Source organism: Paenactinomyces guangxiensis (genome assembly GCF_016055185.1).
In the GTDB taxonomy this organism is placed as follows: domain Bacteria; phylum Bacillota; class Bacilli; order Thermoactinomycetales; family Thermoactinomycetaceae; genus Paenactinomyces; species Paenactinomyces guangxiensis.
The window spans coordinates 1-115,343 of sequence record NZ_JAECVR010000001.1 but is presented as its reverse complement, the minus strand read 5'-3'; the positions used below and the strand labels follow the sequence as shown (position 1 = coordinate 115,343).

At 44.5% G+C, this 115,343-nt stretch carries 109 protein-coding genes, 5 tRNA genes, 2 pseudogenes and 2 CRISPR repeat arrays (1 of these 118 running past the window's edge); of the genes and pseudogenes, 88 read left to right on the top strand and 28 right to left on the bottom strand.

Annotated features, from left to right (window positions below):
- Nucleotides 1-885, top strand: the 3' portion of a protein-coding gene (locus I8U27_RS00580) for a phosphopentomutase (protein WP_181750423.1). 312 nt of this gene lie to the left of the window's left edge; 885 of the gene's 1,197 nt are visible here — the last part of the coding sequence; the start codon falls outside the window, past its left edge; its stop codon occupies nt 883-885.
- Between the two features lie 149 nt (nt 886-1,034).
- Nucleotides 1,035-1,364, top strand: a complete 330-nt coding sequence (locus I8U27_RS00575) for a CHY zinc finger protein (RefSeq protein WP_181750424.1) — start codon at nt 1,035-1,037, stop codon at nt 1,362-1,364.
- Between the two features lie 97 nt (nt 1,365-1,461).
- Here I8U27_RS00575 and I8U27_RS00570 read toward each other — a convergent pair whose 3' ends face one another.
- The 3 genes from I8U27_RS00570 to I8U27_RS00560 all read right to left on the bottom strand — a co-directional run bounded on the left by I8U27_RS00570 (nt 1,462) and on the right by I8U27_RS00560 (nt 4,538).
- The gene (locus tag I8U27_RS00570; RefSeq protein WP_181750425.1) at nt 1,462-2,064 is read right to left on the bottom strand and encodes a competence protein CoiA family protein; all 603 of its coding nucleotides are present in this window, start codon (nt 2,062-2,064) and stop codon (nt 1,462-1,464) included.
- A gap of 273 nt (nt 2,065-2,337) precedes the next feature.
- Nucleotides 2,338-2,739 (bottom strand): HAD family hydrolase, encoded by a 402-nt coding sequence (locus I8U27_RS00565; protein ID WP_181750426.1) that lies wholly within the window; start codon nt 2,737-2,739, stop codon nt 2,338-2,340.
- Nucleotides 2,740-3,407: 668 nt separating this feature from the next.
- Nucleotides 3,408-4,538 (bottom strand): helix-turn-helix domain-containing protein, encoded by a 1,131-nt coding sequence (locus I8U27_RS00560; RefSeq protein ID WP_181750427.1) that lies wholly within the window; start codon nt 4,536-4,538, stop codon nt 3,408-3,410.
- A 398-nt stretch (nt 4,539-4,936) separates the two neighbouring features.
- On the opposite strand from I8U27_RS00560, the gene I8U27_RS00555 reads away from it, so the two are divergent.
- The 11 genes from I8U27_RS00555 to I8U27_RS00505 all read left to right on the top strand — a co-directional run bounded on the left by I8U27_RS00555 (nt 4,937) and on the right by I8U27_RS00505 (nt 18,338).
- Complete coding sequence (locus I8U27_RS00555; RefSeq protein ID WP_198065815.1) at nt 4,937-5,161, top strand: hypothetical protein; 225 nt, start codon at nt 4,937-4,939, stop codon at nt 5,159-5,161.
- Complete coding sequence (locus I8U27_RS00550; protein WP_181750429.1) at nt 5,130-5,387, top strand: hypothetical protein; 258 nt, start codon at nt 5,130-5,132, stop codon at nt 5,385-5,387. The genes I8U27_RS00555 and I8U27_RS00550 overlap by 32 nt, the downstream gene beginning before the upstream one ends.
- Before the next feature lie 476 nt (nt 5,388-5,863).
- Complete coding sequence (locus I8U27_RS00545; protein WP_181750430.1) at nt 5,864-7,117, top strand: extracellular solute-binding protein; 1,254 nt, start codon at nt 5,864-5,866, stop codon at nt 7,115-7,117.
- Between the two features lie 63 nt (nt 7,118-7,180).
- Nucleotides 7,181-8,491, top strand: a complete 1,311-nt coding sequence (locus tag I8U27_RS00540) for a carbohydrate ABC transporter permease (protein WP_181750431.1) — start codon at nt 7,181-7,183, stop codon at nt 8,489-8,491.
- Nucleotides 8,492-8,550: 59 nt separating this feature from the next.
- Nucleotides 8,551-9,333, top strand: a complete 783-nt coding sequence (locus I8U27_RS00535; protein WP_374057900.1) for a sugar ABC transporter permease — start codon at nt 8,551-8,553, stop codon at nt 9,331-9,333.
- A gap of 26 nt (nt 9,334-9,359) precedes the next feature.
- Entirely contained in the window at nt 9,360-11,135 is a 1,776-nt protein-coding gene (locus tag I8U27_RS00530) for an alpha-glycosidase (protein ID WP_181750433.1), read from the top strand.
- Between the two features lie 45 nt (nt 11,136-11,180).
- The gene (locus tag I8U27_RS00525; protein ID WP_181750434.1) at nt 11,181-13,133 is read left to right on the top strand and encodes a glycoside hydrolase family 15 protein; all 1,953 of its coding nucleotides are present in this window, start codon (nt 11,181-11,183) and stop codon (nt 13,131-13,133) included.
- Nucleotides 13,134-13,200: 67 nt separating this feature from the next.
- Nucleotides 13,201-14,217: a LacI family DNA-binding transcriptional regulator gene (locus I8U27_RS00520; RefSeq protein WP_181750435.1), complete on the top strand. Its 1,017-nt coding sequence runs from the start codon at nt 13,201-13,203 to the stop codon at nt 14,215-14,217.
- 80 nt (nt 14,218-14,297) lie between these two features.
- Entirely contained in the window at nt 14,298-15,458 is a 1,161-nt protein-coding gene (locus I8U27_RS00515) for a cysteine desulfurase family protein (protein ID WP_181750436.1), read from the top strand.
- Nucleotides 15,458-16,657, top strand: a complete 1,200-nt coding sequence (gene thiI / locus I8U27_RS00510) for a tRNA uracil 4-sulfurtransferase ThiI (protein WP_181750437.1) — start codon at nt 15,458-15,460, stop codon at nt 16,655-16,657. Before I8U27_RS00515 ends, thiI begins: the two co-directional genes overlap by 1 nt.
- A 28-nt stretch (nt 16,658-16,685) precedes the next feature.
- Nucleotides 16,686-18,338 carry a M20/M25/M40 family metallo-hydrolase gene (locus tag I8U27_RS00505; RefSeq protein WP_232345165.1) on the top strand — a complete coding sequence of 551 codons (1,653 nt, stop codon included), beginning with the start codon at nt 16,686-16,688 and terminating at the stop codon, nt 18,336-18,338.
- Here I8U27_RS00505 and I8U27_RS00500 read toward each other — a convergent pair.
- On the bottom strand, nt 18,271-18,609 hold the full coding sequence (locus I8U27_RS00500; protein WP_181750438.1) for a 4a-hydroxytetrahydrobiopterin dehydratase: 339 nt from the start codon (nt 18,607-18,609) through the stop codon (nt 18,271-18,273). The two genes, I8U27_RS00505 and I8U27_RS00500, sit on opposite strands and share 68 nt — an antisense overlap.
- 125 nt (nt 18,610-18,734) lie before the next feature.
- Between I8U27_RS00500 and I8U27_RS00495 the strand changes: the two genes are divergently transcribed.
- Nucleotides 18,735-19,409 (top strand): TerC family protein, encoded by a 675-nt coding sequence (locus I8U27_RS00495; protein WP_181750439.1) that lies wholly within the window; start codon nt 18,735-18,737, stop codon nt 19,407-19,409.
- Between the two features lie 87 nt (nt 19,410-19,496).
- On the opposite strand, the gene I8U27_RS00490 is transcribed toward I8U27_RS00495, so the two are convergent.
- Nucleotides 19,497-19,571, bottom strand: a tRNA-Gln gene (locus I8U27_RS00490).
- Between the two features lie 389 nt (nt 19,572-19,960).
- Here I8U27_RS00490 and I8U27_RS00485 point away from each other — a divergent pair.
- The 16 genes from I8U27_RS00485 (at nt 19,961) to cas2 (ending at nt 36,290) form a co-directional block, all read left to right on the top strand.
- Entirely contained in the window at nt 19,961-20,692 is a 732-nt protein-coding gene (locus I8U27_RS00485) for a GntR family transcriptional regulator (RefSeq protein ID WP_181750440.1), read from the top strand.
- Nucleotides 20,693-21,221: 529 nt separating this feature from the next.
- Complete coding sequence (locus I8U27_RS00480) at nt 21,222-22,166, top strand: GNAT family N-acetyltransferase (RefSeq protein WP_181750441.1); 945 nt, start codon at nt 21,222-21,224, stop codon at nt 22,164-22,166.
- A 27-nt stretch (nt 22,167-22,193) separates the two neighbouring features.
- Nucleotides 22,194-22,910 (top strand): ABC transporter substrate-binding protein, encoded by a 717-nt coding sequence (locus I8U27_RS20880; protein WP_181750442.1) that lies wholly within the window; start codon nt 22,194-22,196, stop codon nt 22,908-22,910.
- Nucleotides 22,907-23,491 carry an extracellular solute-binding protein gene (locus I8U27_RS20875; protein ID WP_181750443.1) on the top strand — a complete coding sequence of 195 codons (585 nt, stop codon included), beginning with the start codon at nt 22,907-22,909 and terminating at the stop codon, nt 23,489-23,491. The genes I8U27_RS20880 and I8U27_RS20875 overlap by 4 nt, the downstream gene beginning before the upstream one ends.
- Before the next feature lie 64 nt (nt 23,492-23,555).
- Nucleotides 23,556-24,473, top strand: a complete 918-nt coding sequence (locus I8U27_RS00465) for a carbohydrate ABC transporter permease (protein WP_198065814.1) — start codon at nt 23,556-23,558, stop codon at nt 24,471-24,473.
- A 34-nt stretch (nt 24,474-24,507) separates the two neighbouring features.
- Nucleotides 24,508-25,380, top strand: coding sequence for a carbohydrate ABC transporter permease (locus I8U27_RS00460; protein WP_181750444.1), 873 nt, complete (start codon nt 24,508-24,510; stop codon nt 25,378-25,380).
- A 31-nt stretch (nt 25,381-25,411) separates the two neighbouring features.
- The gene (locus I8U27_RS00455; RefSeq protein ID WP_181750445.1) at nt 25,412-25,648 is read left to right on the top strand and encodes a discoidin/SUN/FTP domain-containing protein; all 237 of its coding nucleotides are present in this window, start codon (nt 25,412-25,414) and stop codon (nt 25,646-25,648) included.
- Between the two features lie 38 nt (nt 25,649-25,686).
- The gene (locus I8U27_RS00450) at nt 25,687-26,397 is read left to right on the top strand and encodes a PIG-L deacetylase family protein (RefSeq protein WP_181750446.1); all 711 of its coding nucleotides are present in this window, start codon (nt 25,687-25,689) and stop codon (nt 26,395-26,397) included.
- A 122-nt stretch (nt 26,398-26,519) separates the two neighbouring features.
- Nucleotides 26,520-27,228: direct repeats of the CRISPR family, unit length 31 nt; unit sequence CTTTCAATTCCACTATGGATTCAATTAAAAC.
- A gap of 750 nt (nt 27,229-27,978) precedes the next feature.
- Nucleotides 27,979-28,599: a CRISPR-associated endoribonuclease Cas6 gene (gene cas6, locus I8U27_RS00445; RefSeq protein WP_181750447.1), complete on the top strand. Its 621-nt coding sequence runs from the start codon at nt 27,979-27,981 to the stop codon at nt 28,597-28,599.
- Complete coding sequence (locus tag I8U27_RS00440; protein WP_181750448.1) at nt 28,596-30,287, top strand: hypothetical protein; 1,692 nt, start codon at nt 28,596-28,598, stop codon at nt 30,285-30,287. The genes cas6 and I8U27_RS00440 overlap by 4 nt, the downstream gene beginning before the upstream one ends.
- 1 nt (nt 30,288) lies before the next feature.
- Nucleotides 30,289-31,215, top strand: a complete 927-nt coding sequence (gene cas7i / locus I8U27_RS00435; RefSeq protein WP_181750449.1) for a type I-B CRISPR-associated protein Cas7/Cst2/DevR — start codon at nt 30,289-30,291, stop codon at nt 31,213-31,215.
- A 1-nt stretch (nt 31,216) separates the two neighbouring features.
- The gene (cas5, locus tag I8U27_RS00430; RefSeq protein WP_181750450.1) at nt 31,217-31,891 is read left to right on the top strand and encodes a CRISPR-associated protein Cas5; all 675 of its coding nucleotides are present in this window, start codon (nt 31,217-31,219) and stop codon (nt 31,889-31,891) included.
- A gap of 6 nt (nt 31,892-31,897) precedes the next feature.
- Nucleotides 31,898-34,471: a CRISPR-associated helicase Cas3' gene (gene cas3, locus I8U27_RS00425; protein ID WP_181750451.1), complete on the top strand. Its 2,574-nt coding sequence runs from the start codon at nt 31,898-31,900 to the stop codon at nt 34,469-34,471.
- Between the two features lie 11 nt (nt 34,472-34,482).
- On the top strand, nt 34,483-34,986 hold the full coding sequence (gene cas4, locus I8U27_RS00420; protein ID WP_181750452.1) for a CRISPR-associated protein Cas4: 504 nt from the start codon (nt 34,483-34,485) through the stop codon (nt 34,984-34,986).
- 12 nt (nt 34,987-34,998) lie between these two features.
- Nucleotides 34,999-36,009 (top strand): type I-B CRISPR-associated endonuclease Cas1b, encoded by a 1,011-nt coding sequence (cas1b, locus tag I8U27_RS00415; protein ID WP_181750453.1) that lies wholly within the window; start codon nt 34,999-35,001, stop codon nt 36,007-36,009.
- A gap of 17 nt (nt 36,010-36,026) precedes the next feature.
- Nucleotides 36,027-36,290 (top strand): CRISPR-associated endonuclease Cas2, encoded by a 264-nt coding sequence (cas2, locus tag I8U27_RS00410; RefSeq protein ID WP_181750454.1) that lies wholly within the window; start codon nt 36,027-36,029, stop codon nt 36,288-36,290.
- A 110-nt stretch (nt 36,291-36,400) separates the two neighbouring features.
- Nucleotides 36,401-36,966: direct repeats of the CRISPR family, unit length 31 nt; unit sequence GGTTTAATTGCATCCATAGTGGAATTGAAAT.
- 247 nt (nt 36,967-37,213) lie between these two features.
- Here the strand turns inward: cas2 and I8U27_RS00405 are convergent.
- Together I8U27_RS00405 and I8U27_RS00400 are read right to left on the bottom strand one after the other, a co-directional pair.
- Nucleotides 37,214-37,804, bottom strand: a complete 591-nt coding sequence (locus I8U27_RS00405) for a tetratricopeptide repeat protein (protein ID WP_181750455.1) — start codon at nt 37,802-37,804, stop codon at nt 37,214-37,216.
- Between the two features lie 150 nt (nt 37,805-37,954).
- Nucleotides 37,955-38,569, bottom strand: a complete 615-nt coding sequence (locus I8U27_RS00400; RefSeq protein ID WP_181750456.1) for a helix-turn-helix domain-containing protein — start codon at nt 38,567-38,569, stop codon at nt 37,955-37,957.
- A 578-nt stretch (nt 38,570-39,147) separates the two neighbouring features.
- Between I8U27_RS00400 and I8U27_RS00395 the strand changes: the two genes are divergently transcribed.
- Complete coding sequence (locus I8U27_RS00395; RefSeq protein ID WP_309506083.1) at nt 39,148-39,612, top strand: DDE-type integrase/transposase/recombinase; 465 nt, start codon at nt 39,148-39,150, stop codon at nt 39,610-39,612.
- 51 nt (nt 39,613-39,663) lie between these two features.
- On the opposite strand, the gene I8U27_RS00390 is transcribed toward I8U27_RS00395, so the two are convergent.
- The 4 genes from I8U27_RS00390 to I8U27_RS00375 form a co-directional block, all read right to left on the bottom strand.
- A complete protein-coding gene (locus I8U27_RS00390) occupies nt 39,664-39,963 on the bottom strand; it encodes an integrase core domain-containing protein (protein ID WP_181750457.1) in 300 nt (99 codons plus the stop codon).
- Entirely contained in the window at nt 39,923-40,567 is a 645-nt protein-coding gene (locus I8U27_RS00385; protein WP_181750458.1) for an IS3 family transposase, read from the bottom strand. Before I8U27_RS00385 ends, I8U27_RS00390 begins: the two co-directional genes overlap by 41 nt.
- 1,044 nt (nt 40,568-41,611) lie before the next feature.
- Nucleotides 41,612-42,418, bottom strand: a complete 807-nt coding sequence (locus I8U27_RS00380) for a hypothetical protein (protein WP_181750459.1) — start codon at nt 42,416-42,418, stop codon at nt 41,612-41,614.
- A gap of 65 nt (nt 42,419-42,483) precedes the next feature.
- The gene (locus I8U27_RS00375) at nt 42,484-42,909 is read right to left on the bottom strand and encodes a hypothetical protein (RefSeq protein WP_181750460.1); all 426 of its coding nucleotides are present in this window, start codon (nt 42,907-42,909) and stop codon (nt 42,484-42,486) included.
- An 800-nt stretch (nt 42,910-43,709) separates the two neighbouring features.
- On the opposite strand from I8U27_RS00375, the gene I8U27_RS00370 reads away from it, so the two are divergent.
- Nucleotides 43,710-44,240 carry a class IV adenylate cyclase gene (locus I8U27_RS00370; protein WP_181750461.1) on the top strand — a complete coding sequence of 177 codons (531 nt, stop codon included), beginning with the start codon at nt 43,710-43,712 and terminating at the stop codon, nt 44,238-44,240.
- A 347-nt stretch (nt 44,241-44,587) separates the two neighbouring features.
- Here I8U27_RS00370 and I8U27_RS00365 read toward each other — a convergent pair whose 3' ends face one another.
- Entirely contained in the window at nt 44,588-46,441 is a 1,854-nt protein-coding gene (locus tag I8U27_RS00365; RefSeq protein WP_198065813.1) for a glycoside hydrolase family 3 protein, read from the bottom strand.
- Nucleotides 46,442-46,665: 224 nt separating this feature from the next.
- Between I8U27_RS00365 and I8U27_RS00360 the strand changes: the two genes are divergently transcribed.
- Complete coding sequence (locus tag I8U27_RS00360) at nt 46,666-46,905, top strand: hypothetical protein (protein WP_181750462.1); 240 nt, start codon at nt 46,666-46,668, stop codon at nt 46,903-46,905.
- A 43-nt stretch (nt 46,906-46,948) separates the two neighbouring features.
- Here the strand turns inward: I8U27_RS00360 and I8U27_RS00355 are convergent.
- A pseudogene (locus I8U27_RS00355) lies at nt 46,949-48,376 on the bottom strand (peptide MFS transporter).
- A 612-nt stretch (nt 48,377-48,988) separates the two neighbouring features.
- Between I8U27_RS00355 and I8U27_RS00350 the strand changes: the two are divergent.
- The 14 genes from I8U27_RS00350 to I8U27_RS00285 all read left to right on the top strand — a co-directional run bounded on the left by I8U27_RS00350 (nt 48,989) and on the right by I8U27_RS00285 (nt 57,958).
- Nucleotides 48,989-50,104 carry a GspE/PulE family protein gene (locus I8U27_RS00350; protein ID WP_181750464.1) on the top strand — a complete coding sequence of 372 codons (1,116 nt, stop codon included), beginning with the start codon at nt 48,989-48,991 and terminating at the stop codon, nt 50,102-50,104.
- On the top strand, nt 50,061-51,101 hold the full coding sequence (locus tag I8U27_RS00345; protein WP_181750465.1) for a type II secretion system F family protein: 1,041 nt from the start codon (nt 50,061-50,063) through the stop codon (nt 51,099-51,101). The genes I8U27_RS00350 and I8U27_RS00345 overlap by 44 nt, the downstream gene beginning before the upstream one ends.
- 21 nt (nt 51,102-51,122) lie before the next feature.
- On the top strand, nt 51,123-51,464 hold the full coding sequence (locus tag I8U27_RS00340; RefSeq protein ID WP_181750466.1) for a competence type IV pilus major pilin ComGC: 342 nt from the start codon (nt 51,123-51,125) through the stop codon (nt 51,462-51,464).
- Entirely contained in the window at nt 51,461-51,913 is a 453-nt protein-coding gene (locus tag I8U27_RS00335; protein ID WP_181750467.1) for a GspH/FimT family protein, read from the top strand. Before I8U27_RS00340 ends, I8U27_RS00335 begins: the two co-directional genes overlap by 4 nt.
- Complete coding sequence (locus I8U27_RS00330) at nt 51,910-52,284, top strand: pilus assembly FimT family protein (RefSeq protein ID WP_181750468.1); 375 nt, start codon at nt 51,910-51,912, stop codon at nt 52,282-52,284. The genes I8U27_RS00335 and I8U27_RS00330 overlap by 4 nt, the downstream gene beginning before the upstream one ends.
- Nucleotides 52,218-52,739 carry a hypothetical protein gene (locus tag I8U27_RS00325; RefSeq protein WP_181750469.1) on the top strand — a complete coding sequence of 174 codons (522 nt, stop codon included), beginning with the start codon at nt 52,218-52,220 and terminating at the stop codon, nt 52,737-52,739. Before I8U27_RS00330 ends, I8U27_RS00325 begins: the two co-directional genes overlap by 67 nt.
- The gene (locus I8U27_RS00320; RefSeq protein WP_181750470.1) at nt 52,736-53,113 is read left to right on the top strand and encodes a hypothetical protein; all 378 of its coding nucleotides are present in this window, start codon (nt 52,736-52,738) and stop codon (nt 53,111-53,113) included. The genes I8U27_RS00325 and I8U27_RS00320 overlap by 4 nt, the downstream gene beginning before the upstream one ends.
- A gap of 31 nt (nt 53,114-53,144) precedes the next feature.
- Nucleotides 53,145-53,666 (top strand): shikimate kinase, encoded by a 522-nt coding sequence (locus I8U27_RS00315; protein WP_181750471.1) that lies wholly within the window; start codon nt 53,145-53,147, stop codon nt 53,664-53,666.
- Between the two features lie 39 nt (nt 53,667-53,705).
- Entirely contained in the window at nt 53,706-53,909 is a 204-nt protein-coding gene (locus I8U27_RS21210) for a YqzE family protein (RefSeq protein ID WP_377534483.1), read from the top strand.
- Nucleotides 53,899-54,054 carry a hypothetical protein gene (locus I8U27_RS00305; protein WP_181750473.1) on the top strand — a complete coding sequence of 52 codons (156 nt, stop codon included), beginning with the start codon at nt 53,899-53,901 and terminating at the stop codon, nt 54,052-54,054. Before I8U27_RS21210 ends, I8U27_RS00305 begins: the two co-directional genes overlap by 11 nt.
- 218 nt (nt 54,055-54,272) lie before the next feature.
- Entirely contained in the window at nt 54,273-55,379 is a 1,107-nt protein-coding gene (gene ispG, locus I8U27_RS00300; protein ID WP_181750474.1) for a flavodoxin-dependent (E)-4-hydroxy-3-methylbut-2-enyl-diphosphate synthase, read from the top strand.
- A 102-nt stretch (nt 55,380-55,481) separates the two neighbouring features.
- On the top strand, nt 55,482-55,700 hold the full coding sequence (locus tag I8U27_RS00295) for a DUF378 domain-containing protein (protein ID WP_181750475.1): 219 nt from the start codon (nt 55,482-55,484) through the stop codon (nt 55,698-55,700).
- A 275-nt stretch (nt 55,701-55,975) separates the two neighbouring features.
- The gene (locus I8U27_RS00290) at nt 55,976-56,686 is read left to right on the top strand and encodes a gamma-glutamyl-gamma-aminobutyrate hydrolase family protein (protein ID WP_232345163.1); all 711 of its coding nucleotides are present in this window, start codon (nt 55,976-55,978) and stop codon (nt 56,684-56,686) included.
- A gap of 309 nt (nt 56,687-56,995) precedes the next feature.
- Nucleotides 56,996-57,958 (top strand): Rossmann-fold NAD(P)-binding domain-containing protein, encoded by a 963-nt coding sequence (locus tag I8U27_RS00285; RefSeq protein ID WP_220185838.1) that lies wholly within the window; start codon nt 56,996-56,998, stop codon nt 57,956-57,958.
- Between the two features lie 153 nt (nt 57,959-58,111).
- On the opposite strand, the gene I8U27_RS00280 is transcribed toward I8U27_RS00285, so the two are convergent.
- Both I8U27_RS00280 and I8U27_RS00275 read right to left on the bottom strand, forming a co-directional pair.
- Entirely contained in the window at nt 58,112-59,125 is a 1,014-nt protein-coding gene (locus tag I8U27_RS00280; RefSeq protein WP_181750476.1) for a cytochrome d ubiquinol oxidase subunit II, read from the bottom strand.
- Between the two features lie 17 nt (nt 59,126-59,142).
- Entirely contained in the window at nt 59,143-60,471 is a 1,329-nt protein-coding gene (locus I8U27_RS00275) for a cytochrome ubiquinol oxidase subunit I (protein ID WP_181750477.1), read from the bottom strand.
- A gap of 236 nt (nt 60,472-60,707) precedes the next feature.
- Here I8U27_RS00275 and I8U27_RS00270 point away from each other — a divergent pair, with 236 nt between their 5' ends.
- The 5 genes from I8U27_RS00270 to I8U27_RS00250 all read left to right on the top strand — a co-directional run bounded on the left by I8U27_RS00270 (nt 60,708) and on the right by I8U27_RS00250 (nt 65,371).
- Nucleotides 60,708-60,980, top strand: coding sequence for a DUF1294 domain-containing protein (locus tag I8U27_RS00270; protein ID WP_220185860.1), 273 nt, complete (start codon nt 60,708-60,710; stop codon nt 60,978-60,980).
- 57 nt (nt 60,981-61,037) lie between these two features.
- Nucleotides 61,038-62,054 (top strand): VanW family protein, encoded by a 1,017-nt coding sequence (locus I8U27_RS00265; protein ID WP_181750478.1) that lies wholly within the window; start codon nt 61,038-61,040, stop codon nt 62,052-62,054.
- A gap of 243 nt (nt 62,055-62,297) precedes the next feature.
- The gene (locus tag I8U27_RS00260; protein ID WP_181750479.1) at nt 62,298-63,284 is read left to right on the top strand and encodes a G5 and 3D domain-containing protein; all 987 of its coding nucleotides are present in this window, start codon (nt 62,298-62,300) and stop codon (nt 63,282-63,284) included.
- Between the two features lie 337 nt (nt 63,285-63,621).
- The gene (locus tag I8U27_RS20415; RefSeq protein WP_232345160.1) at nt 63,622-65,070 is read left to right on the top strand and encodes an SEC-C metal-binding domain-containing protein; all 1,449 of its coding nucleotides are present in this window, start codon (nt 63,622-63,624) and stop codon (nt 65,068-65,070) included.
- Nucleotides 65,071-65,188: 118 nt separating this feature from the next.
- Nucleotides 65,189-65,371, top strand: a complete 183-nt coding sequence (locus I8U27_RS00250) for a hypothetical protein (protein WP_181750480.1) — start codon at nt 65,189-65,191, stop codon at nt 65,369-65,371.
- A 59-nt stretch (nt 65,372-65,430) separates the two neighbouring features.
- Here I8U27_RS00250 and I8U27_RS00245 read toward each other — a convergent pair whose 3' ends face one another.
- The gene (locus tag I8U27_RS00245; protein ID WP_181750481.1) at nt 65,431-65,757 is read right to left on the bottom strand and encodes a hypothetical protein; all 327 of its coding nucleotides are present in this window, start codon (nt 65,755-65,757) and stop codon (nt 65,431-65,433) included.
- Nucleotides 65,758-65,924: 167 nt separating this feature from the next.
- On the opposite strand from I8U27_RS00245, the gene I8U27_RS00240 reads away from it, so the two are divergent.
- Nucleotides 65,925-66,599 carry a hypothetical protein gene (locus I8U27_RS00240; RefSeq protein WP_181750482.1) on the top strand — a complete coding sequence of 225 codons (675 nt, stop codon included), beginning with the start codon at nt 65,925-65,927 and terminating at the stop codon, nt 66,597-66,599.
- Nucleotides 66,599-67,441, top strand: coding sequence for a PHP domain-containing protein (locus I8U27_RS00235; RefSeq protein ID WP_181750483.1), 843 nt, complete (start codon nt 66,599-66,601; stop codon nt 67,439-67,441). Before I8U27_RS00240 ends, I8U27_RS00235 begins: the two co-directional genes overlap by 1 nt.
- On the opposite strand, the gene I8U27_RS00230 is transcribed toward I8U27_RS00235, so the two are convergent.
- Both I8U27_RS00230 and I8U27_RS00225 read right to left on the bottom strand, forming a co-directional pair.
- Nucleotides 67,438-67,872: a GNAT family N-acetyltransferase gene (locus I8U27_RS00230; RefSeq protein ID WP_232345159.1), complete on the bottom strand. Its 435-nt coding sequence runs from the start codon at nt 67,870-67,872 to the stop codon at nt 67,438-67,440. The two genes, I8U27_RS00235 and I8U27_RS00230, sit on opposite strands and share 4 nt — an antisense overlap.
- Nucleotides 67,873-67,906: 34 nt before the next feature.
- Nucleotides 67,907-68,416 (bottom strand): 2'-5' RNA ligase family protein, encoded by a 510-nt coding sequence (locus I8U27_RS00225; protein ID WP_181750484.1) that lies wholly within the window; start codon nt 68,414-68,416, stop codon nt 67,907-67,909.
- 182 nt (nt 68,417-68,598) lie between these two features.
- On the opposite strand from I8U27_RS00225, the gene I8U27_RS00220 reads away from it, so the two are divergent.
- The 16 genes from I8U27_RS00220 to I8U27_RS00145 all read left to right on the top strand — a co-directional run bounded on the left by I8U27_RS00220 (nt 68,599) and on the right by I8U27_RS00145 (nt 79,734).
- Nucleotides 68,599-69,141 (top strand): phosphatidylglycerophosphatase A family protein, encoded by a 543-nt coding sequence (locus I8U27_RS00220; protein ID WP_181750485.1) that lies wholly within the window; start codon nt 68,599-68,601, stop codon nt 69,139-69,141.
- Between the two features lie 363 nt (nt 69,142-69,504).
- Entirely contained in the window at nt 69,505-69,681 is a 177-nt protein-coding gene (locus tag I8U27_RS00215; protein ID WP_181750486.1) for a hypothetical protein, read from the top strand.
- Nucleotides 69,682-69,767: 86 nt separating this feature from the next.
- Nucleotides 69,768-69,843 (top strand) — tRNA-Met (locus I8U27_RS00210).
- A gap of 5 nt (nt 69,844-69,848) precedes the next feature.
- Nucleotides 69,849-69,925 (top strand) — tRNA-Asp (locus I8U27_RS00205).
- An 11-nt stretch (nt 69,926-69,936) separates the two neighbouring features.
- A tRNA-Ile gene (locus tag I8U27_RS00200) sits at nt 69,937-70,012 on the top strand.
- 22 nt (nt 70,013-70,034) lie between these two features.
- Nucleotides 70,035-70,109: transfer RNA gene (locus I8U27_RS00195), tRNA-Val, on the top strand.
- Nucleotides 70,110-70,790: 681 nt separating this feature from the next.
- Nucleotides 70,791-71,051 carry a hypothetical protein gene (locus tag I8U27_RS00190; protein WP_181750487.1) on the top strand — a complete coding sequence of 87 codons (261 nt, stop codon included), beginning with the start codon at nt 70,791-70,793 and terminating at the stop codon, nt 71,049-71,051.
- Between the two features lie 3 nt (nt 71,052-71,054).
- A complete protein-coding gene (locus tag I8U27_RS00185) occupies nt 71,055-71,336 on the top strand; it encodes a hypothetical protein (RefSeq protein ID WP_181750488.1) in 282 nt (93 codons plus the stop codon).
- Nucleotides 71,337-71,560: 224 nt separating this feature from the next.
- The gene (locus I8U27_RS00180; protein ID WP_181750489.1) at nt 71,561-71,923 is read left to right on the top strand and encodes a YncE family protein; all 363 of its coding nucleotides are present in this window, start codon (nt 71,561-71,563) and stop codon (nt 71,921-71,923) included.
- The gene (locus tag I8U27_RS00175) at nt 71,924-73,525 is read left to right on the top strand and encodes a WD40 repeat domain-containing protein (RefSeq protein WP_181750490.1); all 1,602 of its coding nucleotides are present in this window, start codon (nt 71,924-71,926) and stop codon (nt 73,523-73,525) included. It abuts the gene before it with no gap.
- Between the two features lie 34 nt (nt 73,526-73,559).
- Nucleotides 73,560-73,709: a hypothetical protein gene (locus I8U27_RS00170; protein WP_181750491.1), complete on the top strand. Its 150-nt coding sequence runs from the start codon at nt 73,560-73,562 to the stop codon at nt 73,707-73,709.
- A 91-nt stretch (nt 73,710-73,800) separates the two neighbouring features.
- The gene (locus I8U27_RS00165) at nt 73,801-75,195 is read left to right on the top strand and encodes an extracellular solute-binding protein (protein ID WP_181750492.1); all 1,395 of its coding nucleotides are present in this window, start codon (nt 73,801-73,803) and stop codon (nt 75,193-75,195) included.
- A gap of 215 nt (nt 75,196-75,410) precedes the next feature.
- Nucleotides 75,411-76,685 (top strand): sugar ABC transporter substrate-binding protein, encoded by a 1,275-nt coding sequence (locus I8U27_RS00160; protein WP_181750493.1) that lies wholly within the window; start codon nt 75,411-75,413, stop codon nt 76,683-76,685.
- 95 nt (nt 76,686-76,780) lie between these two features.
- Nucleotides 76,781-77,704 (top strand): carbohydrate ABC transporter permease, encoded by a 924-nt coding sequence (locus I8U27_RS00155; protein WP_309506090.1) that lies wholly within the window; start codon nt 76,781-76,783, stop codon nt 77,702-77,704.
- A 33-nt stretch (nt 77,705-77,737) separates the two neighbouring features.
- Nucleotides 77,738-78,568 (top strand): carbohydrate ABC transporter permease, encoded by an 831-nt coding sequence (locus I8U27_RS00150; protein WP_232345158.1) that lies wholly within the window; start codon nt 77,738-77,740, stop codon nt 78,566-78,568.
- Between the two features lie 164 nt (nt 78,569-78,732).
- Nucleotides 78,733-79,734 carry a zinc-dependent alcohol dehydrogenase gene (locus tag I8U27_RS00145; RefSeq protein ID WP_181750494.1) on the top strand — a complete coding sequence of 334 codons (1,002 nt, stop codon included), beginning with the start codon at nt 78,733-78,735 and terminating at the stop codon, nt 79,732-79,734.
- Between the two features lie 120 nt (nt 79,735-79,854).
- On the opposite strand, the gene I8U27_RS00140 is transcribed toward I8U27_RS00145, so the two are convergent.
- Nucleotides 79,855-80,016, bottom strand: coding sequence for a ribbon-helix-helix domain-containing protein (locus tag I8U27_RS00140; protein ID WP_181750495.1), 162 nt, complete (start codon nt 80,014-80,016; stop codon nt 79,855-79,857).
- Between the two features lie 320 nt (nt 80,017-80,336).
- Between I8U27_RS00140 and amyS the strand changes: the two genes are divergently transcribed.
- From amyS to I8U27_RS00095, 9 genes are all read left to right on the top strand, one after another.
- Nucleotides 80,337-81,854 (top strand): alpha-amylase, encoded by a 1,518-nt coding sequence (gene amyS / locus I8U27_RS00135; RefSeq protein ID WP_181750570.1) that lies wholly within the window; start codon nt 80,337-80,339, stop codon nt 81,852-81,854.
- A 352-nt stretch (nt 81,855-82,206) separates the two neighbouring features.
- Entirely contained in the window at nt 82,207-82,863 is a 657-nt protein-coding gene (locus I8U27_RS00130; protein WP_181750496.1) for a Dps family protein, read from the top strand.
- 101 nt (nt 82,864-82,964) lie between these two features.
- A complete protein-coding gene (locus I8U27_RS00125; RefSeq protein WP_181750497.1) occupies nt 82,965-83,201 on the top strand; it encodes a hypothetical protein in 237 nt (78 codons plus the stop codon).
- A gap of 289 nt (nt 83,202-83,490) precedes the next feature.
- A complete protein-coding gene (locus I8U27_RS00120; protein WP_181750498.1) occupies nt 83,491-84,897 on the top strand; it encodes a sigma-54 interaction domain-containing protein in 1,407 nt (468 codons plus the stop codon).
- A gap of 207 nt (nt 84,898-85,104) precedes the next feature.
- On the top strand, nt 85,105-86,244 hold the full coding sequence (locus I8U27_RS00115) for a DUF917 domain-containing protein (protein ID WP_181750499.1): 1,140 nt from the start codon (nt 85,105-85,107) through the stop codon (nt 86,242-86,244).
- Nucleotides 86,225-87,595 carry a hydantoinase/oxoprolinase N-terminal domain-containing protein gene (locus I8U27_RS00110; RefSeq protein WP_181750500.1) on the top strand — a complete coding sequence of 457 codons (1,371 nt, stop codon included), beginning with the start codon at nt 86,225-86,227 and terminating at the stop codon, nt 87,593-87,595. The genes I8U27_RS00115 and I8U27_RS00110 overlap by 20 nt, the downstream gene beginning before the upstream one ends.
- 39 nt (nt 87,596-87,634) lie before the next feature.
- On the top strand, nt 87,635-88,936 hold the full coding sequence (locus I8U27_RS00105) for a purine-cytosine permease family protein (protein WP_181750501.1): 1,302 nt from the start codon (nt 87,635-87,637) through the stop codon (nt 88,934-88,936).
- Between the two features lie 54 nt (nt 88,937-88,990).
- Nucleotides 88,991-90,088 carry a DUF917 domain-containing protein gene (locus tag I8U27_RS00100; protein ID WP_181750502.1) on the top strand — a complete coding sequence of 366 codons (1,098 nt, stop codon included), beginning with the start codon at nt 88,991-88,993 and terminating at the stop codon, nt 90,086-90,088.
- Nucleotides 90,085-91,662: a hydantoinase/oxoprolinase family protein gene (locus I8U27_RS00095; RefSeq protein ID WP_181750503.1), complete on the top strand. Its 1,578-nt coding sequence runs from the start codon at nt 90,085-90,087 to the stop codon at nt 91,660-91,662. The genes I8U27_RS00100 and I8U27_RS00095 overlap by 4 nt, the downstream gene beginning before the upstream one ends.
- 236 nt (nt 91,663-91,898) lie before the next feature.
- Here I8U27_RS00095 and I8U27_RS00090 read toward each other — a convergent pair whose 3' ends face one another.
- The 7 genes from I8U27_RS00090 to I8U27_RS00060 form a co-directional block, all read right to left on the bottom strand.
- Complete coding sequence (locus I8U27_RS00090) at nt 91,899-93,026, bottom strand: glycoside hydrolase family 88 protein (RefSeq protein ID WP_181750504.1); 1,128 nt, start codon at nt 93,024-93,026, stop codon at nt 91,899-91,901.
- Between the two features lie 17 nt (nt 93,027-93,043).
- Nucleotides 93,044-94,894 carry a heparinase II/III family protein gene (locus tag I8U27_RS00085; RefSeq protein ID WP_181750505.1) on the bottom strand — a complete coding sequence of 617 codons (1,851 nt, stop codon included), beginning with the start codon at nt 94,892-94,894 and terminating at the stop codon, nt 93,044-93,046.
- 84 nt (nt 94,895-94,978) lie between these two features.
- Nucleotides 94,979-96,595, bottom strand: a complete 1,617-nt coding sequence (locus I8U27_RS00080) for a response regulator transcription factor (protein ID WP_181750506.1) — start codon at nt 96,593-96,595, stop codon at nt 94,979-94,981.
- The gene (locus I8U27_RS00075) at nt 96,588-98,414 is read right to left on the bottom strand and encodes a cache domain-containing sensor histidine kinase (protein ID WP_181750507.1); all 1,827 of its coding nucleotides are present in this window, start codon (nt 98,412-98,414) and stop codon (nt 96,588-96,590) included. The genes I8U27_RS00080 and I8U27_RS00075 overlap by 8 nt, the downstream gene beginning before the upstream one ends.
- Before the next feature lie 75 nt (nt 98,415-98,489).
- Nucleotides 98,490-99,839, bottom strand: coding sequence for an ABC transporter substrate-binding protein (locus I8U27_RS00070; protein WP_181750508.1), 1,350 nt, complete (start codon nt 99,837-99,839; stop codon nt 98,490-98,492).
- A gap of 134 nt (nt 99,840-99,973) precedes the next feature.
- Nucleotides 99,974-100,807 carry a carbohydrate ABC transporter permease gene (locus tag I8U27_RS00065; RefSeq protein WP_181750509.1) on the bottom strand — a complete coding sequence of 278 codons (834 nt, stop codon included), beginning with the start codon at nt 100,805-100,807 and terminating at the stop codon, nt 99,974-99,976.
- 13 nt (nt 100,808-100,820) lie between these two features.
- Entirely contained in the window at nt 100,821-101,762 is a 942-nt protein-coding gene (locus tag I8U27_RS00060) for a carbohydrate ABC transporter permease (protein WP_181750510.1), read from the bottom strand.
- 469 nt (nt 101,763-102,231) lie between these two features.
- Between I8U27_RS00060 and I8U27_RS00055 the strand changes: the two genes are divergently transcribed.
- The 4 genes from I8U27_RS00055 (at nt 102,232) to I8U27_RS00040 (ending at nt 108,707) form a co-directional block, all read left to right on the top strand.
- Nucleotides 102,232-105,003, top strand: coding sequence for a hypothetical protein (locus I8U27_RS00055; RefSeq protein WP_181750511.1), 2,772 nt, complete (start codon nt 102,232-102,234; stop codon nt 105,001-105,003).
- Between the two features lie 109 nt (nt 105,004-105,112).
- The gene (locus I8U27_RS00050) at nt 105,113-106,972 is read left to right on the top strand and encodes a DUF2264 domain-containing protein (protein ID WP_181750512.1); all 1,860 of its coding nucleotides are present in this window, start codon (nt 105,113-105,115) and stop codon (nt 106,970-106,972) included.
- A 180-nt stretch (nt 106,973-107,152) separates the two neighbouring features.
- Nucleotides 107,153-107,845: an EthD domain-containing protein gene (locus I8U27_RS00045; RefSeq protein ID WP_181750513.1), complete on the top strand. Its 693-nt coding sequence runs from the start codon at nt 107,153-107,155 to the stop codon at nt 107,843-107,845.
- Nucleotides 107,846-107,909: 64 nt separating this feature from the next.
- Nucleotides 107,910-108,707 (top strand): cyclase family protein, encoded by a 798-nt coding sequence (locus I8U27_RS00040; RefSeq protein WP_181750514.1) that lies wholly within the window; start codon nt 107,910-107,912, stop codon nt 108,705-108,707.
- 606 nt (nt 108,708-109,313) lie between these two features.
- Here I8U27_RS00040 and I8U27_RS00035 read toward each other — a convergent pair.
- The gene (locus I8U27_RS00035; protein ID WP_181750515.1) at nt 109,314-109,721 is read right to left on the bottom strand and encodes a hypothetical protein; all 408 of its coding nucleotides are present in this window, start codon (nt 109,719-109,721) and stop codon (nt 109,314-109,316) included.
- Nucleotides 109,722-109,895: 174 nt separating this feature from the next.
- Here I8U27_RS00035 and I8U27_RS00030 point away from each other — a divergent pair, with 174 nt between their 5' ends.
- The 5 genes and pseudogenes from I8U27_RS00030 (at nt 109,896) to I8U27_RS00010 (ending at nt 114,463) form a co-directional block, all read left to right on the top strand.
- A complete protein-coding gene (locus I8U27_RS00030; RefSeq protein ID WP_181750516.1) occupies nt 109,896-110,729 on the top strand; it encodes an aldo/keto reductase in 834 nt (277 codons plus the stop codon).
- A gap of 211 nt (nt 110,730-110,940) precedes the next feature.
- On the top strand, nt 110,941-111,567 hold the full coding sequence (locus tag I8U27_RS00025; protein ID WP_232345156.1) for a 3'-5' exonuclease: 627 nt from the start codon (nt 110,941-110,943) through the stop codon (nt 111,565-111,567).
- A gap of 615 nt (nt 111,568-112,182) precedes the next feature.
- Nucleotides 112,183-112,839: a DUF4145 domain-containing protein gene (locus tag I8U27_RS00020; RefSeq protein ID WP_181750517.1), complete on the top strand. Its 657-nt coding sequence runs from the start codon at nt 112,183-112,185 to the stop codon at nt 112,837-112,839.
- A 17-nt stretch (nt 112,840-112,856) separates the two neighbouring features.
- Nucleotides 112,857-113,030 carry a hypothetical protein gene (locus I8U27_RS00015; RefSeq protein WP_181750518.1) on the top strand — a complete coding sequence of 58 codons (174 nt, stop codon included), beginning with the start codon at nt 112,857-112,859 and terminating at the stop codon, nt 113,028-113,030.
- Nucleotides 113,031-113,176: 146 nt separating this feature from the next.
- A pseudogene (locus tag I8U27_RS00010) lies at nt 113,177-114,463 on the top strand (IS110 family RNA-guided transposase).
- 396 nt (nt 114,464-114,859) lie between these two features.
- Here the strand turns inward: I8U27_RS00010 and I8U27_RS00005 are convergent.
- The coding region (locus I8U27_RS00005) for a transposase (RefSeq protein WP_198065812.1) at nt 114,860-115,343 on the bottom strand (484 nt) is incomplete at its 5' end.

The following is a 115,343-nucleotide window of genomic DNA, read 5'->3' as shown; positions in this document are numbered from 1 at the left end:
ATTGCCTCCGCCTTGCAAGAAGCGGGCTGCAAAGTAACCGTTCCCTGGGATCACCGTCCCATTCTGCTGGTGGAAGATGCCGTCGTGGTGGCCGACAACATTGAAAGCGACAAAGGGAATATTATCAATGTAACGGCAGATCTTTCACGGATTTCATTTGCGGATACGTTAAAAATTGCGAGCCGGGTGCGTGAAACGGTCGATGTGAGCCGGGTGATTGCCCTGGGCGGACCTTATACATCAATCGAACAGATCCTCTCTGTCGTGCGGGAACACCATCCCGGTCAGTGGGGGGTGGATAGTCCGCGGGCAAAGGTGTACGGAGAGGGATACCAGGTTCGCCATTTAGGGTACGGAGTACGGATTGAACAGCAGTTTCCCTATTTGGCCGAGCAAAGCGGAGTACCTGTATACCGGATTGGAAAGACCGCTGATGTACTCTATGGAGAGGGAGTTGCTCTACCACATGTAGAAACAAAGCAGGTATTGGAAGCATTAGAACAGTTATACACGACTGAAAAAGGGGATGCCGCCTTTTTAGTTACTGTTCAGGAAACAGATTTAGCCGGGCATCAGGAAAATCCCGAGTGGTATGCTTCCCTGTTACAGCAAGTGGACGAGTGGCTTGGCCGTTTTCTGCGCCGGTTACAGGGGGATGATTTGCTGATCATCACCGCAGATCACGGGAATGATCCCACCATCGGCCACTCCCGCCACACGCGTGAATACACCCCTATTCTGGTCACAGGTCCCGGAGTAAAACCAGGCCCAATCGGAACTCGGACAACCATGGCCGATATCGGAGCCACGTTGAGCCAGCTTTTTGGATTGCCTCCGACGGAATCGGGAACCAGCTTTTTACGAGAAATTTATTTACAACGTTAGATCCGTAAAACCCGCATGGGGATGAGCGTTTAAATCTCAACCCGAATGCGGGTTTTATTCCTGATGCCCTATCTTTCGTTTGGTACAATGAAGAGACAGGGGGAAACGATAAAATCCAAAACTGCATATTCAAGGGAGCAGAGGAATCCATGACGAAAAAGATATCTATATACGGAAAACCGATTGATAACCAGACACGCTGTATTCACTATGCCACCGACCTGGATATCATCGCCATCAGGTTTGCCTGTTGCGGCCGGTATTATCCGTGCCATGCCTGCCATGAGGAAACAGCCGGACATTCTGCCATTCCCTGGCCGAAAAGCCGTTTTGCTGAAAAAGCGGTTTTGTGCGGAGCTTGTAACACTGAGCTTTCAATCAACCAGTATTTGTCCTGCGGCTACAAATGCCCTGCTTGCGGAGCCGGGTTTAATCCCGGTTGCCAACTTCATGCGGATCTATACTTTGAAGTGGAATAGAAGATGTGTTTTAAGGGGTATATGGCTAATTTGTCTATTCTCTATAGCAGAGGGATGAAATTGCATAGACAGGAGCGGGATATAAAAAGTTCTGGAATCAATCTGATGAAAACAGACTCAGACTTAATTGTTCAGGACCGGAATCACTTTTAAAAGGAGGAGTTTGACTGTTTGGATATAACGGGGACAGCAAATAGGGATTGGAAAGGACTTCTTCCGAGGAAAGCTCCATCACGGCAATGGGGCTAACGGAACGGTTACGATGGTCAAAACTAAATGCTCTAAAAGGAACATCAAAGTTGTCAAACAGGACAAGATCGGCTGCTGCCAACGGGGATGACATACTGGAATTAATCTTCACATAAGCAATTTCCTCACGAGGGATGGATTGACGGGATTGGCAAAAGTGAGAGACTTCAATCGGATCACCTTTGCCTTTCAGCCACTGTTCAAAGGTGAGGCGAAGAACGTGTTTGGCGAGTACAGAGGAGGAGCGCTCCAGTTTGCAGTACCTTTTTACACGGTGCGCAAAAAACTTTCTTTTCAGCTTGCTGGTCCGGAGCATGACCGGCCGTTTACACTCAGGACATCGATATGACTCACGGTGATTCGCCGCATTTGGCATCACTGCCTGCTCTAATTGATTTAGAGCATAAGGAATCAACCCGTACTTTTTTCGGTATTTGGGCCTGATTTTCAACGGAACTGCCCCTTTCCGAAAATTTTTAATTCAGGTATTTTTTATATAATTTATTTTTGTCCAATTGCCTAATATCTTCTTTTCACTTTGAGATACCGATCTCCAATAACTCTAAGCAGATATTAAACCATCTCCTGTATTTTAACAATTCATAATTCAATTATAATACATTTGTATAGAAATGTGGCTATTTATTACATAATTTCAAGTAGATGAACAAAATATTCATTGAAATAGAAAATGGCTCTATCCAGGATAGAGTAGAGATAGGAGCTAAGGAAGCAATCCTAACTGTTTGATATTTCGGGTTTGGAACTCTGTTAGGCCGTTAGTGATTATTCCGACCTTTTTGCCGGCTGATCGAAGGGATCGAACCGTTTCCTCCATCTCCTTCATGGGAACACAGTGTGGCGCAAATGAGTGGAGGTAATGAGCGTATAATTCCTGCATGGAAAAAGATTGAACCTTAAACTCTTCAAGTAATCGGGTATAAATAATCTTTTTGCAGACATAACCTTTTTCGTCCAACTCAACAAAACGCTGCTGCCACCGATGGAGCGGAATATGTTTAAGAGAGGCTTTATACACCTTATACTGAAACTCGATAAACCGCAATAAAGAACGGCTGCGATCCAGCAGTGTTTCATCCAGATCAAAAAAAATGGCACGAAACATAATTTTCATCTCCTGATATAGAAATATCTTTAACCATCTTCGGGATTCTATTGAAAAAACAATCTTTTGATAAGTATTTGGTTAGAGGGCAATTATTAAAGGATGTAGAGGACTTGATTGTAAAGATTCGTGAGTAAAACGATTCCAACGAAAAAAGGAGATCGGCATTAACCGAAAACTCCTTTTTTCTCAACCGCAAATCTATTTGCAAATATGCCCGGAAGGTGGACGATTTATTTGATATAGTTAGTCAAATTGATCTGTTAATTAAGAAAGATGTTTTGGCTATAAACCGAAAGCTCTTTCTTAATTAATCGTTGATTTCGTCATCCCCGCGTTGAATCTGATTTGTATTCACCATTGAACTAGAAATCATACAGATCCTCTCACTGTTTAACATAATTAATCCTCAATATCAGTATCGTCATCCCCGCGTTGAATCTGATTTGTATTCACTACTAAACTAGAAATCATACAGCTCCTCCTCACTTTTTAAATCGAGTTCACCTTCAATTTTAAGAAGCTCTTTGTAACATCTGATCAAATCATCATTATTACCAATCTTATCAAAACAATGTGATAACATCAATAAAGCCGTATGAAGCCTTTGTTTAAATCCATGTTTTCGCGTAAGTTTCGCAGCTTCTTCGTAGAAGGGAATAGCCGTCTCATGTTGGTGTTGAGAAAAGAAATAATTCCCACGGATAATCAGTACCTTTGCCAATCGGTAGATGTCTCCCAACTTCCCGGCCCATTTTTAAAGCCTTATTTAAATAATCGTCAGCCTGTTCCCAGTTTGTTTGATTGATAAAAAGAGTACCGATGTTGCTTAGAGAATCAATTTTTCTTCGACGGTATTCGTTATCCTCGTCCATCCAAAGGACTATTTGAAAGCATTGCAATGCTTTGTCATAGATCGTTTGCTTTAAATAGACAGTGCCCAAAATATTTAACAGATCAAGGTGACGTTTTTTAATTCGGTATCTAACAGCAATTTCGATCCCTTCATTGCAAATCGCAATTGCTTTTTCAAAATCTTCTCTTCCTCTGAAGATCGCGGCACGAAACTGATATAGGTTGAGTACCACGGATATATTTTCAATTTTTGAACGATCAAGCCAGGTATCATTAAGGATTTGGGCAGCGTGATCATGCTGACTCAATTTCATCAGGTACTGAATTTTATTAGCGTATAAGCGGTATATCACCTCTTTCCTCCCTTTGTTTTTATCAAATGCCTCAATTCCCTGATTTACATACATAAGTGCATTTTGTAAATCATTTTGATAAAAACAACCATTACTCAAATCCTTATAACAATAGGAAAGTACATTAACAGGCGGGGCGATATTGTTCTTATCAACGAGATCAAGCGCATGATGAAATATTTTACTGGATTTATTCCAGTCATTTTTTAAGTAATGGTACCGCCCCTCCAAATAATAGACAGATGGTGCAAGGGGGTGGAATTTTTCTATTTTAATTTTTTTAAGCTGTTTCAATGCCACTTCATGGCTTCCTTTGTCCAAAGCCGCTTCAATACATTGAAGAATAAGATTTAGTTCTCTCATCTTCTCTTGTTCCTTTTCTACCGCAGTTTCCAGCTTTTCTTTCGGATACAAGTCCAACTGCTTTAACATGTACTCAAATGTTTCCCCTTCCAACGGCGCTTTACCGCTTTCAAGAAGACTGATTACTGCAGCTGATATATTTCCCAGGTCTCCCTGGCGGAGTCCTCGTTCCTTTCTCACTTTTCTGATTATGTATCGAACTAAGTTTTCATTATTGCGATGATCCATCAGTCTCACCTCGAAATGGGGTATTATTCCAAAGCAATTATTGCACAATCGCAAGACAATGGAAACGAAAATTCCGATTTTATGAAAAAACATAAAATTATGGGCTGTGAAATAGGGAAAAGCGTGTCTTTATTAGTCGCCACGGGGTTGATTTTAAAGGAAACTCTAAATTGCGAAATATTGAAAAAACTAAAGGGATCATACTATAATTTAACCAGGATCGAGATTTGGAAAATTGTTTCAAGCCAATTTTTTCAATCACTCATTAAAGGAGGTTAATAATTTGCCTAAAATTCTAAAAGGACAAACAGATCATGTTCAACCGTCAACGAACGATCACCAACAATGCCTGAAGGGTGATCAGGAAAAAGAAACAACAAAAAAGTCTAGACGCAACCGTGGCTATTTCTTGTGGGATTCAATTACATCCCGACCGCCGGATCAAGATCGTCGCACTTCAAACGGCAGAAGGCGGAGAAATTCATATTCCGATCTTAAATATCGTTCACACCGAAACGGAAGACGGGCGAATCATTTTTTCCGGTAAAGTGTGTGATATTTTTGTATCGGAAAAGAAGGGAGGGAAAGGATTTGGTTCAAAAAAAGGGTTTGGCGCGCGATGAGTCAGCAACCATCAAAAAAGGGGAGGCCGTCGGGTTTGTCGTGTATGCCATGGCAAAACTCGGTTATTCCCGGCTTCAGATCGAAGAGATCACCCGGGAGCTGAGAAACTGTTTCAATATAAAGTGCCGGAACGACGTCTTTGACTCCAGTCTTACAGCCGGGAGGACCGACCGGAAAAATCTGTTGCCAACCATTGCCGAGCAAAACAACAAAATGGACAGTTAGAGAGGTTCTAAAGAGATCGAAACTGAAGAATTTAGATATACACAATCTCAAAAAAAAGAATCCCAAAACGGGACTCAGAAAAAATAACACGTTATGTTTATTATACCATTCTCTTAGGAAAAAGGGAGAGCGCTATGGGATACACTCAAGGGATTCGCAACTGGCTCGGCCATCGACCGCATCTCCTTGTTGGAGCCCATGTACTTGTCATCAATGAAAAAGGTCAACTGCTTCTGTAACAGGATGCCGGAAATTCATGGGTATTACCGGGCGGCCTTTTGATCCGGATGTCGCAAATGGGGTTGAGGTCTGGTCAAACGGTTGTCCCAAAAATAAAAAGAATAGAAGATAAAAAAGTGCTTGTTAGAACATTATTTCAAGTGTAAAATTGGTTATGTAAAGGCTTTCTTGATAAATTGATTGCTTTTTATTTTTTTGTTATTTGTGCAACCGTTTGCACAAAAGGGGGCTGACAAATGTTTAAAAAATGCTTTCTTATCAGTATGGTGTTGGTTTTAGCGATGGGACTGCTGGCAGCATGTGGGCCAAAACGTGACCCGAATGCCGGGCAAGCAGCCGAGGGAAAACCCGATAAGCTAGTTGTCTGGGAAAACGCGGATCAGGGAGAGCAAATCGCACATACCAAAAAACTGGCAGCTGAATTTGAAAAGAAAACCGGAATTAAAGTGGAAGTGGTTCCCGTCTCTCTTTTAAAACAGCAGGAAAAACTGACACTCGATGGGCCGGCAGGAAAGGGAGCCGACCTGGTGACCTGGCCGCACGATAATTTGGGACAAGCGGTTGTTAAAGGGTTGGTTCAACCCATCAAAGTTGATGATTCTGTCACGGGTCAATATGAGGAAGGGTCCATTCGTGCTTTAACTTATGATGGCAAGCTGATGGGACTGCCGAAAGTAACGGAAAGTATCGCACTGATATACAACAAAAAACTGATGCCAAAACCGCCGGAAACCTTTGAGGAATTGTATCAATTCGCGAAAGCAAATACCAAACCGGCCGAGAAAAAATACGGGGTGCTCTTTGAAGCGGCCAACCTGTACTATACTCATTTCCTGATCTCTGCAAACGGAGGATATATTTTCAAAGATCAGGGAGGTAAATTGGATCCCAATGACATTGGATTGAATAATCCGGGTACCGTCAAGGCTTTGACCGAAGTGCAAAAATGGTATAAAGAAGGCCTCATCCCCCAGGGTGTGACGGCTGATGTGATCAACGGTTTATTTAAAGAGGGTAAAGTGGCGGCTGTGATCAACGGCCCGTGGGCGATTCGCGACTACCAGAGTGCCAATATTGATCTCGGTGTGGCTCCCCTTCCCAAAGTAAATGGGAAAGATGCACAAACTCTGACGGGTGTCAAAGGATGGTATCTGTCCGCCTACAGTAAATCACCCAAATATGCCACAGAGCTGATGCAGTTTTTAACCAGCAAAGAGGCCTTGAAAACCCGGTTTGAGCAAACAGGGGAAATTCCACCGCACAAGGAACTCTTGGCAGATCCGATGATTACCAATGATCCGGTCGTAAACGGATTTGCCGAGCAGGCAAAATTTGGGGTTCCCATGCCGAGCATTCCGGAAATGTTCCAGGTGTGGACACCGATCAATGATGCTCATAACTTTATCGCTTCGGGCAAACAATCACCCGAACAAGCTTTGAATCAAGCAGTAAAACTGGTTAAGGAACAGATAAAGGTACAAAAACAATAAAGGTAAAGCGGGTGCGATGAGGTTCATCGCACCTGCCCTTCACCCAATCATTGAACAGAAAGGATGGGGAGTGCGATGGATGCGGAGGTTCAAACATCCGGGAATCGCTGGGGCAAACGGAACACGGCTGCTCTGTGTTCGGCTTTGTCGATGGGTGTGGGCCAGATGTACAATGGGCAATGGATAAAAGGAGTCTTGCTCCTCGTATTGCAAATCTCTTTTCTCTATGTCTTCTATGATTTATTTAATATTGGTTTGTGGGGACTTATGACATTGGGAGAAATCCCGCTCCTGGACCACTCGATTGAACTGTTGGCAAAAGGTATCATTTCCGTTTTTTTCATTTTATTTGGTTTACTCATTTACGGGTTTAACATCCGCGATGCCTATCGAGTGGGGGAACTCAGGGAAAGAGGAGTTCGCCCTTCCGGAATTTGGGAAACATACCGCACAGTGACAGACAAGGGATTTCCTTATCTCATTATTGCCCCGGCAATGCTTTTGCTGGTTTTTATTGTTGTATTTCCAATTATTTTTATGGTTCTGATTGCTTTTACCAATTATGATCTTTACCATCAACCTCCGGCTAAATTAATAGATTGGGTCGGGTTGGATAACTTTTTCAATATCTTTCAGCTGGAATTCTGGAAAAACTCTTTTCTGAACGTATTTTCCTGGACCGTTGTCTGGACTCTGGCCTCTACAACCCTCCAGGTGGCATTAGGCCTGATTCTGGCTGTTTTGATCAACCAGAAACGTGTGAAATTTAAAAAGTTTTTTCGCACCGTCTTAATCTTGCCATGGGCAGTCCCACCGTTTGTTTCATGTATCGTTTTCACCGGTATGTTTAATGACAACTTTGGGCCGGTCAACCAAATGCTGAATGATATCGGGCTTTCATCCATCCCCTGGTTGACAGATCCGTTCTGGTGCAAGGTGGCTCTGATCGGCATTCAGGTCTGGCTCGGATTCCCTTTCAGTTTGGCTTTATATACAGGGGTTTTACAAGCGATTTCTTCTGACCTTTATGAAGCGGCTGAAGTGGATGGAGCGACGGTCCTGCAAAAATTCCGCCACATCACTTTACCGATCGCTCTTTATGCGACGGCTCCTCTTCTGATTGTTCAGTATGCAGGAAACTTCAATAACTTTAATGTCATTTATCTCTTCAACGAAGGAAATCCCCCTGTACCGGGACAAACGGCCGGTGGAACAGATATCCTGATTTCCTGGGTTTACAAACTGACCTTCGTGACCAATAAGTTCAATTATGCGGCAGCCATTTCCATCATCATCGGACTGGTAGTGATGATCCTCGCCCTGATTCAATTCCGTAAAACACGGTCCTTTAAAGAGGAGGGGATGATTCAATGAGGAGTGCCAAACAGAGATCCAATCTTGCCCTGGCCGTTACATATCTCGTTTTGATCGTGATGGTTGTGGTCTGTGTCTTTCCGGTTCTATGGGTGATCGGAGCTTCACTGAGCCCGGGGGAGAGTCTCTTCTCCTCGACTTTAATCCCTAAAAATGCAACCTTCGATCATTACATCTGGCTCTTTACCAATCCCAACAGCCAGTATGTAACCTGGTATGGCAATACGTTGAAAATTGCCTTGATCAACGCTGTTTTATCTGTGTTGATCACCACGGGTACGGCATATATTTTTTCCCGTTATCAATTTGTCGGCAGAAAATACGGGTTAATGGCGTTTCTTGGGCTACAGATGTTCCCCTCGATGATGACCATGGTATCCCTGTATCTGTTGTTAAATTTGCTTGATCTTTTAGACAGCCACTGGGGTTTGATCTTATTTTATGCCGGAGCACAAATTCCTTTTAACACCTGGCTGGTGAAAGGATATTTTGACACTATTCCCCGAAGTCTCGATGAAGCGGCCAGAATGGATGGAGCAAGCCATTTAACTGTCTTCTTTCAAATCATCCTGCCACTGGCAAAACCGATCATCGCTGTTGTATTCCTGTTTAACTTTATGATGCCAATGACCGATTTCCTGCTGCCGCAAATTGTACTGACCAGCCCGGAAAATCAAACACTGGCCGTCGGTCTGTTTAACTTTATCAATGATCAATTTGGCAAGCGGTTTACTTTATTTGCCGCTGGTTCAGTCCTGGTTGCATTACCGATTACCGTCGTCTTTTTATCAATGCAACGTTATTTCATCTCCGGTTTAACCGCAGGAGCAAGTAAAGGTTAATCCGGGTGGGGAAAGGAAAGGGGATTATGATTCAAGAGGCCATTTTTCATCGTACGGGCGGGGCTTTTGCCTATCCGCTTTCTCCGCATCAATTGCGTGTGCGTCTGCGTGCCAAAAAAGGGGATCTGGCCATGTGCCGGGTATGGTACGCCGACCGTTATTCGGGTGAAGATGAACCGGGAACATGGGCGGACTGTGAAAAAACCGCCTCAGACGAACTGTTTGATTACTTTGAGGGACGGATTGACAGTCAGACCGGGCGGATTAAATATGTGTTCCGGCTGGAGGATACCATTGGAGAAAAAGCCTGGTTTGGCGAGACCGGGTTTGCCGCCATGAAAAAAGATGCAGGGGTTTTCCAATATGCCTATATCCATCCTTCCGAGGTGTTCCAAACGCCGGATTGGGCGAATGAGGCAGTTGTCTATCAGATTTTTCCCGAACGGTTTCATAATGGGGACAAATCCAACGACCCGGAAAGGACGGAACCATGGACCCCGGATGCGAGGCCGCGCGCGGACAGCTTTTATGGCGGGGATTTGCAGGGAGTCATCGAGCGGCTGCCATATCTTGAACAGCTTGGGGTGACGTCCATTTATTTCACACCCATCTTTTTGTCGCCTTCTCATCATAAGTATGATACGGCGGATTACTATCAGATCGACCCGCAGTTTGGAGAGCTGTCCACCTTTAAACAACTGGTGCAGGAAGCGCACCGGCGGGGGATTAAAGTCATATTGGATGCGGTATTTAATCATGCCGGAGATCAGTTTTTCGCCTTTCAGGATGTACTTAAACACGGTGAACGGTCGCGGTATAAAGACTGGTTTTATCTCCACAGCTTTCCGGTTGTGCAGGAACCAAAGCCCAATTATGAAACGTTTGCCAATCAGGTTCCGGCGATGCCCAAGCTTAAAACGGAAAATCCCGAGGTTCGCCGATATTTATTGGAAGTGGTTCGCTACTGGATGGAAGAAACGGGGATTGACGGCTGGCGGCTGGATGTGGCAAACGAGGTGGATCACCGGTTCTGGCGTGATTTTCGCGAGTTAGTAAAAGAAATCAACCCCGCGGCCCTGATTATCGGCGAAATCTGGCACGATTCCTCTGCCTGGCTGGAAGGGGATGAGTTTGACTCGGTGATGAATTACTTGTTCAGGGAAAGTGTGCTTCGCTTTTTTGCGACAGGCAAGATTGATGCCGGACAATTTGACGCAGAACTGACCCGGTCGCGGATGATTTATAAGGAGCAAGCGGTCCGGGTGTTATGGAATTTGCTTGATTCACATGATACGGAGCGTTTCTTGACCTCTTGCAGCGGTGCGGAAGAAAAGTTTCGCCTTGCTGTATTATTTCAGTTCACCTATATAGGAACACCGCTCATCTACTATGGGGATGAGATAGGCATGGAGGGAAAAACGGACCCTGATTGCCGGCGGCCGATGATCTGGGAGGAATCCTGCCACAATAAGGAACTCCTTGCCTATTACCGTCGCTTAATCTCGATTCGCCGGAGTTCGCCTGCATTGTGCCGGGGAAATGTTCACACCTGGTATGTCGATGCAAACGCAGGTATCTATGCATTTGTCAGGCAGTATGAGCAAGAAGTGGTCGGGGTTGTCTTCAATAACAGTGATCAACAGCGCACGGTCTGCCTGGATACCTCCCCGTTTGGGACTTCCGCCACTGAGCTGGAGGATCTTTTGCAGGGGGATAAGTTTCCTGTCAACCAGTATAAAGGTGTCTTTCAACTGGCTCCCTACCAGGGAATGATTCTGAGGGGGACATTCGGAAGCGTCTGACTGATACGAGTGATTGCATCATTTATCACAAAAGGAGAGGCTTATATGCAGAAAAAACCATATCTGATTGACGCGGTAATCGGAAACTCGCGGATGCTGGCTGCCCTGGACCGGCGCGGCCAGTTGCATCGCTTGTGGTGGCCCGGGATTGATCGTCCGCAACATGTCGAAGAAAGTTATGCCGGTGTATATGTTCACGGAAAATCGGAGAAAGTATCCTGGCTCCATCAGGAACCCTGGCAACATCAACAATCTTATCTTGGGGATACCCCGATTCTTCAAACCAGAGCTTATTCCCCGGAATTGCAGTTGGAAGTGACTTGTGAGGACGAGATGGTTCCGCAAACCGATGTGATGATGCGCCACTATACCCTTGTGAATCGCGGAACACAGGAGCATTCTCTTACTTTTCTTTATTATTCCTCCATGCAGATGGGAGAGAACCCCTTATACAACACGACGATGTTTGATTTTGAACATGACGCTCTTGTCCATTATCGCCATCAATATGCAGTTGCGGTCTCAGCCTCGGAACCTGTTTCCGGCTACCAGGCAGGAAATGTAAGGGAAAATATTGAACAGGCCAGGTTGAACGGCAATCCCATCGACATGCAAAAAGAAGGAGGGTTATCCTGGAGCCTGGGAGCAGTCGGTCCGGGAGAGTCCAAACAGATCACTTTATTTTTTGCTGCCGGTGACGGTCCCGATCAGGCGTGTGCCGAACTTTGCAAGGCTGTTTCTGAAGGGAGGGAGGCTTTGCGCCGGCTTACGCTGGATTACTGGAAAAACTACCTGGACTCCGGAAAGCAGGTGAGAACGGGAAATGAAGCGATTGATCGTTTATACCGCCGCTCCCTTATTATTTTCCGCTTGATGATGGATGAGAAATTCGGCAGTGTGATCGCCGCTCCCGAATTGGATGAGGAGTTTAGCCGCTGCGGAGGTTATGCTTACTGCTGGGGAAGAGATGCGGCCTATATTATTGCGGCTGTTGACCGTGCCGGGTATCCTTTGATGGGACATGAATTTTACCGCTGGACATTGAAAACCCAAAGCGGGGATGGTTCCTGGCAGCAGCGCCATTATCTCGACGGGCGTCTCGCTCCGCAATGGGGATTGCAAATGGATGAAACAGGTTCCATCTTGTGGGGGATGTGGCAACATTACCTGATGACCGGGGAAGTTTCTTTTCTGGAAGAAGTATGGCCGGCAGTAAAAAAAGGAGCGCAATTCCTTGTGCAATCAATCGATCCCGAGACGGGCCTCCCTCTGCCGAGCCGGGACCTGTGGGAGGAAAGAGACGGAGAGCATACCTATACCGCGGCCGCTGTCTATGGCGGGCTGACCGGTGCTGCGGAAATCGCCAGAGCACTTGGCCGGGAGGAACTGTCCATCTCCTGGAGACAAGCTGCAGAAAACATACGTGCTGCCATCTCCGGACAGCTGTGGAATGAAGAGCGGCAAGCTTTTTTCCGCGGGCTTAAATTAGCCGTCTCTCCGGAACAGATGGCCAAAGCAAAAGCAGAAGGCAAAAGGACAGCCGTTCAAGTCAATCACAAAGGTTATCGAACGCATATGATTTGGGAAGATCCGGTCATTGATGCCAGCCTGCTCGGAGTCAGCGTTCCTTTTGCACTGTTTCCCGCTGAGGATGAACGGGCCGTCAAAACAGCGGATGCGATTGAGCGGAGCTTGACCAGCCAGCCCATCGGCGGGATTAAACGGTATGAAGATGACAAATATATTGGCGGTAACCCCTGGATTCTAACCACTCTCTGGCTGGCGATGTACCGGGTCAGGCAGGGGCAGACGGAGCAGGCGGTAAAATGGCTCAACTGGGCGGTTGATCACCGAACCCAATTAGACTTATTGCCCGAGCAGATTGATCGCCATACCGGAGAAGCAGCATGGGTTGTCCCGCTCACCTGGTCACATGCGATGTTTGTACTTACGGTATTGGATTTAATGGAGGCAGGAGTATTTAAGGGGAAAAGTTAAACGATATAAAAGTTCAAATTGGAGTATAATGAAGCCAATTGCACGTCAGGCAAAGGAGTTTTCAGTGATGGCTACTATTAAGGACGTTGCAAAATTAGCGAATGTTTCCCCGTCGACGGTTTCGCGGGTCATCGCCGGAAGCAATCGCATCAGTTTAGAAACAAAAAAGCGTGTTCATCAAGCGATGGAAACTCTCAACTATGTTCCCAATGCCATCGCCCGAAGTTTGGCGCGAAGCAATACGCGTACCATCGGGTTTACCATTGCCCGCGAGGCAGGTCAGGCTTTTTCCAATCCTTTTTTTTCTGAATTGATGCGCGGTATGTCAACCATTGCCCAGACCCGGGACTATAATATTCTCCTATCGATCAGCCGCAATGCGGAAGAGGAGAAGGAGAAATGCTTGCAATTGATCAGGGAACGGCGGGTCGACGGGTTAATCGTATCCAGTTCGCGCCTCAAAGATCCGCTGATTTCTGCTTTAATCGAAGAAAATGTGCCGTTTGTTCTGATCGGGAGAAATGTTGAGAAGCCGGTGCTGTCAGTCAATAATGATAATGTTCAGGCGGCCAGGCTGGCTACGCAACACTTGCTCAAACAGGGATATGAAAAAATCGCTTTTGTCAGCGGGGATGCCAATCTGGTTGTCAGTCTGGACCGGGTCAACGGTTATAAACAGGCACTGATGGAACAAAATATGCCTGTTGTCCCTGAACGCATTGTTTATGCTGATTTCTCGATTGATGGAGGTTTCCGGACCCTGTGCCGTCTGTGGGAGTCAGGGATGGAGTTTGACGCAGTGATGGCCGCAGATGACCTGTTCGCGCTCGGGGCGTTACAATTTGCCGAACATCAGGGATTGGAGGTCCCATCCAACTTTGGGATTGTGGGCTTTAACGACTCCCCCCTCATGTCGTTTATCAACCCGCCGCTTACCAGTGTGAAAATTCTCGCATACGAACTGGGAATGGAAGCGATGGAACTTCTGTTAAATGTACTGGCCGACCCTGAAAAAGCGCATACTAAAAAAGAGATCGTCCTGGCATCCGAATTGATCGTCCGCCGGTCGAGTAAGCGAAAATAAACACCTGCAAACGATGTCAGGTGTTTTGTTTTATGTTAGAATGGTGAAGTTATTGATGAGAAGAAAGGGGGCAGACAGGCTTGATCTACTTGGATAATAGTGCGACAACACCAACCGATCCGGAAGTGATCGAGGTGATGAGTGATGTCATGAAACAGGTATACGGGAACCCTTCCTCTTTGCACGGACTGGGGATGAAAGCTGAGCGCCTTGTCGAACAAGCGCGCAAAGTGGTTGCCCAAACCCTCGGATGTACCCCGCATGAAATTATTTTCACTTCGGGTGGAACCGAAGCGAATAACCTGGCGATCAAAGGAGTTGCTGAGCGCAATCCGGAGCGGAAAAAACATCTGATCACAACAGAGGCAGAGCATGCTTCAGTTTATGAGGTGTTTCAACAGTTAAAGAAAAGGGGCTGTCAGGTTACCTATCTTCCTGTTGACTCACTTGGCAGAGTCGATCCGGAAGAGGTTGAAAAGGCGATTACAGAGGAAACCGTACTCGTTTCCGTCCTGCATGTCAATAACGAAGTGGGTACAATCCAACCGATCGAAGAAATTGGACGGCGCCTGAAAAAATATCCTAAAGTAACCTTCCATGTGGATGCGGTGCAGTCATTTGCCAAAATTCCCCTGTTGCCCGCGCAGGCCCACGTTGACCTGCTTTCCCTCTCTGCCCATAAATTTCATGGCCCCAAAGGAGTCGGCGCCCTTTACAAGCGTAAAAATATCACTCTCGCTCCATTGCTGGCCGGAGGGGGGCAAGAAGGCGGAATCCGCTCAGGTACATATAACGTGCCGGGAATTGCCGGTTTGGCCAAAGCTATCGTGCTGGCACAGCAGAAACGCTCACAGTTTTTGCAGAACTGTGAGGTCTGGAAAGAGACTTTGCTGGCGAGACTAAAGGACTCACTCCATCCGATGCGCGCCAATGGGGATCTGACACCTGAAGGGGGCGCTCCCTATATTGTCAATCTGTCTTTTGCCGGCTTAAAATCGGAGGTACTCGTGCATGCTTTAGAGAAGGAGAATCTGTTTGTATCCAGTAAATCTGCTTGTTCATCAAGAGCCGAAGTACCAAGCCGGGTGTTAAAAGCGATGGGTTTAAATAACGACGAAGCGGTTAGTTCCATTCGCATCAGTATGGGCTTTCAGACCAAGGCGGCAGATATTGACCATTGTGCAGATGTGTTACTTCGTGTGGTTCCGCAATACCAACAGGTAATGAAGGTGCGTAAATGATGAAAAGCAATTGTATTTTGCTCCGTTATGGAGAACTGGCCTTAAAAGGGAAAAATAAAGCAGACTTTGAAGACAGGCTCGTTAATAATATACGCGCGAAGCTGGAAAAATTCACAGGAGTTTCCGTAACCAAAATGCGTGGCCGGATCTTTGTCGAATTTAATGATCAGGCGATTGAACCGATGATTCAGGAACTCTCCGAAGTATTTGGCCTGGTCGGATTTAGTCCGGCTGTTCGTCTTGACTCAGAGATTGAGTTGATCCAGAAAGCTGCTCTTGAACTTGCTGAAAGCCAGGGGCCCGAGGTGCGGACATTTAAAGTAAACAGCAAACGGGCGGATAAACGGTTTCCGATTGGGTCTCAGGAGATGAACCGTCGCATCGGCGGATATATTTTGGCTCACTCCCCACAGTTAAAAGTGGATGTGCACAATCCTGATCTGATTGTGCATGTTGAAGTGAGAGGAAAGTATTCTTATGTATACGGTAACGATATCCCGGGGCCCGGCGGTTTGCCGGTCGGTTCCAGCGGACGGGTCATGCTTCTCTTGTCCGGTGGGATTGACAGCCCGGTTGCAGGTTATCTGGCTTTAAAACGAGGGGTGGAACTTCAGGCGGTCCACTTCCACAGCTATCCGTTTACCAGTGAGCGGGCGAAGCAAAAAGTGATTGACCTGGCGCAAATTCTCACCCGCTTCGGGGGGCGGATTCGCCTTCATGTGGTGCCGTTTACCGAAATTCAAACAGAGATTAACAAACATTGTTATGAGTCCTATTCAATTACGGTGATGCGTAGAATAATGTTACGAATCTCTCAAGAGCTGGCCAGAAAACACAAAGCCCTGGCCCTGGTAACAGGAGAGAGCCTGGGACAAGTGGCCAGCCAGACACTGGAAAGCATGAATGCGATTAATGAAGTGGTGCAAATTCCCGTGCTCAGGCCGGTTATCGGTATGGACAAACAGGAAATCATGGCGATTGCAAAGCGAATTGGCACTTATGAAACTTCGATTCTCCCTTATGAAGATTGTTGCACGGTCTTTTTGCCGAAAGCGCCAAAAACAAAACCGGATCGGGAAGTGGCGGCCAGGCAGGAGGCGAAACTGGATACTGCGCGTTTAATTCGGGAAGCTGTGGAAGGTACAGAGATCATTGATCTATCTCCGGATCGGAATGAAGAGGAATTCTCTTATTTCTAATGTCACAATGGGATGAGGAGGGTCCAGGTTGATTCGATTTCAAGAAGAAGTCATGCAGCTGACGAAACTACTTGTTCAGCACCCGAGCATTGTCGGGACGATTGGGGAACGGGACATGGCCTATCAAATTTATGAGATCCTTCAGCAATTCCCCTATTTTAAAGAGCATCCCCATGATCTGAAACTCCTGCCTACCCGTCAGGATGAGCATGAACGGTACAATGTGCTGGCGCTGGTCAAAGGTGCCAACCCGATGAATAATGAAACGGTCATCCTCATGGGGCATATGGATACGGTGGGTGTAGAAGACTATGGAAAATGGAAACGATATGCTTTTTTCCCCGATGAGTTGGTTGATCTGTGGAAAAAAAGCCGGATTCCCGCATCGGTCAGAGCAGATATTGCATCCGGGAACTGGTTAGGGGGACGCGGGATCGTGGATATGAAAAGCGGAGTGGCGAGCCACCTTGCGATTCTGCGCTATTTTTCCGATCACCGCGACGAGCTGGACGGTAACCTTCTGCTGGCGATCACCTGTGATGAAGAAAATAATTCACGCGGTATTTTATCGGCGCTGGCTGATATAGATCAATTTGCCCGGGAAGAGAATTTACAGTTTATCGCCGCGATCAACTCCGATTATACAGCTCCCCGGTATGATGATGACCCTCATCGCTATGTTTATCTGGGGACAGTCGGAAAACTATTGCCCGCTTTTTTTGTGGTGGGAAAAGAAACGCATGTAGGCCAGGCATTTGAAGGGTTTGATCCTAATCTGCTGGTTTCGGAACTGACCTCCCGCCTGGATTACAATACCGATCTTTGTGATGAAATGTTTGGTGAAGTAACATTGCCCCCCGTATCACTCAAGCAGACGGATTTGAAGCCGCATTACGATGTACAAACGCCCCGGACAGCCTTTGTCTATTATAATGTTTTCGTGCACAGCTGGTCCCCCCAGGATGTTCTGCAAAGATTGAAGGAGACGGCCACCACAGCGTTTGAAGTAGCGATCTCCAAGTTTCAGACCCGCTACCGCTGTTACTGCGAATTGAGCGGCCATCCCTACCAGCCGATTGAGGTTGAACCGCGGGTGTATACGTATGACGAGTTTTATCAGCGTTGCCGGGAACAGTTTGGGACGGAGTTTGAACAAAAGATGCTTCAATTCTCCATGAATGTGCTCAATGAAGAAAACCTGGATCTCCGCAATTATTCCCGGCGTCTGGTTGAAGAATTGTGGGAATGGGGAGGAGACTCAGAACCGGCAATCATTTTGTTTTATGCCTCCTCTTACATTCCGAGAGTGGTTCTTTCCGAAGCGGACCACAGAGATAACCGCTTGATCGAGGCTGTCAACCAGGGAGTGAATGAGATTCAGCCCAACTGTGAACAGCCGATACAGGTGCGAAAGTTTTTCCCCTATATCTCAGATATGAGCTTTGTGGCGATCAGCGATGACGAAAAAGATATGCAAGCGTTTGAAAAAAATATGCCCGCATGGGGCATGAAGCAGCAGATGGATATGGAAGCGATCCGTAAGCTGGATGTACCGGTCATCAATATCGGACCTTATGGCAAAGGGGCACACAAGCAGTGGGAACGGGTGGAAATCACTTACTCCATGGAGATTGTCCCCAATTTGACGGTGTCAGTGATTCGCCATCTGTTCCGGTCATAAGCCGTTTCCGGGTTTCTATTTGTCTGGCGAGGGTAAAGTCTTTGTAAGTGATGCCCCCGGAATCATGGGTGGTTGAAGAGACCGTAACGACACAGTAACCGATATGAAGATCGGGATGATGGTTTAGCTTCTCCGCTTGTTCGGCCACTTGTTGGACAAACCGGATCCCGTCCATATAAGTAGAAAAACGGAATGTTTTGGTGATCGCGTCTTTTTCCCGCTGCCACCCCGGCAATTGGGATAGCTGTTCGGTAATCTGTTCATCAGTCATGTTGTTCCCGCCTTTTGCAATTGGTTATTTTTAAGGAGCACTTTATCAAGTGGGAGCTTCTTCTATGTTATCGTAAAAAAGTGAGGTTTTGCGAGTCCGTTTTAGTATGAAAAAGGGGTTATAGCATGGATACACACTTTTGGATCGGCTTTTTTAACATCATCATCCTGGATATCATTCTCAGTGGGGATAATGCTGTGGTGATTGGCATGGCAGCCCGCAACCTGCCCCCAAACCAGCGGAAAAAAGCAATATTATTTGGTGCCGGAGCGGCAGTTCTCTTAAGGGCCTCCTTAACAGCTATCGCTACATACTTGTTGAAGATTCCTCTCTTGATGACCCTTGGCGGCATGTTGCTCTTGTGGATTGCAGTAAAGCTGCTTTTGGAGGAAGAAGAAAATACGCATGTTTCTACAGGTAAAAGCATGCGCAGCGCCATTAAAACCATTGTTGTGGCCGATGTGGTAATGAGCCTTGATAATGTGCTGGCAGTGGCCGGAGCGGCACATGGGAATATTTTTCTCGTCCTGTTCGGATTGGCGCTCAGCATTCCAATCATCATGTGGGGCAGCAGATTGATTGCCACCCTGTTGAATAAGCTGCCCTGGCTTGTATATATCGGTTCAGCCATCCTCGGCTATACTGCCGGCCAGCTTATTGTAGAAGATCCTATCATAGAGAAGTATCTTTTGCATGGACAGGATACTCTGGTAACTGCGATCCCGATTGTATTGGCCATCGTGGTTGTCGTTGTCGGGGTTGCATTAAAAAAGAGTATAGCCAACCAAAAAACAGCTTAACTCAAAAAAGCGGCTTCCCCGTGCGAAGCTGCTTTTTTATAATAAAATATCCCGGCCGGAGACCGGGTTCAATTATTCAGGGGGTTTTGGCTGGGGAGGCAGGACTCGAACCTACGCATCACGGAGTCAAAGTCCGTTGCCTTACCGCTTGGCTACTCCCCATCGGCTTGCATTTTTATTATGTGAGCAATTGCAAAAAATATACGGATAGAAAGTTCTGAACCATGGTATCATTCACGTCCTTCCACCTGTTCTACAATGTTCCACCCCCCGGTTTTTGATCCTCCTCCATCAATCCCGGCATGAATAGCCATTTCCCTAATTTGTCTCTCCTTTAAATATACTCAAATGTTTCTATGATTATTGCTGGGGTGTAACAAATTATGATTTTTAAACAAGGAGGGATTTAATGAAAAGTTGACGAAGATTATTTAGATATATAGTTGTCTATCATTCTGTTATTGAAAAGAAAGATTGAAAGGTGGAGATAACCTCCTGAACCCCTGTACAAATTCAGTCTTTGGAAGTGTGAAAGAGAGGAATTATTCTTCATGAAACCTGTATTAAACAAAAATATTCCAATCCCCCTTTACTATCAGCTGAAACAATGGTTGACCGAGCAGATTGAACGTGGAGAGTTACGGCCGGGAGATGCTATTCCCTCTGAACGAGAATTGAGTGAACAATTTGAAATCAGCCGGATGACGGTTCGCCAGGCTCTGCTGGAACTGGTTAACGAAGGGAAACTTGTGCGGGAAAAAGGAAAAGGAACCTTTGTGGCCGAGCCGAAGATTAATCAGGGATTGTTGAAGTTGACCAGTTTTAGTGAAGATATGAGGAGCCGGGGAATGAAGCCCGGAGCACGCCTGATCCACGTCAATGTTGAAGATGTGACTCCCAAGCTGGAGGACACGTTGCAAATTAAAGGCGGTTCCATTATCTCAATCACCCGGTTGCGCTTAGCTGATGATAAACCGATGGCCATTGAAACTTCTCATTTGCCGCTCTCACAATTTCCCGAACTCAGACAGCAGGATCTTCATGATCAGTCGTTGTATCAGTTTTTGGAACACTATTACGGAATTACGATTTCCTATGCTTCACAGACTATTGAGGTGGGGATGCCGTCGCCGCGGGAGAGGGAGCTTTTACAGATCAGAGAGGGCGTGCCGGTGCTGCGGACCGAGCGAATCACTTATGACGAAAACCGCTCGCCCATCGAATTTGTCCAATCCTCCTATCGAGGTGACCGTTACAAGCTCTATGCTGAATTGGTGCGCTGATGCAAAGGGAGTTCCTAAAAAAGCAGAAAAGCTTTCCCCAACATTCAAAGTACAGTATACAGTATAAAGTACAGATGCCAATGTTCATAACCGTCGATCTCACAGAAAACCCTCATGACTGGCCGTCACAACCTTGGGATGAAAGTTTGAATAATGCGGGGGGAGCAGAAATCCGGGGAGAGGCCTTTTTGAGGCCGACCGAGCGGAAAATCGGAATAAGGGAAAAAGGGAGCAAACTCTTCTTTGCCCCCCGCTTCCCTGCCTAATACCTGCTCCCCTTGTAGTGCAGTTTTTGGATCGGCCACTTTTGCTTCCTCGCAGGGCGCCAATCGGGAGCGAGACAGAATTCTGCCTTCCCCACACTGACACACACTCTCACAGAAAATGCAGGGTTTTGCGGCCGCATATTTTCTTGCAAAATTCGACACCAACCCTCCCGGATTTGTGTAAGCGGTTTCCCTTCCTTTTTTCTGTAACAGTATCCAAAAAGGTGAAAAAGACAAGCAAAAAGAGGAGGGAGTATACGGGAATGGAGTACAGACATTACTTGCCATCAGATGAAATTGAAATCGTTCGCCTATGGAACCGGTGTTTGCCCAGGGACCCCATTACACCGAAGCGGTTTCGCAATCTTGTCCTGTTGGACGCCAATTTCGATCCGGAAGGGCTTCGCCTGGCATTTGATGGGGAGCAGCTTATTGGATGTGTTTATGCAGTTCGCCGGTGCCTCCCCATGCACGGAACCAATTTGGAACCGGAAAACGGATGGATTCCTTTCTTCTTTGTCGCCGAATCCTATCGGAACCAGGGAGTAGGGAAACAACTTTTCAACGAGGCTTTTCAATTTCTGCATAAGGCCGGCCGAAAACAGGTATTTTTCGCTTCCTACGCTCCCAACTACATTTTGCCCGGAATGGATAAAGAGGCGTATCCGGATGGTTATTCCTTTTTACAAAAGCTTGGCTTCCGTGTGCAATACTCCCCGGTCGCGATGGACCGCTCGCTTGTCGGGTTTATGATCCCGGAAGAAGTGAAGGCGTTAAAGGACAGGCGAATCAAGGAAGGTTACACGTTTGAACAGGTAAGGGACGGTGACCTGTACCGATTGATCCGGTTTGCTACGGAAGTATTTAACCCGGATTGGGGACGGGCGATTCGTGAAGGAATCTTGCAGGGATTGCCCTTGGAACGCATTCGGGTGGCAAAGCACCAGAATCAAATTGTCGGCTTTTGCCTGTACGGCGGCTATGAAGGAGTGCCGGAGCGTTTCGGTCCCTTTGGGGTCGACCCCGGGCAGCAGGGAAAAGGGCTGGGCAAAATTTTGCTCACTGACGCTCTGGCAGCCATGCGGGCGGAAGGATTGCATGGGGCCTGGTTTTTGTGGACCGGCGAAGAAAGCCCGGCGGGTTATTTATACAAAAAGACCGGTTTTCACTTTACGCGCCAATTCCATGTGATGCGTAAAAGGTTATAAAGTCCATTTTCTCAAGGGGGAATCGCGGTGAGATTACTGAAGAGGAAAGTAACCGCCGTCTTGTTATCAGCCGCACTCGTGACGGGACTTGCAGGTTGCGGACCGTCAGCTGATCAAGGGGATTCTTCGGTTGTCCAGTTAACGTTGCAGACTCATTATTCCCTGCAACAGGAACAAGAATTGAAAAAGTACATTGACAAATGGAACAAAAATCATCCCAATATTCAGGTTAAACACAAATTTGTGGACTTTGCCCAGTTACTGCCTACAATTATGGCCAAACAGACAACAGGACAACAAGCAGATATTCTCCATGTGTACTCGTTATGGGGTGGCCAGCTGGCCAAAGGGAACGTGCTGGCTGAACCGACTGCAGAGGTGAAAAAAGATATCGAAGCCTCATATCCCGCTGCTGCCGTCAACGGGGCGACGGTAAACGGGAAGCTGTTGGGGTATCCAACCGAGGTGCAAACATACGGTCTCTATTATAACAAAAAATTGCTGCAAGAAGAAGGCTACTCAGCCCCGCCCAAAACATGGGATGAACTGTATCAAATGGCTAAAAAGATCACGAAGCGTGATACATCCGGAAAAGTACTGGTAGAAGGCTATGGACCACCGATGGGAGAAAGTTTCCAGGAAACCGCTGTTGTCCACCCTTACCTGTCACTCTTGTATGCTGCGAGGGCCAGTTTATCAGCAAAGATGGAAAAAAAGCAGAACTTAACTCACCGATTGCCTTGAAAACGCTACAATTTCAGGAAAAGCTGATAAAGGAAGAAGTGACTGATACCAGTTTCAATGTCCTGAAAGGATTCCCTTCCGAGAAAGTGGCCATGACGATCAACGCCGGCTGGTGGAACGGGTCTCTCAAAGCAACGATGAAGGATAAGTACAAAAACATCGGTGTCGCCCCGATTCCATCCCCTGATGGCAAGGGGCAGGGTTCCATTTCCTATTCCTTCTTCTACGGAGTGAGCAAAAAGTCCAGGCATCAGAAAGAAGCCTGGGAGTTTTTGAAATGGCTCAATTCAGAAGCGCAGGAAAACGGTGCGACAGCAGAAGGAAATTTCCTTGTTTCCCAGGGAATCATTCCGGCACGCAACTCCGACATCAAAGCGATGGACAAAGAACTGTCCAACCCAAACAATCAACCGTTTATCGACGCGCTGAAATATGCGGTTCCGGAACCGAACATCGAGCAAGGACAGAAGGTCAAGACGATTCTCATGAAAAATATTGAAAGCGTGTGGAGCGGTCAGATCACACCAGAACAGGCGCTTCAATCCTCAACGGAGGAGATTACGCAAACATTGAACCAATAACCGGGAAGCTGTCGGGGGACCCCGGTGATCCCCCGTCTCTTTCCCGGCGAAGTGGGGTGCCGAAATGGAAGCTACTGAACAACCACAGGCAGCACCGCTTTCCCCGGCGGTAAAACACGGGTCGAAACGGTCGAAGAAACACCGGAAAACGGTGCTCGGGTACCTTTTTCTGTCGCCGACGCTGCTTTTTTTTCTTATCTTCTTTGCCATCCCGCTCGCCTTTTCATTTTATTTAAGTTTTACGGAATGGAGCGGGTTTGATTTAAGTGCAATTCAGTGGGTTGGCTTAAAAAATTACCAGAAGGTTTTGTCACCGGATCAACCATTTTTACATCCTGTTTTGACCAATACACTGGTTTTCGCTGTTGGATCGGTTCTGTTATCATTTGCGGCTGCCGTGATGTTTGCTTATATGATCACCAGGCTCCGCTTTGAAGGGTTTTGGCGCACCTTATACTTTTTTCCAATGGTGACGACGGTGGTTGCAGTGGGAAACGTGTGGAAGTACATGTATGATCCGCACAGCGGAATGATCAACGGGCTTTTGGGGGGATTGGGACTGCCGCCAATCCGGTTTCTGAATGACCCGGATACGGCTTTGTCTTCCATTATCGTTGTCTCCGCATGGGCCGGAATCGGCTCCGCTGTCTTAATTCTCACCGCCGGACTGAAGGCGATTCCCGAATCGTACTATGAAGCCGCTGTGCTGGAAGGAGCCAATGCAACCAGGCTTTTCTGGTATATTACCTTGCCCTTGCTCCGTCCATCCATGCTCTTTGTCCTGATTACCGGATTTATCTCCGGATTGCAATCCTTCACCCTGACCATGGTGATGACGGGCGACGGGGGCCTGGGAATGCGACCAATGTCGGAGCATTGGAGATGTACAAACAAGCCTTCAGCTTCAGTGAATGGGGGATGGCCAGTGCGCTGGCATTTGTACTCTTTGTTATCGTCTTTATCATTACCATCATCCAACTGATCATCTTTCGGCGGGGAGGAGTGGAAAGCTACTGATGAAACCTCGATTTCCGTGGTTTTCGTACCTGGTTGTAGCGCTCGGGAGCATCATGATGATCCTGCCCTTTTTGGAGATGGTTTTCGGTTCGTTTAAAGGTCCCGATGAAATCAACTCTGCCGATTATCAATTGCTCCCAAATTCTTTCGATTTCCACAATTATGCGGAAGTTTTTGAAACCCTGAACATGGGCCTTCTCTTTAAAAACAGCATAATCGTCGCAGTAAGCGTGACCGTCTGTGTGTTGCTGACCAGCACGCTGGCAGGATACGCGTTGACAAAATTGCATTTTCCCGGTCGTGACACGATCTTTAAGTTTATTTTGGTAACGATGATGTTTCCAGCGTTCCTGTTTTTAATTCCCAACTTCTATATTATAATCCACTTTCCGCTTGCGGGAGGGAACGATCTGTTTGGGGAAGGGGGAAATGGAGGGCTGGCGGCTTCGATTGTCTCGCTGATCCTGCCATTTGCTGTCAGCGGATTTGGCATCTTTTTAATGCGCCAGTTTATCATGAATATTCCCGACGCTCTGCTAGAGGCCGCCCGCATTGACGGTGCTTCGGAGTTCCGCATCTTCTGGCAGATTGTTGTTCCCATCACCACGCCTGCACTGGTCACTCTGGCTATTTTTACCTTTATCAGCCAGTGGAATGAATTTATCTGGGCCATGTTGATCTTCACGGTCAATGATCAGCTGGCAACATTGCCGGTTGGGATTCAGATGCTGCAAATGACCCTCGACCCCACCTTAACGCGGGCCCTGGTCAGTGCGGGTCTGACGATCAGCGTTGTACCTGTTTTTCTTGTCTTCCTCTGTTTGCAGCGGTATTACATCAACGGCATGGTGATGTCCGGCGTGAAAGAATAATAAAACAGATGCAAAAAGGAGGTCCGCGCACATGCCTAAATCCGGTGACGGGAAGAACTGGCGCCCAATCGCCGATCAGTCCAAGGAGCAAAAAACAGAAGGCATCGGGCCCCATGTAGATACCATCTCTCTGGACAATCTTGAAAGTGCCCGATATATCCGCATCTCGATGACAGCCTGTCCCGGCAAATCGGGGGCCAAAGCAGGATCGTCCCAACGGACACCAGATGCATTTTCACTGTGGGAAGTTGAGGTCTATCTAAGATAGTGATCATGAAATAACTACATGAAACGGGAGGAGAAAGCATGGGAACTGACAAAAAATCACACATTCTGGCGATCGGCGGTCACGCGGGAGATATGGATTTGACAGCAGGAGCAGTGATTGCCAAGTACACGCAAGCGGGCCACAAAGCCACTTTTCTGCATCTGACGCCGGGTGAAAAAGGCCATCCCCGCCTCTCGCCGGAGGAGTATGCCAAGCAAAAAATAGAGGAAGCCCGCCGCTTTGCCGAAATCGTCGGGGCTGATGTCCGTTTTCTCGCTTACAAAGACGCTGAATTGCCCGTCAATGAAGAAGTGAAATACCAGGTGGCCGATATCATCCGGGAAGTAAAACCGGATATAATCATCACTCACTGGAAAGGCAGCATCCATAAGGACCATACCAATACTTACCATATTGTTGAAGATGCCCGGTTTTATGCTGCCTTAAAGACGATCCAACGCGACTTACCGGCTCATTTTACCAGGAAACTCTACTATGCGGATAACTGGGAAGATCCGTATGATTTTGAACCCGAGGTGTTTATAGATATCCCCGAGGAAGCCTACGAAACCTGGGTAAAAGCCATGCACTGCTATGCCTATGCCCGGGGCGAAACCTCCGGCTTTCCGTTTATCGAATACTATAAAGCGCTGACCATTGTCAGGGGGGCGCCTGCCGGATTTAAACGGGCCCAGGCCTTCGCCGTTCCAAGGGGAGCACATACCAAGCGGCTATTCTTTTTTGAGTGAGAATAGGACAGCGATCAGACAGGATTTAGAGTTTCTGACATAAATGAACAGAGGTGCCTGTGCAGAGGCACCTCTTCCCATTAAAACGCTTATGAATAGTATAACTGATAAGGTTAAGTTTTCTTTCAATTTCACTATGGATTCAATTAAAACCCTCATAAAGTTTTGGGGAAGGGGTCCCCCTGCCGTGACTTTCAATTCCACTATGGATTCAATTAAAACGTCAAGCGCATCAAAACAAAGAAAGGCCATCCTATCTTTCAATTCCACTATGGATTCAATTAAAACTCAGCTCGACTGTGGGTTCCTCTCCGCTTTCATCCCTTTCAATTCCACTATGGATTCAATTAAAACGAACGAGAAGCACACGGTAGAAACAAGGGATATGACCTTTCAATTCCACTATGGATTCAATTAAAACCCCGTGAACACGCAGAAGCTTCGTAAAATCGTAATGGCTTTCAATTCCACTATGGATTCAATTAAAACGTGACGGGACTTCCAACAGAACAAACCGAAAGTTATCTTTCAATTCCACTATGGATTCAATTAAAACTTTTCCAAGCTGCGTTTGGGTAAATAGTGACTTCGTACCCACTTTCAATTCCACTATGGATTCAATTAAAACGCCGAAGCTTAGACCACCATGAAGAAAAGCGCGACTTTCAATTCCACTATGGATTCAATTAAAACGTCCCTTCCATCTTCCCCGCTGTAATGCCGCCGCCATTCTTTCAATTCCACTATGGATTCAATTAAAACCTCTGAGCGCCCGTAAGCGGGAAGGTGGCGTATAGTTGCTTTCAATTCCACTATGGATTCAATTAAAACGCGGTGAACTGGTAAGGTTAAGGTTAAGGGTCGGGCAGTTGGCGGACTGTCCTTCCCGCTACTCTTATTATTATGACACATTAGAAAAAATGTAAACAGGGGAGATGATGGAAAATGGCTGTTGCCTTTCAATTCCACTATGGATTCAATTAAAACCCTTCAAATAAACCTACTAATACCAACACTTTTCATTTTATTTCATGCCTGTAAAGTCTGTAAACCTCCAATCTTGCAAAAATCCCGGGAGGTTCACAGACTTTTATTCGAAAAAGGGTCTATGCCAATTATTTTTTATACTTCTTAGAAGCAATATATCAAACAAATCCAACATGGATGCAACTCAACATTACTTTATTTTCCTTATCTTTCAATCCCAAAATGAACTTCAATACAAATCAAAAAGTAGTGAACATCTATAGATAATTACAATATAAAACATGATTATACCATAAGTCTAGCTGCAAAAATGGCTTACCCTTTATGTTAAAAAAGATATAAATTGGAAAGCAAAATAGAAAGTACTTGACCCCATAATTGAATTCTGATAAATTTAACTTGTGTCAATAGTAAGTAACATTACTTATTCTTCTTATCGCATATGGAGGTGAAATCATACGTATTTCAGCCAAATTTTACCTCGATCGAGAAGTCAATCTTCCATATGAATTAAACTATCCGCTCAGCAGTTACATCTACCAATGTATCAAACTGGCAGATTTTGAACTTGGAAGCTGGTTACACAACCAGGGATTGGAGTATCGTGGTAAATCATATAAACCCATTGTTTTTTCCCGTTTGCAGTTTGAGACAAGAAAAAATACCGCGACTCATATGGAAGTGAAAGGATTTTGCTCGTTTAAAGCGGATTCGATCCAGCCTGTCCTTATGCAGCGGTTGATTGAAGGAATGTGGAAACTAGGGTATCTGCAATTGCTTGACATAAAGATACCGCTTGTTGATGTAAAGGTGGAAGCAACCGTTTTATTTCAGGAGACGATGTTGTATAAATCGCTCTCACCGATTGTAGTTCCCATACAAGATGGGGACAGGCTGCGCTTTTGCCATCCGTTGGAGAGCAGATTTTATGACTCTGTACGCCAATCGGCAGCCAACTGGTATTACCTTAAGTGGGGAGAAGAGATCCCTTCAGATACTTCGATTCATATCAGTCTCCTGCATCCGGAAAAATTTCAACTCAAAAAAGCGGCTGTGCTCACTAAATATAAAGAGAAAAAGTTGAAAGGGTATCAAATCCCCATCAAAGTACAAGCCCCTCCCAAGGTACAGCAGGTACTCTATGAATCGGGAGCCGGAAGCTACAGTTCACAGGGATTTGGCTGTCTGCAAACTTTGAAGGAGGTGAAAGAGTGAAAGTACTTATACCAAAAACAGGTGATCCATGGACTGATATTGGGATCGTTACGTTTTATCAAGAATTGGAACATATTCAGGACCATGAATTACTGGAATCACTTCATCTGGCACCAGGGCATCTGGAGTTTGAAATTGAGGTCGAATACATAGATGAAGTGAAGCAACTTTTACAAACGCGAATGAAGGATAAATTGAATCGGATCCTTTTACCGCCTGTGGAGCTAAAGCTTCTCAAGCGGAATCAAGAGTGGAGCAAAAAGGATGCTGCCGGATTTCTTAATGAGCGCTTTAAAACTGTGCTAACGGATTCGGAAATTGAGTTTCTGAAAAGTAAAACTGATGAGCATGGAAGGGAGAAACCATTCCTCTCCCATCCACAAAAAAATGTTGAGATGACCAGTATGCGCAATTTCATTGGGATTAAAGGGGATTGGAAGAGGGCTACCAAGACGTATATAGAAGAGATCAATGATTTTTTTGACCAATATCATCCTGGATCGAAAAAGAAAAAAGTTTGTCCTCTATGTGGCCGTTTAGGTGATCCGGCCCATTTCCACCCGATGAATCAGAGCAGAAACGTATTGTTTAATCAACATCACGGAGTGCCGGTGCGTGGCTATAACTCTTCAGTAGCCAAAGAAAAAATGTGCCCGACTTGCAATCTGCTCAATCTGTACAGCACGGTTCAAGTGCACTGGCATCCTTATTTTGTTTCCAATAAACAAGTGACTCACCTGTTGATTCCCGAGTTGAATGACCTGGTTACATTGAACAAGCTATTCAGAAAAGTTGAGGCAAAACTGTACAATCTTTTAAAAGAGACACGTCTGGTCAGCTATCGTACTAACATCGCGGAATTAAAGGTTCAGACACTGTATGTTTCCTTGTTACAGCTCTACTTCTGGATGAACTATGTTCGGGAAGAAGCGGAGTTTCATTATGATCCGCTGGACCCAACCACTCGGCGTTCGATCAAAAACTGGATCATACCGCGATATTCAAAAGGACAAAATGTTATTTTTAAAGACTTCTCCAGAGTAAGTGTAAGGGAGGATATTTTTAACCTTACGAAACGCATTCCTTATGGTCGCAACAAGGTTCAAGAAGGTGATGTTGTTTACGATTTTATCTACCAAATAAGATCAGAAGACCCGCGCCTCATTGACCAGATCGCTGAGGGGATTTTTCGCAAGGATCGCGGAAAGATTGTGGAGGCACTTTTTCAATTATTTAAGCTTTCGTTGCGGAATGATGTGAAAAACTCCATTAGCTATCTTGGGCTTTCTTTCTTTCCTGATTTTTTCACTTATCTTAATGCGGAGGTGGACAAAGTGATCAGTGAACAATTACAGGCTGATTTGCGCTCATTGGGTGCGATAATCGGACAAAATTGCTATGATGATCTTTCCCTGTTAACCAAGCTGAATGCGGCTGCTTCAAAGGAGGCTTTTATCCGTGCGCTAAAAGAGGCGACTTTTAAAATGTACAAAGCCGTACAAGCTTCAAGGAAAGACCGATCTTCTAAAGCCGATGAGCAACTCAATGTGGGGGCGGAAAAGATCAATCACATTTTAAGCCATCTTGATGAAGAAAATATCCTTACTATTCGTGATACAATGATGATTTACGCAAATCTGAGTGCATTCTGGGCAACGAAAAAGAAAAAAGAAAAGGGGGCGGAGTAATATGGTGAAATCGATTGCCTTAACATGGTTGAGCAAAACAGATCTTTCAAACTTGAACTCGGGAGAAGGTGCAGGAAATTTAACCGAGTTAAAAGTATACGATAACGGCCGTAAGCCGTATGTATCCGGGCAAGCGGTGCGCCGCGCATTATTTGATACGATTCAAAGAAGCCACCCCGAACGCTTTCGTTGTTCCCCGGAAACGCCATGTGGAGATGTAGAAAATTGCTGGAGCTGTGACCTGCGCGGCTTCTTGGCACCTGAGGAGAAAAAAGGGGGAACGAGACGCTGGTCTCCTGTTAAAGCTTCTCCGGCTCTGGGGCAGGTAGCCAAAGAGATTGTTAGCGATTTGTTGACACGCCATTCGGATATCACGAAGGAAAATCGCGAAAGCAAAGATATGCGTCTCGCTCATGTGCAAATGATGGATAACATCTATAAATTAAACCTGGTGATCGATACGGAAAACGTAGGCAGAGTGCAAGAGCCAACCATTGTGACCGAGGGAAAAAAGCAAAGAGTGACAGGCTGGCATACGACGGTCCAGGTTTCTGAAGAAGAAAGGATCCTGCGCCTTCACGCGCTGATGGATGGAGTATATCACCTGAGCGGATTTGCCAAACAAGCGCGACAACTCAGCTCTCTGGCACCTGAATGTCTGATCCTTTCATTAAAACAAACTTACAATCAACGGGGATTATCTACAATGGATTTGGATGCAGAAAACCGCATGGATCCCGAGGGGTTGATGCTGTTTTTAAAAGAAGCGAAACACCTTGGAGACCGTATTTGTGTGGGGTGGGCACCGGGCATTGTGTCAAATGAGAAGGAGATCCGCAAAATTTTTGAGCAATACCAGGTACCTGTGTTAAGTGTGTTTGAAGCGATCGAATGGGCAAAAACAGAAATGGGTAAAGAACGGGTCTGATATGGACAGAGTTCTTTCCGCAGATTGCTTCGTACCCGGTTGGTGCTCATTCCGCATTCCGCATAGTATTAACGTACATTTGACTTATCCGGCTCCTCCACCTATGACTATTTATGGCTTGATCGCCAATTCTTTGGGAATGCCACAGGACGATTATTCATTGCGTTCTAAGTTAAAGATCGGAGTCCGCATTTTAAAGCAAGGCGAAACAGTTGAAACTTATACACAATGGATGAAGTGGAATCCGGCAAAAGATTCTATGACCATGTTAGTCACCAGGCAAAAAATGATCCAGCCACACTATCGTTTTTATATCTCGTCTGACAAAGAAAGTTTAACCGCGATCCAACAAGCTCTTGGAAATCCGGCTAGAATCCTTTATCTGGGAGAATCGGATGATATGGTAGAGATCAAGAATATACGGCTACAGGAAGCGAAAGAAGCAGAGTCAACGACGATTCACAGCGCAGTACCCTTTGAAGCTGTTTCAGATTGCATCTCTCCCAGTATCAATGTTTCCGTGTTAAACTGGCCTGTTTCCTTTGATCACCAGGGACGCAACTCGTATTCTGTTCAGTATGAGCTTGTCTATGTTGGCAAGCAAATTGATTTGATCAGTCCCATTCGGTGTTTAAAACTTGTTGAAACTCAAGATCATATTTTATTGGAGAGTTGATCCTGTATGATAAAAGCAAAGCCGTATCATGGTTTGCTCCCGCACTTGGAAGACGCATCCCGCGTCTTTCAAGTTGTCTGGGAACAGAATAAAGAAGTGTATCACCGTTTTTGTCAAAGACATGGTCAAGATACAGATCAAATCTATAAATTTCTTCATCTCGCCGTCTTTCTGCATGATATCGGGAAAGCGAATTCCGTCTGGCAGAAATATCTATTAAGCGACCGGGGAAAGACACATGTGTCACATCCATTGCTTTCTTTTTCGGTGCTCTGGGAACTGTTTACTCAATGGGAAGGTAAATCGTTTTTAAATATCCCTCTGCTGCGTGCAACCTTGACGAGCGTGCTTGCCCATCACCATATGCTTCATGAAAACAGCTATCAGCACATGAGGCAACATCAACCTTTACAGTTGTCCCCTGAAATCGTCAACAACATGATTCAAACCTTTCTGGCCAAAGAACCGCATAAACCTTTTCAACCATTTACTCAAAATCAACTGATCTGGGATGGGCCGACTCTGGCAGGCCGGGTAAAATTGCTCCGGCAGATTGTAGAAAGCCTCCCCAAAATTGAATTGCCCCGGGAAAAAGCACTGCACACTTTCTTTTTAAGCGTGATTTGTCTCTGTGACAATGCATCCAGTGCGGTTAGTGAAGCCAAGAATGAAGAAGGAAATCTGATTGAAGATGAGCCCTCTGTTAATGCTGAAGTCATTCAAGAACTGCGGAGTTCGTGGCTGCCCGATTGCACCTTGCTGGATGTTAGGAATCGTGTTTTTTCATCTCCGAATCAACTGCAACAACTCATTCAAAAACAGATCCATCCTTATATGGTATTGCGCGCAGGCTGTGGTGAAGGAAAGACCGGTGCGGCTCTTCATTTTGCCCGTTACTGGTTATCTCAAAAGCAGGCGAATCGAGTGATCTTTACACTGCCAACCCGGTTTACGGTCAATTCGATGTATGCTGATTTCAAATCACCTCAAGGATACAATATTCCTCAAGATATTCTGGGAATTTATCATTCAGAATCAGGGAAAGTGTTATCTTCTGTACATGATCGTCAAGAAAGTGTTCTGGATGTTCGTTTTCATTCGATTCAAGACCAGACATTCCGCAGTAACTTTTATCATGATCCTGTCACGATTTCAACGGTCGACCACCTTTTGTACAGCCTTCTTCACTCTCATAAATACGCTGACCGCGCATTTGGAAATCTTCAGCAATCGGTTGTCATTTTTGATGAGCTGCATTATTATCAAAGTTTTACCCTGGAAAAAATCGGGGAATGTATGAGATTGTTGAGACAAATGCAAATTCCACACCTGTTGATGTCAGCTACCCTGCCTCAATCGTTCCTGGAAAAGTTAAATAAAATGAATCGTAAGTCTCCATACGTCTGTATCGAGAGTACCGGGAAAACACCGGATCAAAGCAGAGTAAAGATGCCCTTTCAGATCGAAAAAGCATCTGAACCTATCTACGATCCTGAAACAGGAATCAGCCCGAGTGCCAGAAGTTTGATTGAAGAACATCTTCACGTCAGACAGATGATCGTTGTAAATCAAGTCGAAAGGGCAAAAGGGATTGCTGGCGAGTTGCAGCAGCTTTTCCCGGATCACAATATTATTTGTTATCACTCCGAGTTTACCCCGATAGATCGCCAAAATAAAGAGAAGTGTATCAAAGCATTATTTAAGTCAAAGGATAATCGGACAGAACAAGAACATATAGATCTCAAGGAATTTGGTTATCCGGATGAAGATGCAGTGATTTTAGTGACTACGCAAATCTGTGAACTCAGCCTGGATATCAGCTGTGACCTTCAGCTTACCGAACTGGCCCCCATTGATGCCCTTAGCCAGAGAGGCGGAAGATTACATCGAAATGGGGTGGGGTTATCCCAGGAGGATTGCGGGTGTCAGATTTGTAAACAAAGAAATTATTTGCCAGACGATTTCGTCTATCGTCAGGTGATTTTTCCACTTGATGAAGAAAACAAGAATGCAGGCTATCCTTATGTGGACAATCAAGACTGGATTCAACACGAAAATAATCTTCTAAAACGCAGTTGGGAGATTATAGGGGACAAATACACATTTCCTGATGTCAAAGAGTGGGTTGATCAACTCTATCCAGCATTTGAAAGCCTTTCTGATGATGAAATGAGAAGATATATTTACGAAGATGCCGTGTTTGGCAAGCAGCCGAAAGATCGATTTGGGAAAGATTACTCGGCTGATGAGAGCGAAGGTACCTTCCAGGTGCGCCAATCGCAATACCGCACAGTGGATGTAATTCCAGCTTTTTATATGCAACAAATCTTGAGCAAGATTCAGTTACCGGATCGAGAATATCTTACAGCAAAAGATCGTAAGAGGATTATAGATTGTATTCAAGACTATACAGTCCCAATGAAGGTATACAGATTTTCAAATTGTCACAAAAACCACTTGGTGACCTCGGAAACATTAGCTGAAGGGATTGTTCTGTTATTTGTTCATGTCCCATATGATCCACAAGGTGTTGGTTTTCGTTATAAGGAAGAAGCCGAGAAAAATCCTTTTATGATTTAGGAGGGGATTGTTTGGACATCCATTCGATAGGCGGACAGCATCTCTATTATTTGGAAAGTTGTAAACGGCAACTGTGGTTATATCTGAAAAAAGTTGATATGGAAGAAGGGTTTGAGTCAGTAGAATTAGGACGGCTGATCCATGAGGAAACATTTGAACGTGAAGAAAAAGAGATTCGAATCGGTGGATTTGTCATCGATTTTATCTCCGAAGATGGTTTTATTCATGAGACCAAGTCATCAAAGCAAGTGAAACAAGAGCACGAGTCGCAGCCGTTGTTTTATGCGTACTATTTAAAAAACATTCTGGGATTTGATCATATACAGGGGGTCAAAATCCATTATCCTGCCATCAAAGAGGTAGTCACGATCCCTCTTGATCAAAAGAAAAACCAAAAGATCAAGCAAAAAATTGACGAGATTCTTGAAGTTTCCAGATTAGAAGAGATGCCGCCACTGCATTCCAATACGAAGTTGTGCCGGAAGTGCGCTTACTTTGAGTTCTGTTACAGCTAAGGGAAGTGATGAATGTTGGCAAAACAAACCTTTTATATCACCCGTGAAGGCAAACTGAAACGGCAACATAATACAGTCCGGTTTGAGCATAGTGAGGGACATCTTTATTTGCCAGTCGAACAAATTGAAGCTGTTTATGTTATGGTTCCGCTTGAGTTAAATACTAAATTATTAGAGTTTTTTAATCAGAACAAGATTCCCATTCATCTGTTTAATTATTATGGATACTATTCAGGAAGCTTTATGCCAAGGGAATCGAAAGTTTCCGGCTCTGTTCTGGTCAGACAAGCCATAGCTTCCCATGATCCGGCCGAACGAATTCCCATCGCCAAAGAATTTCTTCGCGGGGCACAGGCTAATATCATGAAAAATATCAGACAGTATCAACGAAACTACTCATCAGAAAAAATCAACCAATTAGCTGATCAGATTGAAAACGAAAGAGAGAAATTGGAAAAGTCCGTTGATATTCAACAACTTATGGGTGTTGAAGGGATTGTCCGAAAAAAATATTATCAAGTAATAGATCAGATTATGAACAAAAATAACCCCGAATTTGTGATGGACGGACGAATCAAGAGACCGCCGAACAACAAAATGAATTCTCTTGTTTCATTTATCAATTCTCTTGTCTATGCTACAACATTGAATGAAATCTATCAAACTCATCTGAACCCGACCATCAGTTTTTTACATGAACCGACCGATCGAAGATACTCTTTATCCCTTGATATTAGCGAAGTGTTTAAACCACTGCTCAGTGACAGGCTTATTTTTAGATTGATCAATTTAAAGATGCTGAGTAAAAAACATTTTGATGAATCAGACAGGATCTGCTATCTAAATGAAAAAGGCAGACGGATGGTCATTGAAGAATATCATAAAAAGCTGCACACAACGGTCAAGCACCGAACCCTTGGCAGAAATGTAAGTTATCAACGATTAATCCGCCTGGAATGCTACAAGCTTGTGAAACATATCCTTGGAGAAAAAATATACTCCAGTTTTAAAATCTGGTGGTAACAAAAGAGGGGATCATCATGTATGTTCTGGGTGTCTATGATATAAATGTCAAGCGGGTAGCGAAGGTGAAAAAAATATTCAGCCGATACATGTTCTGGATGCAAAACTCCACTTTTGAAGGAAACCTCACCAAAGTTCAGCTCCGTGAGTTACAGAGAGAACTCAACTCTGTTGTTAATCCAAATGAAGATCATATTATCTTCTATGTCATTCGCAATGAAGATGTAGTAACCAAAACGATCATCGGAGAAAGACATTCAGAGCCCAGCAACATCCTTTAGTTGCCTAAAGTCTGTGAACCTCCCGGGATTTTTGCAGGATTGGGGGTTTACAGACTTTAGGGGAAAGAAATAGAATGAAAAGTGTTGATATTAGTGGGTTTATTTGAAGGGGTTTAATTGCATCCATAGTGGAATTGAAATGCCGCCCTCAATGTAAAGCGGATTAATGAGAAAGCCATGGTTTAATTGCATCCATAGTGGAATTGAAATCTCCTTTGAGCGGGGGCAGAGCTGCACATATGAAAGGTTTAATTGCATCCATAGTGGAATTGAAATCATGAATTACGATTTGCAAATGTCGCTATTTTGAGAGGAGGTTTAATTGCATCCATAGTGGAATTGAAATTCCTCTTCCTCCCATCAATTGTTACTGTGATTACCGGTTTAATTGCATCCATAGTGGAATTGAAATCATCATGCTTATCTCCTCCCTGTTCAAGCACACAGGTTTAATTGCATCCATAGTGGAATTGAAATGTAACTTCCCCGATTGGTTTGCCTTCTGAAATGAATGGTTTAATTGCATCCATAGTGGAATTGAAATGCAGAGAAGTATCTGAAGCGTCTGCATAGGGGTCGGGGTTTAATTGCATCCATAGTGGAATTGAAAGAACATTGTGGTTCCCTCCTATGACCATGCACCACCGTTTAGTTGTATCCATAATGGAATTGAATGGTGGATTCAGCCACATTATCTTTTGCACTTAATGCTTGGAACAAGGTTATTGAAAATAAACTGTGATTCCGATATTGATGTCAATTTGATCAAATGCAAAGGACCTGTGGAAAAAGAAAAAACTCAGCGTCTATTGTTTATTGGGATGCTGAGTTTTGTCTATTCTGCAATTGAAAATCATGTTATATTACAAATTAACTTCCTACAGTGTCTTCGTCTTCTTCAGGCATGACGGAAAGATTAAAGATTAAAGAATATCATAAAAGTCATCCTCATCTTCTAATTTCATTTCGTGTTGGAGGAAAAAGAGCCTTCTTGTACAGTGGTTAAACTCTTCCTCTTTTCCTAGACTATCAAAAAATTCCCCCAATTTAAAGAGTGCGATAAATTGCAGGCTTTTGTGGTCATTCTGTTGGACTAGATCAGCGGCTTCCTGATAATAGGGGGCCGCTTTTTCATATTGTTGTTGACCTACGTAACAGTTCCCTTTAGCAATTAACGCCTTAGTTAATCGAAAGATATCTTTTATTTGCCTGCCTTTTTCGATGGCTCTTTTCAAAAATTCATCCGCTTCCTGCCATTTTCCTTGTTTCGTACATAAGAGACCAAAGTAAGTAAAGGTATCTATATGTCTGCGTGGAAAATCGAAATTTTTGTCCAAAGAGAGAGCCATTTGGAAACAATGATTTGCTTTGTCGAATTCTTGTTTTCTTAAATGGATACTTCCAAGTAATAACAGTAAATCGATAGTACGAGTTAAACTTTTCCTGCGATAACCAACTTGGATTCCTTCTTTACAACATTCGATTGCTTTTTGGTAATTTTTTCCTTTCCGCAAAAGAATCACTCGGTATTTATAAAGCTCAAGCACGACTTGATGATTATTTATCTGAGGTATGAGGGGCCAAACTTCACTTAATAATTGAAAGGCTTGCTCATTTTGATTAGAACTTAATAAGTAATAAATTTTGTTACTTAACAGGGTGTACTAGATGTCATTTCTCGCAAGAGATTCTTCATAAGTATTTAAACCACGGTTTACATACATGAGAGCTTGCTCAAAATTATTTTGGTTTGAACTGCAACGGCTTAATTCGTTATAACACATAGATATAATGTTGTCCGTGGGTTTAATCTTGTACTGATCGAAAATCTTGATGGCGTTGTTGAAATGTTCTTTTGCCTTTTTCCATTCTTTCTTTCTAAAGAAATGACGGGCTTTAAGAAAGAGAAAATAAGGGTGAAGCGGGTGATATTCTTCTATTGAAAGAGACTCCAATTCCCTGGTCCCTTCCTCTAAATGTCCCTCATCGATAAGAGTTTCAATGAATTCCAATTGAAACTGTATTTCGTTTATTTCTGATTGCACCTCTTTAATCACTTCCGGGAGTTGTTTTCTTAGAATACCAAGTTTTTCAAGGACATGATATATGTTTCGCTTTTTGACGTTCCCTTCTTGATTCTCTATATTTGAAATTGTTGAATCGGAAACGAAGCTGTCACTTAACTCCTCCTGTGTAAGTCCTCTCTCATTTCTTCTTTTTCGGATTATGTAACTCACTAGGTTCATGTCAAATTGGCTTAAATCAATAGGATTTCCCATTTCTCCATTCACCTTTCCGACTATTCATATAATTTTATATAATACAGTTCGTAGATGATGGAGTCAATTATTTCCTTCTCCAAAACAGGTTCTGGAATAAGCAGCTATATACGAATGAAAAGCTAGATTATTCTGTATCGCATATTGTAATTATAAATTTTAGTTCCGGGATTAATGTACAGAAATATTGATTAATTTAAACGATTATAACTATAATTTAAGTGATCTTTAGATTTAAAGATTGTAACTACAGGCATCCGATGATTATTTACTCAAAAACTTTTAAAAATAATTAATAAAAAATGAGGTGATTTTAATGCTCAAACTCAAGGTGGAAGGACCGGAGAGAGAAGTAAAATCCTTTATGAAAGATTTCACCAACAATCCTCAATGCGCTGTCAAATCACTCTCCCAGTCTTATCAAAATGACATTTTGGAAAACGGTGAAACAAATTCGTTCTGTCACTTTGAATACCATCCCTTACATGAGATCGGGAAGGCAATGGTCGTGACATTTCAGGCTCAAAACGGTGAAGATCTCACCTTTAACCTGGAATATGGCAAGGTTATTCGCGTAGGTGATATTGTACATATCACCGGAAAGATATCTAGTTTCATTCCGCAAATTGAAACACCACCTGGGGAAACAAGCCCAGGTAGATTGGGGACAATTCACAGTCAACTGGAACGGCAAGAAAAAGCGGATCTATGCTTTTGTCATGGTACTGGGATACTCCAGGATGATGTATTTGGAGTTTACTGAAAATGAGCGTCTTGAGACGCTCATGGGATGTCATGTTCGGGCTATGGAGTATTTCGGTGGGCGGACGGAAACTTGTCTGTATGACAATATGAAGACCGTAGTTACCGGATTAGATGAAGGTGGCCATATCGTTTGGAACGAACGGTTTGCCAGCTTTGCAACTCACCACGGTTTCACCTTGAAAAGATGTGCCCGTATCGGGCGCAAACCAAGGGTAAGGTGGAAAACGGGATTGGCTACGTCCAAAAAAACCGGTTTAACCCCCTTAAATTTGAGTTAATCTCCCTATTCTCGCTTATTTGCATAATTTTACTGGATTTTTTCTTTTCGGCTAAACCTTTACTACAAATGACTGAACTTCCTGATCTATGATCGCTTGCATAAACTCATAAGGAGACAAATCATACAGACTGCCATGAATACGACGTTTATTGTAAAAATCAATGTAATCAGTCACTGCTTGGTAGATCTCTGGATAACTCTGAAATTCGTGCTTGATCAAGCATTCTTTCTCTAATGAACTGTGAAACGATTCAATATGAGCGTTTTTGTTCGGCGTGGGTGGAATTCGCTTATGCAAAATTTCAAATTCATGGCAAATAAACTGGGGGCCATTGTATGTGCGAAGCACAATGACCACCTGGTTGTTCATACTGTTGACGTTTGAGTAATCCCCGCTGAAGAACTTGTACGGCATGTTTTCCTTCACAGGTGAGACCCATATGGTAATCAACAATCGCCCGATCATACACATCGATGATAGACAGAAGATAGAAGAATCGATTTTCATTGGCGATATATCCATATTTCACATCCATTTCCCAAAGCTGATTAGAGGCTGTAATCTCCCGATTACAAGCGATTCTTCGTGGATGTTGGTTTTTCTTTTTTCGTTGAGGTTGTAAGATCCCCAACTCTTTACATAGGCGATATACCTTTTTCTTATTGATCATAAGCCCATATTGCCTTTGCAAACAGACCGTGAGCTTTCGATAGCCGTAGACCGATTCCTCCCCCATGATCAGCTCTAACAACCACTCTTTGATTTGCAGATCACTTACAGGTTGTTGTTGGCTGTTCAGGGAATATCCAGGGATGGGGCGCCCTCCTCGATAGTCAATGACTTGTTTTTTCTTGTTTCTTTGGTAGTAATAAGTTTGTTCGCTCACGCCGACGATCTGCAGCACTTTACGTGCTGCATACCCCCGCTTGATCCATTTGCCGGCTATTTCCACCGATAAATCAGTCGAGATGATATTTCATAGCGTTTGGCGACTTGACTTGCGTTTCCAATCTCTTCTTCTTCACGTACTCACTCTACTTGCTGTTTAAAGACGATGGTATATCTTTTTCGTTTCATAAAAAATCCCCCTTACCTCAAGTCTATCGAATAAGGGGGAAAATCTATTGGGGGCTATATAGCTTCTACTTCAATTCATGATTAATGGTTCACCGTTGTTTCCAAATACCAATATGCCTAAAAATCCAATCAAAACATATAAAAAAGCGGTCAAAAGAACATCACTTTGAAAGCTCGCTTTTCTCCAAGTAGTAGTCAAAAGAACTCCAAAAATAGGAATACACACCCCATACACATACAACAATTTAAATGCAAAAACAGTCTGGAAAAGGTAGAAAAAAAGAATCATAAAAATGATGGTAGCCAGAACCCTCCATAATCTCATTAATATATTTACAATCTTTTTCACCCCCCCATACGTATTTCCGGTTACTGTTGTTCCTATGGTACGATTCTACAGTACCATAATCAAATGTCCAATTTAGAAACTTAATGCTAAAAGTTTATCCTACATTTACACGCGTATAGACGTCAGAATATCTATACCCTTCCAAGTAATACGTTCTCATTGATCCTACATTCAAAGGGGTTAGCGTTATAGTGCCAGTGGTAAATCCATTGTATTTGCCATAAGTTCCATCGTTAAATCCAGAAATCCCCGATTGATTTTAAATATTTGTGAGCCTATGTTTTTGAGACGTGGCATTAATTTGAAACCAAGTACAAATGAGAGGGTATGGTAGCGATTCCTCCCACTTCCATACCCTTTGACTCTCTGGGCTCATTCTTTCTTAATCCAATCTTTAATAACAATGTACAAAAGAATCGGTAAGGCAATTACCCACAAAGGCCAAATAATATACATCCCGTCTGGCCAGTAATTGACAAGGAACAACATGAGTAGGGCAAACAAAAATTGTAAAATCCAAAACATCACTAACATACGGAAAAAGCACATGTTATTACCTTTTTTATTAAATTACAATCGAATACATCTTCCGTATACATTTCCACTTACTGTTACTCCTACGCTGGCTTCGTATGTTCCAGAACCAACAACAATATTCCCCCATTCTAGAGGTATCGTAGTTTCAACATATGCACGGGAATATACCTCTGAGTACCTGTAGCCGCCAGTGTACACCGTCCGCATATTTCCGGTACTCACATTAGAGATCGTTAAACTCGACCCCCAAAAATAGCGATGAAATAATCCATCATGGGAAGTAATGCTACTCGAACTCCCATTATACCAAAAGTTCCCTATAGCAGACAAATCGAACATCTTAGCTCCATACCCATTGGTTGCAACGCAAAGTGTTGACCGTACACCTGTGGTAGCCATGGTTCCGACACCATCGGAGTTTATTCCGCTCGCCCCACTTACAGCTAGTTCAGATAGGGATGTACCGCCATGTTTAGAAATGTAAACACCAATTTTACCTCCACCCTTACGGTCAAAAATGAAGACTTCGCCGTTATCACGGTGTTGTTGTCCATTTTTCATATCTTCATAGATAATGAAGTCTTCATTAGCTTTTTCTTTGGATGCAATTTCCGAAAGTAAATCCGGATTGTTTAAAATCCCTTTAGGTACAGGGTTTTTCTCATAGTAATTGGAGATTACTTTCTCTGCATCGTCCATTGAAATGGATTTACCTAATAACTCGCTGAATCCAATAGTTAACCCGTCAGAGCTCTTTTCAAGGTACTCTTTTGCAATTTCCAAATCTTTCTTATGTTTTTTATCTTGTATGGCCCCTTTTGCGAAAACGTTCAGCGGCAAAGAAAGGCAAAGCACCATCACATAACAGTTATTACTTTTTTCAAGATGTTGTCCCCCTAAACTTGTTAATTAGAACCTTGGCAAATAATACTCCCTCTACTACTACCGCTACTCCATGAAGAATATTGTACCATTACTCGCCAACGCGTATCATAATTTGTGGCATACTTAGGGAAAGTAAAGACTTTATGTGTATCTGTTGTTTTTATTCGATTCCAGCTACCAACATTTCTCCAAGTATCACCGGGTATTAGCCTTTGAGCTATGACATAGACATCTCCAGGGGCAGCAGCTGAAACAGAAAGTTGTACATAGGGATAACTGGTTTGACAGGAAGAACTCCAATATTTTTCTAAATTATAGGTAAGATAATAATCGCCTATAATCGCTTTCATCTCTACTTTGTCCGTTAACTCATAATTATCCTTTGCAAAAACATTAAGTGGTAAAGAAAGATAAAAGGCTAATACTAATAATAGTATTTTTTTCATTCCCTTCCTCCCCTCGCTAAAGTATTTTTGATATTCAAATTAAATACACAAGATAGAATATTCTACATAAACGAAATCCTATCTAAATAAAAAATTTTTAATTCTAAATACCATTTTTGTAGTTTGTTGAAGTTGAAGAAAAAATAACGGGAATTGCGTTTCCTCGTCTGGTTGCTGGTTCTACCCCTTTTAGTATTTTCTCTGACAAATGATAGAACCTCGGCTTGTCCCATAATAAGCCACATACCGCTGAACCATTACCCGCAATTGCCCAATTATCATTTGTGTAGTATTTCGGAAAGAAATCCAACTATCCACATAACGCGATGTTGTCCCCTGATCAAGTCGATCCTTCGCAAAGAATGCTTCCTCTGCTTGTGTTGCCCCACATGTTCTTTACCATTACACGCCATCTCCAAGTACTTGCAGATGAATATCTAGGGAAAGGAAATACTCTGTGGGTGTCAGTAGCTGCTATGCGATAACTACTCCCTACATTTCTCCAAGTATCACCAGGTCTTAGCACTTGCGCTTGGACTTCGACATCACTTGGCGCATTCATAGAAACATATAATCTTACATAAGGGTAAGCAGTTTGGCAGTCATCACTCCAATATCTTTGATATTGACTTGTCAGGTAATAGTCTCCTATAACCGAAGAAGCAGAAGAAGGATTGGTAAAAGGAATACGGGCGATGGGGGTGAATTTCTATTCTCTCCGGGAAGAGGAATACCGAAAGCTTCTTAGATACGTCCATTCAATGACGATGTAATCTGTATAACATTCGGGAGGAACAAATATGTCGATTGAATTTGAAGCGAAAGTGATTGAGGTGGACCCTCATGACATCACGGAGAAGATCAATGCCTGTGGAGGGCAACAGACTGGCGAGGTGTTCATGCGTCGATACGTGTACGATATTACACCAGGAGACAAGAGCAAATGGATTCGGCTGCGTGATACGGGCAAAGAGATCACACTCACTGTAAAAGAAATCGTTCATGATGGGATCGACGGAACTCTTGAAGTAGAAATCACTGTTGATGACTTTGATGCTACCAATCAACTTCTAGGTAAGCTTGGCTATCAACCGAAGGGATATCAGGAAAACCGACGCACCAGTTTTATTCTTGATGGTGCCCGTCTGGAAATCGACCATTGGCCGATGATCCCGCCTTATCTTGAAATCGAAGGGGAATCTCACGAACATGTGGTCCAAGTTGCAAGTAAACTCGGATTTAAAGAAACCAAGCTGACAGGTGAGAACACGATTAAAATCTATGCTCGCTATGGCATTGACCTGAATACGATTAAAGAGCTTCGTTTTTAGGTAAAATCCTACCTCCTCTCATAGGAGGTTTTTTCATGACTAAAAAAGAAATTCAGATAACAAAAACCGTCTTTAACTTATATAGTTCAGGAAAAAATCTCTCTAAAAAACTCCATCATCACCTCTTTTCCGAATTGATCTAAGGGGAGTGCAGGATTGGGGGTTTACAGACTTAACGGGCAAGAAATAGAATGAAAAGTGTTGATATTAGTGGCTTTATTTAAAGGGGTTTAATTGCATCCATAATGGAATTGAAACATAAACGAAAAACCGCCCCAATCAGTGAGGCGGTCATTATCTGTTGTGGTTTCAAACCCATCTGATCTCCGAAGGGAATCCCAGCCCTCTCAACGCGTTTTCAAACCGTATCCCAGACGGAATAATGGGTTCTTTTTGTCATGGTTATTCACTTGCTCCATGTTACGTGGCCATGTATAGGGCAGTTTCCCTGAAAATTTGTAATCGCCAAAGAGTACGTCCGCGACACCGGCACCTTCTGTTCCAGGCAGCCAGGCAGCGACAAATGCATCCCAATCTTGAATTTGATCTGTTACAATCATGGGCCTTCCGGATTGCAGAATGACCACCATGGGTACACCGGTCGTTTTCACCTTATTTAAAAGATCAATATCTTCCTGCAACAACCCCAGATCTGTTCTGTCCCCGGCTCCTTCGGCATAAGGAGGTTCACCGATCACTACGATGGCGACATCGTGTCCTTCGGCTCCCGTTCCGTCCTGGCTGTAATCAACGGTTGTATTCGGGCCAGCCACTTCTTTGATTCCTTCTAATATGGTTGTACCTTTTGTCAGATCAGGTTTCGTTTCACCTTGCCAGCTAATGGTCCAGCCACCGGACTGGTAACCGATATTATCTGCTTTCTTCCCGGCGACAAAAATGTTTAATCCGTCTTTTTTGAGGGGCAGAATATGGTTATCGTTTTTGAGGAGTACCTGCGATTTTCTTACTGCCTCGCGGGCAATTTCTCTATGTTCGGCTGAACCGACGCCTTTGGCAACCAAACTCCTGTCGGCAAAAGGAGCCTCAAAGAGTCCATTTTCAAATTTAACCCGTAAAATTCTTGTTACCGCATCATCAATACGGCTCATCGGTACCTCATTTTTCGCAACAAGATCTTTTGTGGTGGTAATAAACCTTTTCCAGTCGTGAGGGATCATAAACATATCAATACCTGCATTCATGCTTCGTTTGATGGATTCTCGAAAATCACCGGGAGCCACCTGCTGAGCGCCATTCCAGTCGGAGATTACAAAGCCGGTAAAACCAAGTTCACCCTTTAGCACTTCTGTAATCATATGATAATCCCCGTGTGTTTTGAGCCCATTTATACTGCTGAACGTGATCATCACCGATCTCGCGCCGGTTTTTATGGCTTCTTTGTACGGTTTGATAAATTTTTTCAATTCTTCATCCGTATATTCTGTTACATTTCCCTGATCTATGCCATTTTTCGTTAATCCGTCACCAACGAAGTGTTTAGCGGTTGCCGCAATCTTGGTCCCTTTTAAAAATCCACTGTCTTTACGGTGGCCCTGAAGGCCTTCTATTAAAGCTGAACCAAGTTTTCCCACCACTTTGGGATCCTCGCTGTAACCCTCGTAGGTCCGGCCCCAACGTATATTCTGGGGAGAGCAAAGACAGGGGGCAAACGTATAACTTATACCTGTCGCCCGTACTTCCTCTGCTGTGGCACTTCCGATCCGTTTCATAAGATCCCTGTCATTCGCTGCACCCAGGCCGATATTATGCGGGAAAATGGTCGCATCTTTTACATTATTGTGACCATGCACCGCATCCACACCATAGATGATCGGGATGCCCAGCCGCGTTTCCAGAGCGCCTTTTTGAAAATTGTCGACCGTATCTGCCCAGCCTTCCGGTGTATTCTGAGCGGGCACTGACCCTCCGCCGCTTAATACTGAACCAATCATATAAGTTTTTATATCATCCCGGGTGACGGCTTCTCGCTCTGCCTGAACCATCTGTCCGATTTTTTCATCCAGCGTCATTCTGGAGACAAGGTCTGATACGCGCGCTTCGATCGGCATATTTGGATTTTTGTATGCCGGTACTCTTTCCTCTGCCATCACACCGTTGTAAGCGCCTCCAATTACCATGCCGACAATCATTGTAAATAATAACAAGAACGTGATGATTTTCTTTCTCTTGCGAATGACCATTTATGGGCTCCTCCTTTTTTAAATAAATAAATTATTATCAATCAATATTATATCATGTAAATTCCGATAAATCTTTAAAAAATCTTCTTGGGTGCTGTTAGCTTTATCAGGGAACAGAATAAGTCAATTATATTTTCAAAGGAATATCAAAGATTCTAATGTGAAAATGAAGGGGAGGAGTCATAAGCGTGAGATGGTGTCCGGTTATAAGGAGGGAAAACTTAATGATTAAATTTCATTATATTTATCGGCCGGCTACGGGGGAATACCTACAGGATTATGTTTCTGACCGCTATGGTTTGCATTTGGTTTGGTCGTATCTTCCTGATCATGCCTGCGAGTTTACAAGTTATCCCTTTGCAAAGGATCTGGCGGAGATTATTTCCCAGGCGGACAAGATTAGAACCCAGGTGCTTCCCTTTAAACAAATTTGCAGAAATATAATGATGGTCCGCAGCGCATAGGCGGACCATTGAGCAGAAAATGGGGAAGCGGATAAAAGATAAATTACGATAAAGCCCTGACGTCATCCATGTCATCCAATTCATCCAGGTGCATAAGCTTTTGTATTTGCTTAGACAGCGCCAGCAAGATGAAACCAAGTACAATGGACGCGATTCCCAGGTAAATGAAGATCTCAAGATAACCGAATGCAGCTGTCATAGCGGCTACTTGTCCGGCTAGATAGTTGGCGGCCGCATTACTTAAAAACCATACCCCCATCAATAGTGAAGCAAGTTTAAGGGGGGCCATTTTGCTCACCAGAGACAAACCGATGGGTGATAAACAAAGTTCCCCGAGAGTGTGCAATAAATATGTAGCAACCATAAACATCATGCTTGCTTTTATCGTGATATTTGCTTCATCGCTTCCGGTCATCATTACGGCCGGAACCATAACCATAAATCCGGCTCCCATTAATATTAAACCGAAAGACATCTTTGTCGGAATCGCAAAGTCACCGCGTTTTGTTTTTGACAATTTAATCCAGAGTGCTGAGATCACAGGTGCCAGCAACAAAATGAATAACGGGTTCAGTGATTGAAAAAATGATGTCGGCACTTCATAACCGAAAATGGTGCGGTCAATAAAGTCCTCCGTATATAACGTAAAGGAGGCACCGGCCTGTTCAAAACCGACCCAAAACATGATGACAAATAAAGCTAAAATAAAGATCACAGCTGTCCGGTGTTTTTCGTGCCGTGTTAAAGGTTTGGCTTTCTCAGCATTTGTAGGGGCTGTCCTGGCTCGTGCCGGTTTTGTGCCCACATCACCCAAGTATTTTTTAGAAAAAAGATTGAAAGTCAACTGGCCAAGGGTCATTCCTATGGATGAGGCTAGAAAAGCCCATTTAAAACCTAAATGTTCAATCCCGCCTGTGGTTGAGTAAAACACGTATTCATATAAAAGCCCAGCGATTAACGGGGCAAAGAGTGCTCCAAGGTTAATCCCCATATAAAAAATGGTAAATGCTGAATCTTTTCGCGGATCATTTTTGCTGTAAAGTTCACCGACCAGAGTGGAAATGTTTGGTTTGAAGAATCCGTTCCCGATAATTAATAAAAATAATCCGAGATATAATCCCCATCGTTCTTGGATGGCAAATAAAGTGAAATCCCCGAGTGCCATCGTAATCCCGTCAATTGTAATGGCAGTCCGCAGGCTTATAAATCTGTCAGTAAGATAACCTCCGATAATCGGCGTAAGGTATACCGCACCAGTATAGGTGCCGTAAAGACTGGCTGCAGTGGCTGTATCGAATCCCAATCCGCCGCTGATAAACTGCGTGGTCAAATATAAGATGAGGACTGATCTCATCCCGTAATAGCTGTACCTTTCCCACATCTCAGTAATGAATAATAAATATTACCCCGGAGGATGTTTATCCTTATCCGGATTCGGTTCGTTCGGATTCCTGTTGGCATTAGCTTCCAAAATGATGCCCTCCAGATCACTGCCAATTGAATTTTGAAAGGTAGGATTACTGTTCCCTTCTGGTGCTGTCTTATTCAAATGAAACAGGCTGCACGGCGGAGGGGGGCGGAATACGCGTGAAGAGGATTGTCACCCGGGGCTGGTCCAAATAAGAAACCTTGCTGTGACCGTAACCCGACTGGGGAAGGAGATCGCAACAAGGTTAAGATCGGATTCTGGTAGTTGAACGCAGACACTAAACGGCCTGCATGATGATTGACGGTGATTTTTTACGTGTCAGTAGATATTTGCTCCCGCAAATCATTCTTCCTCCCTCTGTATATCCACATGCTTAACCCATAACGTTCGAAAATCAGCCCAGCCAAAGGTATCAAATTTAACCCCTTTTAGCACACACGCTGGTTTAATAGTTTCTCTAGAATAATTAATAGTTTTATTTTTATTATCTTATGAAATGAACATGATTCAAAAAAATTTATTTAAAATTTGATAGACAAAAGAAAAATTTCTTGCTTTTGTCGAAAATTAGAAGGATTTATCTAATTAAGGAAGAATATGTCTAATTATCCTTTTTTTAAAAATATTTTTGTGGAGAAGGAGGGTGAAAGGGAGATGGATATCGTTACCTATATTTCAAACTTATTTGAACGGGCAACGGAGCTGCGGGCGAGTGATATCCATATTGAACCACAGGCGGACGGGCTCCGTATCCGGTTGAGGGTTGACGGGTTTCTCGTGGAGATTGACCGCCTGCCGAAGCAGAAAATCCCGGCTGTGATCTCCCGGTTAAAAGTGATGAGCCATCTGGATATCGGGGAGAAAAGGGTACCTCAAGACGGAGCGATGGCAATTGCGTCAAAGGAAGGGAAACTGGATGTTCGTATTTCAACTCTTCCCACTTTATTTGGCGAAAAAATTGTTCTCCGTTTGTTGCGAAACCGTCCGGAAACAGCTTCTTTGGATCAACTGGGGATGGAAAGGGAGGAAATAAAGCGGTTACAGAGGCTGCTGGCGCATGCAAGCGGGCTTTTGATCGTAACCGGACCGACCGGAGCGGGGAAAACCACAACCCTGTATGCGATGCTGCAGTATCTCAACCACAAGGAGGCAAACCTGGTTACTTTGGAAGATCCGGTTGAACTTCAGATCCCCGGAATTAATCAGGTGCAGATTCATCCCAGGGCAGGCCTGACCTTTGCGCAGGGACTGCGGGCTGTGTTGCGGCAAGATCCCAATGTTATCATGGTCGGAGAGATTCGCGACCGGGAGACGGCAGACATTGCCATCAGGGCAGCTTTAACCGGTCATCTCGTTTTAACCACTTTACATACGTCAGACGGAGCGAGTGCTGTCACCCGTTTACTGGACATGAATATCGAGCCGTACCGGGTTGCCGCAGCCCTCTCCGGCGTTGTCGCCCAGCGTTTGGTCCGCCTTGTATGTAACCATTGCGGGGGCGAGGGGTGTGCTGAATGTCAGGAGATGGGTTACCGGGGGAGGACCGGTGCCTTTGAAGTGATCATAATGGAGGAGGGTGTGCAACAGCTGGTAGTCAACCGGAGCCCGCTCACTGAACTGCGTCAATATTTTCAATCCAGAGGAATGTCTTCCCTTCGTGAAGCGGTGATGGCAAAGGTGAAGAAGGGTGAGACGACATATCAAGAATATATTCGGGTGGCTGAAGATGTGGAACAGTGTTTGGAATTCAGAGAAGTGTGCCCTGTTTAGCCAGCAGTTGGTCCATTTGCTCAGAAGCGGGATTCCTCTGACCGCCAGTCTGGAGTTGTTGACTGAGCAAAAGATGATTCGCAAGGAGACCGGAACGCACCTTCTTCAGGCTTTAAAACAGGGGTCCAGTTTTTCTGAGGCCTTGCATCAAGAAAAGTTTCCCGATCTGTTTGTATCTTTCATACGTGCTGCCGAGGAACACGGGGACTATGTGTTTGGCCTGAATCAGTGCGAGAGTTACTACACTTCCCGGGCCAGGATGATACGGGAACTTGGACAGGCCTGTATTTATCCCTGTCTCGTACTGGGATTGGTCGGGATTGCTCTGACCTTTATGGTTACTGCTGTTTTGCCCCGCTTTTCCACTTTATATCAAACGCTTGGAATTGAGCTGCCCGGACTGACAAAAATCTTGCTCAATCTCCATGAAATCGTGAATCTTGTTGTGATGAGCACAGGAGGTGGGATTTTGTCCGTTCTTCTGTTTGCAGGGGTACTGCGCGCTTGTCCAAAGGAGAAAAAAGTTTTTTTCACAGGTTGGCTGTTTCGTCTTCCTCTGCTGGGAAGTGTTTATCGATACCGGATGACTCACTATCTGTCCGTTCAACTGGGTTCTTTGCTAAAAGCAGGAGTTCCGTTGCTGACCGCATTAGAGTTGATGGAAAAGCTTACTCCATGGGCCGGACTGTCTGTCTGTGTCAGGCAGATGAAACAACGGTTGTTGGAAGGGGCTTCACTGCACCAGTCGTTGAAGGAACAATCTGCCCATTTGTTTCTTCCTTCACTGCCAAGGATGGTTGCCATCGGTGAAAGCTCCGGGCGCTTGGATGAAACTTTGCTCAGTTTGGGAAGGGGAACGGAATTGATAATCAAGAATAAAGCTGAACAGTTTACGCGAAGTTTGGAACCAATCCTAATCTTTGCGGTCGGGTTATTTATCGCTGTGACAGTGATAGCCATGTTTATGCCCATGCTGCAGTTGGTCAGGGCACTTTAAAAAGAAAGGAGCGTTCAAAAAATGAACCGTTACCGACAGATTCAAGATGAAAGAGGATTTACTCTGATCGAAATGTTAGTTGTTCTCTTTATCATCGGACTGATCCTGGCGATCGCCATTCCAAATTTAAAAGAGGCCGGGGAAAAAGCCCGGGAGAAGGCTGATCAGGCCAATCGCAACTTAATCAGCGCCCAGGCGGATAATTACTATCTGGAATTTGGGGAATATCCTGCGAGTGTGGCCGAACTGGTAAAGCGGGGTTATTTGCGCTCTGTTCCCAAATGCCCGGGAGGAAAAGGCAGTTATGTTATCAATCGCTCTCCGGGGGTATCCAGTGAAAAACGAGTGAGTTGCAAGAAATGACAGGAAACGGCAGAAACCGTCGGGAAGCCGGTTGGACACTGGTTGAATTGATTCTTATTCTTTCATTACTGGGGTTATTGGCAATGCTTTCCCTGCCTGCTTTTTCCCGGATTGGGGAACGGGCGGAAAGAGAGATGTTTCTCCATTCGATCGCCTCAGATTTGCAACTGGCCCAGGTGGAAGCGGTCAGCCGCCGGCAAGAAGTGATTGTCCATCTTGACAGCAAAAACCATCTGATCACTGTGAAACAGGGAAACAACCTTCTTAGAAAAACAACCATCCCGCCGCGTTATCAGTTAAAAAGCAATTATCCGGCTAATCGGATTGTATTTAGGGAAACAGGCCAGGTAAAGGGCGGAACGCTTCAACTCTACCTGGGCGGGCAACTGACCGGTACCATCAAAATGCAAGTTGCTTCCGGACGCCCAAAAGTGGAGATGGAGCGATGAACAAGAGCGAACAAGGATATACATTGGCCGAAATCATTACGGCCCTGTTTGTGTTGGGAGTGGCTTTTTCGTTTGCCATTCCTGCCTTTCTCGGGCTCAAAGCTCAGGAACATCAACAATTATCCGCCCTTGAAGCGATGTCGTTTCTGCAAGGGAAAACGGAAGCTTTACGCTCTCAAGCAGGAGAAGGCCCGATGACGGGAGACGAGGTGAAAGCAAGCCGGATTTTTCCCGGACAAAGCTATCTGGTCTCATGGAAGTGTTCAAGGGAAGTTTCTCTGTACCATATGGATGTGGAGGTTCAATGGAAAGAAAAAAACGGAAAACTGAGGAAATTGCACTTAAAAACCCACCGCTATTATCGATTCTAAAAAATGACCGGGGTTTTACATACATAGAACTTGTTATTTCCCTGTCATTGCTGGTACTGCTGCTCCCGGCCTTGTTTTTTTCAGCCCGCACTCTGGAAACGGAGATCAAAAAGCTGGTCAGCCATCATCGGTTGCAGATGGAGTACATCGCTTTTGTTACATCAGTTCAGGCTGAGATCCGGCAAGGAAGGGGTTTCCGCACCGATGAAGGGGCATTGCTGTTTGATCTGCCGACAGGGGAAACGATCCGGTATAAATGGCAGAAAAGGCAAGTCGTCAGAAGTGTGAAGAAAAAAGGGGAGACCGCATTTAAAGGGATGACCGTCCTGGCTAACCATGTTTACTTTATCACTTTTGTTCCCGGCCGTGATAAAGTGATGATTGATATCGGATTGCAAAATTGGAATGCAAATCTCGACATGAGTGTAGCTGTTGCCGGAAGGGTGGAACCATGAGACGGGATGAACGGGGGATGGCTTTACCGGTTGTAGTCGCTGTTTTAACTATTTTATTTATCCTGGTTAGTTTTCTAGTCTCACAATCGGTTTACAGCCGGCAGGCCCAGAACTTGTACTGGGAACGGATGCGTGCACAATATGCAGCCGAAAGCGGAATCGCATTGATCCAGCAAAGGCTGGAGCGGGAACCAAACCGGATTAAATCTGATGTGTTTCAAATTAACGGATTAAAAGTGACTACAGAAATCTTGAAACCGGAAAACTCCTATATTCAAGTGCGTGCAACTGCTTCCGGGCGGTTTGGAGTCAAACAAACAATTCAAGCAGAGATTGATCCGCACACGCTGGCAGTGATCCGCTGGATCCGGTAAGATAATGGCTAAAAGGTGAGGAGAACATAGAATGGAAACGGCAAAAAAACACCTCATTATTATCGGGTTTATGGGGACCGGAAAAACGACAGCTGGGCAACAGCTCGCTGCACAAATAAATTTGCCCTGGGTGGACACCGACCAACAGATTGAACAGAAATGGGGGTTTTCCGTAGCGGAGTATTTTCAGCGATATGGGGAAGCATCTTTTCGTGAACAGGAAACAGATGTATTGCAACAACTTCTGTCCGGGCCTCCCTCTCTTATTACGACAGGTGGCGGAATTGTACTCAAACCGGAAAATCGGGCAATGATGAAGGAACAGGGGTGGGTGATCCATCTGTACGCAACCCCTGAAGAAATTATCCGCCGCCTGTCCGCGAACCGGGACCGTCCATTGTTACAGGGAGATATCCGGCAAAAAGTACGGCAACTATTCCGGGAGAGAGACGGAAAATATGATTTTGCCGATTGTACCATTAACACAACTTCCTGCTCCCCAGACGATGTAGTGGAGAAAATCCTTTCGTTTTGGCAGCGCAGACAGGTTTAATTTATCATTCCGCCGGTCAAGCTAAAGGTTGAGGTGGAAATGATGTCATTTAAAGATTGGATTAGTTATTTATTGCAAAAAATGATGTGGTATATGGAGACACCGCGAAGTGAAAGAAAATCCATAAAGGCTTCAAACAGAGAGGCATGGTCGGTTCGCTGGTTTGGGATGATTCCTTTTTCCATGAAAATGTATGTGGATAAACAAAGATCCCGGATAAGGGGGCGTTTAAGTGAGAAATAATCCTGCACAAGATTTCCAATTGGTTGACCTGAAGGATCACCCGGAAGTAATGGCTCAAATTACCGATCTGGAAAAGCAGCTCAATCAGATGATGGATGGAAAAGTAGCGTTAATTGCCTATGTCCAGAATGAAAAAAAAGAATAAGTTTTATGTAAAGGGGCGGCTAAGCTCCTTTTTTGTTTGCCGATATGTGGTATACTTTGTTATTGAGGTTGCCCCACCGTTCCGCTGACTGCTACAACCTGCGGGTGCAAGCGCAGCATCTGCCCGAATGTCGGTTTTCGATGATTTATGCATACTATAAAATGGTTCTGTATCATCTGGGAATATTTCTACGTCATAGATAAGGAGCGATTGCTTCCATGTATCACCGAACGGAAACAAGACCTGTAAAAGTAGGCAATATACAAATTGGTGGAAATGATCAGGTGGTCATCCAGAGCATGACCACCACCAAAACACATGATGTAAAAGCTACTGTCGCGGAAATTAACCGGCTTGCCGAAGCTGGCTGTCAGATTGTGCGCGTTGCATGTCCGGATATGCGTGCCGCTGAAGCGATTCCGGAAATTAAAAAGGAAATTTCCGTTCCTTTGGTCGCAGATATTCACTTTGATTATAAGTTGGCGCTTAAAGCGATTGAAGGCGGTATTGACAAGATCCGGATCAATCCTGGCAACATCGGCCGCCGCGAAAAAGTTGAGGCTGTCGTTAAAGCATCCAAGGAACGCGGGATTCCCATTCGCATTGGTGTAAATGCGGGTTCACTGGAAAAGCGAATTTTGGAGAAGTATGGATACCCAACTGCAGACGGAATGGTGGAAAGTGCTTTATACCATATTGGGATTCTGGAAGATCTGGATTTTCATGATATTGTCGTTTCCCTCAAAGCTTCCGATGTAAGACTGGCCATCGAAGCATATAAAAAAGCGGCGGCTGCCTTTAGATATCCTTTACACCTGGGAATTACCGAGTCCGGAACCCTGTTCTCCGGCACGGTGAAAAGTGCTGCGGGCTTAGGGGCCATCCTTTCTTACGGGATTGGCTCAACCATTCGGATCAGCTTAAGTGCCGACCCGGTCGAAGAAGTAAAAGTAGCGAGGGAACTCCTTAAATCCTTTGGCCTCGCAGCCAATGCAGCTACTCTGATCTCGTGCCCGACCTGCGGCCGCATTGAGATTGACTTGATCAGCATCGCCAACGAAGTGGAAGAATATATATCTAAAATCAAAGCACCGATTAAAGTTTCTGTACTTGGTTGTGCCGTCAACGGTCCGGGAGAAGCGAAAGAAGCAGATATCGGAATTGCCGGTGCCCGGGGAGAAGGATTATTGTTCAGGCACGGAAAGATTATCCGGAAAATCCCGGAAAAAGAGATGGTAGCTGAGTTGAAAAAAGAGATTGATAAACTGGCTGAGGAATACTACAAAAAACAAGCGGAAACGGAAAAGGAAAAAGTTGGAGTATAAGTTTGACAGCAACCCTCTCCCCAGGGTTGCTTTTTTTGCATGGATAAACTGTATTTTTTTTTCACATACTAGGATTGATCCAGTTTTAAAGGAGGGACAATCGTGAGCAGATTAGCGTTGATTTTGGTGATCATCGGTGCCATTAACTGGTTGTTAGTTGGCATTTTTCAATGGGATTTAGTGGCTGCTCTTTTTGGCGGTGATGCGATCAGGAATTCCTCCGGTTTAAGTCGAATCATTTACGCTATAGTTGGAATCGCAGGCATTTACGCCATCAGTTTTTTGTTTAACGACCGTGTTCAAGCCCGAAATGCAAAGTAAGAGGAACAGTTAAAAACAAAAAAACTCCAGCTGTATCGCAGATCTGGAGTTTTTTTATTGTGAGCCCGACTTTTACAGGATCGGCAGGTTTACATAAAACGGTACCTTCTGCAAATTTTCTAATTCAATCGTTTCGTGGGTGATTGAATCAAGAATTTGGTGTACATTGGTTATGTGACCCGGTTTATTGACTGTCACCGTTCACACAGGAACTTATTATGTATATTAACGGGAAGAAAGAAGTGAAAACCCGGACACAAAGAGGTGGGAGAGAGTTGACTGTAACGATTGGATTGACTATGTCAGTGGAACAAGAGAAAAAATTGTTTTTGATGCGTGATTATTCAGATGCAATTATTCAAGCCGGGGGAATTCCCCTTTTGCTTCCCTACACAGAAGACACTAGAGTGATTGAGGGAATGGCAGCGAAATGTGATGGATTAATGTTGACAGGCGGAGGGGATATTGACCCCACTTTGTTTGGCGAGGAACCAATTCCGGGCCTGGGGGAAATTGTTCCCGAGCGGGATCAAATGGAGATTGAGCTGGTCCGGTACTTTATCGCCAGGAAGAAGCCCATCCTGGGAATCTGCCGGGGGTGCCAAATACTGAATATCGCCCTTGAAGGGGATATGTTTCAAGATTTAACCAGCCAAAAAAGCCCCCTTTTGCAACATGCACAACGCGCACCGAGAAGCCACGCATCTCATACGATTCAAATCAAAGAAGGATCACTGCTCAGTCAAATTGTGAACCATACAGCTGCCAAGGTGAACAGCTATCATCATCAGGCGGTTCGTGAACCTGCCCCTTCGCTTGTTGCATCGGCATGGTCCAGTGACGGTGTAATCGAAGCGATTGAAGGGAAGTCCCATCCCTTTGTACTGGGAGTTCAGTGGCATCCGGAGTGTATGACCTCAACCCAAACGGAGGCCGCAAAGATTTTTCAAGCGTTTGTAGACGCATGTTCCGGACAGCAATCTTGAGCCCACTGTGTAAAGCACAGACAAATGCAAGTAAATAATCCCATCGAATATGGTTGATTTGATGGGGAGTGAGATCCCTGAAGCAAATAGGACTTTGTTCAGATGAACCACCGTCATTTGTAAGTGGCGGTGGTTTTTTATTTTGGAAGGAAATGATGTTTGCGATACAACGGTATGCATAAATATGTAGCTAAAATAGAACCTGATAAAGGATCGAACAGGAGATTTCAGGGTTGATTATTGTAATAAAATGCATTAAAATGTATAAATATAAACAAACTTTCTCCTTGAAAGGAAGTGTCCCTGATCATGCATGTGTTATCGTTACAGGAACTAACAGGTGAACAGATCATGCAACTTGTAAAAAAAGCAATTGATATAAAGAAACATCCGGAAAATTATTATCATGCCTGTTTTAGAAAGGGATTGCTTATGCTCTTTCAAAAAACATCGACCCGTACGATGCTGTCTTTCCATTCAGGCATCGCCCAGATGGGTGGATATGCGGTACTGATGGACTGGAATAACAGTAACTTTAGCATTTCTCCTATTCAATATGAAGCAAGATATGTCTCTACCAACTGTGACGTCATCATGGCCCGCCTGAAAAAACACAGCGACCTTCAAGAATTGGCCAAATATTCCTTGGTTCCTGTCATCAATGGCTGTTGTGAAAAATTTCATCCGACACAGGCACTGGCAGACTTGATGACCATCTATGAAGTAGCGGGAACCTTTCAGGGGGTTACCTTAACGTATGTCGGAATTCACAACAATATTGCCAATTCACTGGTACAAGCATGTATCAAGGTCGGCATGAAGCTCAATCTGGTTACACCCATCGTGAACGAAAGTTCCTGGGATGAATCGCTGATGAAAGAGGCGGAAAACTCCGGCCTGGTAACCCGGACAACTGATTTGGCTCAGGCAGTGTGTGAGTCCAATTTTATTTATACAGATACCTGGATTGATATGGAATATTTTAATGACCCCTCTTACGAACAAGAACGTAATGTCCGTATCAAAACCATGTCCAAATACCAATTGAACCGCCAAAATCTGCAAGGATTCACACCCTGCATTATGCATGATATGCCGATTCATCCGGGCTACGAAATTGAAGAAGAACTGATTGAAGCACCGGAGTCCATCATTTATACACAGGCGGAAAACCGGATGCATGCTGAAAAAGCCCTGCTGCTCCACTTGCTCCAGGCGGAAAACAGCAAAGTGGAAGGGGGACCGGTTCATCAGGTGGAGTTAACGATTTAGTTCTCAAAAAACACTCTTCAATCCGGATGGATGAAGAGCGCTGGGGCAATACCGTATTGGATTAACCCGGAGCGATTTTCCCCCGCTGTCAAAAACGATTGTCAGATGTGACACGGTGGGAAAATGGTTCCTCTTTTATATATGATCATTTCTTCACTTTTCACCGCGCACATATTTTGCGTTAAACAAGAAGAGCCATAAGAGAAGAGCGAGCGAAGGAATTAACAAGAGCAAACCGGCAATGAAAGCAATCACCAGTGCCCAGCCCATGGTTGAATGGGTAAGCCCGCTCTGGATGGTGATGTAGGGATAAAGCAGGTATGGCATGTGAGAGATTCCGTAACCGAAAAAAGCATAGGCAAATTGAAACATGACAAACACAAAAGACAATCCCAACGATTCTTTTTTCCACATCAGGTAGACTGCCACACAGAAACAGAGGAATGAAGCGCCAAACATCCAGCCGATCGATAACGCCGCTTCAAAGTGCTGCGGATTATGTTTGGACAGTCCCCAAAAAACCAGCAAACTGGCGAGAATCGCAGGGCCGCTCCAGAACAGGGAATATTTGCGCAGTTGTTCCATCGCCGGCTGGTCGCCTGCTTTTTGCGCGTAAAAGGTTAAGAAGCTTGCACTGATATAAAGGATGCTGACAATCGCCAGAAAAACAACGCTCCAGGAGTAGGGGCTTGTAAATAACCGCTCAGCGTGGAAAATTACCTTTTCCCCTGCCTTTTCAATAAACCCGCCTTCAGAGATCGTCAGGACGGTTGACAGGGAAGCGGGAATAAACAGACCGGTCATCCCGTACAGGAACATATAGAGCCGGCTTTTGCGGGCCCCATAGTTGGCAAAGGCATAAAACGAACCGCGAATCGTCAGTAAAATAAGGGCAATTCCTCCCGGAATCAAAAGGGCTGTGCCATAGTAATAGGCGGTGTCCGGGAAAAAACCGACCAGGCCGACGATAAAGAAAATCAAAAAGACGTTGGTCACTTCCCAGACCGGGGACAGGTAACGGTCAATAATTTTGTTGATGATATGGTCTTTCCGGGTCAACATACTGTAACAGGAAAAGAAACCCGCCCCAAAATCAATTGAGGCTACGATTAAATATCCGTACAGAAAAACCCATAATACGGTAATGCCGATAACTTCCAATAGCATTGGCGGCTCCCTCCTTCCTAAGCGGAAAATCTCTCTTGTAACTCGTCCTCAGGACTGTGCTTGCGGAATAAGCGAATTAGCACGCTGACTGCCACGATGGCAAGGGCCGCGTATAACAGGCTGAACAAAAGAGTAATTGTCCCTACATGACCGGCGGTTGTGGCTGCATGCTCCACCCGCATCAAACCGTTGATAATCCAGGGTTGCCGTCCCACCTCTGCATAAATCCACCCCAATTCAATCGCGATAAATGAGAGCGGGGCACCGAGAAATATCCCCCTGAGCACCCAGGGACTCCATTCATTTCCTTTTCCTCTGATCCATAAAAATAAGAACAGCCCGGAAATAAACATCAGGTAAAAGCCAATGGCAACCATCCCGTCAAACAGATAGTGAACATAAAGAGGCGGCCATTCATCCCGCGGAATTTCATTTAGTCCGATTACTTTTTCGTCCGGACTTCCCCCGGCTAAAATGCTCAAGGCATATGGAATTTCAATCGCGTTTTTGACTTCAAGCGTTTCTTCATCCAGCGTCCCTCCGAAAAGCAAAGGGGCTTCTGACCTGGTTTCAAAGTGCCATTCTGCGGCGGCCAGTTTAGCCGGCTGGTATTTGGCCAGAAACTTCCCGGATAGATCGCCGGCGGCAAAGGTGGCTAGTGCCAGGACAAACCCTGCGATCATGGTTAGTCGCAACGCTTTTTTATAGTAAATATGTGTCCGGCCCCGCAACAGGTAAAAGGCAGCAATCCCCGCCAGTAAAAACCCGCACGTGAGGTAAGCGGAGGAGACAACATGTGCCACTTTGCTGGGTGTAGCCGGGTTGAGCATGGCAGCGATCGGATCAATATCAGTCACCTTGCCCGCTGCATCAATCTTAAATCCGGCAGGGGTGTTCATAAAGGAATTGACTGTTGTAATAAATACGGCAGACAGAGTTGATCCGATAATAATCGGGATTGAAGTCAGCCAGTGAAATATCGGGTGTTTAAAACGGTCCCATGTATAAAGATAAATTCCGAGGAAAATCGCTTCAAAGAAGAAAGCGAAAGTTTCCAGAAAGAGCGGCAGGCTGATTACATTGCCAACCAGTTGCATAAACCGGGGCCACAGCAGGGAGAGCATCAATCCGATACAGGTTCCGGTCACAACTCCGACTGCAACGGTGATAACAAATCCGCGTGTCCACCGTCTGGCCATAAGAATATAGTGCGGATCTTTCTTAAAGATTCCCCATCCTTCAGCAATACTGATAAAAATGGGAACCCCAACGCCAATCGTTGCCCAGATAATATGAAAAGCTAATGTTTCCGCGGTTAAGATTCGACTCCAGATTACAGAATCCATGAGAGCCAGCCCTTTCTACTACAAACAATTTTTATCGGAGAGGTTGGTCAACGGGATCTCTCCCGGATAAATAGTAAAACTTCCTTCTATCATCATACTCATGACAGGAGACTTTGTACATAATTTCACGTACTTTGACACTAATTTTCAATAATTTGTTAGTAAATTCGACTTAAGTTTGTTAAATATTGAACAAACTATCGACAATACTTGTTCAATATGTTATTATTCAAAATATGATACGATTAGTCCTGTTGCTTGTTCTTTTTTTGAGTACATATGGTTTTTTCTTAATGGGATCGGATAAACAGAAAGCAAAAAAAGGAAAGTGGAGGGTAAATGAGAGCACGTTTTTCCTCCTCTCTTTTTGTGGAGGAGCCGCAGGAGTATGGATCGGAATGAAAGTTTTCTGCCATAAAACTCTTCATCCCTCTTTTCGGGTGGGGATTCCACTCCTGACCGTCTGGAATGTGATTGTCTTGTATTACTTATTGAATAATCTTATGTGAATCTGTTATAGTAACCCCTTTTTTGATACAAAATAATGTCAAAAAAGGGGTTATTTTATGCTTACATGGAAAAAGATTGCATGGATTTACCTTATGATCAACCTCTTTTTCGTTTGCTGGGCGGGCGACTCAGCCGCCGGGGATCCGGCTCAAATTTATCGCAACCACAATGATAAAGCAAAATTGCCACGGGCCTCTTACTCCTATTCACCCCTTTTCATCGTGCAGTATGAAGGAAAGCGCTGGACGCTCAATCTGAGTGATGTTGGATTTGACGGTATTGACCCGACAACCCTGGATCGCGGCGCTTTTATGGATTGGTTTCATCTGGTTGTGGAGAAGGAAGTGAATAGGCCTGCGCGGTCCGCCTACTATCGGCAGAGAAAAATCATTCCCCATCAACTTGGCAGGGCCATCGACCGCGAACAGGTTGATCAGTGGCTGGAACATATTCACCAATATATCAATCACCCCGTCGACTTGCCGGTGATCTGGTCAAAGCCACCCGTCAGTACAGAGAAATTGAAACAATTAAAAGAAAAAAGGCTGGGCGCTTATACAACTTTTTTTAATCCCGTCAATAAAAACAGGTCACATAATATCCTATTATCAACGGCAGAGATTGACCATTATGTCCTGTTGCCCGGGCAAATTTTTTCTTTTAACCGTGTTGTGGGAAAAAGATCGGTTGAAAAAGGATACAGGAGGGCGAAAATTATTGTTAAAGGGGAGTATAGCGAAGGAGTGGGCGGGGGGATTTGCCAGACCTCCTCTACCCTTTTCAACAGTGTGGACCAGGCTGGGCTGCGCATTATTCAGCGTGTCAGCCACAGCAAACAGGTAACTTATGTTCCAAAGCATCGGGATGCCACTGTTTCCTGGGGAGGACCTGATTTTAAATTTCAGAATCAGCTTAATGAACCTATTCTCATTGTTGGCGACATAAAAAATGGAACCCTGCATATCTCCATTTACGGCCCCAAGTCAACACATTACCAGCCCAGGTATGTAGCGCCTTCACCGAAGTTTAACCAGGGGCGCCAATCCAAACATCCGGAAGAAGTTGAAGAGTAATAGGGAGGATAACGGAAAAAAAGGGGGACATTGTACATCCTTTGTGCATAAATCTATAGTAGTCACCGCTCAACATAAAAAAAGAATCATAGAATTAGAGAGTATTATTTGTTATAATTGATCATTGTTCAGGCAATTTCAGAAGGAACTGGACGATTGGAAGCAAAACTTTTCTCCTCAAGGAAGGTTTGGCCGGCAAGAGCCGGGCTGTGCTTGATTTTTAGAACCAAGTGGAGGTACCTGATGAGAAAAATCCTTCTAAACTGCCTTACGGTGACGACCATTCTTGTCATGGTTGTACTTGCGGGCTGTTCTTCAAAGCAGGTGAAAGTCACCTTCAGTGATCAGGAGAAGCCAGTCATCATTGACAGCGGCAATGAACCGCTGGCTGAGGCTCTGGAAGAAAAAGGGCTCGACGTCGCTGCGCTTAAAAAGCAATACAAACCCGGCATTCCCTGGGATCAACCTGTGGGAGACCGGAGTAACATCCAGCTTACATGCAATTGCGAAGTTACTTTGCAGGTCGGCGGGAAAAAGGTTGGGACCTTTCACACCACCAAACCCACAGTTGGGGCATTTTTGGAAGAACGGAACGTAACTTTGACAGAATGGGATCAAACGACTCCCTTAGATAAGAAAATTGTCAATGGAATGAATGTTGTCGTAGATCAGTACGAACAGAGAATTAAGAAGAAAATCGAACTGATTCCCTTTAAAACAAAAGAGGAAAAAGATGACGAACTTGCCAAAGGGAAAAAAGAGACAGAAAAAGAAGGAAAAAAAGGGAAAAAAATATACGCCGTAGTGATGCATTACAAAAACGGACAGCCGCTTGTTAAAGAGGGGAAACCGGTAGTTACAGAAACATTAGTCGAAACAATCAAACCAGTGGACCAAGTGGTGAAAATTGGAACTAGCACGCAATTGGCAGAAGAAGAGAAAAATAAGCCGAAATTGACGGCGACAGGAACAATGACCGTTGAGGCAACAGGTTACACCCATACCGGAAACCGAACTGCAACCGGAACTTATCCAAAAAGGGGAACGGTTGCCGTCGACCCGGACGTAATCCCTCTGGGTACAAAGCTGTATATTCCCGGATATGGATACGGTGTAGCTGAGGACACGGGTGGAGCCGTAAATGGTCGAATTATTGACCTCTTCTTTGAAACAAGGTCTGAAGCGATTAAATGGGGTCGCAGAACGGTCACCATTAAAATCCTGAAATAATTTCATAATAAGCCGCCTGCGATGTCTTTTCATTGCAGGTATTTTTTTGGTGGAAAAGAAATCTTTTTTATTATAAACTCCTATAAAACCCCCAGGATATGACCGGTCAGTGCCTTTATTCCATCCTTTCTGCTTTGCTTCCCCCGTATCAGTCATGGCTAAACAATAAACGGATCAACCCGCTTCTGTTGCTCTGGAGAGACTTTAATAAAAAGGGCTGCATAACCAGGATTTCCATAAAGTTGTCAACATATTGGTTTTTTTTTCAAAATACCTTTGTGTTGTTTGTCCTTTTCATTTATACTTGAGACAAGGAAAATTGCATCGAGGTGTGACGATGGTAGGACGGAATGATCCTTGTCCGTGTGGCAGCGGTAAAAAATACAAGAAATGTTGTGAGAGAGTCATTACGTTTTCCTCAGCAGAAAAGGCACGAGAATTGAGAGACAGCCGTCTGAAAAACGAGTTGCTCTTGAACCTCAATCAATGGTTTTTGGCGCGTTGCTCACCCGAGATGCAACTGGAGTGGGCAGACCGATTTAAAAAATTGCTCCGCTTTCCTTTGGATCAGCCAATCCCCCGTGACTTTTTTTTCTCTTTTCGCTTCTGGTTACTGTTTGATGCCCCTTGTCTGAACCGCAAGCGGCCTGTTGAATCCTGGATGTCAACGATTCGCAATGCTCCGGCAAAAGAACGTCTGGCTCGTAATTTTTGTAATGCCCCGTTTACTTGTTACGAGATTAAGGAAATAAGGGAAGAGGGCATGCTTTTCCGATCACTGATTGATGATGTGGAATATGAGGTGAAAAAGGGAGAAACTGTTCCCAGAGAAAAACTCGTATTTACACGACTCATTCGTATGGGAAATCGTTACGAACTCTTTGGCCCTTATACATCTTTTGTGCATGAGATGAGAGGGGAGATACTCGTGCAGCTAGAGAAATATACTCATCAACGAGACGAGCACCAAGACTTCACGGCTAGAGAAAACGGATGGAGAGTTCTCGGCTGGTCCATTCAACGGGCAAAAGAGCTGGAAAAAATGGAAAAATTGGCTTCTTCTCCTCCGGAAATTCTGGAGAGCATGAAAGAAACTCCTTTCTGGGGGACGATGGAACCGAAAGGAGAAGATCAAGTACTGCCCGGCCGCATCATGCAGCACTTGGAACAGTTCTTTGTCTCTCATGTGGCCCGGTTGCAAAAAGGGACCCAGGCCTTTTACAGCCGTTCCCTGGACTTGTTGTACAAGTACCTTTCCATTCGTTACGGACAGTCCTTTGATTGGTCTGTGTTGAACGAGGATGCACTGGTTCATTTCTTAAGCTTCTGGTATTTGGATCACACCAAAACGTCTCCGAACGGATCCAAAATTTTTCTAAATACGCTCAAGCACTTATTCCGCTGGTTGGAAGCAGAAGGGATCACCGATGTGTACCAGACCTTCAAGAAAGTTTATGTATTGCTCATCCGCTCTCTGCCCACCACAGTGGAAGCAAAAAATTGGATCAAAGAAAACGCAATCGTCCCCGAATATCGCGGAAGCAGTGGCGGTGAACCCTCCGGGATGTACATGTTAGCCGTCTCATCGACGGGCCCTGTTCTCTTTGTTGAAGACAAGTGGGTCCCTGTTCACCTGCTGGGCTTCCCGGATATCTATGCAGACAACCGTTTTTGGGTCAGGGGATGTATTGAGGTAAAATCTTCAGGATGTTATTTTACAAAAGTGGAAGGCGTCTATCCGATGATTCTGATCGATAAACAACTCCAAGTGCTGGGGCAAAAATGATGAAGGCAGCCACCTAAATCAAATTGGCTGCCTTTTTATTTTGTCTGAATAAGTTATCGATTGTGTTACATAATAAAAATACACTCGGTGAGTGGCAAAAAAAGGGGGCGTTTTTCCTATGTTCCGCTTTTTAAACAATACCCTGAGACGGGGTAACCAATCTCGGAACAAAAATAAGATCAATGAACTAATGAACGAAGTAGGGAAAGAGCTTGGGGTTGATCCAAATACTCGTTCGCTTAACGAAGACCCCAACAAGTTTGCAGAGCGGATGAAAAAGGAAATTCAAAAGCGTACCTGATCAGTTGCTGAGTGGTTAAAAAGAGCACCCGTTGTGGGTGCTCTTTTCATATCCAGTGATCAAGATCTTAAATAGGAGGCGACTTCCTCCATTTTATGATGAACAGCGGAGACAACCGAATCAGGAATCATCGGTGTGTAGCTGTGTTTATTAAAACTTGTTTGCAGTTCGAGTGAAGGTGATTCCAAACGTAAATATTCCGGATTCGTACCGGGTGTTGTAGGGATTTTTAAACAGTAGGTCATCCCTGAAACCATATCCTTGATCTGCATGTTGTAGACAGGCGGCTGATTGTGGCAACGACGAAATCCTTGGGATTTCAACATTCGATCAATCGTTTGATACGGACGTACAATCCCGGTAAGCGCTTTCGATTTTAACTGCACAAAAAGCCCTCCTCAAAAGTGAGTTACATATTGTTACCCGTAACTTATGAAGATTAATCCTCCTTTTTGGGAAAAAGAAAGAGGAAAAAGTATTTCATTCTACGCAAACGCCAAATGGTTTAGAATGAGGGTAGAGAATTCCTTTAGGGAGAGAGTTATGATAACCGATGGGACAACGTACAGATGAACCGATCCATTTTCTGGATTGGAGAGCAGACTGGCAGCAGCAAAAAGAAAGTGATTTTTTCTCCATGTTGGACCGGGCTGCCCTTTTTGTGGAACGCAGTACTACGTTCCGGGAGAAAATGCGGGCCCTTTACTTGTTTCAACAGTGGACAGGCTATCAGCGAACCAAAGATGCAAATTTCCGCTCAGACCCGGAACAAATATTCCGGATCTGGTTTCTATGCGATTATATCAATGTAAGAAACCAACGGATGATTGAACGTTATATGAAGGAAAAGAATCTTGAAGATGATTGGGAATGGGCATCTGCCCTGATTGCCTCATACTACTCGATCTTCCTGGCAGAATGCAGGACAGGTCAGTATATGTTGCAGGAGTGGTGTGGAGAAACTCCTTTTTTTCATATCGATCCGGGGTATTGGGACGAAAAAAAGCTGCAAAATGGATATGTCCTGGCAAGACCTGTGAAAGTGGGCGTCAAGTATATACCTGTCGGTCCGGTGATCCCCCTGCAAAAAGAGCAGGCTAAACAGATGATTGATTGGATTGAAAAACAACTGGAGACAATCAGCATTCCTTTGCGTATTTTTATGCAGTTCCTAGGGCTGGGTGTGTATCGCTTTCTATTTAAAACGGATAAGAAGGAGGAGCATTGATGGAACGAGTGGATTTACATTCCCATACGACGGCATCGGATGGCTTGCTGCGCCCTGATCAAGTGATACAACTGGCCAGGGAGGTGGGATTAAAAGCTGTGGCAATCACGGACCACGACACGGTCAGCGGGATTGAAGAGGCGCAGGAAGAGGGAAGAAAGCTGGGGATAAAGGTTGTTCCCGGTGTGGAGATAAGTACGCTGTGGGACGGGAAAGAGATTCATATGCTGGGCTATTATATTTATCCCCATGATCCGGAGCTGTTGAAAAAGCTGGAGGATCTGCGGGATGTGAGGAAAATTCGCAATCAAATGATGATCAGTAAGCTAAATCAGTTAGGGATCGAAATTACCCTGGAGGAGGTGGCGGAAAAAAGCAAGAGAAAAGCCCCGGGTCTGAATGTCGGCCGTCCGCATATCGCTGAAGTTCTCATAGATAAAGGGGTAGTTGGCAGCATGGATGAAGCGTTTGACCGTTATCTGGGAAGAGACGGGCTGGCTTATGTCACGCCTAAGCGAATCACTCCCTTTGAAGCGATTGATATCATCCATGGCGGCGGAGGTGTGGCCGTTATAGCTCATCCGGGGCTTTATGAACAAGACGAAGTTATTCCTCAATTAGTGGAATGCGGGTTGGATGGAATTGAGGTGAATCACCCCGACCACACGGAAGAGGCAAAAAGAAGGTATCGGGGGATAGCAGAAAAATATCACCTGATTGCTACTGCCGGTTCCGATTTTCACGGTGAACGAAACGGTTCAATGTACCACGCCCAACTGGGTACTTGCACGGCAGACTACTCCCGGGTCAAAGAGCTCAAGCAAGCGGCCGGCAAACGCTAGTTGAGCTCCTTTTTCATGGGAATATGTTTTATACCGGCTTCAAAAAAGGATGCACCTGTGCCCCGGTAACCAAGTTTCTCGTAAAAAGGAACAACTTGAATCTGGGCATTGAGAACAATTGTCTTCGCACCTTTATCACGGGCATAAAGCTCCAATGCTTCCATCAGCTTTTTGCCCGCGCCGGTCTTCCTTTTCTCGCCAAGTACGGCAACCCGTTCCGCTTTTACAGTCTGGGGATTTACCCATCTTAACCGACATGTGCCTACCGGTTTTCCTTCCTCAAGTGCAAGAAAGTGGGTGGCAATATCCTCCCACTCATCAATTTCTAAATCCTCGGGTACCTGTTGCTCCTCAATAAACACATTCCGGCGGATGGCGAAAGCCTCATTCATTTCCTGTTGATCTTGAATCGTCTTCACTATGATCGACAAAGATAAAACTCCCCTCTATAACCAACCGTAACAATTATTTTGCTAACAGGAACGATTGATATACGGTCCAGGACTTGTTTTCCAGTTGATACATCAAATGAAAGCGATCAATTTTTGTTTCCAGTTCAAATGTTCTCATACGCAGGCTTCCGTATACATCATGTAACTCATCTTCGGACATTTTTTGTCCGATGGTCAAGTGGGGAATAAAATCATACGGAGTTTCATCCTTGCCAAATGCGTCTTTGATTTTATTGTGCAGCTCAATGAGGGGATCGCTGTTTTGGATCGCCAAGTAAATGGTATTGCTGGTTGGGTAAAAGTGGCTCACTTTATGAAATTTGATGGAAAAACGTTTAACCTCTTGTGCGATCCTGTCCAGTTTGGCTACGGCCTCATCAAGGTTTTCTTCGGATAGCTCAAACTTCTCTTTCAGTGTAATATGCGGCGGGATCAAACTGTAATGAGGGTCATATCGTTTCCGATAGGAATTAATGATGTCTTGCACCGCTTTTTGTGGAAATACAACAATTCCATAATCCATAAGTTTCCCTCCTCAGTATTTATCCGTTGGAAAATTACAAACACATTTCTTTTATTATATCTTTTCTTCGCAGATAAAGCACGTCAAGTTATCCGGGCTCATATTTGTTTCACACTTCCCAGATCCTGGACTTATGTTAATATACATATAAGGCTGGCAATTGAGACAGGAGGAGAAATACGATGCGAAGAGTGCACAGCAACGAAGTAAAAGTGGCAGCAATGGAACGGTTGACGCAACGGGGAGTTACGATTGAATCCATTGCCGAAATCGTTTATCAGATGCAAAATCCTTACGCTCCTGAATTAAAGATGGAGACCTGTGTGGAGAGTGTGTTGGCAGTACTCAATAAAAGGGAGATTCAACATGCGATTCTGGTCGGTGTTGAACTGGACATCCTGGCCGAAAAAAATCTGCTTTCCGAGCCTCTCCTCTCCCTGGTCCGTTCCGATGAAGGACTATTCGGCTGTGATGAAACCCTCGCATTAGGCTCCGTTTTTGGTTATGGAAGTATAGCGGTAACGACATTCGGCCATCTGGATAAACATAAAATTGGAATTATCAAGCAACTGGACACCAAGAAAGACGGTCCTGTCCAAACGTTTACCGATGACCTGGTAGCAAGCATAGCAGCAGCTGCCTCCAGCCGTCTGGCGCACCGCCTGAGAGACGAAGAAGAAAGGGAAGAGGAACTGATCGCTTCCCGAGGACAAATCAACGAGTAAAAAATGTTTTTACCATTATATGGAAGAATTTCAAGGACTGCTGATGAAACGATATCGGCAGTCTGTCTTTATGTGAAAGTGTGTGTCAGGGTAGGGGAGGGCAGAATTGGGTTAGTGGCCTGTCCCGAAGCTTGATTGAATCGGCTTAAAAAATAAACCGGGCATACAGTACCCGGTTCATGAGGAGGGAACATATGTCAGGTAGAGTGAGTTAAACCAACAAGCTGCTCTGCTTGCTTGCTATATCATATGCAAACTCCCCAGATCCTGCATCCCTATGTAAAAAAATGTGTTTATGACCATATATAAGCATGAAAACCCAAAAAGGTGACAAAATACTTGTAGGAAAAGGAGGCTGGAACTATGGGCCGTTGGGTTTATTGGGCCAAGTTATACGATACCCGCTTTCAAGCAAGATGCCTGGCCGCCCGCATGGAGGAAGATTGGTGGTTATACGGCTATGACAGCCCGGAGGAAGTGGAAGTGTTCCGCTCCAGCAAAGGAAGGTTTGGCGTCCGCTATATCTGGAAAAAAAATTAATATGAAAAAACCCTTGCATAATTTTATGATGTGTTGTATAGTATTAATTGTCGCTGAAGCGAGAACAAAAAAGATGGTTCAAATGACGCGGGGTGGAGCAGTCGGTAGCTCGTCGGGCTCATAACCCGAAGGTCGCAGGTTCAAGTCCTGCCCCCGCAACCAACTATGGAGCTGTGGTGTAGAGGCCTAACATGCCTGCCTGTCACGCAGGAGATCGCGGGTTCGAATCCCGTCAGCTCCGCCATTAACCAATGTGGGCCTATAGCTCAGTTGGTAGAGCAGTCGGCTCATAACCGATCGGTCACAGGTTCGAGTCCTGTTGGGCCCACCATATTAACATGCTTATATACCATGGGCAGTTAGCTCAGGGGGAGAGCGCTTCCTTGACACGGAAGAGGTCGGAGGTTCGATTCCTCTACTGCCCACCAGGCCAGATATAGAGCCGCTTTCCAATGGTGGAAGCGGCTTTTGTATTGGAGTTGTTCAAACCCTTTTCATAAAAGTGAGGCTGCTTCATTGCACGAAAAAGTGTAAAGGAGTGGTTTTTTTGTTGCCTTCACTTGCGATGAAGGACTTCTTGGGGGACCGATAGTTTTCCACAGTTTGACTGATATAAAGTTGAGTTTTAAAGTCGAATGTTCATTTTGGAGTTAAAGCAAAACAAGCTCGGTATAAGACTATGTTCCTGTTCAGAGCTTGTTTTCTTTTTTGATCCTTTTAAATTGGATATTAGATTGGAGTTCTATTCTGGTTAAATGGGATAACAGGGATATATCAAAATATTACAATCAGAGGAGGGTCTTGCACTTCTCACAGGCCCGACAACGGTGAGGCCCCCGGCTTCCACACCCCCAGGTGACGTGACGAGAGGGCTACTGACCAAATCTATTTAGAAAAACAGGCATTTGGAAATAAGAGTTTTTTAAATATTGCATAAAAAAATGAAAAGCATTATCATGTAACTAGATATAAACCAGTTATGAACTAGTGTATATCTTTGAGCAGATATAATCCAATCACCGGGAAAGGGAAATGGATCCCAGTGGACATCAAAGGGCAATCTATAGGAATCCAAAGCCTGGATCAAGATGCGTAGGGAAATATTGCGATTGGTGGAAATTCTCCCGGAGGATTCGCTACCTATAATCCCGACACCAGCCCAATTTACGGAGTATAAAGGCATCGGACAAGTGGATACCCTGAAAGCGATTCAAGGGAAATTGTACATGGGAGTATATCCGGGTGCCAATATTTTCTCCTATGATCAGACGCAACCATGGAATTATGGGAAGAATCCGATAAGCTTTTCTCACTCGAAGGCAATCAGCAGGATCAACCGTTCATGTTTAGTCCTGCCGGTGGGAAAATAGCTGTTGGTACGGTTCCCAGACTACTTGGGTAGAGCATTAACCATATTTGATCCCGGCTCCGGTCAGTATGATGATTATCGCAATGTGGTTGCCAACCAAAGTGTGATTTCCCTGGCTTATAAAGATGGTTTTATTTATGGTGGAACTTCCGTTTCGGGAGGACTTGGGCTCAAACCAGCCGAAACCGAGGCAAAGGCTGTTCAAATGGGATATGCAAAAGAAAGAAAAGGTCTGGGAAGGTGTACCAATTTCCGGCGAGAAAACAGTGTCTGCATTGACGTTTGACGCTGACGGTTACTTATGGGGATTGACTGCTGGGAAATTGTTTAAATTTGATCCAAATACACGGGAAATTGTTAAATCCGCAGAGTTACGGCGATTTATACTTCGCACAAGGAACCGACTTATATAAGTATCAATTTACTCAGTGATCATTGAAGAAATAGGGAAACCGACTGATGGTTTTTTTGTTACACGCGGTGTTCCTATCCATATAAGGAGGCAAAAACATGAGGAGGACATGGAGATTCGTATTGTTGGTTTTATCTTTGCTTGTTACAACATCCGTACCGATGGTAACCACAGCGGTTGAAAGTCAAGTGACCAAGATCGGAACTCCTTTGCATTCTGTGGCTGTTCTGACCTCGGGGTATGGTTCGGGACCGAACGGAGAAGAGTGGGCCTATGCAGTGTCCGGGGGATCTCAGGCGATATTGAATGTGATTGACACTCACACGGGAAATCTCGTCAGGAGTTTTCCGCTCAAAGAGGCAAGCAACTCCTGGGGCATAACAGTTGCACCGGACGGAACAGTGTACGTCGGAACTTATCCGAAAGCCCATCTATATCGATGGATGCCAGGGAGCGACTAGGTGGAAGATCTGGGGCAAGTCATTCCTGGGGAGAGCTTTATCTGGCGGATCACAACTGATGAAGGGGGTCGTGTGTACGGCGGAACCTATCCCAGTGGCAAGGTGTTTCAATATAACCCGGAAACGAATACTTTTCGGGACTATGGCCAGATGGTGCCGGGACAGCAATATGTTCGCAGTATAACGTTTGGTAAAGGTAAAGTTTATGCAGGGACTGGAACTGCCTCCCATATCGTTAAACTGGATCCGGAAAGCGGAGAGAAGAAAGAGATTCCTTTGCCGCCAGATAGTGCGGCCAATAACCAATTTGTATATGACCTGGACTTTGAAAAAAATTTGCTGTTTGCCAGGTTAGCCCCCTCAAAGGATCTGCTGGTTTATGACCTCAAGCAAAAGAAATGGGTAGACCGCATTGCTGATGTACCAGGTCTGGATGTATCGTCTCATGGACCCGAAAATAAAGTTTATTTTGTCAAGAGCGGTCAATTGTACTCCTATGATCTGAAAACAAGGAAATTGGAACCTCAGAATTTTAAGATAGGGAATGCCCGGGGATTTGGATGGATTCACTTGGATGGCCCGGAATATCCCGGCCCCAGTTTGATCAGCATCACTTTTGGCGGGGATTTTTGGACCTATAATCCAATCACCGGGAAAGGGAAATGGATTCCAGCGGATATTGAAGGGCAACCGGTAGAAATTCAGTCTCTGGGCCAGGGGCCTGATGGAAACATTTATGTTGGCGGATATTTAAACGGCGGATTGGCGAGCTATAACCCTGCTGCCAACAAGTTGACGGAATATAAGGGCATCGGACAAATCGAGGGAATGAAGGCGTTCCAGGGCAAGTTGTATATGGGTGTCTATTCGGGAGCTGACATTTATTCCTATGATCCAGGAAAAAGTTGGAATATGAATATCAATCCAGTAAAACACATGTCTCTTAAAAGTAATGGACAAAACCGACCTTTTGCCATGACTTCAGCCGGAGACCAACTAGCTATTGGAACGGTTCCGGACTACGGGCAACTGGGCGGTGCTTTGACCACATTTGCTCCCCAGACGGGCGGGTATGAAGTGCATCGGAACATCGTCCAGAATCAAAGCGTCATTTCGTTAAATTACCGGAATGGTTTGATCTACGGTGGCACTTCTGTATGGGGCGGTCTTGGTGTACAACCCACCGAAACAGAGGCTAAGCTGTTCATCTGGGATCCGGTGCATAAAGTAAAGGTTTGGGAAGGAGTACCCATTTCCGGGGAAAAAGCGATTTCGGCTCTGACATTTGATGCGGACGGGAATCTATGGGGATTAACAGCGGGCAAATTATTTAAATTTGATACCCAATCCCGCCAGGTGGTTTTGACCAAGGAGTTGTTCCCTGTTAACTGGAACGATTTCAGCCATTACTGGCGAGAAGGTTTTTTAACCTATGACGAGGATGGCCATTTATATGGTACCGCACGGGGAAAATTGTTCAAGGTTGACCCTCAGACGCTGGAATGGGAAGTATTAGTTGAAAACGCCTATTTATTTGCAGAGGATCGAAATGGTGATTTCTATTTTTCAAGAGGGTCAGAATTGTTTAAGTACGACAAATAACAATTCCAATATTTAGACCGAAGAACGAAATGAAATGTATCTGGCGACCAATGGCTCACCGGCCACGTTTTACGTCATGGATGCGGAAACGTTGGAGATCCGTTTTCAGCAGAAAAAGCCGCACAACGAGGACGCCGTCTGGGTGGTCACGACGGCGCCTGACGGCAACGTGTACAATTTGTAATATCCCAAAGAGCTGTTGGTTTATGGAAGGACTAATATGATATGATACTATCGTAGAATACACTTTTTAATGGTTGAGGGATGTTTGGTATATGGCCAAAAGACAAAGTCGTACGACATTTCGGGATCGGCTGGATCATATGGTGACAACACTCCGTAATGATATTTTAACAGGGAAGCGTGTCATTGGAGATTACCTTCCTTCCGAAACGGCTTTGGGGGAACAATTTCAGCTTAGTAAAAATTCAGTCCGTAAAGGCCTGGAAATCCTTGTTTCAGAGGGATTTATCATCAAGAAACCCCGTATGGGCAATATGGTGACAAAACCTTTAGCTGAAAGCGCCAGCGTTCGGTTCGGGTATTATCCTACTGTTGAAACTGAAGCCCAGATCAACCAGCTTATTATGGACTTTCATAAGGAGTATCCGAACATACGGGTACAAACCGTTTCTCTTCCTATTGATGGATACCATCATACAGTTACGGATTATTTAAGAAATAATTTCGTTGATGTATTAACCATCAACTATACTGATTATCGGAGTTTTGTAGAAAAGGGTTCGATTGAGTCTTTTTTTGAACCGCTGAAACTCAATCCGGGTATTTATCCGTTTTTATCCAGGCCGTTTATCCATGAAGGCGTTTTTTATGTTCAACCTTTTATCTTTTCCCCCACCATTCTATGCTATAACCGAAACCATTTTCGTGAGAAAAATGTACCGGAGCCGGACAGCAGTTGGACCTGGAACGATTTAACAGAGGTTGCCAATCAACTCGCTGATCCTGCGAGGGAGTTACGATATGGTTTTTATTTTTATCATCTTGCTTCTAACCGGTGGATCAATTTTCTATTGCAGAGCGGGATGAAATTTGAACAGGATGAAACGGGCAAATATCGTATATGCGGAACCAAATTGATGGAGGGACTCAAATGGTGCCGTGAGCTGATCAGTAAACCTGAATTCTTTCCCATCTATTTATCTGAGAGTGATGCTGATGTAGAGCAGTTATTTCTGCAGGAAAAAGTTTCAATGATCATGACTACCTATTTTAATTTGAACCATTTACTGAAGGCGGATGTTCCGTTCGATGTGTCACCGTTGCCTCATTTGTACGAACCGAGAACGTTATTGCTGATTATCGGACTGGCTGTCAATCGGCAATCCAATCAAAAAGAGGCTGCCCAAACGCTCATTGATTATTTGGTCTCAAGACGGGCTCAATTGAAAATCCGGCAGGAAACATATAGTATTCCCAGTCTGAGATCTGCGGCGGAATGGGTAGGGAAGGAAACGATTTATCGACCCGCTCGTTTTCATATGTATCGCGAAATCGTACCGACTTTTCGTCTGTTTACTGACACTAATCTCCGTTCGGACGATTTGGAAGTAATCCACCGCGAATTGAAATTATTCTGGTCCCGATTAGAGGACGATGAAATCGTGTGCCAACGTCTTGAACAATCAATGAAGAAATCATGCTTATAAGAAAACTTCCTTTTCAAAGGGAGTTTTTATTTTTCTAAGAAAATGAAATAGTATAATTATTGACAATATACTTGCGCTTACTTACAATAAAGCTATATATAAACTAGATATGAACCAGAAGAGCTTTTTTATTTTGATTCTTCGAGGGACTCATCTTCTTGTTGATTTTTCCGGGCTGGAATGATTGAAAACGTAAAATAGGAGGGGTCCATTCCATGACAAAAAAAGGTTGGATTTCCGCATTCTTATGTATGTTATTCATTGCTTCGTTATTGGCAGGGTGCAGTTTGAGTGAAGAAGCGGAAGGGGAAAAAGGATCAAAACCTTCTGGTGAGATCACAGTATGGGTTCATCCGTTTATGCCTCAAGCTAAGCAACAAGAAAAAGCAGTGAGGGATCAAATAATAGAATCTTTTAAAAAAAACCATCCTGAAGTTACTGTTAAGATCGAGGAAATTCCCTGGCCCAATCGCGAACAGAAAATTCTTACAGCGCTTGCGGCAAATCAAGGCCCAGACGTGTTCTACATTATCCCCGACCAGTTGTCTCAATTTGCCCATAAAGGAATTTTAGAGCCTCTTTCCCCTTACCTTAAGGACTATGATCTGAGTGACTTTTCGGAATCGTCGTTAACACCGGCAAAGTATAAAAATGAAATATATGCTCTCCCGATTTTGCAAAGTGTAATGTCAATGTATTACAACCTGGACATTGTAAAAGAAATTGGAGAAGATCCTGATCATTTGCCAAAAACATGGGATGAATTTAAGATGTGGGCGGCCAAAGCCAGAGGGAAAGGGAAGTATGCTGTTAACCTTGAATCTGGAAATACCCCGAATATGACGCTTTATCCTTTCATTTGGCAAGCCGGTGGCCAGGTGATCAATGATGATGGAAAAGTAACCATCAATGAACCGGAAAGTGTTGAAGCCTTTAATTATGTAAATGATCTTTACAAAAACGGATGGGTACCTGCTGATTCACTTACGTCCCAATCCCAATTCCCCGAGTTTCGTGCGGGTAAGATGTTAGCCGCCTTTGGGGATAGCAGTTTTGTATCTACAGTGAAAGCTGAACCACTTACGTTTAAATGGACAGTAGGGCCAATACTGGAGAACAAAGAGAAAGTGACTTATGGAACAACGGGAATGTTTGCGGTAGCGAAGAACAGTAAAAACAAAAAAGCAGCCGTCGAATTTGTAAAACATATGACTAATGAGGAAAATGCAAAATTATTTAACGAAAATACCCGCTATATCCCTGCCCGCAAGTCAGCCGGGAGTATTTATGACAGTGAACCAGTGATGAAAACACTGGTAGAGCAAGCTCAAAATATTCGACCGGGTGTCATCCATCCAGTCGGACGCAGTATTATCCCGGCGGTACAAGCAGAATTGCAAGCCATGTTATCGAAAAAAAAGACCCCGCAGGAAGCTGCTGACTCCGCCGCTAAAGCGATAAAATCCGAAATGCAGAAAGCTGGTTTTTAGCAGTACTGGGGAGTGAGTGTGGATGTTGTCAACACTACTCCCCAAAAGTTTTCATTTGGACGAACAGGAGGGTGGTTAAACTGGATCCCAGGTTAGTGGAACAACCCTATTCACCAATTAAAAAAAGATTATGGACACGCTTGAAAAAAGAATGGAATCGCAATGCGATTGTGTACATTGTTCTGATTCCAGTACTTGTTCACTTCATGATCTTTCAGGTATTTCCTTTACTCTTCAGCTTTTTATTAACTTTTATGGATTGGCCTGTTATCGGGACTCCTACATTTATCGGCATGGAAAACTGGAAAGAATTTATAAACGATGAGCTCGCCTGGAAAGCATTGTGGAATACTGTCCTCTTCTCACTCTATTATATTCTACCCACAATGGCATTGGGATTGATCCTGGCATTGCTGATCAACTCCGGCATTCGGGGTTCCCATGTATATAAGGGCATTTTTTTCTTACCGGTTATTACTTCATTCGTCGTCATCTCCGGAATTTGGGCCTGGCTGTTTAAAGGGACGGAATATGGGATGATTAACTATTTGCTCAACTTGCTTGGAATCCCTCCACAGTTATTCTTTTCTAATGAGACACAGGCTCTGGTCGTGCTGGCAGGACTCAGTGTTTTTAAAGTAGCTGGAAGCACGATGGTTTACTATTATGCAGGCCTAAAATCAATTCCTCTTCACCTTTATGAAGCTGCACGCATAGACGGTGCAACGAGTTGGCAAACTTTCTGTCGGGTCACGTTTCCGCTGTTGATGCCCACTCATTTCTATGTGGCAATTATCACGACAATCGGCTCCTTTCAAATATTTGATTCTGCTTTCCTGCTTACAAGCGGTGGACCCAATTATGCCACAACAACCATTGTCTACTATATGTATCAGGTGGGTTTTAGCTCGCTGCGCTTAGGATATGCCAGTGTACTGGCGTACGTATTGTTTGCAATTATTTTAACGATCTCATTGATGCAGCGCAGATATATTGGGAAAGAGGTCAGTTACGATTAACCTGCTCTGTATCAATTGTAAGGGGGGAATTAGATGAACACTGTACGGACCATGTCTATCCCTGGGAAGATTTTTGTTTTATTCATGTTATTGATACTTGCTATTGCCTTCTTTGGTCCATTTGCCGTCATGATCATGGGTTCGGTGCAAAAAATGAGAGATATGGCGGCCGATCCACTTGCCTGGATACCAATGGATCCCACTATCTATAACTTTTCTCAAATCTTTACTCAGGGGTCATTTCTTCGCTGGTTTTTTAATTCCATGATCATCACTGTAATACCGGTGCTTAGCCAACTATTTTTATGCACGTTATTGGGATATATTTTCGCTAAGAAGCAATTCATTGGACGGGAATTTATTTTTTGGTCCATGATGGCGATAATGATGGTGCCAAATCAGTTATTGATTATTCCGAAATATATTATGTTTGCAAAGTTTGAGTGGATTAACACATATTGGTCGGTCATTGTTCTAGAGTTGTGGACGATCCTGGGCGTCTTTTTAGTGCGGCAGTTTATGCATTCCATACCGACAGAACTAGAACAGGCTGCTTATTTGGATGGCGCAAACGATTTTCAAATATTTTTAAGAATTATTATCCCTCTGTCTATGCCAGCCATAGCGACTGTCGGAACCTTTGCTTTTATTGCCAACTGGAATGATTTGTTTACCCCTTTAATTTTTATGACGAAGGAAGACATGTATCCGTTAACGGTTGGTCTGGCTTCATTATTGACACGGGAAGGAAACTTTGGACTGCAAATGGCCGGGTCGGTTATTTCTTTTATTCCTACATTTCTAATTTTTTTATTTTTCCAGCGTTACTTCACTGAAGGCATTTCTTTATCAGGAATGAAGTAGAAACTGTTTTCAAAATATAAAATGGATAGAAAATTCTTCCTGACAAGCGTCCACTGCATTGGAGGAGGAATAGGAGTTCGGAGCGGGTCGGCTTACTGCCACTGGGTCATATATGATTTTTGAAATAACATCTAGAAACAAACGAATCAGGGTGGGGAGAAAATATGAAAGTCATTGCCAGCCGGGAAGGACAGCTGTACATCATCGACGTCCCGATACCAGAGATTAAACAAAACTTCATCTTGGTTAAAACGGAGTACTCGGCTGTGAGTACTGGAACAGAATTACTGATACTAAAACAAAAACATAAAAGTACCCGACATTTAGGATACAGTGCAACTGGAATTGTAATGGAGGTTGGAGAAGGAGTGACCCATGTTTCTCCGGGTCAACGGGTGGCCTGTTACGGTGCTCCTTATGTGAAGCATGCTGAATATTTATTGGTGCCAAAACATCTGGCAGTTCCTGTTCCAGACCGGGTCGATCCAAAAGAAGCAGCGTTTGTTGGCTTAGGGGCTATTGCGATTCACGCATTACGGCAAGCCAATTTACATTTTGGAGAAGCTGCTGTCATCGTAGGGTTGGGGATTTTGGGTCAGATTATGGCACAGGTAGCTTTTGCCGCTTCGTTTAAGGTTATTGCCCACGACATTTTACTGAACCGATGCAAGAAACTTCAAGAAACAGGTGTTACGACCGTATGTAACGACATAGAAGAATTAGAAGAACAAATACGAATCCAAACGAACGGACAAGGGGCAGACAGTGTGCTGCTTTGTGTCAATGAAAAGAAAACCAATTTAATTGATAAAGGCTTAGCGTGGATTCGGGACCGAGGCAAGGTTGTAATTGTTGGTGATTTAAAAACGGAATTTTCCCGGGAGTTGATGTTTCGCAAAGAAGCGCAAGTATTAATATCGCGAGCGGGGGGACCTGGCCGGTATGATGTGACCTATGAAAGAGACGGAATTGAATATCCAATCGGATTTGTCCGTTGGCCGGAAGGGAGAAATAGCGAAGAGTATATACGCTTATGTTCGGAAAGGCGATTGAAAATTGCACCGTTAATTACTCAGACCGTGTCAATCAACGAAGCTCCCAGTGCATATGATTTACTGGTTAACCATCCACCGGATACTCTTGGTGTATTAATCCAATACAAGTAACATTTATGAGGAACGACGAAATACATGGTGTGGCTCGACAGTATTTTATCATCATGCACCGAGAAGACTCCCGCTTCTATAAGCGGTGAGATGAATCGGTGCGTCAGACGGGGGAGGGGATCATTTCCCCTCTCGCAAGTCTGACAATCCTTTACGAACTAGTTCCAGCATTGCAGTTGTCCTGTTTGCAATTCCTTGTTGTTCCTGGTATTTCTCTATTTCTTTCAGCAACTGAACTGGAACCCGTATATCTATTCGCTGGGTTTCTATTTTTTTGCTCATTTACTCACCTCGAATACTTGTATTAAACGTGGAGGGAGTGTTCAATGTTGTATCAACGGCTGTATTTGTAACCATTGGGCGTCCGCTTTAAATGATTCTATATATTCATATAAATAATTATAGTATGATAGTTATAGGGTGAAGGTGCAACTGTTAGATATACTTATTGTTGGTTGCAAACGGTTTCATGGTTTCTTTTTGTGATACCGTTTGCATTCCTTACACACCAATGCGCAACCGCTCTGCACTCATTCCTTTAAATCATGTTCAGGAGGTTGACCAATAGGATGAGAGATCTGATCAAACCGATTTCGTTACTGATGATCACCTTACTAATCGCGGGTTGCTTGGCTTTGTATCCTTTTCAACAGCCAGCAGTCAATGCTGCAACCAGCACCAATGGAACACTCTTTCAATACTTTGAATGGGAGTTGCCCAATGATGGCAATCATTGGAACAGACTAAAAAATGACGCTGTTAACCTGAGTAACTGGGGAATCACTGCTGTCTGGATTCCACCGGCATACAAAGGAACATCTTCAAATGATGTAGGGTACGGTGCATATGACCTTTATGATCTGGGTGAATTTAACCAAAAAGGAACAATACGAACCAAATACGGAACTAAATCGCAACTGCAATCGTCCATCAATACCCTTCATAGCAATGGAATCGATGTTTATGGAGATATCGTGCTCAACCATAAGCTGGGAGCGGATGCGACTGAAACAGTCCGTGCTGTAGAAGTAGACTGGGGCGATCGAAACAGAGAGGTTTCCGGAGATTATGATATCCAGGCCTGGACCGTATTTGACTTTCCGGGACGCGGAAACACGTACTCCAGCTTTAAGTGGAGATGGTACCATTTTGATGGAACAGATTATGATCAATCCCGCAATTTAAACCGTCTCTATAAGTTTCGCGGTGAGGGTAAGAATTGGGACTGGGAAGTGGATACAGAGAATGGAAATTATGATTATCTGCTTGGTGCAGATATTGACTTAGAACATCCTGATGTAAGAAATCATTTATTTAGCTGGGGTACCTGGTATACCAATACACTCAATCTGGACGGCTACCGTTTGGATGCAGTTAAACATATCAAATTTGACTTTATGAGGGACTGGGTTAACCACCAGAGATCAGTAACCGGAAAAGAATTGTTTACAGTGGGTGAGTATTGGGCAAATGATCTAAATAAATTAAACAATTATCTATCTAAGGTGAACGGTAATATGTCTCTGTTTGACGTACCTCTTCATTACAATCTCTACAATGCTTCCTCCAGCGGTGGTTACTATGATATGAGAAACATTCTAAATGGTACACTCATGAAGTCCAATCCGGTGAAAGCCGTTACCTTCGTGGATAACCACGATACTCAACCCAGAGACGGCTTTGGGACGACCGTACAGAGCTGGTTTAAGCCTCTTGCCTATGCCCTGATCTTAACCCGCGAACAAGGATATCCAACCGTTTTTTATGGGGACTATTACGGAACCAGTGATGGCAAAATTCCCTCCCACAAGAGCAAAATCGATCCTCTGCTCACTGCAAGAAAATATGATGCGTATGGTCCGCAACATGATTATTTCGACCATCAGGATATTATAGGATGGACTCGCGAGGGAGATTCGGCACATCCTGGATCAGGCCTGGCAACCATTATGTCTGATGGACCCGGCGGGTCCAAATGGATGTATGTTGGAACACGAAATGCCGGGAAAACATGGTATGATGTAACAGGCAACCGCTCTGGAGGAGTGACCATTGACAGCAATGGATGGGGACAATTCTTTGTAAATGGAGGTTCAGTTTCGGTTTACGCCGGAAATTGATCTAAGCCCTATGAACCCCTGGGAAGTGATACATTCCCGGGGGTTTCCTCTATTTTTACTATCGTAAAGCGCGAATTGTGCCTCAGGATGGAAGAATTTATGTTTCCCTCTCTGGCCGCAATTGGGCAACCAAAAACATAACGATTTCGGAACTGGCGCTCCACATTTTTTCAGAGCAGATGTAATCGTAACGAGCAAGCCTCAGTATAAAGAGATTTCTTAGTGGGGATAATTGTAATCGAACAATGATAAAGGAGTGATCGTCCATGAGAAACTACGAGGCTCACCCTCCCGAATCCAATGATATTGTGAAAGTGATGACTCAACTTGGAAACTTTAATGGACAGTTCAAGTGGATAAATCAGGGTTTAACCCGGTCGTACCGGGACATTCGACCGATCACGATTTAATCCTCAGGGAAGAACCACGAACGGTAAAAAAGATCGGTGCAGGGATCTCTCTTCCTTATGAAGTGCGGCTGGAAATGGCCCTTCATCTCGATGATCATCAATGTGCCCTGACAGTCGCCCTCCATCAGTACAACAAACACCACTGGATGACCGAAGGGGCCGAAGCATTCCTTAGTTTGCATGAACTATTGAATGAACATAGAGAGAAAACCAACAAACATATTGATCAAATCGGGGAGCGGGTGGCCCGACTCGGTGGAGTTCCTACCGCCCATCCGGTTACTCAGCATGAACTTTCTTACATTAAACATGAGGTGGAAGGTCGTTACACCATCCGGGATTTTATCCGGAATGACCTGGAACATGAGTTGAAACTCCAACAAATGATGCGCAAAACCATATCTCGCGCCCATGAATTGAAAGATTGGGGAACAGCAGAGGTCTTACAAGAGGTTGTTCTTGATCGCGAGGACCTCGGTTACCACTTGTATAGCGTTCTCGAAGATGACACCTTAGTTCGCGGAATGGGACATTTATTGGATGGAAAAGAAGATCGAGCTGGTGATCGTCCTATGGATCCCGGAACTACCTTGCAATAACAGGTTTTCGGCTGTGGAAAAAATACAAGCCCGGCCCCTTCACATACAGGGGCCGGATTTTTATTGCTTTTAAATGGGCCGGCAAAAATTACGATCATTTTGTGACTGATGAAGCGCAAGATTTAAACCCGTTTCTTTTGTTTGCGTTAAGGGCCGTTTCACAAAGGTTTTTTGCCCATACTGGTTTCGATCAGTGGGATGAGGTGGAAAAAGAGGTTTTTGGCGATCAAAATCCAGAGTGGATGGCTTTAAATATCAGCTATTGCTCTACTTTTGAGATTGTACAGATGGCTAACACAAAGTATTGGAAAACGCCACAACATCCATATAAACAATAAGCATATGTTATAATGTAGGAACACTTGTATGCTAGAGATAATATTAATTTGTTAACAAGGCTGGACGGTTATTAAAATATTGGAACAGAAAAGTGTGGTCCATTGGCCACATTGTATAAAGGGGTAAGTCCAACCCGAATAAGCCGCAGGAAAAATTGGTATCCCATGGCTTTTGGCGCTTTGAATATCATTTAAACCGTTATTGTGTTTAAATTTTAATTTTTCGGTCATGATTTGTTGCTGTCTTCTCTTTCTGCGTACAGTCTTCTGTAAGGAGGGGGATATATAAATGGACACTATAGAACAGCTGAAAAAAGAGCGAAAAAAGCTTTTGCATGAGGTGGAAGCCCTGTTGACAATGATTGCCACACCGGTTTTGGTGGTTGATCGAGAAGGGGCTGTGATCCACACCAATACGGTTGCGGAGAATGTGTGGAGACGTTCACCGATCACATTAATGAATAAACGGCTTCCGGAATTAATCGAGCCTGCAAAACTATTAAAGCTTGTTCAACAGGGGAAACCTGTAAAGGATTTCCCGGTTCAAATTATAGATGCTGCAGGAATTCATCATCCTTACATGTGCCGCATACACCCGCTTTATGTAAACAAACATGTGGAAAGAGCCGTCTTGCAATTTACTCAACCTGTTTTGCAGCAAGGCTCGGAAAGGGATCGAAAATATACCACGCGCTATACGTTTTCTGATATTCGAGGAAACAGTCCTGCCATCACAGAATTGAAAGTTCAAGCTCAACAGGTGGCCAAAAGCGACTCGACCATCCTGATCCGAGGTGAAAGCGGGACCGGTAAGGAAGTTCTCGCCCAGGCCATCCATGCTGCAAGTCACCGCATGAAAGGTCCATTTGTTGCCTTGAACTGTGCGGCGATTCCTGAATCACTCCTGGAAAGCGAGCTGTTTGGCTATGAGGAAGGTGCTTTTACAGGAGCAAAGAAAGGTGGTAAACCTGGCCGGTTTGAATTAGCACGGGGAGGGACCTTATTTTTGGATGAGATTGGAGATATGCCGCTCTTTTTACAAGCGAAGTTGTTGCGTGTGCTGCAGGAGCGAAGAGTAGAAAGGATCGGCGGCTCAGAGAGCATTCCCGTCGATGTTCGCGTGATAGCGGCAACCCATAAGGATTTGGAAGCCATGATTGCCAAACAACAATTTCGCGAAGATTTATATTTTCGTCTCAATGTGATTCCTCTGTATATTCCGCCGCTTAGGGAACGGAAGGAAGATTTGTATGGATTGGTCGACTTTTACATGAAAAAGTTTGCAGATCGTTTAGGGAAGGAAACGAAGCGTCTGTCTTCACAAGTCTGGAAAAAATTTTACGAGTACCACTGGCCGGGCAACATCCGTGAATTGGAGAATATCATCGAGTATATTGTTAATCTTGAAATTGGAGATCTTGTTACCATGAGCAGTTTACCTGCTTCGCTTCGTGAGAATGCGGAAAACGAGAATGGGACAGATCAACCACTGTCTGTATGGCAAAACAAAACAACTCTTGATCCTTCTCCTTTAAAAATTGAGGAAACGGAAGAGTATTTGATTCAGCAAGCTCTTCGCCGATTTGGGACAAGTACGGAAGGGAAGCGAAAAGCGGCGGAGGCTTTGGGAATAAGTTTAGCTACGCTATACCGGCGATTGCAAAGGTATCATCGTGAGAAAAAATTCTCAAAGTGAGAAAAGATGATAAATAGAGAGAAATAATGATAAAAAATGAGAAATACTTTTTTATTATTACTTTCCTATACTTTGATTATACAGCCGGGCAGAGGCGAAATCGCAGAAGAATATGATAATATCCAATCCATTTGGAACAATATATATGTTTTTTATAGTTTTTTGTTGGCATGATAATTGCTTGTTAGAAAGGTAAGGGGATCAACAATGGATAAGGCCATCGATGAACAGGGTATTCGCCATTTGGCATGTGGCTCCAGGTTTCTGGGAGCCGGAGGGGGAGGGAATAGTTATGCATTGGAATTGCTGGCTATCCAAGTTATCAGGGACATGGGGCCGGTTCCTTTGTTGTCAGCTTTTGAACTTGGGGACATGGAGTGGGTCATACCGGTAGGGATCATGGGGTCACCCACCATCTTGAGTGAAAAGATCCTTTCCGGCCGGGAATTAATTCAGGCGATTCGAATCCTGGAAAGCGAAAAGGGCATTTCCGCAGGAGCTGTAGCGGGATTGGAAATCGGCGGAATGAACGCAATCACTCCTGTGTTGGCGGCGGCCTTGTCCCGGCTTCCCCTTTTAGATGGAGACGGAATGGGCCGTGCGTTTCCAGAATTGCAGATGACCACTTACCATTCGTTCGGCATCCAGGCAGCTCCGTTCATCATGGTAAATGAACAGGGAGCCATTCACCGGATGACAGGTATTTCAAACTGGGAAGTAGAGCATCAAGCGAGGCGGAAAGTGACGGAGATGGGAGGATGGGCTGCGTTTGCCGGGTATCCGATGCCAGGCCTGGAAGTGAGGGAGGTTATCATTCAACAAACGTTTTCCCTCGCTAAAAGGTTAGGGGAAGCGGTAAGCTTAGCCAAAGAGGATGTGGACCGGGTGATGGAAGCATTGGTCCGTACTTTTGAAAACTCCATTTATGGCTGCCCGTACAAGTTGATGGAAGGCAAAGTGGTTAATCTGGAGCGGGACATCATTGGCGGATTATTAAACGGTGCTCTGGTAGTGGAAGGAACGGGCATTCACGTCGGTGAACAGCTCAAGATTCTGTTTAAAAATGAGTATCTATTGGCTGGTCATGGGGAACAGCCGCTTGCGATGGTGCCTGATCTGATCTGCGTCTTAGATGCCGATACGGGGTATCCGATCATGATCGAAGAGTTGGAAAATCATCGTAAAGTATGGGTTCTCGCCATTCCAGCTCCTTCATTGGTCAGGGATGCCAAAATGCTCGAGGTGGTCGGTCCCGCATGTTTTGGCGTTGCAAGTGGTTTTACTCCGATCGAGCAACTGCTGATCCGGGAAGGCGGTGAAACGCACCATGTTCCGTTTGGGTATTGATGTCGACGGGAGCAAAACAGACGCGATTCTGATGGATCAAGATTTAAACATCGTAGCCGGAGCCAAGCATCCTTCCACGGGGGACAGAATTTCCGGCATTGAATCCGCCCTTGTTCATCTCTTGCAACAGACTGACATCGATCCACGGGAAATCAGGTCCGTCATGATCGGAACCACTCATTGTTATAACGCTCTGCGGGAGGAAAATAACCTGGCAAAGGTATGTGCGATTCGCATTGGGCAGGCCCTGGGAAGTATTCCACCCTTGTTTGAAGGATCGGAGTCTCTGCGGGAAGCGATGGGACTTATTTATCATGAGGTGGCAGGCGGTCATGAAGTGAACGGGCAGATGTCAGATCAGCCCCCTTCCCGAGAACGGATCGAAACGTTTCTTCGGTCAATCGATCTGGACAGGTTCGAGTCTTTTGCCATCACAAGTACTTTCTCACCTTTAAATCACGGTCATGAACAAATGGTGGCGGACTGGATCAGGGAAACAGCTGGACAAGAATTTTCCATTACCTTGTCCCATGATTTGGGGAGCTTGGGTTTTCTGGAACGGGAGAACGCGACCATTCTCAATGCGGCCCTTTCGAAGGTGATGATGCGTGCTCTTCAAGGGCTGGACCGTCTCTTGCACAGGCATGGCATTGAAGCGATGATTTACTTTACGCAGAACGATGGCACGCTCATGTCCTACGATTATGCACTGCGTTACCCAATCCGAACGCTGCAGTCCGGAACGACCAACAGCTTCCGTGGAGCTTCTTTTCTCACAGATCTGAACAATTGTGTGATTGTCGATGTCGGAAAGAAGTTTACCCATATAGGGATGTTAGAGGAAGGGTTTCCGAAGGAACGGTGGCAAACCTACCGGATTGCAGGAGTCCGCGTCAATTTGCAGATGCCGGAGATCGTGACGCTTTCGTTTGGGGCACATGAACCTGTGGATGATAATATGCTTGACCGGATATTTCAGGTGATCGGGCGGTTTCAGCCGCGCTTTGAGCCGCTTCCGATTGTGTTTGTCGGCGAGGGAAGTGCGGGGATCGCTTCCCGGTTCAAGTATCCTTGGTCCGATGTACTCCATCCCCGATTCCATTCATATGCCAGTTCCATTGGAGCGTGTATTGCTCCGGTCAGCGGGCAGGTTGACCGTATGTACTGGTTGGACGAGATGACGAGGGAGGATACATTGGAAATGGCCAAAAAGGAGGCGGTCCAAAAAGCGCTTCTGGCCGGCGCGGTACCGGAATCCGTCGTTGTTCAGTCGATTAAGGCCACACCATTGGCCTATATCCCCAGTAAAGCCTTGCGAGTACAAGTCAAAGCGATTGGCGCCTTATCCTAGTTGTTGATTCCACAACAAATGTTTGAAGGAGGAGATGATATGGCAGGCAATTCGAATATGGCAGATGATTTCTCCCTTACACGCGTACCGGAGGGAGCCCGGCTTCCAATGTGGGAAGTTCTGTTGGTACGCATCGGGGCCTTGACGGCATTATCCCAATTTATGCTGGGAGCGGCACTGGGATATGGGATGACTTTTTGGGAGGCCTTTTGGGCAACGATGCTGGGCAGTGTTATCCTGGAGATTGTCAGTTTGCTTATCGGCATTGCCGGGGTTCGGGAAGGGTTATCCACCAGCCTGTTGGCCCGTTGGACGGGGTTCGGGAAATATGGATCCAGTATAATTGGAGCGGTGATCGCCATTGGACTGATCGGTTGGTTTGGCGTACAGAACTCGGTATTCGCCAAGGGATTGGATGGGGCCCTGGGCGGAGCGCTGGGCTTTCCGCTGGCGGCAACGTTAACCGGATTGTTTGTTACAGCGATTGTCATTTTCGGTTTCAAATGGTTAAGCTGGACAGCGAAAATCGCGGTTCCCGGTTTCTTAGCGGTCATTGGTTACGGTATTTATAATGTCCTTCACAGCCATTCACTCGGGGAGCTCGTTGCTTCTCCAGCTCCAGGCCCTCATCTTTCATTAGGGATGGCAGCCACGATGGTTGCGGGAGGATTCATGATCGGTGCGGTGATTACGCCTGATATGAGCCGTTACTGCCGCAACAGCAAGGATGTCTTCTGGATGACCTTGATTGGAACGCTTGTTGGCGAGCTCGGTGTAAATATGATCGCCGTATTAATGGCTCATGCGGTAAAAAGTGCCGATGTTGTTGACATTATCTTGCAAACGGCTGGCTGGCTTGGAGCGGCAATCGTGATTTTCGCAACGGTCAAAATCAATGATTTGAATTTATACTCTTCTTCTTTAGGGATAACCAACTTGCTTGATTCTGTGTTTAACAAAAAGGTCAACCGGGGTTTGATCACCTTAATCATCGGTGTGGTGGGTACACTCCTTTCCGTGCTGGGTATCTTAGATAAGTTTGTTAATTTTCTAACTTTTCTTGGTGTTTGGATTCCACCAATCGGCGGAATTATGGTTGTCGATTATTTCATTTTAAAACGCAGCAGAAAGGTACTGGATGAGACCCGTTTACAGGGGACTTTGCCGGCTGAGTCCGAAAACTTAAATCCGGTAACTGTTGCTGCTTGGGTTCTCGGCTTTACAGCTGGATACTTTTTTGAAATCGGAATTCCTTCCTTAAATTCGCTACTTGCCAGCGGGATTGTCTACTATGTGGGAATGAAACTATTTGGCGCGGTGATCGACCGAAAGCGTGAATAACGTCCAGCTCTGTTAACCATGAAATTTAAACAATCCAAGGAAGGAGAGAGAAACATGAGACGATTAGGAAAGCAAGAAATTGAGGACATTGCAGTAGGAGCTGCTTTATTGGGGACAGGAGGAGGCGGCGACCCTTATATCGGAAAATTAATGGCGCTGCAGGCGATTGAAGAATATGGCCCGATTAAGCTGTTGTCCGTTGATGAAGTACCCGACGATGCCCTGGTCGTATCCTCAGGGATGATGGGAGCGCCGACTGTGATGGTGGAAAAAGCACCGAGCGGACATGAAGCCGGGAAGGCGTTTAAAACATTGGAAACCTATCTGGGCAAAAAAGTATTTGCCACCTATCCCATTGAAGCAGGCGGGATCAACTCGATGTTGCCGCTGGCACTGGCAGCTCAGTTAGGCTTGCCTGTGGTCGATGTCGATGGAATGGGACGCGCTTTTCCAGAATTACAGATGGTAACCTTTCACCTCGATGGGATCTCCGCTTCCCCAATGGTGATTGCAGATGAAAAAGGAAATGTTACCCTCTTAAACACGATCGATAGTCTTTGGGCGGAACGGATTGCCCGTAGTGCAACCATTCAGAAAGGCGGTTCTGTCATGTTTGCCATTTATCCGATGGCAGGCCGAAACTTGAAGGAAAGCGGTATCCACAACATATTGCAGCTGGAGGAGGAGCTTGGACGTGCCATCCGCTTAGCCAAGGAACAGAATGTTGATCCGATCGAGGAAATTTTGAGATTGACAAACGGATTCAAACTGTTCCACGGTAAAGTTGTTGACGTCAATCGCAAGACAGAAACCGGATTTGCCCGGGGAAGAGCGAAATTCGAAGGTCTGCTCGAGTACAAGGGCGAAAAGCTGGAACTTCGTTTTCAAAATGAGCACCTGATCGCCATGACCGAAGAACGTTTGCTTTGCGTCACACCGGATCTGATCGCCGTCGTGGATGCTGAAACCGGTTTGCCGATTACGACCGAAGGCTTGCGGTATGGGGCGCGTGCCGTTGTTCTCGGGATCCCCTGCCATCCGAAATGGCGTACGCCGAAGGGGATTGAAACTTGTGGCCCTCAATATTTCGGCTATAACGTGGAATATACCGCTGTTGAAGAGTTGATGGAGAAAGGAGCTGCTGCAAGATGAGCTACCGGATCGGTATTGATGTAGGCGGCACACATACGGATGCCGTCCTGCTGGATCACAACTATCAAGTGGTGGCGGAAACGAAGTCCCCGACCACAGAGGATGTCAGCACGGGAATCTATCAGGCCATGCGCGAAGTTATCGCGAAATCCGGAGTACCACGGGAACAGATTCATTTAGCCATGTTGGGTACCACCCATTGTACAAACGCGATTGTAGAACGAAAGCGTCTGAATGATATTGCTGTCATCCGGATCGGGGCGCCTGCAACCCTGGCGGTAAAGCCGCTGATCGGGGTTCCTGAAGACCTTCGGGAAAAGCTTGGAAAGCATGTTTATATTGTTCATGGCGGGCATGAGTTTGACGGTCGTGAAATCGCAAAGCTGGATGAAGAAGAATTGACAAGAATCGCTCATGAAATAAAAGATCGTGTTGATTCGATTGCGGTTACGTCAGTATTTTCTCCCGTTGCGAAGGACCATGAACTTCGTGCGGCGGAAATTTTGCGCGAGGTGTTGGGGGAAGAGATTCCTGTTTCGTTATCCCACGAAATCGGAAGCGTCGGACTGCTTGAGCGGGAAAATGCAACCATCCTCAATGCCTCTGTCGTAAACGTGGCGAAAACAACAGCAGAAGGCTTCGTCAATGCGCTTCATGAAGAGGGTATCCATGCCAGGGTATTCTTTGGACAGAACGATGGAACCTTAATGAGTGTCGAGTATGCCGTGAAATATCCGATCCTTACCATTGCCTGTGGCCCAACCAACAGTATTCGCGGAGCTTCCTATTTGACCGGATTTTCCAATGCACTGGTTGTTGATGTCGGTGGAACAACGACGGATATCGGTGTCCTGGTCAACTCCTTTCCGCGCGAATCCTCGCTTGCGGTGGAGATCGGCGGAGCCCGTACCAATTTCCGCATGCCGGACCTCGTTTCGATCGGTTTGGGAGGAGGAACGATTGTACGCATCCGGGAAGACGGAAGTTTTACGGTCGGACCAGACAGTGTCGGCTACCAATTGCCGCAAAAAGGTCTGGTCTTTGGAGGAGATACACTAACCGCAACGGATGTAGCGGTTGCCCTGGGTAAAGCAACGCTGGGCGATCCGTCAAAAGTGGCTCACTTGGACAGAGTGTTGTTGGAAAAGGTATATGCTAAAATGGTAGAAATGGTAGAGGATGCGATCGACAAGATGAAAACCAGCGCCGAACCGGTTCCTGTTATACTTGTTGGCGGTGGCAGCATCTTATTGCCGGATGAACTCAAAGGAGCATCCCAAGTCATCCGCCCTGAAAACTTCGGTGTAGCGAATGCAATCGGGGCAGCCATTGCTCAAGTCAGCGGGCAAGTGGAGCGGGTGTTTTCCCTGGATGAATTGGGCCGGGAAAAGACTCTGGAATTAGCCAGGCAAATCGCTAAAGACGAAGCTGTTTCTGCCGGTGCGGATCCATGTACGGTGGAGATTGTCGATATCGAAGATGTACCTCTGGCCTATCTGCCGGGAAACGCAACCCGTGTTCGAGTGAAGGCCGCTGGCAACCTGGCTGTTAAGGCAGATCAGTCTGGAAATTGAAATAAAGCGAAACAGCACTAAAAATTCACTCCTTCCAAGGAGTCATGCAAATAAGAATTTGTGTAACATCCGATATACACCCCTGAAGTAGACACAGGAAAAAGCTGTGAATGAGAACTGCTTTAAGGGGTGTTTCTTTATGATGGAAAGATGTTATCATCCTATTCAGCTAAGCATATATCTATGCGTGAACCTGTTTTCTGCCGGGAGCGCAACGAACTCAACTCTTTTTTGGCTTACAAGAACAGACCCTTATGACCTTTTAAGCAGGCCAGTCCCTCAGCAAAGAAATAATCCCCGTAAATAAGCGGGACGTCAATATTTTTTCCTTCAGGGTAATGACTTGTACCATGCAAGATAAGTCCTTCCTCATCTTCATTGTCCCAGGCACCGTAGTTGAGGTACAGAGAATGAAGCATTTTCTCTGCTGCATGCCTGTACAAGGGAGCTTCGACAAAACCTGCCTTATCCGCCAGTAATAAGAGTCCGCAAGCCCCACAGGCCCCGGCCGAGGAGTCCCGGTATTTCGGAATACCGGACGGCAACCGGAAATCCCAGTATGGAACATGATCTTCCGGAAGATTGGCGATAAAAAAATATGCTACCCGCTTTGCAGCATGCAGGTACTTCTCTTCACCCGTGTAGTGATAACATAAGGTTAATCCATATAAGGCCCAAGAAGTTCCTCTGGACCAGGCTGATTCTTGCGAGAAGCCTTGCCCTCTGTATACCCCGGCCCATTCTCCGCTTTCCGCTTCAAAACAAACAATATGATACACAGACCCGTCAGGGCGTATAAAATGTTTCAATACCGTGTCTGCGTGCTCTGTGGCCACATGCTTAAAGCGGGGGTCGCCTGTTACCTCAGAAGCCCAAAACAGGAGCGGCAAGTTCATCAAGCAGTCGATAATCGCCCAGCCCGAGTTGTCCTCATCTTCACGCCAAGGATTCCATGCGCGTATATATTTTCCTTTGACATTAAACCGCCCCGCCAGTAAATTTGCGGCGAGAAGAGCACGGCGCTTAGAATTGTCCGCATGCAGCAGTTTGTAGCGGGTTATGCTGGTCAAGGTCCACATAAAGCCCATGTCGTGATCAAGCTGATCATAATTTGTAAGAACCTGGTCAAGGCGATCTTCGCATTGCTCTGCGATGAGCTTCAGATTCTCATCCCCCGATTCGCGATAGACCAGCCAGAGCAAACCGGGCCAAAAACCGGCTGTCCACCAGTGCGGCGCTTCAAACACATACTTGCCTTCCACGCTGGCATGGGGAAAATTTGATCCGATTCTCTGACTGTTCCGAGCAACCTTTTCTTCAAGCTTTTTCCATGCTTCCTGTACCCATTCGGTTGAACCGGACATCTTTGCACACCCCTTCGTTATTCAAATTCAAACATAATGCATGTTGTGCAGTGTCTCTCAGGTCTTCTTATTTCAAGATCAAGCGCGAATCGTTCAACTTGTCTGCCGAAATGATCGGTGTATTGAATGCTTCTGGCCTTTGGCTCCATCACACCCGAATCAAAGCGGATTCTCAAACGTTGTTGTTTTCCTGTCAGTATGAAGCAATTTTCATCTTCCGGTTGGGGAGGGAGAAGAGTGATCAATCTCTCAGTGATCGAACCGGGTTTCTCTGAAAAAATAAAATTATCCTCCAGGAGCAGCATGGGGACGGACTTCCGCCATGAATAACGCCTTTTCAATTGTTGAAGTTCAGTGACAGCATAGGCGCTGGCAAAGTCGAGTTCAAACAAGTCGAGGTCAGTGCCGAAGGACACTTGCTTGGGGATGGCACGTCTGGAAATTCCTTCAACCTGATATTGACCATTGATGATAGGGACTGAATGTCCATGGGAACCGTTACACACAAAAGAATATCTCTTTGGGCCAAAATACTCGTCAGTATACATTCCGCAGCCCAAATCGGCTAAAAATGTTTCGCCATCCGCATGAAGGATAAAATGGCCGATATCGTTATGATTATGCGGTTCCTCATTATGTCCTCCTTTCGCTGCAAAGCTGTAATAACGGCTTTTTGCCACATGTCTCGAAATAAACCACTGTGCGTTATCCAGGTAATATGTCGCTGCTCTCCATGGTTGGCCATGTTCCCGCGGATTAACCCAGAGCAAATTACGAATGGCGGGAGCCCATCTGCTGCAGTGGTCATCCGTATACCTGGTGCGTAGTTTGATCTGGGGAAGTTCGAGATCGGGATAAACGCCTTTTAAAAAATGACTCAGCCCCAAAAAAACGCGGGCTTCGGGAAGTGAGTCCGAAAAATTCACTACCGTATTGCCGCTCAGGAAACACTTTTCTTGAAACAAAGCAATTTGATGAACCTTTTCCAGCGAAAACAGATCGATGCTGCCGGCTGTTCTTTTCTTTAATAAATCGGCAAAGTAGACAAAGTATCCGAACCCGTACTGCCAATATGTGTAGCCTTCGGTACATGCCCCGTCTTCCTGAAACCCCTTCAAATAATATGTGACAGCTTGGAGCACCCGTTCCAAAATAATGGCAAGATCATCAGAGTTATCCATCAGATGAAGCGCGGCGGCACCGACAGAGCCGCCGCAGACTGCTGACCAGTTATGGGTTGCTTTCTCCCAGTCGTAAGGGCCGTGGCGGATCAACGGCAAAAAAATTCTGCGATACACTTCCTGATAAATCCGTTTACGCAGCAATTCGGGGAGGCTTCTTTCCGTTAGCTTCATGATTTCGCTTAAGGCAAAGCCTGTTTCCGCCGCAAACAAATCAATGGTTTCAGGCTCTCCCGGGCGTTCCTCTGCAGCTTTAAGCGAATAATTAATTTCTGTGAAGGTTTCAGGGCGACCCTTTAAATGGGCAGGGAGGCACCATGTATATTCGTCACAAATCGACCAGAGGATATTATGCAATGCCTCATGATACTCCGTTTTCTCCGGCTCCAGCAGTGAGATGAGCGCAAATGTGTTTAACCGCTTTCTTCTTTCAAAATATGCCCGCTCGTATTCCAATCTGGAACCTGTTTCGTTAAAAATCCGAAACAGCGTACAGGTAAGCTCAGGTGTTCTTTCACGCAATAGCCTGGCTGCCTCCTGTCTGATTTCATCCACCATTGGCTTATAGGACGGTGAAGCATTGATTTCGCGCCACCAGGCATCCTGATGTTCCGCGTCAATGAACAATAGGGAGGAGCTGCCATTCTTATGAAGGTCCAGAAGTTCCCTGATTTTTATGCGCTTCATTTGTCTCCCTCATTATTCTGAAAATATGATACAGTTTCATCTTAGCGCATGCGATGGAGCGGTCATATCATTATTTTTACTTGTTTAAGAGATTTTTTGACTTCTGTATTCAACTGGCGTGAGGCCGGTATGAGATTTAAACATTTTAATAAAATAGCTCTGATTATCGTAGCCCAGCATCTCGCATATTTTTCCTACAGAATAGCTAGTCTGGTCAAGCAGCTCTTTCGCCCGGTTCATTTTCATTCGGGTTACATATTCAATAAATGTTTCTCCGGTCTCTTTCTTAAACAACCGGCTGAAATAACTCGGATTTAAATAAAGATGGCCGGCTACTTCCTCCAGGCTGATTTTTCTATCCAAATGAAGGGAAATGTACTTGCAGGCATCCAATACTTCTTCTCTTTTGCTTTGTCCCAAAATCTTCTCGGCAACGGAGATCCCTGATTGAAAGTAACTGATTAACCAATCTGTCAGTTCGGTTAACGAATCGATCTCCAAAATTTCTTTGTGTAAAATGTCGACTGTATAGGTGGAGCGAAAATATTGAAGAGATTGCAGCTTGAGTTTCAAGTCAAGCAACAGCTTCAGCACCCAGTCTTTCACCGTTTCCGGGGGAAAACTTTTCTCATGCAGAAATGTCATCCATCGTGAAACCGTCGGTACCACAGTGTCTGAATTTTTTTCGATCAGCATAACCCGGAACTCTCTGCTGGCTTGTTCGTACCAGGTAAATAGATCCTTCTCTGCGAAAGATACATGCCGCTTCTTTTCGATGGCTCCCTTTTCCATGTAAAAGCGCTGGCCGGTGCTTGATAGCAAGTCAGTCAGACCCCGTTTGAGTTCATCCGGGTTTCGGCAGAACTCTCCCAGAATAAATGACATCGATATTTTCAATGATCTGCGCAAGGCGTTCTGTACTCTTCTCACCAGATTGGTTGCCTCTTCAAACGGATTCACTCGCAAATTGTGGTGAAATGGCTTCAAAAAAAACGTTTCTTTCATTCCGTATGTAACTGCAACCGCTTTCAAATGGTCGCCGTTTATCACTTCGCCAATTACATTGTCGATGGCAAATCGAATGATATCGTCTGCCATAAAGCGTTGTTGAACTGAACGGAAACTGTCGATCATTCCCAGTACGGGTAAATAAGCAGTGCCATCATCGAACAGGAGGCCGAATGATTCCGCTTCCGCTTTCCATTGATCCAGGTTGACTATCGGTTGTTGAATCGTCGCCCGAATAAACTTTTCTTTCATTATCTCTTTGTTGCGGTCAACCAGAGTCTCAAGCTGAAGCCGCTGTAAATTTACGGTTCTTTCCCGGTCCAGGCTTTCTTTAAACTGAAGGAGCAGTTTGTGCAAGTCAGCGGGGTTGAGCGTATCTTTCAGAAGATAATCCTGCACGTGAAGCTTTAACGCCTTCTGTGCATAATGAAACTCGCTGTGGCAGGACAAAATGGCTGCGCGCAATCCCGGTTTTCTTTTTTTCATCCGCTGTATGAGTTCCAAACCATCCATCTTTGGCATCCCGATATCTGTTATCAGAATATCCGGCATCTCCCTTAATGCTGCTTCAAAGGCAGAAGCCCCATTTTCATAGCCCCCTTGAAGCTGCATGTCCAGATCACTCCAATTAATTGCCTCCGACAACAATTCCAAAACCGGGTAATCGTCGTCCACCAGCATCACTTTATACATGGAAATAGGCCTCCTGCACCGGAATAAACATAGTGATTCGCGTCCCCTTTCCGTGCTCACTGTCTACTTCCATCCGGAATGATTCTCCAAATATCATACGCATACGTTCATAGACATTCGGCAGGCCGATTCCGGAAAAGCCTTTGTGCGACTCCGGGTCTGTATCTTCCAAACCGTTTCCGCCAGCGATTTTTTCGCGCAGTGCTTGCAATGCCTCTTTACTCATCCCCTGACCTGAATCTTCGACAATAACGATAAGCTGACGACCTGTGAGCCGTGCGTGCAGAACAATTTTTCCTGCCGACTGATTATAGGCGTGGATCAGTGCATTTTCTATGACAGGCTGTAGGAAAAAACGGGGAACCTGTTGCAGAAAAGCTTCTGAGGATACGTTTAATTCCAGTTCAATCTTCTCTTTTTGTCTCATATTCATCAGTTGGACATAGTCCATGACCGTTTCAAGTTCTTCATGAAAATGAATGTTGCCCTTGTGATGGCTGATGGTCATCCTTAATAATTTGGAAAGAGAACTGATCATTTCCGCGCTTTCTTTATCTCCCTTGCCCATCACTTTCATACGGATGGAATTAAGAACATTAAACAGAAAGTGGGGATTGATTTGAGCCTGTAGCATGGCCAGTTCCGCTTTGCGCTTCCGGGCCTGGGTCAAAGTGATCTGGGCAATCATTTCCTCCACCCTGTCCAACATTAAATCAAAAGATAAACCCAGTTGTCCGATTTCATCTTGCCCGCGAATATTGGAGCGTACTTCCAAATTGCCATGTTGCACCGTGTTTGCTATTTTTCCTAACTGAATCAGTGGCCTGGTAAACTTCCGCAGCAAATAAATCAGCAGAAACAAAAAAATAAAGAAGGAGACTAATTGAAATATAAACACTTGATTGAAAATATAATTAATTTTAGTTTCTGCTTTTTGATAAGGTGTTAGTGATACAAGACTCCAATCTGAAAAAGACAAAGAGTGCTTCGTGATCAGATAGTCCTCGCCGCTGATCCGGGTGATGCGGGAACCATTTTGTTCCGGGACTTGCTTCACATACGGGAACAGCTTGCCGATTTGCGAGCTGTCCTTATGAGATAAGATTTTACCGGAGGAATCCACCAGCATGGTTTCCTGATTAACCGCAAGCTTTTTGAATATTTGATTTACCTGGCTTTCCAATACAGTGACGACGACATACCCATAGATATTGGAGTCACCTTCACGAAGCGTTCGTGCGATGGAGATTTGATACGGGTGATGGCTCTTTTCTGATTGAAATACAGTAGGGGTTGTCCCTACCCAATAAGACTCAAATCCATATAAGCCGTTCAAACGTTCAAACCATGGCTCTTTAAACAGTTGAACAGGATGATATTCATGGACCTGATAGTTGGTATAAAACTGGCCGTTTTTCAGCAATATGGTCACATAGCACGACTTTTCACCGACCAAGGTAATATTATCGATTTTACTTATAATCTTTCTTTGGTCCATAAACCGCTGATAGTATGCATCCGGTCCTTGATAGATTTTTCCGGCAGCGCTTTCCTTTAGAATAGAAGTCATTTCGGAATCGATTTGGATATAGTTGGCGATATAAAGCATATCATTTAACAAATTGGTCACATATACATCCACCAGTTGAAGTGATTCCTGCGAATTGGTTATGGCCTGTTCTTTTACCTCATCTTTGGTCAGGTAATTGTAGATTGTAAGAGAGATGCAGGCCGGGATCAGGATGCAAGTTACGGAAGCGAACATGAGGTTAAATCTGAATGAGTGGGGTAACATCATTTGGCGTAACCTTTTCCACATAGATGGTTCTCCTTGATGCATGAAGGGGTACAGCCCGGATGCCGTACCCCCCCTTTTTCATTTTATTATAATCAATTATTTCTTGTTGGTGTCGATGATTTTTTGTACACGTTCCTGTGCTTTTTTTACGGTTGTGTCGAGATCCTGTTTGCCGAATATGAGCATCTCATACTCTTCGTTAATTGCTTTGTATATTTCTGCCTGGTAGGAGACCGGCGGAATGATTTTGGAAGCCTTCGCCTGGGATAATACTCTGTTAAGTGACTCTTTATCTACCTTTTCCGGATTATTCGTTTGACTCAGAATGCTGTCAACGATCTTGCTTAACTCGTCAGACTTTACCTTATTCCAGGAGGGAATATTTTTCCCCTGGACTAACTGACCCTCTGTCGTATACCAGCGGATAAATTTGTAGGCCTCTTCCTTATGAGTGGAATTGGCTGCGATCGCCATGTAGTCAGTTGTGACAGGAGTATAGCCGCCCGGATCGCCGGGTGCGTTTTTGGGATATGGTGCGACTGCCACTTGAAACTTCAACGGGAACTGATCTGTTCCTCCAAGTTCCGTGTTCATCCAACTTCCGATTAAAATCATGCTGGCTGACTGGTTAAAAAATTGTGCACGGTAGTGCAGCTTTTGGGAGAGCATTGCCTCATACGGAGTAGACGATTTGTCGACCTTCTCCATTTTAAGACGCATTTCCAACGATTTTCTAAACAGCGGGCTGTCCAGATTTGAGCTGCCGTCCGCTTTGATAAACTCTGTATGCTCCGGCTGGTTGCCTAAAGCCAACTTCAGATACTCCATCCAGCCTCCACCCTGTGGACCATGAAAATAGACTCCGTAACGCTTTGTTGCCCCGCTTCCTTTCTTCAGCTTTTTGGCGTAGTCCATAAATTGATCCCAGGTCCAGTCTTTAGGCACAGGCAGTCCGGCCTCATCCAAGTGGTCTTTGTTAAGAAGAACGTACCAAGGATTAAACTTGCCGGGAAGCGCATAATATTTGCCATTTAGCTTTGTGTCTACCTTATATTCCTCATTGACTTTATAGCCCTCTTTGGCAATAAAATCATCAAGTGGTGCCACCATGCCAAGGCCGACACGCTGTGCATAAGTGGCCGGGTCGCTGAACATCAGAACATCCATCTCCTCGCCTGATGCAGCGGCCAAATCAAGTTTTTTGGTTGCTTCCTGCGTATCGCCTTTCTCGCTCAGCACGACCAGGTCAACCTTGATGTTGGGGTACTTTTTCTCAAAAGCGGCGATGGTCTGTTTCCAGTTATAGTTTGCCCCGTTACCATGCGTATAGAATTTGATCGTGACCCGCCCGTTAGCGCCCGCAGGCTTGTATCCGTCGGCACAGCCTGCAAGCAAACTGATAACAATAATGGCGCTGAGAAGCACGTTCCAAACTCTTTTTCTCATTTTTTATCCTCCAGTTAGTGTATACGCTTACATCTTAATGCTATTGTAGCAATGCACTTTGATGGATGTATGATAGAAAATTGACCTGTATTAAAAGTATTTTGACTTTTATTCTCCCATTGTGATGGATCAGGTTAACCTTTTAATCCTCCCGAGGCAATCCCTTCAATAACCTTCTTTTGACCGATCAAAAAGAGAACCAGGAGCGGAACGATGGCGGAAACAGCAGCGGCCATGATTAAGGAATAGAATTCCCCGTTAATGGTTGTGAATTTTTGCATCGCCAATTGAATGGTGTACAATTCGTCCGACCGTAAAAAGATCAGTGGGTTTTGGTAGTCATTCCAGGTCCAGATAAACCGCAATATCGCGTAAGTGACCACTGCGGGGCGTACAAGCGGCAGGGCGATTTGCCAAAAGATCCGCCAGTGTCCGGCCCCGTCAATCTTGGCTGATTCGATATATTCATTCGGAATGCCCATGAAAAACTGGCGAAGCATAAATGTTCCCAGCACACTGAAACTGTTGATGATAATCAAGCCGAGATGGCTGTCAAACAGGCCGATGGACCGGTACAATATAAACTGCGGGACCAGGATCGCCTGTCCGGGAACCATATAGGTGGCCAGTACGATGAAAAACAGCCACTTCCCTGCCGGAAATCGAATCTTGGAAAAACCGTAAGCCGCCAGGGCGGAGACTGTACAGGAGATCAGTGTGGTAAACACGGCCACCTTGATGGAATTCCAGTAATAAATATAAAACGGGTATTGACCGAGCCAAACCTCTTTGTAGTTGTTCCAGGCATTCCAGTGCTTGGGAATCCATTCAATCGGAAATTTAAACACCTCTGCTTCTATTTTGAACGAGGCTGAGATCATCCAAAAAAACGGAAGCAAAAACAGAATACTGAACGCGAACATGACCGCTGTAATGATAGCTTTTCTAAAACCTGACGAGTGCTGCATCTGCAATTCCTCCTCAATAGTTGACCCATTTCTTTTGAAGTACCCATTGCAGCAGAGTGATGAACAAAACACAAAGGAACAATACAAGGGCGATCGAGGAAGCATATCCGATTTTCAGATTGACAAAAGCGGTATCGTACAGGTACCAGACCAGTACACTGGTGGACTGCACCGGCCCTCCCTTGGTCAGGATGGCGATGAGATCAAACACTTTAAATGTAGAAATAATGCCGGTAATGAGCAAGAAAAATGAAGTCGGCGACAAAAGGGGTAAGGTGATTCGTCTGAATTTCACCCATGCATTGGCCCCGTCAATCTCGGCGGCCTCATACAAATCTTTCGGAATCGATTGCAAACCTGCAATATAGACAATCATGTTGAAACCGACCGAAATCCAAACATAAATCATCATGATCGACGACAGGGCGTATTCCGGGTCTGCAATCCATTTGGGAGGCTCCTTGATCCCAAGCGACATTAAAAACTGGTTCACCGGACCCGCAGATGGATGAAATAAGACCATCCAGACAATTGCCACTGCCACCACGCTTGAAATATAGGGCATAAAAAAGGCCACTTTAAAAAATCCTTTAAAATATACCGATTTATCGATCAAGATGGCGAGAAACATGGAAATGGCCATATAAATCGGAACCGTAAGCAAAAATATGACATTGTTTTGGAGCGATTTTAAAAAAGCGTCGTCATCGATCAAATTTCGGAAGTTTTCCAGTCCGATCCATTTCAGTCCCTCCAGGCCGGCGACGAAGTTCCAATCGGAGAAACTGAGAATCATTGTGGCCAGAATAGGCAGCAGAGTCAGTACGGATACTCCCGCGAGCATAGGACTGACAAACAAAAATCCCGCTAACGTTTCCTTTCGCTGCAAAGGTCCTTTACGTCCAAGTTGCTTCGGCGACGTCTTGTCCTTCAGCACGGCTGTATTCGGATCCATCTGAAGCACCTCGACTTTCTTTATATTCGGTGATCCTAATTATAAGAAAAATATATTGAAAATTCTTAACGGCATTTTGATCAGAATGAAATTATTTTGACTTTCTTTTTGAATATTCCCTGTATATGACGATAAACCGTTTTTTAAGCAGACTAAGTCCCATCATTGCCATTGAACAAAAGGCTGGTCGAATGATCGGAGCGGTTGCTGCAAAAGGATGGGGGAGTGGAAGGGGACTAGGGAGCACTTTATCCTGTTCGATTGATTGAAAAATGGTAAAGAAATTTTCAGATGAGTAAAAATAGTTTTATTATAACCGGGAGTGAAAACTTTATAATCCATGTTGGGAGGCATAACTTTCAATGGCAGCAGCCTTCATCATATCAACGTGAACAGAAATAAGTTCAATTTTTGGGGATGGGTTATGCCAACCATGAGCAAGATCAATCTTCACAAAGGAGTGTGTCATATGCGTCAGGCCAGATATACCTCAATACTGGTTACATTGATCCTGCTTCTGTCTGTCGCTTTTTCGCCATTTCTTGCGCGTGATGAAGCTTTTGCCACAGCGGCCGACTCTGACCATGAAAAGATAACCGTTAATATCGACGGAAGCGTTGAAGGTAGAGTGTGGGAAGGCCTCGGATACGTCTCTTCAAGCGGTTCAACCAAGCTGTTGATGGACTATCCCGAAAAACAAAGGCAGGACATCATAGATTTTCTTTTTAAACCAAATTTTGGCGCTGGCTTGAATCATTACAAAATGGAGATCGGCAGCGACGCCAATTCTTCGTCGGGTACGGAGCCGAGCCATATGCGTTCAAAGACCGATTTTGATATTACAAGAGGTGCGGGCCTGTGGTTGGCCCAAAAAGCGAAAAAAGCCAATCCGGACCTGCTTCTTGACGCCTTGAGGTGGGGAACGCCGAAATGGGTGGCTCAGGGGACATATGCGGACAAGTACCTCTATTATAAAAATTTCCTTCAGGGGGCTAGGGATCACTACGGGCTGGAGTTTGATTATCTCGGTCCGGATCAGAATGAAGGCGCTTTCGACAGGGATTGGGTGGTCAACGTATTAAGGCCCGGTCTGAACAGGGATGGATTTGCTAATGTGAAGCTGGTGGCCAAAGATGCAGTCGGAACAAACTGGTCCATCGCAACTCAGTTGAAAAATGACCCGGCATTGGACAAGGCGATTTACTCGCTTGGGGAGCATTATACGTTTACAAGTTCTGCCGACGCGAAACAAAGCGGCAAGCCCTTGTGGCATAGTGAAGCGCGGCCCCCAATGAGATCCGTTGGCCTCAGAGGAAGTGCAGGGGCGCTGGAAGATGTAGCCAAGGGAATTATGGCGGCCTATGTAAACGGAAAAATGACCAAAGTGGAATTTCAACCATTTATAGAAGCCTGGTATGACAATGTGGTTTATAACACCAAGGGGGCGTTGGTCGCAGATAAACCCTGGTCTGGACATTATGAGATTGGTAAAGGCGTTTGGATCGCAGCGCATTTCACTCAGTTTGCCAGACCGGGGTGGAAGTTTGTGGACAGCGGGTCTGCTGTGGGCCCCACTTTCAATTATGTGACTTTGAAAAAGCCGGATGATAGCGGGGATTACAGCATCATTGTCACCAATGTGACATCTAAGCCGCAAACGTACACGTTTAACTTATCCGGCGGACTCTCCACAGATACGGTGCATGTGTGGAGAACGAATGAACAGGAAGATTTTACGCGGCAGAAGGATATTAAACCGGTTGACTCTTCATTCAGCATAACGATTGAACCTTATGCGTTATATTCGCTAACGACGACCACAGGCCAGCAGAAAGGACGGCCGAAATACGGGATTCCGAAGAATACAAATTTGCAGCTCCCTTATGAAGACAATTTTGACAGTTACAAAACCGGCAAGCAACCCAAATATGCGATGGACCAGGGCGGAGCGTTTGAGATCGCCGACCGTGGACTTAAAGGAAAAGCATTAAGACAAGTGATCACATCCGACATCAAGCCCGTCGATTGGGTATACCGGGAATCGCCTGATCCGTATACGATTCTTGGCGATAGTGAGTGGACCAATTATTCTGTGAGCAGTGACATTTCTCTGGAAGGGAATAAGAACGGGTACGCATTTGTTGCCGGCAGAGTTGTGGATAATCCGTCCGGAAACCTGCCTCCCCTGGGCTATAACCTGAAGCTGTCCGGCACCGGTTCGTGGGTACTGCGAAAAGGCAATACCGTATTAACAAGCGGAACACTTGATTCATTCGATCCGTCACAATGGCATAACGTGAAGCTGACATTTTTAAACGGAAACATCAAGGCATCGGTCGACGGGAAACAAGTAACAAGTTATAGCGAAGAAACCGGCGGGATTGGCAGCGGCATGATTGCTCTTGGCAGCGGCTATCATTATGCAAGCTTTGATAATTTGCGTGTTGAAGCTATCAATGCCCATACTCCGGTGTTCAGCAAAAGAATTGACAGTAAAGACGCTTCCATCCGGTATGGCGGGGAATGGGAGCATGTGCATGACTCCTATATCCATTATAAACGCACTTTAAGTAAGGCAAAGGCAGGAGACCATCTCAGCATTGACCATTCCAATAAAGGAACAGGTTTGCATCAATTCCAATTTTTCGGCAATTGGAGCTCGGGAAGCAACGACAGCTGGTCCAATGCGGTAAATGCCTACTATCAAGTGAGATTTAAAGGGAAACAGGCAAAGCTGTATATGTCAAAAGCACCGAACCACGGGATCGCAGCAATATCGATTGACGGGGGGCCGGAGACGAAAGTAGATCTGTACTCCCCTTCGAGACAAGAAGAAGCTCTGGTATATACGAGTCCGGAACTACCGGCCGGGGAGCATTCCATCAAAGTGCGGGTAACAGGTGAGAAAAATGAGAAGGCCACAAATAGCTATGTGACTGCCGACAAAATTGAAATTAAGACCGGCGTGATGAAACAAGCGGATCTGCAGTATACTTTCCACGGCTCGGGGATCTCAATTATCGGTGTTACCGAGAAAAGCCTTCAGGCTGATGTATATTTGGACGGCAAACTCGTAGGGAAAATTAACGGCGAAAATGCGCCAACCGGTTATAAGAGGGTGTTGTATCGAATTACTGGCCTGAAGCCCGGCAGGCACCACCTGAAATATGTGGCAAATTCGCCGTCGCAGGTGGATGCTTTGGAAGTGATCGAACGAGTTCCGCCCCGCAATAGATTTTGAGAAAGAGCAATTGATCAAATGAAATGGCTGCCGGTGGGGAGGACGGGGCCATCACCGCAGCCGCTATTGGAAATGCAAAACGTTTATTCATGGATAGGAGGCTTTGATCATGAAGAGATTTGATGTGCCGATTTGTGAGAATCCGCTTAAAACAAGAGACGATTTTCTCCGGGCAGCAGAGCAGATATGTAATCCGTTAAAACCTTACTACAGTAAAGGATGTGCCCGTCTGCACATAGGAAATACCAGTGCCAGTTACCCTGATTCCATCGCGGAGATGGAGGGATTTTCAAGAGTACTATGGGGACTTGTCCCCCTGATGGCGGGGGGAGACGAATATGATTTATGGGATGTATACCTTCAAGGCATAAAAAATGGAACCAATCCTGCCCACGAGGAATACTGGGGAGACATCACCGACTATGATCAGAGAATGGTGGAAATGGCTGTGTTTGGTTTGGCCCTTGCCCTTATTCCGGAAAAAATATGGACTCCACTAAGTGAGCAGGAAAAACATCATTTTGCCTCATGGCTGAATCAAATCAATCACCATCAAATCCATGACTGTAATTGGTTGTTTTTTCTTGTTCTTGTTAACCTCGGCCTCAAAAAAGCAGGGGCCCCCTATGATAGTGAAAAAATGGACAAAAACTTGGAAAGAATTGATCAATTTTATATCTCAGACGGCTGGTATTCAGACGGGTTAAATGGCCACTGCGACTATTATATCCCCTTTGCCATCCATTTTTATGGCCTTATTTATGCGAAACTGATGGAATCTGACGATCCTGAGCGGTCAAAAAGATATAAAAGCAGAGCGGAAACCTTTGCCAAAGATTTTATCTATTGGTTTGCACAAGACGGATCTGCCGTTCCTTATGGCAGAAGTCTTACTTACAGATTTGCACAATCTGCCTTTTGGAGTGCAATGGTGTTTGCGGAAGCAGAACCATTTTCCATGGGCATTATGAAGGGAATGATCCTTAGAAATTTACGCTGGTGGTTCAAACAACCCATTTTTAACTCTGATGGTATTTTAACCATTGGCTACACTTATCCAAATCTCATAATGGCAGAAAACTATAATTCACCAGGATCACCATACTGGGCCTTAAAAACATTTTTACCGCTGGCTCTCAAAGGTGATCATCCATTTTGGCAGGCTGAAGAATCCCCTCTTCCCGCGTTAAATGTACGTTCTGTTCAGCAGCCCCCTCATCTTGTTATATGCAGGCAGGAAGAAAAAAATCATGTTCTCGCCTTTAACTCCGGTCATCTCTCTACCAATGAGCATACACATACTTCCGCCAAATATGAGAAGTTTGTATACTCCAATGTTTTCGGATTCAGTGTGCCAAGAGCTGAGTGGGGGCTGGAGCAAGGAGCTTTTGACTCTATGCTTGCTTTGAGCGAGGGAGATAATCTATATCGGGTAAAAAGGACCTCTGAAGCGTATAAAATAGAAGGGGATATTATATATACACAATGGAAGCCATGGACTGATGTTGTAGTTAAAACATGGCTTGTAACCGGGGCACCCTGGCATATTCGCATTCATTGCATTCATACAAAAAGATATATCATTGCTGCTGACGGCGGCTTTGCATTAGGAATTGAAAATAATAATAAAGATAAAAGTTACAAGGTTATGCAAAGCGAAAAAGAAGTTTTAGCCCGATCTCCCCAGGGTACTAGCGGTATAAAGAGTTTGTATGGGAATGGTAAAGCTGAGCTTATATATCCAAATTCAAACACAAATCTCATGAACTCCCGTACAGTCATTCCCACAGTAAAAGCTGACATAGTTCCCGGCACTAGTTGGCTTATATCAGCTGTCTTTGGCGACCCGGGCTATGATCCCGGAATGAATAACTGGGATACAGCCCCGTATGTGGATATTGTAAAAAATGAGATCATGATTTATTCAAGGGATTTAAATAAAATAGTTTTTCAAAAGAAAATGATTTAATATCGCCATTTCCCTTATACCATATAAGCTGAATAAATGTTCCAGTAGATGGTGGACCATGAACGAAATAGGAACATTAAAATAAAGGAAAATATAATTCTTATATCCAATATATACTTTATTGATTAGTGAAATTACTCGATTTATTTTAATGTTACTTTAAGGGAATGAGGGAAATACATGTTCAAAACCATGGGAATCTATAAGAGAATGAAAAATATCCAGGAATTTCAGAGGTTTTATGTTTCCGAATTTATGCCCCGAATGTTGCAACTTCCCGGGGTGCTTGAAATGAAGATTAATTCGCTAACCACTGCTGAATCAGCCAATGATGCGGAAGACCATTTTGAAATTGATTTGATTGTCGAAACGTATTACGAGTCAGCTGAAACGATCAAACAATTGATGGCAACCGAAGAGGGAAGAAGCCTGGGAAACTGGTTGGTTTCTAAAGGTGAAGGAAAAGTGGGAGCCTTTGTAGCCCAGGAATATCGGGTTCAAAGCTATAGGAGCGCACAAGGAAATTTTAAGACGATCGGGATTTGCAAAAAAACGGATCAGACTGATGAATTTGAGAAATTCTATATCTCCGAGTTTATGCCTCAAATGATGAAGATGCCGGGTGTGGTTAAAATGGAAATCAATAAGCTGCTCCCTACCCAACTGGCAAATCAGGCTGAAGACCTGCATGATATTGATTTTGTTATTGAGACTTATTATGAGTCACCTGAAACAATGAAACAAATAATGGCCACTGAAGAAGGCAAAGCACTTGGCGATTCGCTGATTTCCAGAGTCCAGGGGAACATGGGGATTTATGTTGCTAAAGAATACCAGGTTCAAAGTTTTAAGAGATTAGAAGAAAAAAGATAAAATCTGATTAATCTAATAAAGTTATAATAGACATAATTTATACAGATGAGGAGTGGACACCCCAATGGAAACATTCGAGAGAAACGGCAAACGGACGATACTGATTGATCTGAGTGATCGGCTGAGTAACAAAACAAGTGAATATGAATTAAATCCCCATCGTATTACATACCTGGATCATAAAGCCGGTGTGGAATTAGGAGAAAAAACATTGGGGCTGGGTAAAGAGTATTGGCCAGATCAAGTGGCATGGGCAGTTGAGGAAGTCACCCTTTCCACTCACTCGGGTACACATATTGATGCACCTCTCCATTACGGACCTATGAGTGGCGGAAAACCTGCCCGAACCATTGACCAGGTTCCTTTACACTGGTGTTATGGGGACGGGGTACTGCTGGACATGACCCATAAGAAAGTGGGGGAAGGAATTTCCGCTGAAGACATACAGGCAGAGTTGGAACGAATCCGGTATGAAATAAAGCCATACGATATTGTTCTCATTCACACAGGGGCATCCAAGTATTTCGGAACCCCCCACTATGCTTTCAAACAATCAGGACTTTTAAAAAATGCAACGGAATGGCTGGTCAACCAGGGTATCAAATTGATCGGAATCGATGCCTGGGGACTGGACCGGCCCCTCAATATCATGGCGGAAGAAGCGAAGGAAGGCAAAGTACAGTTCTGGGAGTCTCATCTGTTTGGAAGAGAAAAAGAATATTGCCAGATTGAGAAATTATGCAACCTGGATCAAATCCCGAAACCTTATGGCTTCAAAGTGTCTGCTTTTCCGGTAAATATCGAAAATGCCAGTGCAGGCTGGAGCCGGGTTGTTGCGATCTTTGAAGAAGAGATAGAGTGAAAAATGTAGTTCGAACAGGCTGGCAAGAAAAATCAGATTGTAAAGAGTTGCTAAAAAAAGCAACTCTTTTTTGTATAATAGCAAAATATCGCCGGCAAATGAAATAGGGGAGTAGACGATTATTGGCAGAGATGGATCTTTTTCTTTCAAATACAAAGGACTTACTCATTATGTTCTGGTTTTTAGAAAAGTATCAACGAAGTAAAAGGTTTTTAAGTATGAAGAAAAAACTCTAAAAAGATAAAAAATTTAAAATATCGTTGACTTATAAAACCTGCTTATTATAATCTCATGAAGAGCTGAAAAACGATATTAAACGCTTTTTTAGCTCTTTAGTTTCTTAAATGATGGACCATTAAAAAATCAACCAGGAGGATCGAATGTTTAGACAATGGACTGCTGCAGCAATCGTTCTTTTACGACAAGATGAAAGGCCTGATCGAAGAGTTGAGCAAGAAAAACACTGCTCAGTATGAAGACAAGTAAGCGAGTCTTGCTTTGAAATGAAATAGCATTTTTTCAGATTCAACACAGTAAAACCCCCGCCATCAGGTTTTTGGGATCGGCGGGGATTTACTATTATTTGGCGGAAATTCTTGAAAGCGATCAATTGAAATATTTATCTAAAAACTCCAAGGCAACTCCGCACACAACGAAAATCAGGAAAACGACGCCACTCGGATAAAAGATTTTCTTTGCAAATTTTTGCGGCTCCTCCCATTTAAAAAGACCACCTCTTGATCCAAAAGCATACGGAATCGCGATCGGGCCGTAAATAAATGTAATAGCCATACTGGTATAAAACAAATGAACAAGCATCAAGTCCAGAGATTCAAATAATCTAAGAATAATTTCCAGAGGAGAGAACAGTGCAACTGGATAAGTGACAAATCTGATGATTTTAAAAAATAACTCTTTATGTTTTCCGTCCAAAAAGGACGCTAATATAAAATTAATTGGAACAGCAAGGGCTAAAAACACACATTCTAATAATAGGAACAAATCTGCCAACAAAAAACCCGGCCTCCCTTCTTAACTCCCAACGATTGAAAAAAGCGGTTATGGATCGGCCCATCTAAAAAAAACATACAGCTTCAAAGGGGTACATGTTTCTAATGTAACTTGCAGCTGCTTACTTTTCAATAATACAATGGAATAACTACTGTATCTGCCAAAGGAGTGTGTCCCATGACCCACCATCTTTCCAGCACCACCACCTTACATAACGGCGTCAAGATGCCATGGCTTGGACTGGGTGTTTATAAGGTGAAAGAGGGAGATGAAGTCATAAACGCAGTAAAAGCGGCTTTGCAAACGGGATACCGCAGCATCGATACCGCCGCACTTTATCAAAATGAAGAGGGTGTGGGGGAAGCGATCAAAGAATCCAAAGTTTCCCGCGACGAAATCTTCCTCACCACAAAAGTGTGGAATACCGATCAAGGTTATGAATCAACCTTAAAGGCATTTGAAGAGAGCCGAAAAAAACTGGATGTTGATTATGTAGACCTCTATCTCATCCATTGGCCTGTCAAAAATAAATTTATCGACACGTGGAAAGCTCTGGAGAAGTTATATCATGATGGTTTGGTCCGCGCGATCGGCGTCAGTAATTTTCAAATCCATCATATTGAAGAATTGAAAAAACACTGCGACATCCTGCCGATGGTGAATCAAGTGGAATATCATCCACTGCTGACACAAAAGGAACTGCTGCAATACTGCAAACAGGAAGGAATCCAACTCGAAGCCTGGAGTCCGCTTATGAGAGGAAATCATTTAGACCATCCGACTCTGGCAGATTTATCCGAAAAATATGGTAAAACACCGGCTCAAATCATTTTGCGCTGGGATCTCCAGCATGGCGTTGTCACCATTCCCAAATCAGTACAAGAACATCGCATCAGGGAAAACGCTGATATTTTTGACTTTGAACTTTCCCCGTCGGATATGGAACAAATTGATGCGATGAATCAAGACCGTCGCTTTGGACAACATCCCGACCATTTTAACTTTGATTAAATAGACGAAGGTTAAACCCTGGTCATAAATGAGCAAATAAAATGGGCCATCTAATCGGCAGATGGCCTTTTTTCCTTTCAAATACAATGGAGATGCTCACCACAACTCGGATATACTTAAAAAAGCGGGAATAGGAAAGCAATACTTGTAAAGGTCGTCGATTGTTGTCACAAAGAGATATATGATTATGTGTAAGGGGATTTTTCAACTGATGTTGATATTGTCAAATGATTGGTTATCTATCATAGGAAGAGGTGAACAAACAGCGGTGGATATGTACTTATTTGTTATAGATTTTGAGGCAACTTGTTATGAGAAAAATCCTCCTCCTCGCTTTTTTTCTGAAATCATTGAAGTCGGCGGTGTGATTGTAAACCCGCAAACACGGGAAGTCATCAATGAATATCAGACTTTTGTTAAGCCCGTTCTCTTTCCCAAACTGAGTTTGTTTTGTACTGCATTGACTTCAATTACACAAGAACAAGTCAATCAAGGGATCCCATTTGCGCAAGCCGTTCAAGAATTAAGGACTTTCTCAACCAAGTATCCATCCATTTTTTGTTCCTGGGGCCATTATGACCGTAAACAATTAAAACGACAGTGTAACAATTTTCAGGTTTCATATCCTTTTTCAGCAAAGCATATCAACTTGAAGGAAGCTCATAGCCAATTTTATAATGTGCGACGTATGGGGATGAAAGGAGCACTTCTTTATCATGGGCTTTCGATAACGGGAACCCATCACCGTGGTATTGATGATGCCCGCAATATCGCCAAAATTACACAAAAAATGCTTGCAGAAGGTTGGAATTGGAAGGATTCTGAACAGTCATATTAATGGGCATCATTCCATATATCACGAGGATGCAAATTCTCAATGACTCCTATTTTCATTCTTTTATCACGCCAAAGATGATGATATTTTGTGTAATCCGAACATATAAACATTCATTCAAAATAACTTCTATATGAGATATACATAAATCTCTTAATTGGACACTTTTTGGTATGCCATTTTTGGCATACCCTTTTTTGTATAATTTATTCAGATGCGGAACAACTTCCCCTCGATCTATTGAGAAACAAGAAAGGAGTTTATTTGTATCAAAATGTAAAGATCCGAACTGGTCACAAGAAGAGAGAACCATTGCGTAAGGGGTTAAGAGAAGCATACCTTGATGAAGACAAAATCTGATTTAGGTGAAAGAGGAATCAGGGTTGTATAGAGCGAGGGGAAGGCAGACAGTAAGGGCATACTTTTTGCAGTTTCAACAAAAGGAATGTGACACAAAACTGTTTCATATCACGAATATATTGTATATATAGTTATCTATTCTGTGGTATGGAAATAAACGGTATTAGATTAGGGATTAAGAAGAATTATGGCCGCGAAGTGTTATAGAAATTGATCTATCATCATGCTTTTACGTGTTTTGAAAGGAAAGAGCGTACAGTGAATAAAAATCATTTGTTTTCCTTTATGAACAACCAACCGCAACTCGCCGCGATCGGCGAAGAAATCGAGCAGATTCTGTTTACTGATAGCCACGCCGTACTGATCAAAGCTAGAGTTTACACAGAACAACTGGCCAAGTTGGTCACAGATCATGAAAAGCTGGAAGAAGTGTTTGAGCTTAAACATGTTGAGCGTTTACATAAATTACTTCGCGAAGAATTCATCACTGAAGAGATTCACCATAAATTTGACTGGATTCGCAAAACAGGCAACAAAGCGGCACATGAAGCCGATTTCGCCAATATGGAGCTTGCCCTGAAAGCACACCGCTATCTGTTCCAATTGTCTGTCTGGTACCAGGAAACCTATGGTGACTGGAACTTTACGGCCCCGTCCTACCGCATCCCCCAACCCAAATCAACAGAATCCATCGATAAAGATGAACTCAGTAAGCTCATTAGCCAGGCAATCGAGCAAGCATTGGGAAAAACAGTAGACCAGACGTTACAGACGATCCAGAAAGAATTGACCAAATTCCAAGAGCCGCAGTCCACGCAAACGGAGAAGCCGGGCAAAGGAAATACGGAATCAGCAGCAGCCCTGGATCAAAATATCAAGGGCAAACAAAATCCTTCATTTGATTTGGTTACCTGACGGAAAAAGGGCTGGAAGTGATCGACAAGCGTAAGGCCGGCGGAGCCCTTTGGGTTGTAGGCGGTTGGGAACTGAATGAGATCCTGTTTCCACTTAAAGAACATAAAATTTACTTCCGGTTTTCAAAAAAAGGCGGCCGTTCTACTAAAAAGCGACCCGCCTGGTTTTTGCTCGGGAAGTATGGGGACTAGTGAAAAGGAGATCGGTCCCTTTATTTATAAGGAGCATTCCTGTAACGGAAAACAAAGGGGTTTGAAAAAGAAAAGTACCTCCTGCTAACATACGAGGTGTCCCCCTGGCCAGTGGACCCTTAAATAGCAGAGGAGGTACTCCAAGAATGAATTTTAAACTAAATCAGCAAATCGATCAAATCCACTTTAAAACTATTGTTGTAGGAATTGACATAGCAAAGCACAAGCATATTGCCAGAGTCGTAGATGATCGAGGCAAAGAGCTAGCAAAGCCATTGGCATTTACCAATACGCAACAAGGGTTTCAACAATTGCTGTTCTGGATGAAAAGCATCATGAAAAAACACGCCAAACAACAAGTGTTGTTTGGCATGGAACCAACTGGACACGATTGGCTAAACCTTGCCTATTTCTTAAAAAAGCACCTGCATCAAGTCGTCGTTGTGAATCCGATGCACGTTAAAAAGACAAAAGAGTTGGATGACAATTCTCCAACTAAAAACGATGTAAAGGATGCTCATGTTATTGCACGCTTGGTTCAAGGGGCTCGGTACTCTGTACCTCATCTTCCGGAAGGAGTATAATATGCAGAATTGCGTGTAGCCATGAACTTGCGAGACCGGGTAAACCAAGAACTCATGCGTGTTCAAGGACGCATTCACAATTGGATTGATCGTTATTTCCCGGAGCTTTTAACAGTATTTAAGGACTGGCAAGGAAAAGCCGCAATCCAATCCTTAAAGTGTTTTCCGCTTCCACATGATGTTCAGCGCCTAGAGGCTGAACAAATCGTGGGGATATGGAAGCAAGAAGTAAAACGTGCAGTTGGGATCACACGGGCAACAAAGCTCTTAGAAGCGGCCAAACAATCTGTCGGCCTGCCAGTTGGATCACAAATAGCTAAAATGGAAATCCAGTTGTTACTTCAGCAGTATGAACTCCTGCAAGATCAATTAGAACAACTGATTCAAAAGCTTGAAAAGCTTTTGGAACAAGTTCCAGGCGCAAAGGAGATGCAATCAATCCCAGGTGTTGGGATGGTTACAGTCGCTGGTTTCTTAGCCGAAACCGGAGATCTACGTAAATACCATCATCCAAGACAAATTCAAAAGTTGGCTGGATTAAATTTAAAAGAAAATAGTTCTGGCAAACACAGAGGAAAAACACAGATTAGCAAAAGAGGTCGTTCAAGACTGCGCGCTCTGCTTTTCCGTAGTGTTATGCCACTCGTCGCCAAAAATCCTGAGTTTCATGCTTTTCATCAGTATTTCACAACCCGTTCTCACAACCCTCTACGTAAAAAGCAGTCGCTAATTGCTCTTTGTTGTAAACTGATTCGTTTGTTCTTTGTTCTTGGAACAACTCAGACCCTTTACGATCCCGCAAAGCTCAGCAGAGCTTTGCAACGAGCACAGTTACAGAATGCTGCTTAATTGTCCATCTCGTTTTTTCTCATAAAGATGAAGCACGGAGAAGCTGAACGATTATATTACCATTCGGGCCATAGACCCTGTTAAGGAGCTTAACTCAGCCTCCACCCCAAGGCAGGTAGAACGAAGGAATGAAGGGACACTGATCCTGTTAGACGTGGGAGGGTCAACCCCTTGGGCTATTGTGGAGATCCACCAGTGCTCACATATTTTTACAAAATGAGGTGCATCCTCGTGTTTGAGTAAAGCCCTATATTCCTTTTATATACATTTATTCATTATAAAGTCTGTTCGAACTGCCGGTTTCATTTTTAAATAGGGAGAAAACGAGAGAATTAGTGAGAAAATCTTATTTTATAGAGGGAGGTTGTTGCAAAATTAGCGTGAGAAGCTAGAATCTTAGCGGTTCCATGGTGCTTTTCTTGTGTTTAAACCAAGTTTCTTATTAACTAAGCGATTAAATAAATATACCAAAATCACCCATGAAACGTGCCTGTAGTATCTATAAAAGCCATAAAATCTAGGTTGTTCCAACCCATAAACGGTTTTGAGAGTGGCAAATAACTGTTCAATACCGTTGCGTTTTGGTAACAGTTTTTTTCCTAAGCCACGAGTTACAAAAAGCCAATTTTGCCTACGGCAAAATTCCTTGAAATTACTAGGAGAAGTAGCATTGCACATGTTTACTTGGGTTACCAAGTGAATTCCAATTTGATTACAGGATGAAAAAAGTTTCTTGTCATTATACGCTGCATCAGCTAGCAAGAAAAATACATTATGACCTGCTAAGTGATCGACAAGATAAGGAACCTGATTATCATAGAAACCAGCTGGTGTGAAATCCCAAACTAGCGGAAGTAAATCCTCAGAAACAATAGCATGT

Coding starts and splice junctions, on each gene's coding strand:
- I8U27_RS00530 (WP_181750433.1), top strand. CDS start 9,360: ATGATTCAAGAGGCCATTTTTCATCGTACGGGCGGGGCTTTTGCCTAT.
- I8U27_RS00330 (WP_181750468.1), top strand. CDS start 51,910: ATGAACAAGAGCGAACAAGGATATACATTGGCCGAAATCATTACGGCC.
- I8U27_RS00120 (WP_181750498.1), top strand. CDS start 83,491: ATGGACACTATAGAACAGCTGAAAAAAGAGCGAAAAAAGCTTTTGCAT.
- I8U27_RS00165 (WP_181750492.1), top strand. CDS start 73,801: ATGGCCAAAAGACAAAGTCGTACGACATTTCGGGATCGGCTGGATCAT.
- I8U27_RS00060 (WP_181750510.1), bottom strand. CDS start 101,762: ATGGATCCGAATACAGCCGTGCTGAAGGACAAGACGTCGCCGAAGCAA.
- I8U27_RS00370 (WP_181750461.1), top strand. CDS start 43,710: ATGTCGATTGAATTTGAAGCGAAAGTGATTGAGGTGGACCCTCATGAC.
- cas5 (WP_181750450.1), top strand. CDS start 31,217: ATGGACAGAGTTCTTTCCGCAGATTGCTTCGTACCCGGTTGGTGCTCA.
- I8U27_RS00545 (WP_181750430.1), top strand. CDS start 5,864: ATGTTTAAAAAATGCTTTCTTATCAGTATGGTGTTGGTTTTAGCGATG.
- I8U27_RS21210 (WP_377534483.1), top strand. CDS start 53,706: ATGATGTCATTTAAAGATTGGATTAGTTATTTATTGCAAAAAATGATG.
- I8U27_RS00335 (WP_181750467.1), top strand. CDS start 51,461: ATGACAGGAAACGGCAGAAACCGTCGGGAAGCCGGTTGGACACTGGTT.
- I8U27_RS20415 (WP_232345160.1), top strand. CDS start 63,622: ATGGTAGGACGGAATGATCCTTGTCCGTGTGGCAGCGGTAAAAAATAC.
- I8U27_RS00045 (WP_181750513.1), top strand. CDS start 107,153: ATGTTCAAAACCATGGGAATCTATAAGAGAATGAAAAATATCCAGGAA.
- I8U27_RS00070 (WP_181750508.1), bottom strand. CDS start 99,839: ATGAGAAAAAGAGTTTGGAACGTGCTTCTCAGCGCCATTATTGTTATC.
- I8U27_RS00525 (WP_181750434.1), top strand. CDS start 11,181: ATGCAGAAAAAACCATATCTGATTGACGCGGTAATCGGAAACTCGCGG.
- I8U27_RS00240 (WP_181750482.1), top strand. CDS start 65,925: ATGGGACAACGTACAGATGAACCGATCCATTTTCTGGATTGGAGAGCA.
- I8U27_RS00365 (WP_198065813.1), bottom strand. CDS start 46,441: ATGGTCATTCGCAAGAGAAAGAAAATCATCACGTTCTTGTTATTATTT.
- cas1b (WP_181750453.1), top strand. CDS start 34,999: ATGTTGGCAAAACAAACCTTTTATATCACCCGTGAAGGCAAACTGAAA.
- I8U27_RS00315 (WP_181750471.1), top strand. CDS start 53,145: ATGGAAACGGCAAAAAAACACCTCATTATTATCGGGTTTATGGGGACC.
- I8U27_RS00265 (WP_181750478.1), top strand. CDS start 61,038: ATGCTTACATGGAAAAAGATTGCATGGATTTACCTTATGATCAACCTC.
- I8U27_RS00160 (WP_181750493.1), top strand. CDS start 75,411: ATGACAAAAAAAGGTTGGATTTCCGCATTCTTATGTATGTTATTCATT.
- I8U27_RS00535 (WP_374057900.1), top strand. CDS start 8,551: ATGGTTGTGGTCTGTGTCTTTCCGGTTCTATGGGTGATCGGAGCTTCA.
- I8U27_RS00450 (WP_181750446.1), top strand. CDS start 25,687: ATGGGAACTGACAAAAAATCACACATTCTGGCGATCGGCGGTCACGCG.
- I8U27_RS00320 (WP_181750470.1), top strand. CDS start 52,736: ATGAGACGGGATGAACGGGGGATGGCTTTACCGGTTGTAGTCGCTGTT.
- I8U27_RS00040 (WP_181750514.1), top strand. CDS start 107,910: ATGGAAACATTCGAGAGAAACGGCAAACGGACGATACTGATTGATCTG.
- I8U27_RS00235 (WP_181750483.1), top strand. CDS start 66,599: ATGGAACGAGTGGATTTACATTCCCATACGACGGCATCGGATGGCTTG.
- I8U27_RS00340 (WP_181750466.1), top strand. CDS start 51,123: ATGAACCGTTACCGACAGATTCAAGATGAAAGAGGATTTACTCTGATC.
- I8U27_RS00325 (WP_181750469.1), top strand. CDS start 52,218: ATGGAAAGAAAAAAACGGAAAACTGAGGAAATTGCACTTAAAAACCCA.
- I8U27_RS00465 (WP_198065814.1), top strand. CDS start 23,556: ATGGAAGCTACTGAACAACCACAGGCAGCACCGCTTTCCCCGGCGGTA.
- I8U27_RS00100 (WP_181750502.1), top strand. CDS start 88,991: ATGAGACGATTAGGAAAGCAAGAAATTGAGGACATTGCAGTAGGAGCT.
- I8U27_RS00275 (WP_181750477.1), bottom strand. CDS start 60,471: ATGGATTCTGTAATCTGGAGTCGAATCTTAACCGCGGAAACATTAGCT.
- I8U27_RS00080 (WP_181750506.1), bottom strand. CDS start 96,595: ATGTATAAAGTGATGCTGGTGGACGACGATTACCCGGTTTTGGAATTG.
- I8U27_RS00360 (WP_181750462.1), top strand. CDS start 46,666: ATGATTAAATTTCATTATATTTATCGGCCGGCTACGGGGGAATACCTA.
- I8U27_RS00480 (WP_181750441.1), top strand. CDS start 21,222: ATGGAGTACAGACATTACTTGCCATCAGATGAAATTGAAATCGTTCGC.
- amyS (WP_181750570.1), top strand. CDS start 80,337: ATGATCACCTTACTAATCGCGGGTTGCTTGGCTTTGTATCCTTTTCAA.
- I8U27_RS00285 (WP_220185838.1), top strand. CDS start 56,996: ATGCATGTGTTATCGTTACAGGAACTAACAGGTGAACAGATCATGCAA.
- I8U27_RS00270 (WP_220185860.1), top strand. CDS start 60,708: ATGATACGATTAGTCCTGTTGCTTGTTCTTTTTTTGAGTACATATGGT.
- I8U27_RS00250 (WP_181750480.1), top strand. CDS start 65,189: ATGTTCCGCTTTTTAAACAATACCCTGAGACGGGGTAACCAATCTCGG.
- I8U27_RS00220 (WP_181750485.1), top strand. CDS start 68,599: ATGCGAAGAGTGCACAGCAACGAAGTAAAAGTGGCAGCAATGGAACGG.
- I8U27_RS00115 (WP_181750499.1), top strand. CDS start 85,105: ATGGATAAGGCCATCGATGAACAGGGTATTCGCCATTTGGCATGTGGC.
- I8U27_RS00075 (WP_181750507.1), bottom strand. CDS start 98,414: ATGTGGAAAAGGTTACGCCAAATGATGTTACCCCACTCATTCAGATTT.
- thiI (WP_181750437.1), top strand. CDS start 15,458: ATGAAAAGCAATTGTATTTTGCTCCGTTATGGAGAACTGGCCTTAAAA.
- I8U27_RS00500 (WP_181750438.1), bottom strand. CDS start 18,609: ATGACTGATGAACAGATTACCGAACAGCTATCCCAATTGCCGGGGTGG.
- I8U27_RS00170 (WP_181750491.1), top strand. CDS start 73,560: ATGTATCTGGCGACCAATGGCTCACCGGCCACGTTTTACGTCATGGAT.
- I8U27_RS00140 (WP_181750495.1), bottom strand. CDS start 80,016: ATGAGCAAAAAAATAGAAACCCAGCGAATAGATATACGGGTTCCAGTT.
- I8U27_RS00065 (WP_181750509.1), bottom strand. CDS start 100,807: ATGCAGCACTCGTCAGGTTTTAGAAAAGCTATCATTACAGCGGTCATG.
- cas3 (WP_181750451.1), top strand. CDS start 31,898: ATGATAAAAGCAAAGCCGTATCATGGTTTGCTCCCGCACTTGGAAGAC.
- I8U27_RS00280 (WP_181750476.1), bottom strand. CDS start 59,125: ATGCTATTGGAAGTTATCGGCATTACCGTATTATGGGTTTTTCTGTAC.
- ispG (WP_181750474.1), top strand. CDS start 54,273: ATGTATCACCGAACGGAAACAAGACCTGTAAAAGTAGGCAATATACAA.
- I8U27_RS00050 (WP_181750512.1), top strand. CDS start 105,113: ATGAAGAGATTTGATGTGCCGATTTGTGAGAATCCGCTTAAAACAAGA.
- I8U27_RS00485 (WP_181750440.1), top strand. CDS start 19,961: ATGAAACCTGTATTAAACAAAAATATTCCAATCCCCCTTTACTATCAG.
- cas2 (WP_181750454.1), top strand. CDS start 36,027: ATGTATGTTCTGGGTGTCTATGATATAAATGTCAAGCGGGTAGCGAAG.
- I8U27_RS00085 (WP_181750505.1), bottom strand. CDS start 94,894: ATGAAGCGCATAAAAATCAGGGAACTTCTGGACCTTCATAAGAATGGC.
- I8U27_RS00180 (WP_181750489.1), top strand. CDS start 71,561: ATGAGGAGGACATGGAGATTCGTATTGTTGGTTTTATCTTTGCTTGTT.
- I8U27_RS00110 (WP_181750500.1), top strand. CDS start 86,225: ATGTTCCGTTTGGGTATTGATGTCGACGGGAGCAAAACAGACGCGATT.
- I8U27_RS00375 (WP_181750460.1), bottom strand. CDS start 42,909: ATGAAAAAAATACTATTATTAGTATTAGCCTTTTATCTTTCTTTACCA.
- I8U27_RS00560 (WP_181750427.1), bottom strand. CDS start 4,538: ATGGATCATCGCAATAATGAAAACTTAGTTCGATACATAATCAGAAAA.
- cas7i (WP_181750449.1), top strand. CDS start 30,289: ATGGTGAAATCGATTGCCTTAACATGGTTGAGCAAAACAGATCTTTCA.
- I8U27_RS00520 (WP_181750435.1), top strand. CDS start 13,201: ATGGCTACTATTAAGGACGTTGCAAAATTAGCGAATGTTTCCCCGTCG.
- I8U27_RS00460 (WP_181750444.1), top strand. CDS start 24,508: ATGAAACCTCGATTTCCGTGGTTTTCGTACCTGGTTGTAGCGCTCGGG.
- I8U27_RS00225 (WP_181750484.1), bottom strand. CDS start 68,416: ATGGATTATGGAATTGTTGTATTTCCACAAAAAGCGGTGCAAGACATC.
- I8U27_RS00350 (WP_181750464.1), top strand. CDS start 48,989: ATGGATATCGTTACCTATATTTCAAACTTATTTGAACGGGCAACGGAG.
- I8U27_RS00455 (WP_181750445.1), top strand. CDS start 25,412: ATGCCTAAATCCGGTGACGGGAAGAACTGGCGCCCAATCGCCGATCAG.
- I8U27_RS00345 (WP_181750465.1), top strand. CDS start 50,061: ATGTGGAACAGTGTTTGGAATTCAGAGAAGTGTGCCCTGTTTAGCCAG.
- I8U27_RS00575 (WP_181750424.1), top strand. CDS start 1,035: ATGACGAAAAAGATATCTATATACGGAAAACCGATTGATAACCAGACA.
- I8U27_RS00260 (WP_181750479.1), top strand. CDS start 62,298: ATGAGAAAAATCCTTCTAAACTGCCTTACGGTGACGACCATTCTTGTC.
- I8U27_RS00495 (WP_181750439.1), top strand. CDS start 18,735: ATGGATACACACTTTTGGATCGGCTTTTTTAACATCATCATCCTGGAT.
- I8U27_RS00150 (WP_232345158.1), top strand. CDS start 77,738: ATGAACACTGTACGGACCATGTCTATCCCTGGGAAGATTTTTGTTTTA.
- I8U27_RS00215 (WP_181750486.1), top strand. CDS start 69,505: ATGGGCCGTTGGGTTTATTGGGCCAAGTTATACGATACCCGCTTTCAA.
- I8U27_RS00105 (WP_181750501.1), top strand. CDS start 87,635: ATGGCAGGCAATTCGAATATGGCAGATGATTTCTCCCTTACACGCGTA.
- I8U27_RS00095 (WP_181750503.1), top strand. CDS start 90,085: ATGAGCTACCGGATCGGTATTGATGTAGGCGGCACACATACGGATGCC.
- I8U27_RS00030 (WP_181750516.1), top strand. CDS start 109,896: ATGACCCACCATCTTTCCAGCACCACCACCTTACATAACGGCGTCAAG.
- I8U27_RS00055 (WP_181750511.1), top strand. CDS start 102,232: ATGCGTCAGGCCAGATATACCTCAATACTGGTTACATTGATCCTGCTT.
- I8U27_RS00145 (WP_181750494.1), top strand. CDS start 78,733: ATGAAAGTCATTGCCAGCCGGGAAGGACAGCTGTACATCATCGACGTC.
- I8U27_RS00025 (WP_232345156.1), top strand. CDS start 110,941: ATGTTGATATTGTCAAATGATTGGTTATCTATCATAGGAAGAGGTGAA.
- I8U27_RS00540 (WP_181750431.1), top strand. CDS start 7,181: ATGGGGAGTGCGATGGATGCGGAGGTTCAAACATCCGGGAATCGCTGG.
- I8U27_RS00400 (WP_181750456.1), bottom strand. CDS start 38,569: ATGGGAAATCCTATTGATTTAAGCCAATTTGACATGAACCTAGTGAGT.
- I8U27_RS00090 (WP_181750504.1), bottom strand. CDS start 93,026: ATGTCCGGTTCAACCGAATGGGTACAGGAAGCATGGAAAAAGCTTGAA.
- I8U27_RS00565 (WP_181750426.1), bottom strand. CDS start 2,739: ATGTTTCGTGCCATTTTTTTTGATCTGGATGAAACACTGCTGGATCGC.